The organism is Streptomyces sp. NPDC091271 (assembly GCF_044757505.1).
GTDB lineage: Bacteria > Actinomycetota > Actinomycetes > Streptomycetales > Streptomycetaceae > Streptomyces.
Genome location: NZ_JBIVVD010000004.1, coordinates 435,536 through 549,618, shown reverse-complemented (window position 1 = coordinate 549,618; position 114,083 = coordinate 435,536). Strand labels below are relative to the sequence as shown.

90 protein-coding genes and 1 pseudogene (1 of these 91 cut by a window edge) are annotated in these 114,083 nt (G+C 70.4%); 41 read left to right on the top strand and 50 right to left on the bottom strand.

Annotated elements, in window-relative coordinates; genetic code table 11:
- A protein-coding gene (manD, locus tag ACIQM3_RS18985) for a D-mannonate dehydratase ManD (protein ID WP_401625449.1) crosses the window boundary here: on the top strand, positions 1–798 show its 3' portion. It extends 417 nt beyond the left edge of the window; 798 of the gene's 1,215 nt are visible here — the last part of the coding sequence; its start codon lies beyond the left edge, outside the window; its stop codon occupies positions 796–798.
- A 133-nt stretch (positions 799–931) separates the two neighbouring features.
- On the opposite strand, the gene ACIQM3_RS18980 is transcribed toward manD, so the two are convergent.
- Positions 932–1,432, bottom strand: coding sequence for a metallophosphoesterase family protein (locus ACIQM3_RS18980; protein WP_401625446.1), 501 nt, complete (start codon positions 1,430–1,432; stop codon positions 932–934).
- Positions 1,433–1,643: 211 nt separating this feature from the next.
- Between ACIQM3_RS18980 and ACIQM3_RS18975 the strand changes: the two genes are divergently transcribed.
- Positions 1,644–3,668 carry a GxGYxYP domain-containing protein gene (locus tag ACIQM3_RS18975; RefSeq protein ID WP_401625443.1) on the top strand — a complete coding sequence of 675 codons (2,025 nt, stop codon included), beginning with the start codon at positions 1,644–1,646 and terminating at the stop codon, positions 3,666–3,668.
- Between the two features lie 199 nt (positions 3,669–3,867).
- Positions 3,868–5,604 (top strand): RICIN domain-containing protein, encoded by a 1,737-nt coding sequence (locus tag ACIQM3_RS18970; protein WP_401625440.1) that lies wholly within the window; start codon positions 3,868–3,870, stop codon positions 5,602–5,604.
- 129 nt (positions 5,605–5,733) lie between these two features.
- Here ACIQM3_RS18970 and ACIQM3_RS18965 read toward each other — a convergent pair whose 3' ends face one another.
- From ACIQM3_RS18965 to ACIQM3_RS18950, 4 genes are all read right to left on the bottom strand, one after another.
- Positions 5,734–9,681 carry a glycoside hydrolase family 2 TIM barrel-domain containing protein gene (locus ACIQM3_RS18965; RefSeq protein ID WP_401625436.1) on the bottom strand — a complete coding sequence of 1,316 codons (3,948 nt, stop codon included), beginning with the start codon at positions 9,679–9,681 and terminating at the stop codon, positions 5,734–5,736.
- A gap of 375 nt (positions 9,682–10,056) precedes the next feature.
- The gene (locus tag ACIQM3_RS18960; protein WP_401626459.1) at positions 10,057–10,221 is read right to left on the bottom strand and encodes a sugar-binding domain-containing protein; all 165 of its coding nucleotides are present in this window, start codon (positions 10,219–10,221) and stop codon (positions 10,057–10,059) included.
- 176 nt (positions 10,222–10,397) lie between these two features.
- Complete coding sequence (locus ACIQM3_RS18955; protein WP_401625433.1) at positions 10,398–11,192, bottom strand: alpha/beta fold hydrolase; 795 nt, start codon at positions 11,190–11,192, stop codon at positions 10,398–10,400.
- Positions 11,185–12,162 (bottom strand): helix-turn-helix domain-containing protein, encoded by a 978-nt coding sequence (locus ACIQM3_RS18950; protein ID WP_401625430.1) that lies wholly within the window; start codon positions 12,160–12,162, stop codon positions 11,185–11,187. Before ACIQM3_RS18950 ends, ACIQM3_RS18955 begins: the two co-directional genes overlap by 8 nt.
- Positions 12,163–12,294: 132 nt before the next feature.
- Between ACIQM3_RS18950 and ACIQM3_RS18945 the strand changes: the two genes are divergently transcribed.
- The gene (locus ACIQM3_RS18945) at positions 12,295–14,064 is read left to right on the top strand and encodes a beta-galactosidase family protein (protein WP_401625427.1); all 1,770 of its coding nucleotides are present in this window, start codon (positions 12,295–12,297) and stop codon (positions 14,062–14,064) included.
- Positions 14,065–14,223: 159 nt separating this feature from the next.
- A complete protein-coding gene (locus ACIQM3_RS18940; RefSeq protein ID WP_401625424.1) occupies positions 14,224–15,180 on the top strand; it encodes an SDR family NAD(P)-dependent oxidoreductase in 957 nt (318 codons plus the stop codon).
- A gap of 109 nt (positions 15,181–15,289) precedes the next feature.
- On the opposite strand, the gene ACIQM3_RS18935 is transcribed toward ACIQM3_RS18940, so the two are convergent.
- The gene (locus ACIQM3_RS18935; RefSeq protein WP_401625421.1) at positions 15,290–18,358 is read right to left on the bottom strand and encodes an endo-alpha-N-acetylgalactosaminidase family protein; all 3,069 of its coding nucleotides are present in this window, start codon (positions 18,356–18,358) and stop codon (positions 15,290–15,292) included.
- A 357-nt stretch (positions 18,359–18,715) separates the two neighbouring features.
- Between ACIQM3_RS18935 and ACIQM3_RS18930 the strand changes: the two genes are divergently transcribed.
- From ACIQM3_RS18930 to ACIQM3_RS18920, 3 genes are read left to right on the top strand one after another with little or no spacing between them, the layout of a single operon-like run.
- A complete protein-coding gene (locus ACIQM3_RS18930; RefSeq protein WP_401625418.1) occupies positions 18,716–19,129 on the top strand; it encodes a phage holin family protein in 414 nt (137 codons plus the stop codon).
- The gene (locus tag ACIQM3_RS18925; protein WP_401625415.1) at positions 19,126–19,605 is read left to right on the top strand and encodes a DUF3618 domain-containing protein; all 480 of its coding nucleotides are present in this window, start codon (positions 19,126–19,128) and stop codon (positions 19,603–19,605) included. Before ACIQM3_RS18930 ends, ACIQM3_RS18925 begins: the two co-directional genes overlap by 4 nt.
- The gene (locus ACIQM3_RS18920; protein WP_401625412.1) at positions 19,602–19,868 is read left to right on the top strand and encodes a DUF4235 domain-containing protein; all 267 of its coding nucleotides are present in this window, start codon (positions 19,602–19,604) and stop codon (positions 19,866–19,868) included. The genes ACIQM3_RS18925 and ACIQM3_RS18920 overlap by 4 nt, the downstream gene beginning before the upstream one ends.
- 84 nt (positions 19,869–19,952) lie before the next feature.
- Here the strand turns inward: ACIQM3_RS18920 and ACIQM3_RS18915 are convergent, their stop codons facing one another.
- The 5 genes from ACIQM3_RS18915 to ACIQM3_RS18895 all read right to left on the bottom strand — a co-directional run bounded on the left by ACIQM3_RS18915 (position 19,953) and on the right by ACIQM3_RS18895 (position 27,137).
- Complete coding sequence (locus ACIQM3_RS18915; protein WP_401625409.1) at positions 19,953–22,013, bottom strand: phosphocholine-specific phospholipase C; 2,061 nt, start codon at positions 22,011–22,013, stop codon at positions 19,953–19,955.
- Positions 22,014–22,526: 513 nt separating this feature from the next.
- A complete protein-coding gene (locus ACIQM3_RS18910; RefSeq protein ID WP_401625406.1) occupies positions 22,527–23,882 on the bottom strand; it encodes a GH1 family beta-glucosidase in 1,356 nt (451 codons plus the stop codon).
- Between the two features lie 60 nt (positions 23,883–23,942).
- A complete protein-coding gene (locus ACIQM3_RS18905; protein WP_401626457.1) occupies positions 23,943–24,782 on the bottom strand; it encodes a carbohydrate ABC transporter permease in 840 nt (279 codons plus the stop codon).
- Between the two features lie 28 nt (positions 24,783–24,810).
- Positions 24,811–25,806 carry a carbohydrate ABC transporter permease gene (locus tag ACIQM3_RS18900; RefSeq protein WP_401625403.1) on the bottom strand — a complete coding sequence of 332 codons (996 nt, stop codon included), beginning with the start codon at positions 25,804–25,806 and terminating at the stop codon, positions 24,811–24,813.
- Between the two features lie 14 nt (positions 25,807–25,820).
- Positions 25,821–27,137, bottom strand: a complete 1,317-nt coding sequence (locus ACIQM3_RS18895; protein WP_401625400.1) for an ABC transporter substrate-binding protein — start codon at positions 27,135–27,137, stop codon at positions 25,821–25,823.
- A gap of 182 nt (positions 27,138–27,319) precedes the next feature.
- Here ACIQM3_RS18895 and ACIQM3_RS18890 point away from each other — a divergent pair, with 182 nt between their 5' ends.
- Complete coding sequence (locus tag ACIQM3_RS18890; RefSeq protein ID WP_401625397.1) at positions 27,320–28,645, top strand: ROK family protein; 1,326 nt, start codon at positions 27,320–27,322, stop codon at positions 28,643–28,645.
- Positions 28,646–28,864: 219 nt separating this feature from the next.
- Here the strand turns inward: ACIQM3_RS18890 and ACIQM3_RS18885 are convergent, their stop codons facing one another.
- Both ACIQM3_RS18885 and ACIQM3_RS18880 read right to left on the bottom strand, forming a co-directional pair.
- On the bottom strand, positions 28,865–31,036 hold the full coding sequence (locus ACIQM3_RS18885) for a discoidin domain-containing protein (protein ID WP_401625394.1): 2,172 nt from the start codon (positions 31,034–31,036) through the stop codon (positions 28,865–28,867).
- A gap of 218 nt (positions 31,037–31,254) precedes the next feature.
- Positions 31,255–33,444: a discoidin domain-containing protein gene (locus ACIQM3_RS18880; protein WP_401625391.1), complete on the bottom strand. Its 2,190-nt coding sequence runs from the start codon at positions 33,442–33,444 to the stop codon at positions 31,255–31,257.
- A 422-nt stretch (positions 33,445–33,866) separates the two neighbouring features.
- Between ACIQM3_RS18880 and ACIQM3_RS18875 the strand changes: the two genes are divergently transcribed.
- Positions 33,867–36,689 carry a PQQ-dependent sugar dehydrogenase gene (locus ACIQM3_RS18875; protein ID WP_401625388.1) on the top strand — a complete coding sequence of 941 codons (2,823 nt, stop codon included), beginning with the start codon at positions 33,867–33,869 and terminating at the stop codon, positions 36,687–36,689.
- The gene (locus ACIQM3_RS18870) at positions 36,686–38,452 is read left to right on the top strand and encodes a ThuA domain-containing protein (RefSeq protein ID WP_401625386.1); all 1,767 of its coding nucleotides are present in this window, start codon (positions 36,686–36,688) and stop codon (positions 38,450–38,452) included. Before ACIQM3_RS18875 ends, ACIQM3_RS18870 begins: the two co-directional genes overlap by 4 nt.
- Positions 38,453–39,757: 1,305 nt before the next feature.
- Here the strand turns inward: ACIQM3_RS18870 and ACIQM3_RS18865 are convergent.
- From ACIQM3_RS18865 to ACIQM3_RS18855, 3 genes are all read right to left on the bottom strand, one after another.
- A complete protein-coding gene (locus tag ACIQM3_RS18865; protein WP_401625383.1) occupies positions 39,758–45,574 on the bottom strand; it encodes a hypothetical protein in 5,817 nt (1,938 codons plus the stop codon).
- A gap of 897 nt (positions 45,575–46,471) precedes the next feature.
- On the bottom strand, positions 46,472–48,700 hold the full coding sequence (locus tag ACIQM3_RS18860; RefSeq protein WP_401625380.1) for a hypothetical protein: 2,229 nt from the start codon (positions 48,698–48,700) through the stop codon (positions 46,472–46,474).
- 488 nt (positions 48,701–49,188) lie between these two features.
- Positions 49,189–50,634 (bottom strand): dihydrolipoyl dehydrogenase family protein, encoded by a 1,446-nt coding sequence (locus tag ACIQM3_RS18855; RefSeq protein WP_401625377.1) that lies wholly within the window; start codon positions 50,632–50,634, stop codon positions 49,189–49,191.
- Between the two features lie 115 nt (positions 50,635–50,749).
- Here ACIQM3_RS18855 and trxA point away from each other — a divergent pair, with 115 nt between their 5' ends.
- On the top strand, positions 50,750–51,139 hold the full coding sequence (gene trxA / locus ACIQM3_RS18850) for a thioredoxin (protein ID WP_401625374.1): 390 nt from the start codon (positions 50,750–50,752) through the stop codon (positions 51,137–51,139).
- A 76-nt stretch (positions 51,140–51,215) separates the two neighbouring features.
- Here trxA and ACIQM3_RS18845 read toward each other — a convergent pair whose 3' ends face one another.
- The 3 genes from ACIQM3_RS18845 to ACIQM3_RS18835 form a co-directional block, all read right to left on the bottom strand.
- Positions 51,216–51,566 (bottom strand): hypothetical protein, encoded by a 351-nt coding sequence (locus ACIQM3_RS18845; RefSeq protein WP_401625372.1) that lies wholly within the window; start codon positions 51,564–51,566, stop codon positions 51,216–51,218.
- A gap of 62 nt (positions 51,567–51,628) precedes the next feature.
- Positions 51,629–52,657: a LacI family DNA-binding transcriptional regulator gene (locus tag ACIQM3_RS18840; protein WP_401625369.1), complete on the bottom strand. Its 1,029-nt coding sequence runs from the start codon at positions 52,655–52,657 to the stop codon at positions 51,629–51,631.
- Between the two features lie 63 nt (positions 52,658–52,720).
- The gene (locus ACIQM3_RS18835) at positions 52,721–53,842 is read right to left on the bottom strand and encodes a glycosyl hydrolase family 18 protein (RefSeq protein WP_401625366.1); all 1,122 of its coding nucleotides are present in this window, start codon (positions 53,840–53,842) and stop codon (positions 52,721–52,723) included.
- A gap of 71 nt (positions 53,843–53,913) precedes the next feature.
- Between ACIQM3_RS18835 and ACIQM3_RS18830 the strand changes: the two genes are divergently transcribed.
- Positions 53,914–54,381 (top strand): type II toxin-antitoxin system PemK/MazF family toxin, encoded by a 468-nt coding sequence (locus tag ACIQM3_RS18830; RefSeq protein WP_401625363.1) that lies wholly within the window; start codon positions 53,914–53,916, stop codon positions 54,379–54,381.
- On the opposite strand, the gene ACIQM3_RS18825 is transcribed toward ACIQM3_RS18830, so the two are convergent.
- Positions 54,366–55,202, bottom strand: coding sequence for a TIGR02452 family protein (locus ACIQM3_RS18825; RefSeq protein WP_401625360.1), 837 nt, complete (start codon positions 55,200–55,202; stop codon positions 54,366–54,368). The two genes, ACIQM3_RS18830 and ACIQM3_RS18825, sit on opposite strands and share 16 nt — an antisense overlap.
- A 147-nt stretch (positions 55,203–55,349) precedes the next feature.
- On the opposite strand from ACIQM3_RS18825, the gene egtA reads away from it, so the two are divergent.
- The 4 genes from egtA to egtD are packed head-to-tail and all read left to right on the top strand — an operon-like array spanning position 55,350 to position 59,699.
- Positions 55,350–56,648 carry an ergothioneine biosynthesis glutamate--cysteine ligase EgtA gene (gene egtA, locus ACIQM3_RS18820; protein ID WP_401625357.1) on the top strand — a complete coding sequence of 433 codons (1,299 nt, stop codon included), beginning with the start codon at positions 55,350–55,352 and terminating at the stop codon, positions 56,646–56,648.
- Positions 56,645–57,985, top strand: coding sequence for an ergothioneine biosynthesis protein EgtB (gene egtB / locus ACIQM3_RS18815; protein WP_401625354.1), 1,341 nt, complete (start codon positions 56,645–56,647; stop codon positions 57,983–57,985). The genes egtA and egtB overlap by 4 nt, the downstream gene beginning before the upstream one ends.
- Entirely contained in the window at positions 57,985–58,740 is a 756-nt protein-coding gene (gene egtC / locus ACIQM3_RS18810; protein ID WP_401625351.1) for an ergothioneine biosynthesis protein EgtC, read from the top strand. Before egtB ends, egtC begins: the two co-directional genes overlap by 1 nt.
- Positions 58,737–59,699, top strand: coding sequence for an L-histidine N(alpha)-methyltransferase (gene egtD / locus ACIQM3_RS18805; RefSeq protein WP_401625348.1), 963 nt, complete (start codon positions 58,737–58,739; stop codon positions 59,697–59,699). Before egtC ends, egtD begins: the two co-directional genes overlap by 4 nt.
- Here egtD and ACIQM3_RS18800 read toward each other — a convergent pair.
- The 3 genes from ACIQM3_RS18800 to ACIQM3_RS18790 all read right to left on the bottom strand — a co-directional run bounded on the left by ACIQM3_RS18800 (position 59,642) and on the right by ACIQM3_RS18790 (position 62,751).
- Complete coding sequence (locus ACIQM3_RS18800; RefSeq protein ID WP_401625345.1) at positions 59,642–60,481, bottom strand: lysophospholipid acyltransferase family protein; 840 nt, start codon at positions 60,479–60,481, stop codon at positions 59,642–59,644. The two genes, egtD and ACIQM3_RS18800, sit on opposite strands and share 58 nt — an antisense overlap.
- Positions 60,478–61,311 (bottom strand): GNAT family N-acetyltransferase, encoded by an 834-nt coding sequence (locus tag ACIQM3_RS18795; protein ID WP_401625342.1) that lies wholly within the window; start codon positions 61,309–61,311, stop codon positions 60,478–60,480. The genes ACIQM3_RS18800 and ACIQM3_RS18795 overlap by 4 nt, the downstream gene beginning before the upstream one ends.
- A 186-nt stretch (positions 61,312–61,497) precedes the next feature.
- Positions 61,498–62,751: an extracellular solute-binding protein gene (locus tag ACIQM3_RS18790; protein WP_401625339.1), complete on the bottom strand. Its 1,254-nt coding sequence runs from the start codon at positions 62,749–62,751 to the stop codon at positions 61,498–61,500.
- 203 nt (positions 62,752–62,954) lie between these two features.
- On the opposite strand from ACIQM3_RS18790, the gene ACIQM3_RS18785 reads away from it, so the two are divergent.
- Positions 62,955–63,170 (top strand): dodecin, encoded by a 216-nt coding sequence (locus tag ACIQM3_RS18785; RefSeq protein ID WP_099175818.1) that lies wholly within the window; start codon positions 62,955–62,957, stop codon positions 63,168–63,170.
- A 54-nt stretch (positions 63,171–63,224) separates the two neighbouring features.
- On the opposite strand, the gene ACIQM3_RS18780 is transcribed toward ACIQM3_RS18785, so the two are convergent.
- Together ACIQM3_RS18780 and ACIQM3_RS18775 are read right to left on the bottom strand one after the other, a co-directional pair.
- A complete protein-coding gene (locus tag ACIQM3_RS18780; protein ID WP_401625336.1) occupies positions 63,225–63,713 on the bottom strand; it encodes a hypothetical protein in 489 nt (162 codons plus the stop codon).
- A 45-nt stretch (positions 63,714–63,758) separates the two neighbouring features.
- The gene (locus ACIQM3_RS18775; RefSeq protein WP_401625333.1) at positions 63,759–64,085 is read right to left on the bottom strand and encodes a plasmid stabilization protein; all 327 of its coding nucleotides are present in this window, start codon (positions 64,083–64,085) and stop codon (positions 63,759–63,761) included.
- 206 nt (positions 64,086–64,291) lie between these two features.
- On the opposite strand from ACIQM3_RS18775, the gene ACIQM3_RS18770 reads away from it, so the two are divergent.
- Both ACIQM3_RS18770 and ACIQM3_RS18765 read left to right on the top strand, forming a co-directional pair.
- Positions 64,292–64,483: a DUF6381 family protein gene (locus ACIQM3_RS18770; protein WP_104782993.1), complete on the top strand. Its 192-nt coding sequence runs from the start codon at positions 64,292–64,294 to the stop codon at positions 64,481–64,483.
- A 98-nt stretch (positions 64,484–64,581) separates the two neighbouring features.
- A complete protein-coding gene (locus tag ACIQM3_RS18765) occupies positions 64,582–67,008 on the top strand; it encodes an ABC transporter (RefSeq protein ID WP_401625330.1) in 2,427 nt (808 codons plus the stop codon).
- Between the two features lie 22 nt (positions 67,009–67,030).
- On the opposite strand, the gene ACIQM3_RS18760 is transcribed toward ACIQM3_RS18765, so the two are convergent.
- Genes ACIQM3_RS18760 through ACIQM3_RS18750 form a run of 3 tightly spaced genes read right to left on the bottom strand, consistent with a single transcriptional unit; the run spans position 67,031 to position 70,432 of the window.
- Positions 67,031–67,777, bottom strand: coding sequence for a succinate dehydrogenase/fumarate reductase iron-sulfur subunit (locus ACIQM3_RS18760; RefSeq protein ID WP_389726182.1), 747 nt, complete (start codon positions 67,775–67,777; stop codon positions 67,031–67,033).
- Positions 67,774–69,723, bottom strand: a complete 1,950-nt coding sequence (locus ACIQM3_RS18755) for a fumarate reductase/succinate dehydrogenase flavoprotein subunit (protein WP_401625327.1) — start codon at positions 69,721–69,723, stop codon at positions 67,774–67,776. The genes ACIQM3_RS18760 and ACIQM3_RS18755 overlap by 4 nt, the downstream gene beginning before the upstream one ends.
- 1 nt (position 69,724) lies before the next feature.
- Positions 69,725–70,432, bottom strand: a complete 708-nt coding sequence (locus ACIQM3_RS18750) for a succinate dehydrogenase (protein ID WP_401625324.1) — start codon at positions 70,430–70,432, stop codon at positions 69,725–69,727.
- A gap of 96 nt (positions 70,433–70,528) precedes the next feature.
- Here ACIQM3_RS18750 and ACIQM3_RS18745 point away from each other — a divergent pair, with 96 nt between their 5' ends.
- On the top strand, positions 70,529–71,461 hold the full coding sequence (locus ACIQM3_RS18745; RefSeq protein WP_401625321.1) for a LysR family transcriptional regulator: 933 nt from the start codon (positions 70,529–70,531) through the stop codon (positions 71,459–71,461).
- An 11-nt stretch (positions 71,462–71,472) separates the two neighbouring features.
- On the opposite strand, the gene ACIQM3_RS18740 is transcribed toward ACIQM3_RS18745, so the two are convergent.
- The 4 genes from ACIQM3_RS18740 to ACIQM3_RS18725 all read right to left on the bottom strand — a co-directional run bounded on the left by ACIQM3_RS18740 (position 71,473) and on the right by ACIQM3_RS18725 (position 75,992).
- The gene (locus ACIQM3_RS18740; RefSeq protein WP_401625318.1) at positions 71,473–73,647 is read right to left on the bottom strand and encodes a putative bifunctional diguanylate cyclase/phosphodiesterase; all 2,175 of its coding nucleotides are present in this window, start codon (positions 73,645–73,647) and stop codon (positions 71,473–71,475) included.
- The gene (locus ACIQM3_RS18735) at positions 73,644–74,462 is read right to left on the bottom strand and encodes an SAM-dependent methyltransferase (protein ID WP_401625315.1); all 819 of its coding nucleotides are present in this window, start codon (positions 74,460–74,462) and stop codon (positions 73,644–73,646) included. Before ACIQM3_RS18735 ends, ACIQM3_RS18740 begins: the two co-directional genes overlap by 4 nt.
- A 204-nt stretch (positions 74,463–74,666) precedes the next feature.
- A complete protein-coding gene (locus ACIQM3_RS18730; RefSeq protein WP_401625313.1) occupies positions 74,667–75,623 on the bottom strand; it encodes an SCO0930 family lipoprotein in 957 nt (318 codons plus the stop codon).
- A gap of 183 nt (positions 75,624–75,806) precedes the next feature.
- The gene (locus ACIQM3_RS18725; RefSeq protein ID WP_401625310.1) at positions 75,807–75,992 is read right to left on the bottom strand and encodes a hypothetical protein; all 186 of its coding nucleotides are present in this window, start codon (positions 75,990–75,992) and stop codon (positions 75,807–75,809) included.
- Between the two features lie 193 nt (positions 75,993–76,185).
- On the opposite strand from ACIQM3_RS18725, the gene ACIQM3_RS18720 reads away from it, so the two are divergent.
- The 3 genes from ACIQM3_RS18720 (at position 76,186) to ACIQM3_RS18710 (ending at position 77,869) form a co-directional block, all read left to right on the top strand.
- A complete protein-coding gene (locus ACIQM3_RS18720) occupies positions 76,186–76,350 on the top strand; it encodes a hypothetical protein (protein WP_401625308.1) in 165 nt (54 codons plus the stop codon).
- 17 nt (positions 76,351–76,367) lie between these two features.
- Positions 76,368–77,135 (top strand): hypothetical protein, encoded by a 768-nt coding sequence (locus tag ACIQM3_RS18715; RefSeq protein WP_401625305.1) that lies wholly within the window; start codon positions 76,368–76,370, stop codon positions 77,133–77,135.
- Positions 77,136–77,320: 185 nt separating this feature from the next.
- Complete coding sequence (locus ACIQM3_RS18710) at positions 77,321–77,869, top strand: hypothetical protein (protein ID WP_401625302.1); 549 nt, start codon at positions 77,321–77,323, stop codon at positions 77,867–77,869.
- A 92-nt stretch (positions 77,870–77,961) separates the two neighbouring features.
- On the opposite strand, the gene ACIQM3_RS18705 is transcribed toward ACIQM3_RS18710, so the two are convergent.
- Positions 77,962–78,600 carry a hypothetical protein gene (locus ACIQM3_RS18705; RefSeq protein WP_401626455.1) on the bottom strand — a complete coding sequence of 213 codons (639 nt, stop codon included), beginning with the start codon at positions 78,598–78,600 and terminating at the stop codon, positions 77,962–77,964.
- Positions 78,601–78,944: 344 nt separating this feature from the next.
- Here ACIQM3_RS18705 and ACIQM3_RS18700 point away from each other — a divergent pair, with 344 nt between their 5' ends.
- The gene (locus ACIQM3_RS18700; RefSeq protein ID WP_401625299.1) at positions 78,945–79,607 is read left to right on the top strand and encodes a class F sortase; all 663 of its coding nucleotides are present in this window, start codon (positions 78,945–78,947) and stop codon (positions 79,605–79,607) included.
- Positions 79,608–79,633: 26 nt separating this feature from the next.
- Here ACIQM3_RS18700 and ACIQM3_RS18695 read toward each other — a convergent pair whose 3' ends face one another.
- Positions 79,634–80,479 carry a polysaccharide deacetylase family protein gene (locus tag ACIQM3_RS18695; protein ID WP_401625297.1) on the bottom strand — a complete coding sequence of 282 codons (846 nt, stop codon included), beginning with the start codon at positions 80,477–80,479 and terminating at the stop codon, positions 79,634–79,636.
- A 163-nt stretch (positions 80,480–80,642) separates the two neighbouring features.
- On the opposite strand from ACIQM3_RS18695, the gene ACIQM3_RS18690 reads away from it, so the two are divergent.
- On the top strand, positions 80,643–81,104 hold the full coding sequence (locus ACIQM3_RS18690; RefSeq protein WP_401625294.1) for a universal stress protein: 462 nt from the start codon (positions 80,643–80,645) through the stop codon (positions 81,102–81,104).
- Positions 81,105–81,164: 60 nt separating this feature from the next.
- On the opposite strand, the gene ACIQM3_RS18685 is transcribed toward ACIQM3_RS18690, so the two are convergent.
- Positions 81,165–82,388 carry a CapA family protein gene (locus ACIQM3_RS18685; protein WP_401625291.1) on the bottom strand — a complete coding sequence of 408 codons (1,224 nt, stop codon included), beginning with the start codon at positions 82,386–82,388 and terminating at the stop codon, positions 81,165–81,167.
- A gap of 257 nt (positions 82,389–82,645) precedes the next feature.
- Here ACIQM3_RS18685 and ACIQM3_RS18680 point away from each other — a divergent pair, with 257 nt between their 5' ends.
- A complete protein-coding gene (locus ACIQM3_RS18680) occupies positions 82,646–83,215 on the top strand; it encodes a sigma-70 family RNA polymerase sigma factor (RefSeq protein WP_401625289.1) in 570 nt (189 codons plus the stop codon).
- On the opposite strand, the gene ACIQM3_RS18675 is transcribed toward ACIQM3_RS18680, so the two are convergent.
- Complete coding sequence (locus tag ACIQM3_RS18675; protein ID WP_401625286.1) at positions 83,149–83,346, bottom strand: zf-HC2 domain-containing protein; 198 nt, start codon at positions 83,344–83,346, stop codon at positions 83,149–83,151. The two genes, ACIQM3_RS18680 and ACIQM3_RS18675, sit on opposite strands and share 67 nt — an antisense overlap.
- Positions 83,347–83,457: 111 nt before the next feature.
- On the opposite strand from ACIQM3_RS18675, the gene ACIQM3_RS18670 reads away from it, so the two are divergent.
- Positions 83,458–83,970: a hypothetical protein gene (locus ACIQM3_RS18670; protein WP_401625283.1), complete on the top strand. Its 513-nt coding sequence runs from the start codon at positions 83,458–83,460 to the stop codon at positions 83,968–83,970.
- Between the two features lie 19 nt (positions 83,971–83,989).
- Here the strand turns inward: ACIQM3_RS18670 and ACIQM3_RS18665 are convergent, their stop codons facing one another.
- From ACIQM3_RS18665 to ACIQM3_RS18650, 4 genes are all read right to left on the bottom strand, one after another.
- Positions 83,990–85,216, bottom strand: a complete 1,227-nt coding sequence (locus ACIQM3_RS18665) for a sensor histidine kinase (RefSeq protein ID WP_401625281.1) — start codon at positions 85,214–85,216, stop codon at positions 83,990–83,992.
- The gene (locus ACIQM3_RS18660; protein ID WP_401625278.1) at positions 85,213–86,703 is read right to left on the bottom strand and encodes a cation acetate symporter; all 1,491 of its coding nucleotides are present in this window, start codon (positions 86,701–86,703) and stop codon (positions 85,213–85,215) included. The genes ACIQM3_RS18665 and ACIQM3_RS18660 overlap by 4 nt, the downstream gene beginning before the upstream one ends.
- Positions 86,700–87,062 (bottom strand): hypothetical protein, encoded by a 363-nt coding sequence (locus tag ACIQM3_RS18655; protein ID WP_104783032.1) that lies wholly within the window; start codon positions 87,060–87,062, stop codon positions 86,700–86,702. Before ACIQM3_RS18655 ends, ACIQM3_RS18660 begins: the two co-directional genes overlap by 4 nt.
- A gap of 64 nt (positions 87,063–87,126) precedes the next feature.
- Positions 87,127–87,879, bottom strand: a complete 753-nt coding sequence (locus tag ACIQM3_RS18650) for a LytR/AlgR family response regulator transcription factor (protein ID WP_401625275.1) — start codon at positions 87,877–87,879, stop codon at positions 87,127–87,129.
- A gap of 72 nt (positions 87,880–87,951) precedes the next feature.
- Here ACIQM3_RS18650 and ACIQM3_RS18645 point away from each other — a divergent pair, with 72 nt between their 5' ends.
- Positions 87,952–88,161: a zf-HC2 domain-containing protein gene (locus ACIQM3_RS18645; protein ID WP_401625272.1), complete on the top strand. Its 210-nt coding sequence runs from the start codon at positions 87,952–87,954 to the stop codon at positions 88,159–88,161.
- Between the two features lie 8 nt (positions 88,162–88,169).
- Here ACIQM3_RS18645 and ACIQM3_RS18640 read toward each other — a convergent pair whose 3' ends face one another.
- The 5 genes from ACIQM3_RS18640 to ACIQM3_RS18620 all read right to left on the bottom strand — a co-directional run bounded on the left by ACIQM3_RS18640 (position 88,170) and on the right by ACIQM3_RS18620 (position 94,561).
- Positions 88,170–89,030: an Fpg/Nei family DNA glycosylase gene (locus ACIQM3_RS18640; protein WP_401625270.1), complete on the bottom strand. Its 861-nt coding sequence runs from the start codon at positions 89,028–89,030 to the stop codon at positions 88,170–88,172.
- 53 nt (positions 89,031–89,083) lie between these two features.
- A complete protein-coding gene (locus ACIQM3_RS18635; protein WP_401625268.1) occupies positions 89,084–89,950 on the bottom strand; it encodes an amidohydrolase family protein in 867 nt (288 codons plus the stop codon).
- 1 nt (position 89,951) lies between these two features.
- Positions 89,952–90,920 (bottom strand): aldo/keto reductase, encoded by a 969-nt coding sequence (locus ACIQM3_RS18630; protein WP_401625266.1) that lies wholly within the window; start codon positions 90,918–90,920, stop codon positions 89,952–89,954.
- A 95-nt stretch (positions 90,921–91,015) separates the two neighbouring features.
- On the bottom strand, positions 91,016–92,374 hold the full coding sequence (locus tag ACIQM3_RS18625) for a wax ester/triacylglycerol synthase family O-acyltransferase (RefSeq protein WP_401625263.1): 1,359 nt from the start codon (positions 92,372–92,374) through the stop codon (positions 91,016–91,018).
- A gap of 120 nt (positions 92,375–92,494) precedes the next feature.
- Entirely contained in the window at positions 92,495–94,561 is a 2,067-nt protein-coding gene (locus tag ACIQM3_RS18620; protein ID WP_401625260.1) for a SpoIIE family protein phosphatase, read from the bottom strand.
- 143 nt (positions 94,562–94,704) lie between these two features.
- Between ACIQM3_RS18620 and ACIQM3_RS18615 the strand changes: the two genes are divergently transcribed.
- From ACIQM3_RS18615 to ACIQM3_RS18605, 3 genes are read left to right on the top strand one after another with little or no spacing between them, the layout of a single operon-like run.
- Positions 94,705–95,541: a YndJ family protein gene (locus ACIQM3_RS18615; protein WP_401625257.1), complete on the top strand. Its 837-nt coding sequence runs from the start codon at positions 94,705–94,707 to the stop codon at positions 95,539–95,541.
- Positions 95,538–96,050 carry a DUF1990 family protein gene (locus tag ACIQM3_RS18610; RefSeq protein ID WP_401625254.1) on the top strand — a complete coding sequence of 171 codons (513 nt, stop codon included), beginning with the start codon at positions 95,538–95,540 and terminating at the stop codon, positions 96,048–96,050. Before ACIQM3_RS18615 ends, ACIQM3_RS18610 begins: the two co-directional genes overlap by 4 nt.
- Before the next feature lie 28 nt (positions 96,051–96,078).
- Complete coding sequence (locus tag ACIQM3_RS18605) at positions 96,079–97,530, top strand: lipase maturation factor family protein (protein WP_401625252.1); 1,452 nt, start codon at positions 96,079–96,081, stop codon at positions 97,528–97,530.
- A 79-nt stretch (positions 97,531–97,609) separates the two neighbouring features.
- Here the strand turns inward: ACIQM3_RS18605 and ACIQM3_RS18600 are convergent, their stop codons facing one another.
- From ACIQM3_RS18600 to ACIQM3_RS18590, 3 genes are all read right to left on the bottom strand, one after another.
- Positions 97,610–97,783: a hypothetical protein gene (locus ACIQM3_RS18600; RefSeq protein ID WP_401626510.1), complete on the bottom strand. Its 174-nt coding sequence runs from the start codon at positions 97,781–97,783 to the stop codon at positions 97,610–97,612.
- Positions 97,784–98,157: 374 nt separating this feature from the next.
- Positions 98,158–99,648: an SDR family NAD(P)-dependent oxidoreductase gene (locus ACIQM3_RS18595; RefSeq protein WP_401625250.1), complete on the bottom strand. Its 1,491-nt coding sequence runs from the start codon at positions 99,646–99,648 to the stop codon at positions 98,158–98,160.
- Positions 99,649–99,780: 132 nt separating this feature from the next.
- Positions 99,781–101,256 (bottom strand): MFS transporter, encoded by a 1,476-nt coding sequence (locus ACIQM3_RS18590; RefSeq protein ID WP_401625247.1) that lies wholly within the window; start codon positions 101,254–101,256, stop codon positions 99,781–99,783.
- Between the two features lie 228 nt (positions 101,257–101,484).
- Here ACIQM3_RS18590 and ACIQM3_RS18585 point away from each other — a divergent pair, with 228 nt between their 5' ends.
- The 6 genes from ACIQM3_RS18585 to ACIQM3_RS18560 all read left to right on the top strand — a co-directional run bounded on the left by ACIQM3_RS18585 (position 101,485) and on the right by ACIQM3_RS18560 (position 107,762).
- Positions 101,485–102,381, top strand: coding sequence for an RNA polymerase sigma factor SigF (locus ACIQM3_RS18585; protein ID WP_401625245.1), 897 nt, complete (start codon positions 101,485–101,487; stop codon positions 102,379–102,381).
- A gap of 158 nt (positions 102,382–102,539) precedes the next feature.
- Positions 102,540–103,766 (top strand): PP2C family protein-serine/threonine phosphatase, encoded by a 1,227-nt coding sequence (locus ACIQM3_RS18580; RefSeq protein ID WP_401626454.1) that lies wholly within the window; start codon positions 102,540–102,542, stop codon positions 103,764–103,766.
- The gene (locus ACIQM3_RS18575) at positions 103,763–105,388 is read left to right on the top strand and encodes an ATP-binding protein (protein ID WP_401625242.1); all 1,626 of its coding nucleotides are present in this window, start codon (positions 103,763–103,765) and stop codon (positions 105,386–105,388) included. The genes ACIQM3_RS18580 and ACIQM3_RS18575 overlap by 4 nt, the downstream gene beginning before the upstream one ends.
- A complete protein-coding gene (locus ACIQM3_RS18570) occupies positions 105,385–105,828 on the top strand; it encodes a response regulator (RefSeq protein ID WP_401517553.1) in 444 nt (147 codons plus the stop codon). The genes ACIQM3_RS18575 and ACIQM3_RS18570 overlap by 4 nt, the downstream gene beginning before the upstream one ends.
- Before the next feature lie 98 nt (positions 105,829–105,926).
- Positions 105,927–106,382: an ATP-binding protein gene (locus ACIQM3_RS18565; RefSeq protein ID WP_401625240.1), complete on the top strand. Its 456-nt coding sequence runs from the start codon at positions 105,927–105,929 to the stop codon at positions 106,380–106,382.
- 243 nt (positions 106,383–106,625) lie between these two features.
- Positions 106,626–107,762, top strand: a complete 1,137-nt coding sequence (locus ACIQM3_RS18560) for a DMT family transporter (protein WP_401625237.1) — start codon at positions 106,626–106,628, stop codon at positions 107,760–107,762.
- On the opposite strand, the gene ACIQM3_RS18555 is transcribed toward ACIQM3_RS18560, so the two are convergent.
- Positions 107,732–109,048, bottom strand: coding sequence for a transglycosylase family protein (locus tag ACIQM3_RS18555; protein WP_401625234.1), 1,317 nt, complete (start codon positions 109,046–109,048; stop codon positions 107,732–107,734). The genes ACIQM3_RS18560 and ACIQM3_RS18555 overlap by 31 nt on opposite strands.
- 209 nt (positions 109,049–109,257) lie before the next feature.
- Here ACIQM3_RS18555 and ACIQM3_RS18550 point away from each other — a divergent pair, with 209 nt between their 5' ends.
- Positions 109,258–110,328, top strand: a complete 1,071-nt coding sequence (locus ACIQM3_RS18550) for a LacI family DNA-binding transcriptional regulator (RefSeq protein ID WP_401625232.1) — start codon at positions 109,258–109,260, stop codon at positions 110,326–110,328.
- 46 nt (positions 110,329–110,374) lie between these two features.
- Here ACIQM3_RS18550 and ACIQM3_RS18545 read toward each other — a convergent pair.
- Positions 110,375–111,113, bottom strand: a pseudogene (locus ACIQM3_RS18545) (hypothetical protein).
- Between the two features lie 302 nt (positions 111,114–111,415).
- On the opposite strand from ACIQM3_RS18545, the gene ACIQM3_RS18540 reads away from it, so the two are divergent.
- Both ACIQM3_RS18540 and ACIQM3_RS18535 read left to right on the top strand, forming a co-directional pair.
- A complete protein-coding gene (locus ACIQM3_RS18540; protein WP_401625229.1) occupies positions 111,416–111,796 on the top strand; it encodes a hypothetical protein in 381 nt (126 codons plus the stop codon).
- A 98-nt stretch (positions 111,797–111,894) separates the two neighbouring features.
- Positions 111,895–113,892 carry a hypothetical protein gene (locus ACIQM3_RS18535; RefSeq protein WP_401625226.1) on the top strand — a complete coding sequence of 666 codons (1,998 nt, stop codon included), beginning with the start codon at positions 111,895–111,897 and terminating at the stop codon, positions 113,890–113,892.
- Positions 113,893–114,083 lie beyond the last annotated feature (191 nt).

Below are 114,083 nucleotides of genomic sequence, written 5' to 3'. Positions count from 1 at the left end.
GCCGAGGGCTACCCCGCCGTACGCGTGCAGTCCGGCATCCCCGGGCTGAAGGCGGTCTACGGCGTGTCGAGCACGGACGACAGCGGCTCCCCCGTGCTGCACCAGCAGGCCCGGCCGCTGGTGGAAGACTGGGACACCGACGCCTATCTGCGTCACATGCCGGACGTTCTGGAGGCCGTGCGCGCCGAGTTCGGCCCGGACCTCCCCCTCCTGCACGACGCGCACCACCGGCTCACCCCTCTCCAGGCCGCCCGCCTCGGCAAGGACCTGGAACCGTACCGCCTCTTCTGGCTCGAGGACTGCACGCCCGCCGAGAACCAGGAGGCTCTGCGCGTGGTCCGCCGCCACACCACCACACCTCTGGCCATGGGCGAGGTCTTCAACACGGTCTACGACTACCAGTCCCTGATCACCGAGCAGCTGATCGACTACGTACGTTCCGCCGTCACCCACTTCGGAGGCGTCACTCCGCTGCGCAAGCTCTTCGACTTCGCCGCGCAGTACCAGATCAAGAGCGCGATCCACGGCCCGGAGGACATCTCCCCGGTCGGCATGGCCGCCGCCGTCCACCTCGACCTCGCCGTACACAACTTCGGCATCCAGGAGTACTCGGGCCACACGGCACTCACCGAGGAGGTGTTCCCCCACGCGTACACCTTCGTGGACGGCCATCTGCACCCGGGCGAGGCGCCGGGCATCGGCGTGGATCTGAACGAGGCGCTGGCGGCCTCGCACCCGTACGAGGCGGCGTACCTCCCGGTCAACCGGCTGCACGACGGAACAGTCCACGACTGGTGACCTTCGCAGCGGTGAACTGTCCCGGGGAACGCGGGTAGCACTCCCCCGTCGCCGGCGGCGTCCGCCTTCCGCGGCCCCGGGTAGCACTCCCCCGTCGCCGGCGGCGTCCGCCTTCCGCGGCCCCGGGCCTGCGTCAGGCCGGACGCGGAAGGCGGTGCAGTCGCACGTCGACCCGCGCGTCCGCGACCTCGGCGGTCATGTAGGTGCAGTACGGCTGCCGGCGTCTGTCGGTCGGCGAGCCCGGATTGAGCAGGCGCAGCCCCCCGGGAGCGGTGGTGTCCCAGGGGATGTGGCTATGGCCGAACACCAGCACGTCGAGGTCGGGGTAGCGGTCCGCGCACCGCTTCTCCCGCCCCTGCGACGCCCCCGTCTCGTGCACGACGCCGAAGCGGAGCCCCTCGCACTCCACGCGTGCGAACTCGGTGAGCCTGGACCTCAGCTCCGGGCCGTCGTTGTTGCCGAAAACGCCGACGAGGTGCCGCGCGCGGGCCTCGAAGAGGTCCAGGGTCGCCTCGTCCACCCAGTCACCGGCGTGGAGGACGACATCGGCCTCCTCCATCTCCGCGAGCAGGGGCGCGGGCAGTCGCCGGGCTCGCTTGGGCAGGTGCGTATCCGATGTCAGCAGCAAGCGCACGGGCACACTCCGGGGCCATGGGCAGCGGCCGGGATGTGCCGCTCGTCGGGCCACACTATGCGCGGCGCCGGTGGTGGGGGCGCAGCTCCCGTCGGCGGGCCCGGCCGGGTTTCTTGTGCGCACCATGGACAACTCCTTCCCCTGCCGCTACCTTCAGCGATTGTTTGACAACGATGTCATTCCCTCTTCTCCCAAGGAGCAGTGATCGCGAATGGTGTCCCGGAGAACTCTTCTGCAAGCGGGCGGAGCGGCCCTGGCGGCCGGCGGGCTCGGGATCTCCCTGCCCGGTCGGTCCGACGCCGCCCCGGCCCGACCGGCGGCCCCCCTGCTGCCTTCCTTCGGCCGTCCCACCCGGCTGGACGTCGCCGACGTCAGCTCGCTGGACGGGAACGACCAGCTGTTGCTGACGACCCTTCAGGGGGTGGTGAACCGTCGGCGCCCACGCCTCTACTTCAATTTCGACGAGGGCGATGTCGACCTCCGCTGGCTGCCCGGCACCGGCGCCTCGGTCACCCGTCACGACCGCGCGCTGGACCTCGTCGCCCGCTACCGCGCCGAAACACGCGGCGCCATCCTGCACGACCCCGAGGCCCCTGACTCGGTGAACGTGGCGACCACCCTGGCCGGCCTGGAGAACGCCGTCGTGGCCACCGCCGAGCAGGCCCGTGAGCACCGGTTGAAGACCGTCGTCGATCTGCGGGGCCGCTTCGACGCGGACGACGTGCTCGCCACGTACCGCTGGCAACTGGACCACTTGTTCCCGCGCTGCACCCACACCCTGCTGGCAGGACTGCCTCCCACCCGGACGGTACGGTCCAACAGCGTGCGATGGCGAGAGATCGCACGGGAGACCGAGCGCGTCCGCGACTCGTCGAACCGGCAGGTCCGCACCTTCGATCTGAGCGCGGAGACCGCCGACGGGGACGGCGTCTACCTACGCTTCCAGGACTCGTTCGGCGACGACGGCTGGGGCGCTTCGGTCGGCTCGGTCACCGTGACGGCCGACGGCAGCGAGGTGATCGCCTCGTTCGTTCCCGGCACGGCCGCCGAGGCGCCGCACCTCTTCGACGGCTCCAACTCCTCCATCGGCGGGGACGCCAACCGGTTCTGCGACGGCGACGGGTACTTCATCTATCACTTCACCCCGCCTGCCGGTACACAACAGCTCCTGGTCGAGGTCGAGCTGTGGAACCAGTACCTCGTCTCCGCCACCACGACCGCACCCACCAGGGTCGAGCCGTTCCCCTGTTTCCGGGACTACGCCGTCGCGAGCCGGGCGATGGTCCTCTGGCTGCCACCGTCCGGCGAGACGGGCACGCTTCTCGACGAGATCTTCAGCCGGGTCACACCCACCACCCCCTACGCTGGCTGGTTCTCCAACGACGTGGCGGGCGAGTGGGGAGGGGTGGACCGCGCGTCCCGGCACGGCATCGAAGTGGTGCCCGCCGACTTCTACATGAACGGCACGGTGCACGCCGGCGTCCCCGCGAAGATCTCGGACAAGGCCCGGCCGAGACCGAAGGCCCCGCTCCGCAACCGCGTCTACCTCACCCTCACCGTCGGCGAGGGTGACAACATCCAGTACTGCCAGCGCCGCATGCGGAACATCTGGGACGACCCCGCGCGGGGGCGTGTGCCTGTCAACTGGACCGTCAGCCCGCTGCTCGCGGACATCGGTCCCGCGCTGCTGGCGTACTACCAGGCCACGGCCACCGACAACGACCTGCTGATCGCGGGCCCTTCCGGCGCCGGTTACACCTATCCGGGCTCCTGGCCCGAGGGGACCCTGGACTCGTACACCGAACTCACCGGGCACTTCCTGCGCCGGACCGGCATGGACCTGGTCTATGCGTACAACCCCCGCAACGCGGCAGGCGACGGATGGATCCCGTTCGATGAACGCGTCGTCCGCTCCTACCGGGAGAACACCCCGCTGCGCGGCATCATCCAGTCCTGGGAAACCGGAGACCTGCAGAGCCGCCCCGCCGGGATTCCTGTGCTCGGCAACTTCTTTCCGCAGGGGAAGGCCGCGGAGTACCGGGACGCGCTGCTCCGGCACATCGAGGGCTGGGACCGCGCCGCGCCACTGTTCGTCGCCGGCGCCGTCAACGCCTGGAGCTGGACGCCGAGTGACATCGCCGAACTCTGCGACCTGCTCGGCGAACCGTTCGAAGTCGTCCGCGGCGACACGTTCTTCGACCTGGTGAACCGGACGGAAGCAGGCTCCCGGCAGTAGGGGAAGGCTGTTCCCGGCCGGTTCGTCATGGGGCCGCACCGGGAATCAGCCACGTGCGCCCCGCCTCTTCCCGCCTCCGCACGGGTGTGCCACAGTCTCGATCCATCCGTATCTTCGCGGCCCATTTTTACATCGATGTACATGCCGACGGTCGCCTCCCGGGCTGCTGCGGCCCGTCACTCGAGAAGAGGAATCCCTGATGCGTATGCGCCGACCACGGCCTCACCCCCACACCTCGCCGGGGAACGCCCGGCCCTCCGGTGCGGCCGCGTCCCGCCCGCGGGCCGGAGTACGGCGGCTCCTGCTCTGCGTAGCCGCGGTGTTGAGCCTGCTGGCCCTCGCGGTGCCGGCCGCGGCCGGCGGCACCCCCCTCGGCTCCTCCCCCGCGACCACCGCCGCCCCCGCCGCCACGGGCACACCCCTGCGCGACGGTACGGGTCTGTATCCCCGCGCCGTCCGGCTCGCCCACAGCGGTGCGGCTGACGGGCGCGTGCTCGCGAGCGTCGTCACCTTCGACGGCGACAACGGCATCGGCGCCATCCATGAGAGCACCGACGGGGGCGCGACCTTCCGCGAGGTCGGCCGGGTCGCCGACCCCGAGTCCTCGGCGGGCCAGGGGCTGTGTTGCGCGACCCTGTTCGAGCTGCCACGCCAGGTGGGTGCTCTGGCGCCGGGCACGCTGCTCTGGGCCTCGTCCGCCGGCCAGGACGAGCAGGACCGGCGTATGGCGCTGCGCGTCTGGCGCAGCGACGACGTGGGCCGGACCTGGTCCTACCTCTCCGCCTGTGCCGTGGCGAGCGGCACAGGCGGCCTGTGGGAACCGGAGTTCTCCATCGCCGCCGACGGCGCCCTCGTCTGCCACTACGCCGACGAGACGGACCCCGCCCACAGTCAGAAGCTGGTGGCGTCACGCAGCTACGACGGCGTCACCTGGCAGGGACACCACGACACCGTGGCCAGCAGCTGGACCCCCGACCGGCCGGGCATGCCCGTGGTGCGCAAGCTGCCGAACGGCACCTACTTCATGAGTTTCGAGATCTGCAACCCCGGAGGCCAGTACCAGTGCGTGGTGCACTTCCGGACGTCGGCGGACGGCTGGAACTGGGGTGACCCGACCGCCCTGGGCAACCGTCCGGAGACGGTCGACGGCAAGTACTTCAGGGCCGCGCCGACCATCGCGTGGGCTCCGTCACCCGACGGCGGGCCGAACGGGCGCATCCTGCTGGTGGGCCAGCGGCTGCTCAACCGGGACGGCACCCCTTCGGCGGAAAGCGGCCGCACGGTTCTCGTCAACACGGAGAACGGCAGCGGCCCCTGGTACGAGATCGACTCGCCCGTGCGGGTGACCGAACCCGCGGTGAACTACTGCCAGAACTACAGCTCCCCGCTGCTTCCGTCGGCCGACGGAAGCCGGCTGCTGCAGATCGCCACCGACTGGGACGGTTCGGTGTGCCGGCCGTACTTCGCGACGGGCGCCCTCAACGGCAGCGGTGACCCCGCCGGTGTCGCGGACGGCGCGCTCTACCGCCTGAGGAACGTCTCCAGCGGGCACTGCCTCGACGTGGCGGCGGACTCCCGGGCGCCGGGCGGCAACGTGCAGCAGTGGACCTGCAACGGACTGGGGCCGCAGGACTGGACACTCCGGGCGCGCGACGGTGGCCACTTCACCCTCACCGGCCGCAACAGCGGGCACTGCCTGGATGTGGAGAACGGTTCCGCGACGCCCGGTGCGAACGTCCGCCAGTGGTACTGCAACGCACAGCCGGCCCAGGACTGGCGTACGGAGAGCGTAGGCCGCGGGTACTACCGGCTCGTCTCCCGGTCCAGCGGCCAGTGTCTCGACGTGGCCGAGGGCTCCCGGACGCCGGGCGCCAACGTCCAGCAGTGGACCTGCAACGGACTGGGGCCGCAGATCTGGCAGCTGCGACGGATCTGAGGCCCCGGTCCGGAGCCGCTGCCGTCGGTACATGGCTGACGGCCCGCCGGGCGGACCTGGCGGGCCGTCGTGCCGAGTCCGGTTCAGCCGTCCCGTTCCCGGTGACGAAGCGTCCGGATCGCCGCCGCGCTACGCGTCGGACTCCGTCGCCGTCGGCCGGCGCGAAGCCGCCATGGCGTCGTCCGGGTCGGTCAGCGGGCGCAGCCGGTAGGTGTACGAGTAGTCCTGGTCCGCGAACAGCTTGTACTCGTCGTGGGTGTGCGCGCCCCAGCTGTCGTCACCGCCCACCCCCATCTGCCGGTGGTTCAGCCGCAGGACGACTTCGTCACGGGGTGTCAGCTGGTAGTCGTGACGGATACCTGCCGACAGGTCCTCCGGGGTGAAGTGCGATGCGTTGAACTCGATCAGCGGCTCGCCGGACGCCAGCAGCCCCTTGCCGCTGCCGTCCGTCAGCGCCACCCACCGCACGTCCGTCCTGTTGCCGTTCTCCTGCGGTCGGAGGTAGGGGGTCCGCTTCCCGGGGACGGTGGAGGTGTGGAGGCCCACGTCGGTTCCGTTGTCGCGGTCCCAGTAGTTCTCGTCCGGCCCGCGGCCGTAGTAGCGCACATGCTCCAGCCTGCCGGGCAGGAGGAGCAGGGTGCCCACTTCCGGGATGTACGGGAGGCCGGCCGCGCCCGGGTGCAGGGTGTTGTCGACCTTGATCTCGCCGTTGCCGAAGACCGTGTACGTCGTGGTGTACGTGGACTCCGTCGAGGTGGGCAGGGTGCCGCTGACGGTGATCTCGACGGCCCGGTCACGCACCGCGCTCACCTGGACCCCCGTCACCTTCCGGCCGCTGCCCGCGTAGCGCCAGGTGCCGTTCCGGGCGGGCTGTCCGTTGCCGATGTCGTTGTCGGTCGGGGCCCGCCAGAAGTTCGGGGCGGGCCCCGAGGCGATCAGCCGGTCGCCGCCCGCCTCGTAGGAGGTGATGACACCGCTTCCCTTGTCGACGGTGACGGAGAAGTGCTCCCCGGTCACCGTCACGGAGCCGTCGCCGTCCTGGTGGCGCAACGGCCGTACGGAGTCCAGCGGCCGGGGTGTCACGGCCGGGCTGCCCGCGTCGACGGCGAGCTGCTGCCTGGCCACCTCGAAGCCGGCCTTCGCCCACTTCGTGGACTCCCTGGTGGTGAACGACAGCTGGAGGAAGTACTCCGTGCCCGGCGCCGGGTCGTCGGGCAGCGTGAAGGGGATGGTGACGGCCTTGCGGGCCAGGGGGGCGATGTCCAGCTGGGCGCGGGTGAGCTTTCCGCGCTGCACGACCTCGCCGTCGGCCACCAGGGCCCAGCCGCCGTTGAATTCCCGCAGGTTGGTGAAGAGGTACTCGTTGCTCACGGTGAACCGCCCGGCGGGCGCGTCGTCCGCCGTCACGTCGATCGCCTGGTGGATCCGTTTGATCTCCGTGGCCTTGCCGGTGTGCCCGCGGTCGGCGGTGACGATGCCGTCGCCGGAGAAGTTGCCGTCGTTGGGGTTGTCGCCCCAGTCACCGCCGTAGGCGAGGAACGTCCGTTCGGTGGGCCTGCGCTCCTTGAAGGCGACGGTGGCGGCGTCGAACCAGAAGCGCACGCCGTCGTCGCCGGGGCGCCGGGAGCCTGAGGCGATCTCGGCCGCGCTCAGGGCACGGGCGTAGACGCGCGCCCGCCTGATCGTGCCGCTGAACTCACGGGTCGGGTTCTCCCCGTCGGTGGCGAGCGCCAGAGGTGCGTTGTTGCTGCCGGGCGGCTGGGACGCGGCCTCGGTGGCCCTGGCCTCACCGTCGACGTAGAGGGTCAGGGTGGCCTTCGAGGCGTCGAATACACCCGCGATGTGGTGCTCGGTGCCGGTCCAGTCCTTCGGCAGCGTCCAGCTCGCGGTGGTCCACCGGCCGCCGGAGTGGATGAAGAACTCCAGGTTGCCGTCCGTCTGCTTCAGCGCGTACTGGGTGTCGCCCTTGGCGAGGATGGGCTGGTGAGAGCCGGTCACCTTCGGTGTGACCCAGGCCTCCAGGGTCAGGGAGCCGGTGATGTCGAGGCCTGCGTCACGGGCGAAGACCGTGCCCCCGTACACGCCCTTGTCCCGGTCGAAGGTGCCGCCGGCGGCGAGGATCTCCCCGCTCACGGCGCCGGGTCCGGCTTCCGTGAACAGCTTGCGTGCCGGCGTGGGCCAGGTGAGCGCCTGGTCGGCGAAGTCCCAGATCCAGCCGCCCTGCAGGACGTCGAAGCGGCGGATGATGTCCCAGTACTTCTTGAAGTTGCCGTTCGAGTTGCCCATCCCGTGGGAGTACTCGATCAGGACGAAGGGCCGGGTGTCGGTGGTGTCCCGGGCGCGCTGCTCGACCTGGGCGGGCCTGGTGTACATCTCCGAGCGGATGTCGCTGATCCCGGGCCGGTCGTCGCCCTCGTACTGGATGACGCGGGTGGGGTCGTACGAACGGATCCAGTCGTGCATGGCGACGAAGGCGGAACCGGTGCCGGCCTCGTTGCCGAGCGACCAGATGACGGCGCAGGCGTGGTTCTTGTCGCGGTGGACCATGTTCCTGGCGCGGGCCACACACGCTTCGGTCCAGTCGGCGTGGTCCCCCGGGTAGGTGTCGCGGATGCCGTGGGTCTCCAGGTTGGTCTCGCCCACGAGGTACAGCCCGTACTCGTCGGCCAGCTCCAGCCACAGTGGGTTGTTCGGGTAGTGGGAGGTGCGGACGCTGTTCATGTTCAGCCGTTTGATGATCTCGATGTCCGTGACCATGTCCGCGCGGGTCAGTGCCATGCCCCGGTCGGGGTGCATCTCGTGCCGGTTCGTACCGCGCAGGGAGACGGGCTTGCCGTTGATGCGCATCAGCCCGTCCGAGATCGCGAACTCCCGGAAACCCACCCGGTGCGACAGCGTCTCGGTCACTCTGCCTGCCGGGTCGCGCAGCCGCAGCACGGCGGTGTAGAGGTTCGGGTGCTCGGCGGACCACAGTGCCGGCTTCGGCACGGCCTTGGTCGACCGTACGGTCACGTCCTGTCCGGCCGGGGCGGAGCCGAGGTCGGCGGGCTGCCTCAGCGGGCGGGACCAGACAGGGTGCCCGTCGGCGTCGTAGAGCTGGGTCTCGACGGTGTACTCGCCCTTCCCGGGGGCGTCGCCGTAGGCGCGCACGGAGGCGGTGACGGACAGTCCGGCGGCCCTGTAGCCGTCGCTGAGGGGGGTGTCGAGCTTGAAGTCCCGCAGGTGGACGGCGGGGGTGGAGAAGAGGTGGACCGAGCGGAAGATCCCGCTCAGCCGGATCATGTCCTGGTCCTCCATCCAGTCGCCGTCGGAGTAGCGGTAGACCTCCACCGCGATCTGGTTACGGCCCCGCTCCAGGTGCGGGGTGATGTCGTACTCGGCGGAGGTGTAGGAGTCCTCGCGGTACCCCACCGGCTTGCCGTTGATCCATACGTAGTGTGCGGACTTCACCCCCTCGAACTGCAGGAAGACCTGCCGCCCCTCCCACTCCCGGGGGACGGTGAAGGTGCGGCGGTACTGGCCGACGGGGTTGTAGCGGGTGGGTGCGAAGGGCGGCTGGGCTTCCTCGCCCAGGCCGTTGGGGCCCGACCAGGGGTACGTGATGTTGGAGTAGATCGGGAAGTCGTAGCCGTGCAGCTGCCAGCAGGACGGTACGGGGATGGTGTCCCAGGAGTGGTCGTCGAGGTCGGTCCGGTGGAAGTCGGGGTCACGGTCGTCGGGCCGGTCGGCGTAGGCGAACTTCCACGTACCGTCGAGGTCGATCCGCCAGGGGGAGCGTGTCCGGTCGCAGGCCAGGGCCTGGGAGACGTCCGCGTACGGCATGAGCGTGGTGTGGGGTGGCTCCGAACCGACGTCGAAGACCGCGATGTTGTTGTTCCACTCCGGGTAGCCGTTGGCCGGCGGGTTCACGGCGGCGGGGGCGGAGGCGGCACGGGCGGCCGGGCCGGCGGGCAGGACCGTGGGGAGGGCGGAGAGGGCGAGCGCGCCGAAGCCGGCGGCTCCGCCCTCCAGAAGCCGGCGTCGGCTGACGCTCCGGGGCAGGCCGGCCGGCTGGTGGGGGGAAGACGATTGCTGCATGCGGTGGACCCCTAGGAATGGCCGTACTGCGGTGCGGCGCACAGCACGTAGGCGTGTCGAGTTCCGTTCGATGTCGTCGGAGTACCGAACGGGACCTCAGGGTCCGGACCTGCTCCGGTGGCCGCCTTCGCCTGCCCGGCGGAGTTCGCCGTCGTGCGTGGCGCTGCTGGTCGTCATGTCGATGCGGCTCCTTGCGCGGGAAGTTGCCTCTTCGTCACGTTCGAAATCTCGTCTCGCGTCCGAAAACCTGCCGCGACGGTAGTGACGGGTGGTGAAGGTGTCAACGGTGCTGCTGGTGAGGGGTGTCCCGATCGGCCAAGACCGGTCGACGCGACGACCTGCCTGGACCGGGTGGGGCATGGACTGCGGGCGCTCTCAGCCTCGTAGGGCTGCGGCGGGGCCGCCGACGGGCCACCGGGCGATCCCGCCCGCGTTCATCCGGCTTCGGTCGACGGGGTTCCCCGCGATGTCGAAGTAGCGCGCGCAGACGTCTCCGACAGCGCCCAGCTCCTTGAGCGTCTTCTGGTCCTCGGACGTGATGGCGTTGCCTGAACGTGCAGCAGAGGTGAGGGTTCGAGCGTGAACGGACGCCTCGGAGTGTCAAGCACCGCGGGGGTCACAGTGGTTGGACCCCAGCGACGCGGATGCCCGACGCGGCCGGGCGTCCCCTGCCGCGACGGTGGTGACGGGTGTCAGCGGTCGCGCACAGCGGCTCTTCAGCGCGATGGCGGCGTCGGTGCGCGCAGGACGGGCATCATCGTCTCCACCGCGTCCTGCGCGAGATGGTCGAGGATCAGCCTGCCGACCAGGGCCGGCTTCTCCAGCGGCACCAGGTGGGAGGCGCCGGGGACGACAACCAGCTGTGCCCCCGGGATCGCGCGGTACAGGGCTGCCGTGTGCTCCAGCGTCATCAGGTCGTCGTCTCCCACCATGGTGAGGACGGGCGCCTCGATACGGGCCAGATCCCCGGGGGTGAGCGTCGGCTGGGTGCGCCACATGTCGGTGATCTTCGCCGCCACCACCGGCCAGTGGCCCGCTCCGTCGGGCGCGACGGCCTCGTACATCTCGCGGAAGAACGCCAGGTCGTCCCCGTCCGGCGTCATCGCGTCGAGCATCGCCGGCTCGACGAAGCACTCGGGGCCGGGCCGGAAATTGGCCCCGATCACCACGGCCTTGCGCACCAGGTCCGGGCGGGCGGCCGCGACGAGCAGCGCGACGACTCCCCCGTCGCTCCAGCCCACCAGATGCGCCGGCTCCCCCACGACCGTCTCCAGGAAGGCCACCGTGTCGTCGGCCATGTCCTGGTAGGTGAGCGGCCCTTCGACGTCAGGGGTGTGCCCGTGCGCGCGCCGCTCGGGCAGGATGACGCGGTAGGCGTCGGCGAGGTCCGCGCGGAGCCCGCCCCAGGTCTCGTTGGTGCAGAAGCCGCCGTGCAGGAGGACCAGCGGAGTGCCGGTCCCCTCGGTCTCGTACCACGTCCTGACACCAGGAAGGTCCGCGTAGTCACCCATTGTCCCAGGCCCCTCTGGACTGCTGTCCTCCCTCGCCAGTCTGCGCCGCGCCGCTGACGCCCGCCACACGGGGGCTGTCAGCAGGCGCGTGCGCGGTGGTGATGGTCGGGGGGTGTGCGGGGTCCGGGATCCGGTCGCTCCAGCCGCCGGGGACCGCCCGGCCCTGCTGGCCGCGGAAGCGGACGGGGGCCATGCCGACGCGGCGCGTGAAGAGGCGGGAGAAGTAGGCGGGGTCGTCGTAGCCGACGCGGCGGGCGACAGCGGCCACGGGGAGCTCGGTGGTGGCGAGGAGTTCCTTGGCCCGGCCGAGGCGTATGCCGAGGAGGTAGTCCTTGGGGCTGCATCCGGCGCCCCGGCGCACGGCGGTGCGCAGCTCGGCGGGGGTCATGCCGTGGCGGGAGGCGTGTTCGGCGACGGACAGGGGCTGGAACGCGTCGCGGGCGAGGGCGTTGAGTACGGGGTCCCCGTCGGCTCCGACATCGGCGCGGGCGCGTCGCAGGGCGACGAGCAGTTCGTGCACGGCGGCGCCGGTCTCGACCTCGAGGAGGGGGTTGCCGAGGCGGGCGGCGCGGGCGATCCGGCTCACTGCGGCGCGGGCGGACGCGGTGTCCGCGAGGGGGACGACCGGGCGGTCGGTCTCGATGTAGCCGAGTTCGGTGTACGGGACGGTGGCCGGGCCGGTGAAGTCGACGAAGCTCTCGTCCCAGCCGGTGGCGGGGTCGGGACCGTAGTGATGCGGGATGCCCGGTACGAGCCAGATCAACGCGGGCGCCGTCACGGGGGTGCGCTCACCGTCCGGGCAGCGGTACCAGCCGCTGCCCGCGCTGATGACGACGGCTACGTGGTGGTCGAGGGTGCGGGGCCCGACGGTGGGCAGTACGCCGTGCTGGAGGCCTACTCCGAGGCAGACCAGCCCCAGCTTGTGGTGGGTGGGGCTCGGCGTGAAGTAGCGCATCCAGGTGTGGTACATCCGCTTTCCGTTTCCTCCCCGTCCGATCGGTTCGGCCCTCCGTTGTGTCCAAACAGAGCTGATCTTTGTCCATGGACCGCTCCGCCGCCAGAGGGTGAGGTGGGGGCGGTGGTGGAACGAGAGGCGGGGACCATGGCTGAGTTCACGGTGGGCGAGCGGGATTTCGAGCTGGACGGGCGGCCCGTACGGCTGTTGTCGGGCGCTCTGCACTACTTCCGGGTGCACGAGGGCCTGTGGGAGCACCGGCTGGCCACGCTGCGGGCCATGGGGCTGAACTGCGTGGAGACGTACGTCCCGTGGAATCTTCACGAGCCGGAGCAGGGACGCCACCGCGACGTGGAGGCGCTGGGCCGGTTCCTGGACGCGGCGGAGGCGGCCGGGCTGTGGGCGATCGTGCGGCCGGGGCCGTACATCTGCGCGGAGTGGGAGAACGGCGGTCTGCCGCACTGGCTGACAGGAGCGCTGGGCACCAGGGTGCGGACCCGCGATCCGGAGTACCTCGGGCACGTGGGGCGGTGGTTCCGACGGCTGCTGCCGCAGGTGGTGCGGCGGGAGATCGGCCGGGGCGGCCCGGTGATCATGGTGCAGGTCGAGAACGAGTACGGCAGTTACGGCTCCGACCAGGTGTATCTGGGGCGTCTGACGGAGCTGCTGCGCGAGCTCGGTGTGACGGTTCCGCTGTTCACGTCCGACGGGCCGGAGGACCACATGCTGACGGGCGGTTCGGTGCCGGGGGTGCTGGCGACGGCGAACTTCGGCTCGGGGGCCCGGGAGGCCTTCGAGACGCTGCGGCGACACCGGCCGGACGGCCCGCTGATGTGCATGGAGTTCTGGTGCGGATGGTTCGAACACTGGGGTGCGGAGCCGGTGGTACGGGAGCCGGCCGACGCGGCTTCGGCGCTGGAGGAGATCCTCCGGTGCGGCGCGTCCGTCAACATCTACATGGCACACGGCGGTACGAACTTCGGCGGCTGGTCGGGGGCGAACCGTGCCGGGGAACTGCACGGCGGGGAGCTCCGGTCGACCGTGACGTCGTACGACTACGGCGCCCCCGTCGACGAGTACGGCCGCCCCACCGAGAAGTACTGGCTCTTCCGGGACATTCTCGCGCGGCACCAGGAGGAGGATGCCCAGCTGCCCGACGTGCCGGCTCCACCCGCCGCGCTGGCAGCTCCGGTGGGCGCCGAGCTCGTGGAGTGGGCGCCCCCGGGTGACGTCATGGACACCCTCGGCGGCCCGGAGGCCGAGTGGGCGGTGCCACCGACGTTCGAGGAGCTGGGGGTGGACCGGGGGGTGGTCCGCTATCGGGTGGAGGTGCCGGGGCCGCGTCCGCCGTATCCGCTCGGGGCGACCGGGCTCCGGGACCGCGCGGTGGTGTACGTGGACGGGGCGCGGGCGGGGGTGCTGGGCGGCGGCCCGGCCGAGGCCGGCTCCTACACGGCGCTGGAAGGCCCGGTCGCGGGGCCGGCGGAGGTGGAGCTGTGGGTGGAGTCGCTGGGGCGGGTCAACTACGGGCCGCGTCTCGCCGAGCCGAAGGGGATCACGGGAGGTGTCCTGCACGAGCGGCAGTACCTGCACGGCGTGCGGGCGAGGGGGCTCGCCCTGGACGCGTTCGAGGACGCGGACGCAGTCGGAAAGGTTCCTTTCCGCGCCCCGGAGAAGGGCGCCGCGGGCCTCTTCCGGGGAACGTTCGACGTGCGCGGTCCGGGTGACGCCGGGCTCGCCCTGCCGGGGTGGGAGCGTGGCTTCGTCTGGGTGAACGGCTTCTGCCTGGGGCGCTACTGGAGCGTGGGGCCCCAGGAGTCGCTGTACGTTCCCGGGCCCTTGCTGCGCGAGGGTGTGAACGAGGTGTGGGTCCTGGAACTCGAGCGCTCGGGCGACCGCCGGCTGACTCTCAGCTGAGGCGCGCTGCCACGACGGCCCGCCGCGCGTCCGGGGATCGTCGGCCGTCCGACAGGGCTGTCGGTGAGCCGTAGGCGATCTGTCGGTGGCCACTGGAACCGTGGGAGCCGCCCGAGGGAGCAGCAGCGGTCTCCTTCAAGAACGAGGGAGCCCGTCGCCGTGTCGCTCACATCCTCCACCCCGCCCTGGGACGTCCATCGGCTGCCCGGGGCCGACGGCCGCGTCTTCCTGGTCACCGGCGGCAACGCCGGCATCGGGTACTTCGTCGCGGAGCAGTTGTCGGCGACCGGCGCCACCGTCGTCCTCGGCAGCCGGAGTCCGGCCAGGGCCGAGGCCGCCACGGCCTTGATCCGCATGCGTGTCCCCGGCGCGCGGGTACGGGCCGTACGGCTGGACCTCGCGGACCTCTCGTCGCTCGGAACGGCGGTGGAGTCCCTGGGGGTGGCACACCTCGACGCGGTGGTCCACAACGCCGGCGTCGCGCTCGACGACCCGCCACGCGAGGAGACCGTGGACGGTCATGAACTCATGTTCGGCACGAATCACCTCGGGCACTTCGCCTTGACCCATGCGCTGATGCCGCTGCTGGCTGCCGCCCCGGCGGCCCGCGTCGTGACCATGGGCAGCTTCGCGGCGAAGTCGGAACGGCTCGACCTCGACGACCTGCAGTCCCGGAAGGACTACCGGCCCAAGCGGACCTACGGACGCTCCAAGCTGGCACAGATGTACTTCGGCATCGAGCTCGACCGCCGCCTGCGCGCTGCCGGCAGTCCGGTGTCGAGCGTGCTGGCCCATCCCGGCGGGGCGCTGGACTCCCTCACCCCCTCACGGCCACCGGTCCATGTGCGGACCGCCGGCGCGCGGCTGGGCGCGGCACCCGCGGCCCTCCTCCTCCAGGGCAAGGACGCCGGCGCGTGGCCCGCGGTCCGCGCGGTGCTCGACCCGGCCGCGTGCGGAGGCGGGCTGTGGGGGCCGCGGGTCCTCGGCCTGCGGGGTGAGCCCCGACGTGAGGCGGTGTGGGACCACCTCACCGACCGCTCGGTCGCGGCGCGGTTGTGGGACGTGAGCTGTGATCTGACCGGCGCGGACCCCGGCACGAGCTGCGGACGCGCGTGATCCCGTGCACGAGGCCCGGCCCGTCGCCTGCGCGGGCCACGGTCATCGAGGTCGGGCCGCCCGGCACCCGGACCCACTCGTGGGCGCCGGGGGCGGGGCGGCCGGTCCGTCACACCTCGCGCACCTCGAAGGAGTCGAGGACGAACTCCGCAGTCCCGTCGTCACCGGTCCTGCGCAGGCCGACCCAGGTCTCCCCCTCGGACGGCGCGGTGAACTCGTGACTCAGCACGGCCGGTGAGGTGGCCACGGGAAGGTCCATGCGGGCGAGCTCGCGGGAGGCCGGTGCGTCGACCCCGGTGATCCACGCGTACTGGCCGGCCTTTTCGTTCTCGTACCGGAAGGTCACCCGGTAGCGCTTCCCCGCCTCGAAGCGGACGGTGTGCTGCACGGTCCGGTAGACGAGGCCGTCGTTCTCCCCGCGCGACTTCAGCGACTGGGTTCCGTCGACGACGTCGTCGATCACCTTTCCGTTCCAGCCGCGCTGGGTGAACGGGGCGTGCCGTTGCGCGATGTGGGTGCGCGGGTCCGTCGAGCCGCCCGCGTCGCCCTTGACGAACGGCCCCCAGCCCTGGGGCACGTGCTGGAAGTTCTCGAAGGCCACGGCTCCTTCCTTGGTGGTGCGCTGCGCGGCGACGATCCGCACGTTGTCGAAGCGGACCCTGGCGTCCCCGGCTTCGGCGCGCAGGGTGAGGTCCACGGGCCCGCCGCCGTCCGGCACGGTGAAGTACGTGAACATCCGCTGGAAGCGGGTGTCGTGTTTGCGGTCCGCCGCGACGAGGTTGACGGCGGTGGAGGAGTCCGTCCAGTTCTCGGCCGTGGTGCCGTCGGCGGTCCGCACGGTGAGCGCGGCCCGTCGCCGCTCCCCCGCCTGCTCCCCCACCTCCACCTGTACGGAGGCGGCGTAGGTGCCCGGCGCGAGACGGGCGATCCGCTGTCCGACGGCTGCCGCAGGACCGGCACCGACGACCAGTTCGTAGTCGCCGAGGGCGCTGAGTTCGACCGACGCCGGGCCGTCGACGTGCCAGCCGTCCAGGGAACCCGAGTTGAAGCCCGGATCGCGGAGGGGTGTGGCCTGCCCCCATTCCGGGTCCCTGTTCGCCGGCATCCGGGTGCGGTGGACGACGTACGGCTGCTCCGCCTCGGCCTCGATGGTGACGCGGCCGGAGCGGACGGGTACCTCACGGACGGATGCCCGCCCCTGGTCGGTGAGCCGGTGGACGAAGACCTTCGACCGGCCGGCCCAGCCGCGTGGCAACAGCCAGGTGCTGCTGCCGCCCGCCGGGTTGTAGTGGTAGAGGCGGTCGGGGTCGGTGGCTTCGCGCGGCTCCCAGGGCAGCAGGTAGCGTCCCGCCTCGTACACGACCCGGCCGTCCGTGGTGATGCGGCGGGTGCCGTCGGTGTCGTCCACGGACGTCTTCGTCGGGCCGAAGAACGTGATCTCGTGGGCGCCCCACGTCCTGACCGGGTACGCCTGGAGGTATTTGGCGGGAAGGCTGTCGGTCCAGATCTGCCGGTAGAAGGTGTTCCAGTCGGTCTTGTTGACCCAGCCCTCGAAGCTGCCGGTGCGCGGTATCCCCAGGAGCGTCGGCCACTTGTCGGCGAAGACGTCCTTCTGGTGGTTGCGGATGAAGCGGATCAGCTGGGAGTTGATGCCCCGGGACGTGTCGGCGCCGTAGTCGGTCTCGGTGGCCCAGTGGGACCACAGGGAGGAGCGTTCCAGGCCGTGGCCCCACTCGGTGGTGACCTGCCAGCCCTGCTTACGCAGGGCCCGCTGGAGCCGGTCGGAGGTCCAGCCGGACTCGCGGAACACGTCGATGTAGAGCGTGTTCAGGGCGGGGTCGGTCTCGTCCCTGAGGTCCTGGAAGCGCTTGATGATGTCGCCGGACACGAGATCGCGCCGCTGGTCGATGCGGTAGCTCTGGTCGAGCCAGTCCCACTGTTCGTTGCTCTTGTCCACGAGCGTCTCGGAGAACGCGTTCGCGACGGGGTAGGACTCGGTGGCGTTCACATGGACGCCGAAGTCGCTCCCCCATCTGCGCCCCTCGCTCACGAGCGTGTTGAGGTCCTTCAGGCCCCCCGCGCGCTCGTTGTGGTTGCCCGCGTAGTCGGGGTGGGCCGAGTCGTGGCCCTCCGACTGGTAACCCTTGAGGAGCGTGTACTGACGCAGACCGTCCGTGGCGAGGGAGATCCGCTTGACGTTGTCGAGCGTTACGAGGAACGGGTTGGTGGCCTGGCTCGCGAAGTTGAAGGGGATGTGCGGGACGACGCGCAGGTGCTGCTCGTCGGCGCCCAGCGGGTCGACCATGATGTCGCGGAAGGCGATGGCGGCGTCCTGCCAGTCCACCACGCCGTCGCCGTTGCGGTCACCGGTGATGATCACGGTGGCGTACGGGAGCGGCTCGGTGGCGTCCGGAGGCGCGGTCGCGGCCCTGTGTGTCCACTGCCCGCAGGCGAGTTCGGCCTTGACGTAGCCGTCCTTCCTGACGGTCCGGCGCCACAGCCGGCCGTTCTCCCAGGTGGCGCCCGGCGCGCTGTCGGGCTTGTCGTACGTCGTGTTGGTCTCCAGGGCACCGCCGAGCCGGTCGTGGGCGACGACGGCGTACGCGCAGCCGGTCGGCGCGGCGTCGGGCGCGGTGTCCGGTGTGAGCTCGACCAGGGTGTCGCCGCTCGTGGCCTTGTCGAGCTGGATCCGGGCGGCGAGGAGAGCGGCTCCCGGCTGGTCGCTGCGTACCGACAGGAACGCCAGCGACGGGATCTGGACCGTGCCGACGCGCAGATCCGGTGTGTCGGTGATTTCGGTGACCCGCCACTCGACCCGGCGGCCGGTGACGCGGATCTCGGCCCGGATCTCGGTGCCGCCGTCGAAGGCGAGGGTGTACGACGCCATGTCACGGCCGGAGCGTGAGGTCACCCGCGGGGTGCGGGCGGTGCCGTCGATCAGCACGGAGGTGACCGGGTCCTCCTGACCGTGCAGGACGGAGCCTCCGGCACGGTCGGTGTACGAGACGATGCGCGGGAAGTCCGGATCGACGCGCACCTCCAGTTCGCGGGAGCGCAGCACGGTCTCCCGCTGCGCCGCGAACGCGGTGCCCGGGCCGGCGAGGGCCAGTCCGGCACCCGCCAGTGCGGTTGCGGCCACCACGGTCCTGCGGCTCGGTCCGGGATCTTGTGCGTGCATGCTCGTTCTCCTGGCGCTGGACGGCATCTGTGCACGCCAAGATGCGCTGCTCGGGGTGAACGCGCCCATGGACAAAGGAGGGGCGGGTGTTGGACTAACGCGTGCGGCCCGGTCCGAACGCCCTTGCCGGCGGGATGGGTGCTGGGGCAGTTGCGGGGTAGTCGAGCCGAGACGTCCGCATACACGGTTCAACGAGGAGGTTCCGTCATGGCCGGCCCACTTCGAGGCCATTCACCGGCCCGCCAGTCATTTCGTGCTGACGCGCTACGAGGCCCACCGGTCCTGCCTCACCGGACGAACGGCGCCCTGGGGCAGCCGATGTTTCCGACAGATCGAGGAAGGCAAGGTGACTTGGCCATGAGCACGGCAGAGCGGCAGACCGACACCAACGACGACTCGTTGGGCGTCCTGGTCTCGCGCGCCTCGCAGCAGATTTCGGAGCTGGTCCGCGAGGAAATGCAGCTGGCCCGAGCGGAGATGACCCAGAAGGGCAAGCGTTTCGGGAAGGGCGGCGGCCTCTTCGGCGCCGCGAGCCTCATCGGCATCCTGGCGGCCCAGGCGCTGGTCGCGACCTGTATCGCGGCTCTCGCACTCGTGCTGCCGTTGTGGGCGTCGGCCCTCATCGTCACGGCAGTACTGGCGGCGGCCGCGGCGGCGGCCGCCCTGGCCGGAAAGAAGCAGATCGCCGAGGCCGGCTCCCCCGCCCCGGAGCAGACCGTCGGCAGCGTCAAGGCCGATCTGGCCGAGATCAAGGGAAAGGCACACCGATGAGCAAGGAATCCCGCACGAACATAGGGACCCCCGTCCCCGACGCCTCCAACCCCGAGGAGCTGCGCGAGCAGGTCGAGCGCACCCGCGACGAACTCGGGCAGACCGTCGAAGCACTGGCGGCCAAGGCCGACGTCAAGGCGCAGGCGAGGGAGAAGACCGCCGCCGCGAGGGAACAGGCCGCGGAGAAGGCCGCCCTGGTGGCCGAGCAGGTCCGTGGGAAGGCGGAGCAGGCCACGCGGCTCGTCAAGGACAAGACGCCCGATCCCGTTCTGGAGAAGGCGGCCGAGGCCGCGTCCCACGTACGGGAGACCGCCACCCGGGCAGGACAGTACGCGGCGGACAAGGCTCCCGACCCGCTGCTCGAAAAGGCGGGCCGGGCCACGACGTTCGCACGCGCCAACCGCAACCCGCTTCTCGCGGGTGGTGCGCTGCTCGCCGCTGTCCTGCTGGTGCGCCACCGTCGAGGACGCCGATGAAAATTTCCAAGATCGCCTACAAGCCGGTCGGGCTGGCCCTCGGTGCGGCGAGCGGCATGATCGCGAGTGCCGCGTTCAAGCAGACGTGGAAGATCATCGAGGGCGAGGGCGACGCGCCCGATGCCACGGACGAAGACCGGTCCTGGCAGCAGATCCTGCTCGCCGCCGCTATCCAGGGAGTCATCTTCTCCGTGGTCAAGGCGACCGTCGACCGTTCGGGCGCCGTGGCCACGCGTCGCCTGACCGGCGTCTGGCCGGGCTGACCCGCCGCGGCGCCGGCCCCGTTCCCCATGGGCCGGCGCCGCCGGGCTCCCCCCACGCGGTGGCGGGAGCGCCGGACGGCCGGATCAGGCGGTCCGGATCGCCGGGTCGGAGACGCCCGGGGCTCCGGTCTCCACGTGCCCGGCGAAGCGGCGCAGGAACGTCGCGTCGGCGTCGGAGACGACCTTGACGTCGTACCAGCGGGCGGTGGCGCGCAGGTCGACCGTGTGGGAGACGGTCGCGCCGGGGTTGACCTTGAAGGTCTGAGCCGCGCCGCCGTAGGCGTTGGTCACGGTCAGGTTGACCGCGGCCGGGGCGGAGTTGGTCATGCTGAGCGTCAGATTGCCGCCGGACGCGGTGTGGCGGGCGGTGACCTCGGGGCCGGCCTGCTTCGCGGGCCCCCGCCAGGTGCGCAGGAAGCCGTTCGGGCCCCAGACCGTGAGATCGATCCTGTTGCCGGTGGAGCTGCTGGTGCTCCAGGTGTCCGAGAGGGTCTTGCCCGCCTCCACGCTGTAGGGCCATGGGCCGTCCGTGCGGTTGCCCGAGGTGCAGTGGAAGTGGGCGCCCAGGGTGGGTCCGCCGGCGAAGGTCAGGGTGAATTTGGCGGTGGAGACGGTGGCCAGGCCGTCCACGTACGGGCTGTAGCCGAGGGCGCGGGTCGGTTTGGAGCCCGCCTCCTGCTTCGGCAGGGTGCCCGTGGCCGGCGGGGTCGGATGGTAGGACGGGTGGCGGTTCCTGTCCGGCGGTACGTATCGGGCCGTGGAGGGCAGCGCGGCGGGGGACGTGTCCGTACGAGCGAAGTCGAAGGCCGAGGTCAGGTCACCGCAGACGGCGCGGCGCCACGGCGAGATGTTGGGCTCCCGCACCCCGAAGCGCTTCTCCATGAAGCGGATCACCGAGGTGTGGTCGAAGGTCTCGGAGCAGACGTAGCCGCCCTTGCTCCACGGCGAGACCACCATCATCGGCACGCGCGGGCCGAGCCCGTACGGGCCGGCCGCGTAACCCCCGCCGCCCGCGTACAGGTCCTTCGACACGTCGGCCGTGGACAGGCCCCAGGCGGAGGAGGCAGGGGGGTACGGCGGGACCACGTGGTCGAAGAAGCCGTCGTTCTCGTCGTAGGTGATGAACAGGGCTGTCTTCGCCCACACCGCCGGGTTCGCCGTCAGCGCTTCCAGGACCTGTGAGATGTACCAGGCGCCGAAGTTCGTCGGCCAGTTGGAGTGCTCACTGAAGGCCTCCGGGGCGGCGATCCAGGAGACCTTCGGGAGGTTCCCGCCCACCACGTCCGCGCGCAGCCGGTCGAAGTACGTGCCGCCGGCCTTGACGTCGGTGCCGGTGCGGGCCTTCTCGTACAGGGCGCTGCCGGGCTGGGCATTGCGGTAGCTGTTGAAGTACAGCAGGGAGTTGTCGCCGTAGTTGCCGCGGAACGCGTCGTCGATCCAGCCCCACGACCCGGCGGCGTTCAAACCGTCGCCGATGTCCTGGTAGACCTTCCAGGAGACCCCTGCCGACTCCAGCCGCTCGGGGTAGGTCTTCCAGCTGTAGCCGGCCTCCTGATTGCCGAGGACCGGGCCGCCGCCCGTACCGTCGTTGCCGGTGTGGCCCGACCAGAGGTAGTAGCGGTTGGGGTCGGTGGCTCCGATGAAGGAGCAGTGGTAGGCGTCGCACACGGTGAAGGCGTCGGCGAGGGCGTAGTGGAACGGGATGTCGTTCCGTGTCATGTACGACATGGTCGTTGCCGTCTTGGCCGGCACCCACTTGTCGTACTTGCCGTTGTCGTAGGCCTGGTGGCCGCCGGCCCAGTCGTGGTCCAGCCCCTCCAGGAACTGCATCCCGAGGTCGGCCACCTGCGGGTTGAAGGGGAGGATGTCCTTGGTCCCGTTGGACTGGTGGAAGACGGACCTGCCGTTGTCCTGGAGCACCGGCCGGGGGTCACCGAAGCCTCGTACGCCCTTCATCGCTCCGAAGTAGTGGTCGAAGGAACGGTTCTCCTGCATCAGTACGACGATGTGCTCGATGTCCTGGATCGTTCCTGTGCCGCCCTGCGCCGGAATGGCGGCGGCTCTCGCGATGCTCTCGTTCAGCATGGCGAAGGCCGCGGTGCCGCCGGCTATCTGCAGGAACCTGCGACGGTCGAGCTCTGTCATGGGTGACGACCTCTGGGGTGGGGGGTATCGGGGACGCCCCAAGGACAGTGGTCCCGGGGTACCGGACGGGGGCGGGTTCGTGACACCACGCCGTACACCTGGAGAACGAAGGCCCTCCCCAGTGTCACGGACCTGCTCACGCCGACGGCTGGTGGGAGGGTACGGGCAACCCGACCACGAATAACAGGCCCCCGTGATAGCCCTTTGTCCGACAGCACACGAGACACACGCCGACGCGTACTCTCGCGAAGGCCGGTCCCGCGCCGCCGGCGGGCGCCCCCGCGAGCACCACACCTGCGGCGCGGGCGCGGCGCGACCAGGAACGGCGATCGCTCCGGCGTGGGCGCCTAGGAGGGGAAGAGGCAGCCTTGCGGGCCGTGCCCGGCCGGATGGGCCAGGGCTGCTGACGGCCTGCCGTTCCCCGGCTTCCCGCCGGGGAACGGCAGCCGGGCGGGGACGGATCGGGTTCGAGCGACACCCCCGCCACCAGGGACGCCCGGTTATCGGGTGTCGTCAGGCATGGGTCTCACGGTGTGCGCGGATGATGTCCGCGTACCGGTGACCGCTGCTCTTGATGGTGCGTGTCTGCGTCGGATAGTCGACATGGACGAGGCCGAAGCGCTTGTCGTAGCCGTAGGCCCACTCGAAGTTGTCCAGCAGCGACCAGGCGTAGTACCCGGCCAGGGGCGCCCCCTTGCGGACGGCCCGGGCGCACGCTGCCAGGTGCTGCTCCAGGTACTGGGCCCGCCCGGCGTCGTCCACCGCCCCGTCGGGGCCGACGGTGTCGGGGAAGGCGGAGCCGTTTTCGGTGACGTAGAGGCGGCCTACGCCGTAGTCGTCGGTCAGCCGCATGAGCAGCGCTTCGAGGCCGCCGGCGTCGATCTGCCAGTCCATGCCGGTGCGCGGCACGTGGGGCAGCCGGACCTCCCGGGCGTGCGGGACGGAGCCCTCCGGGTCGTCGGTGACGGTGACGGGGAAGTAGTAGTTGAGGCCGTGCCAGTCCAGGGGGGTTGCGATGACCTCGAGGTCCCCCGCGCGCTCGGGCAGTTCGACTCCGTACAGCTCCCGCATGTCCGTGGGGAAGCCGCGGCCGTACACGGGGTCGAGCCACCAGCGGTTGGTGTGGCCGTCCATGCGGATCGCCGCCGCGAGGTCCTGCGGGGCGGAGGACGCGGCCTCCACCGTGGAGTGATTGGTCACGAGTCCGACCTGGGCCCCGGGCGCCGCGGCGCGGATCGCCTGGGTCGCCAGTCCGTGGCCCAGCAGCAGGTGGTAGGAGGCCCGGACCGCCGCGGTGAGGTCGGTCAGGCCGGGGGCCATCCGACCTTCCAGGTGCCCGATCCATCCGGAGCACAGCGGTTCGTTCAGAGTGGCCCACCGGGTGACCCTGTCGCCCAGGCGTCCTGCCACGACGGCCGCGTATGCGGCGAGGTGTTCGGCGGTGTCACGCACCGTCCACCCGCCCCGGTCCTGAAGGGCCTGGGGAAGGTCCCAGTGGTAGAGGGTGATGTTGGGAGTGATGCCCGCGTCCAGGAGGCCGTCCACCAACCGGTCGTAGAAGTCGAGCCCCGCCGCGTTGACCGGTCCGTCGCCGCCCGGGACGATGCGCGGCCAGGCCGTCGACATGCGGTACGAGTCGGCGCCCAGCCGCTTCATGAGGGCGACGTCCTCCGGCCACCGGTGGTAGTGGTCGCAGGCCTCGTCGCCGTGGTCACCGTTGGCGACCTTTCCCGGGGTGTGGGAGAAGGTGTCCCAGATCGAAGGCGACCGGCCGTCCTCGGCGACGCCGCCTTCGATCTGGTACGCGGCCGTCGCCGTGCCCCAGACGAAATCACGGGGGAAGGCGGCAAGATCGATCGATTCGGTCACAAGGTACCTCGCAGACGTCGGACAGGTGGGGCGAAGCGGTCAATGGGGGCGGCTGTGCGGCTACTTGACGGCGCCGGCGGTGAGGCCGGTGACGAGGTAACGCTGGAGGAGCAGGAACCCGGCGACGACGGGCAGGCTCACCACGAGGGAGGCTGCCATGACCTGGTTCCAGTACACGTCGTTCTGCGTGGAGTAGCCCTGCAGGCCGACGGCCAGGGTGCGGGTGGTCTCGTTGGTCATGACGGAGGCGAAGAGGACTTCGCCCCAGGCCGTCATGAAGGCGTACACGGCGACGGCGACGATGCCAGGAATGGCCGCGGGGACGATGACCCGGAACAGGGCGCCGAGCGGGCCGCAGCCGTCCACCTTGGCCGCCTCGTCCAGATCCCTCGGCACCGAGTCGAAGTATCCGATCAGCATCCAGATGGAGAAAGGGAGAGAGAAGGTGAGGTACGTGATGATGAGGCCGATCCGCGACCCGAACAGTGCGATGCCTGTGGCGTTGCCGATGTTCACGTAGATGAGGAACAGCGGCAGGAGGAAGAGGATGCCGGGGAACATCTGCGTCGACAGGACGGTCACCGTGAACACGCGCTTGCCGCGGAAGTTGTAGCGGCTGACGGCATAGGCCGCGAACACCGCGATCACCACGGAGCAGACGGTCGCCGCCCCGGCGACGACCAGGGAGTTCATGAAGTAGTCGGCGAGGGGGACCGTGTCCCAGATGTCGAAGTAGGGGCTGATGGTCAGGCCCGAGGGAATCCACTGGAACTTCCCGGTCACGTCTTCCAGCGGCTTGAGGGAGCTGGTGACCATGACGAACACCGGCAGGACCACGAAGACGGTGAGGAGCGTCAGGAAGATCCGCCGCGCCCACAGGAAGGACTGCGGGGGTGCCATCGGGGAAGGGGCCGTGCGCTGTGCGGTCCTAGGCATCGGTGGCCTGCTTTCCTCGGGACGTGAACAGGAGGTAGAGGCCGGTCACGACGAGCAGGAACAGCAGCAGCAGGACCGACATCGCGGAGCCCGTGCCGAAGTTCCAGGTCTGGAAGGACGACTGGTAGATGTGGATGGAGATCAGGTCCGCCGATGCCGGTGCCGACTTGCCGAACAGGACGAACGGCGTGTTGAAGTCGTTGAAGGTCCAGAGGAACAGCACGAGTACGAGGACCTGGTTGACGGGCCGCAGTGACGGCAGGGTGATGCGGCGGATCTGCTGCCACACCCCGGCGCCGTCGAGCGCCGCCGCTTCGTATATGTCCCGGGGAACGTTCTGGAGGCCGGCCATCATGATGAGGAAGGCGAAGGGCCAGCCCTTCCACACCGAGACGACGAGCAGTGTGACGAAGGCGTTGTCGCCGATGAGCCAGAACGGCGGGCTGTCCGTGAGGCCGAGCTGGTCGTGGATGACGTGGTTGATGATGCCGTTGTCACGCTGGAACATGAACGCCCAAGTGATGACCGCGGCGTAGACGGGCAGGGCGTACGGCACGAGGAAGAGCGTGCGCAAAAAGCCTCTCCCGCGGAAGGTCTCCTGCATGAAGACCGCTGCGGCGGTCCCGAGGAACCAGCACAGTCCCACCGACAGCACGGTGAACAGGCAGGTCGTCAGGAACGACTGCACCAGCGCCTCGCCCACCGGGGCGTCGAAGTCGACCGAGACGGCGTAGTTGTCGAAACCGGTCCAAGGCGCGGTGGCCCAGTCCCGGATGTAGAACTGGGTGAGTTGCCGGAAGCTGACGACGATGCCGAAGATCATGGGCACCAGGTGGACCAACAGCTCGAGGAGCAGAGCGGGGAGCAGCAGCAGGTAGGGCAGGCCGATCTTGCGCAGCCGCCCGGAGCGGCGTCTGCGCGGCGCCGCTCCGGGGTTGTTCTTCTCTGCTGTCCGCTCGCCGGGAACGGTGGCGACGGTTGTGGTCATGGTGGTGTCCGTGCTCACTTCTTGGGCATCTGCTGCTGGGCCTTTTCGAGCTTCGCCTTGACCGATTCGGTCGTCACCGGACGGCCGGCGGCCGCGTCGGCGAAGAGCTCCTTGACCGCAGTGCCGACGACGGTCTCGAACTGCGACTCCTCGGCGACCTGGGGCAGAGCGGTGGCACTGGTGGCGAGGGTCTCGCGCAGGGGCGACAGCGCGAAGGTGTTGAACGCGTCGTCCTCCTGGGCGGCCTTGACCGGCGGGATGGAGCCGTAGGACGTGTTGAGGACCGTCTGCTCCTCGTCGCTGGTCATGAACTTCACGAACTTCTTGGCACCGTCGACGTTCTTGGTGTTGTTGAAGACGGCCATGTTGATGCCGGCGACCATGGAGTTGGTGCCCTTGCCCGTGCCGGGCTTCCCCGACTGGACCGGGGCCGGCACGACGCCCCACTCGTCCTTCTTCATGCCCTGGGACTCGAAGGTGGCGGCCGCGGTCTGCCACAGCACCATCGCCGTCTTGTCCTTCGCGAAGTCGCTCAGGGACTGGTTCTGCGCGTACTCGGCGTTACCCGGCGCGACGATCTTGTCGTTGGCCATGAGGTCGACGTACTGCTTCACGGCCGCCACCGCCCCGTCGGACGTGAAGTCCGCCTTGCCGTCGGCGGTGAAGAAGTCGGCCCCGTGCTGCTTCGCGAGGACGAAGACCTGGTGGATGTTGTTCGAGAGGTTGGAGCCTTCCGCGCCGAGTCCCCACTTGCCGTCCTTGGACAGCTTCTTCCCGGCCTCGGTCACCTCGTCCCACGTCGTCGGCGGCTTCTGTATGCCGGCGTCGGCGAACATCTTCTTGTTGTAGTAGAGCGCGTAGGCCATGGAGTACAGCGGCACGGCGGCCGGGTCCTTGCCCTGGACGCCGGTCGAGCCGAGGGCGGACTCGACGAAGCGGTCCTTGCCGCCTATCGCCTCGAAGTTCTTCTCGTCCCAGGGCAGCAGCGCACCGGTGGCCTGCAGCGAAGCACTCCAGGTGTTTCCGATGTTCAGGACGTCCGGCCCCTGCCCGGAGGTGGTGGCGGTGAGGATGCGGTTCAGCAGATCGCCCCAGGGCACCACCTCCAGCTTGACCTTGATACCGGTCTCCTTCTCGAACTTGTCGAGCTCGGGCTGCAGGACCTTCTTGTCCACCTCGAGACTGGCGCCCTGGTTCGAGGCCCAGTAGGTGAGCGTCTTCGGCTGCTCGTTGGACCCGCCCGCCCCCGACGAACCGCCGCCGCAGGCAGCCGCGGTGAGTACGAGCGAGAGGGTGACGGCGCCGACGGCCGCGGCTCGGATTCTGCGCATGACTCCAGGGGGCCTTTCCCTAGTGATGGTTGTCCGCCGTGGGCCGGGCCGGTGTGACGTCCCGTTCGGCCTCAAACCCACAGGGCTTAATTTAGGGTGTGAGTTAAACCGCAAGTGAAGGTCGCGTCAAGGGGTGTCACGGAGGTATGTTGCGTAGGTGAGCTTCAGGAAGAGGGGGCAGGGTGAAAGTACGCAGCGGCCGGACGGTGCGTGACCTGCGGCGCGAGAACCGCACCGCCGTATTGCAACGTTTGTATTTCGATGGCCCGTTGAGCCGCTTTTCGCTCGGCCCGCCCACCGGTCTGAGTTCCGGCTCCGTGAGCAACGTGGTGGCCGAACTGGTCGCCGAGGGGCTGGTCGAGGAGGCCGGCAGCGTCGACTCCGCAGGGGGGCGCCCTCGGACCCTTCTGCGCATCCGGCCCCAGAGCCGGTACATGATCGGTGTCGACATCGGCGAGACCCGGGTCAGGGTCGAACTCTTCGATCTCGCTCTCACCGAGCTGGCACGCGTCGAGAAACCCTTGTCGCTCGACGGGCCCCGGCGCGTCGACCGCTACGACGTCGGTGTCGTGGTGGGACATGTGCGGGAGGGCATCACCGAGGTCCTGGACCGTGCGGAGATCGCAGCCGAACAGCTCCTCGGCGTCGGCGTCGGCGTACCGGGCATCGTCTCCAGGACGCCCGAGGACGGCGCCGTCGTGCACGGCCAGACCATCGGCTGGGACGCGGTTCCGCTGGAGCGACTGCTGCGTGAGTCGGTGCCGCTCCCCGCGAACGTGCTGTATTACATCGACAACGGTGCCAAGACCCTGGGCCAGGCCGAGATGTGGTTCGGCGCCGGGCGCGGGGCGCAGAGCGCCGTGGTCGTGCTGTTCGGTTCCGGTGTGGGCGCCTGCGTGGTCACCGACGACATGAGTCCGGGCCGGGCCGTCGAATGGGGGCATCTGACCGTGCGCGTGCGTGGTCGGCGCTGCCGCTGCGGCTCGCTCGGCTGCCTGGAGGCCTACGCGGGCGCCGAGGCGCTGCTGGAGCGCTGGCGGGAGGCGGGAGGGAAGCCTCTCGTGGACGTCGACGAGGAGACCGCGCTCACGGCCATGCTGGCCGCGGCGTATCCGGCCGGACAGGGCGACGGTGCCGGACCGGACTCCGACGCCACGGCCCTGGCTGTCCTGGAGGAGACCGCGGAGTACCTCGGCGCGGGCTTCTCCGACCTGATCAACCTCTTCCAGCCTGAGCGCATCCTCGTCGGCGGCTGGGCGGGGCTCCAGCTCGGCACGCGTTTCCTGGACTCGGTGCGGGCCCACGCGACCTCCTACGCCCTCGCGTATCCGGCCGCTCATGTGCACATCGGCCTCGGCACCCTGGGGCCGGACGCGGTCACCGTGGGGGCGGCCGCTTTGCCGCTCGCCGACTTCTTCGAGCGCGGAGGCCGGCAGGAGGAGGCAGGCCCCCAGGAGCAGACCCCGATGTGGCAGACGACTCTGCGGGACCGGGCCGCGCACAGATGAGGTGAGGTGATGGGCCGGGGAGTTCCGGCCGCCCCCGGGGCACGCCCGCGGGGGGAGCTCCGGCCGCCCCCGGGGCACGCCCGCGCAGCCGGCTCCGGATCCGGGTGAGGCACCCACACCGGCGTCCCGGTCTCGGCCCGCACGCGTGAGGGCAGGGCCCGGCCGCCCCGTGGCGGCGACGGTCGGGCCCTGCCGGACATGCGGCACGCATCGCTCCGGTCAGCTGTAGACACCGAACTCGTGCAGCGAGTAGCCCCAGGCCGTGCCTCGGGCCTTCAGCTGGAGCCGTACGTGCCGGGCGGTGGTGGAGGCGTCGATCGTGTCGATGTCCCCGTTGCCCGACGTGGTCGTGTGGACCGTGCGCCAGTTGGTCCCGTCGTCGGAGACCTGCACGTCGTAGGACTTGGCGTAAGCGGGATCCCAGACCAGCTGGATCTTCCGGAAGGCGGTCGGCGCCCCGAGATCGACCTGGATCCACTGGGGATCGCTCCAGTCGCTGGCCCAGCGTGTCTCCGTCTTCCCGTCCGTGGCGCGGCCGGCCGGGCACGGGCAGTCACCGTAGGACGCCTGGAAGGAGGAGGCGGTGGCGGGCTTGTTCAGCGCGACGTTGGTGCCGTCCACGGGCGGCGCGACCACCTTGACCGACTTCGTGTCGATCCCGGCATTGCCTCGGCCGTCCTCGGCCTGGATGTACACCTTCCACACGCCGAGCTTCTCGGGCGCGGTGACGGCGAAGGTGCCGTTTCCGGTGGACCGCCACCGGGCCTCGACGAGCCCCTTGTCACCGCTGGCGTAGTTGCCGCTCAGGAAGATCTTGTACTTCACGGGGTCACCGTCCGGGTCCCGGACGTCCGCACGGACCGTGAACTCCTGGCCCGCCGGCGCCGCGGACGATGGAGTGACACCCATGTTGGTGATGACGGGCGGTGTGTTGTCCCCGCTCGTCGATCCTGCGTACGCCTTCTTCACCGCGTAGTAGGAGAGGCGCTTCAGGCCGTCGGGCAGCAGGTTGAACCAGACGCCACCGAAGTCGTGCTCCAGCCCGTAGTGGAACAGCGTGGCACCGAGCGCGACCCCCTGGTGTCCGGTGACGCAGCCCCACGCCTTGGTGTAGCCGTCGGCCTTCTGCACGTCGGTGGGCTCGTCGGGTACGCCGTTGGCGTCGTCCGGGACTTCCCATTCGCCGGCCGGTCCGCCCTCGGTGATGATGTAGGGCTTGGTGTAGCCGCCCTGCTCCCAGGCACCGCGGACGTTGCAGATGTCCCCGTAGGAGTTCATCGAGTAGAGGTCCAGGTCGGGGGCGTTGCGCTTGTAGTAGGGCCATGCGCCCGTCCACGCGTCGGTGGAGGTGACCGGGTGGTCCGGGTCGATGGAGTGGATCCTCTTGGCGACGTCGTTGACGAAGGACGTGTAGGCGTTGCGCTGGTTCTCCAGCTCGGTGCCGCTGTAGCAGTTCTGGAGGCCGAGCACCGACTCGTTCCCGACGTTCCACATCAGGACACCGGGGTGGCTCTTGTAGGTGTCGACCCATTTGGCGAACTCGGTGAGCGAGGTGCTTTTGTACGCGGTGTCGGTGACGTAGTTGACGCAGCCACCACTGCCGGGGCCGCCGCCGGGCTGGAGCCAGAAGCCGCTGACGACTCGGATGCCGTTGGCGGCGGCCTCGTCGAGCAGGGGCTTGCTGGAGCCGTCGGTGCCCCAGGTCCGGATGGTGTTCACACCCATCGACTTCAGGTCCGGCATGTAGCGGGCGGCGTCCGCGACGGACGGCCCCCACGTGAGCCCCTTGACCTGGTAGGGCTTGCCTCCGACGGTGAGCTGCCAGTTGCCCTGTGAGCCGGTCACGGCGACGGCGCCCCCGGTGGCCGGCGGGCCGTCGGCGTCGCCGTAGACCTGGAACTCCCACAGCGAGTAGCCGTAACCGCCGGTGCGGGCCGTACCGAGCATCCGGACGTAGCGGCCCGCGCCGGACACGGCGACGTCGTCGGTACCGCCGTCACTTCCCGTGACGGTCTTCAGAGCGCGCCAGTCGGTGCCGTTGTCGGAGGCCTGGAGTTCGTAGTTCTTGGCGTGCGCCGCTTCCCAGGTGAGTACCACACGGCTCAGGTTCTGCTTGCTGCCGAGGTCGACCTGGATCCACTGGGGGTCGCTCCACTGACTGGCCCAGCGGGTCCCGGAGAGATTGCCGTCCACCGCTGCGGACGCCCCGAACGCCTCGCCCTCCTGGGACGAGGCCGTCGCGGGTCTGCCCTGGGACAGCAGGGTCTCGGCGGCCTGGGCGGGCGGCGAGGCGGTGAGGGTGAGGGACGACGCGATCAGCGCGCCGAGGGCTAGGAGGGGCACACCGACGCGGCGCCCTGCCGGGGTCGGGTGGGAGAGAAGTGGTGACATATCTGCTCCTGGCGGGTCGGGGGTGCCGGGCGGCGTGACGTGCGCAGGAGATCCTGGAGCCGTCCGGCGGGTGGGGAGGGCAGTCCGTCCGTTCGACAGAGCGAGGACGTCCTTTTGTCGTACGCGTGTCCGTTGCGGCCCCTCCGGGCGGGGGTGCGGGGATGGAACCCCGCCCGGAGGGCGTCGTGCCCGGTCCGCTCCGGCGGACCGGTGGCTCATCAGGGGTAGGACACCACGGTCGACGGGATCGTCGAGGTGCCCGACGTGGGCGATCCGGTGTCGTTGATGACGTGGTTGTAGTGACCGTTGCCGCCGAGGGAGACCACCAGCAGGCTGTGGAATCTGACTCCGGGCTTCACAGGTGCTTCGAAGCCGTGGTCCTGACGGATCGTCGGGTCGACGTTGTAGTTGGAGTAGCTGCCCATACCCCAGCCCTCGTGGACGTTCACGGAGTCGTCGACCCGGTAGGCGGCGTAGCCCTTGGTGTCGCCGTTCTGGATGGCGGCCTGGCTGGGGGCGTCGTAGGCCTTCTCGTTCTGGTAGAAGATCGTCTTGCCCCTCTCCCCGTACCACTCGACGTCGTACTTGTTGAAGTGCTCGACGAACAGGCCCGTCGCCAGGACGTCGTCGCCGTTGACCCGCACGCCGTAGTCGGCGCGGTTGGTCTCCCAGCCCACACCCTCGCCGTGGTCGGCACGCCACACCCAGGTGTGGTCGATGATCACGTCGTCGCTGTTGACGACGATGCTGGTCGTCGCCTTGCCGGCGCCGGCGCCGCCGACGCGGACGTAGACGTCCTGGACGGTGGTGGGGTTGGCGGCATGGTCGGCGGAGGCGCCCTGTCCGCCGATCTCCAGCAGCGTCGGGGAGTTGACCGGTCCCGCGTCGACGAGGAAACCGGCGAGCTTCACCCCGTCGACGTCGGCGACCTTCATGGCGGTCACGCCGTTGTCGGGGATGATGGTGGCGAGCCCGAGACCCAGTACGACGGTGTCGGCCCGGTTCACGTTGATGGTCCGGTCGACGTGATAGATGCCGGGGGTGAAGAGCAGGTTCAGCCCCTGCTCCAGGGCGGCGTTGATCGTCGTGGCGGTGGCGCCGGGCTTGACGACGTAGAACTTGCTGAGCGGGATGGACGTTCCCTGCGGGGTGCCGTTGGCCCAGGTGGTGCCGCGCGCGTTGGTCCGCTTGGCCGGCGTGAAGACCTTGAACTCGTCGCCGTCCATGTAGAGGAAGGGCTTCTCGCGCGACACGGGTGTGGTGTCGAGCGTGGTGTACCGGGGCTCGGGGAAGCTGTTCGCGGGAGCGCCCTCGACGCCCGAGAAGGTCATGTTCCACACACCGTTGGTCCAGCCGCCGATGGTGCTGTCACGGGTGTACCACTGCTGCTGCGAATAGGGCCCTACCTGGCCGTCGATCTTGCTGTCGGCTATGTAGCCACCGCTCGCCCAGCCGTAACCGTCGGGGGCGAGGTTCAGGTCGCCCTTGACGTGCATACGGCGGAACGAGGCCGCCTGGGAGACGGCCCAGCGGTTCGTGCCGCTGACCGGGTCGAGGGCGAGGTTCTCGGCCGAGCGCCAGAAGTTCTGGGTGGCGTTGCCGTTGAACCAGCCGGCGTCCACGGTCACATCACCGTTGAACGTGGTGTCGTCGGGCTTCAGGCCGAGCCCGGCGATGGAGGTGTAGAAGCCGATCTGCGCGTTGATGTTGCTGTACGTACCCGGCTTGAAGAAGAAGGCGTGCCGGCCACTTCCGAACTGCGCCGACTCCTGCTCGTCGAAGACCTGGTCCAGCTTGGCCTGGATGCCGGGTGTGGACGGGTCGAAGACGTGAACGTTCGGGCCCAGGTCCCCCCCACCGGGGATGACGGGCCCCGTGCCGCCGTCCGTGCTGCCGAAGACCTTGAACTCCCAGAGGGAGTAGCCGTATCCGGTGGCTCGCGCGGTCCCGAGCATACGGACGTAGCGCGCGGTTCCGGAGACGTCGACCGTCTCGACGCCGCCGGCGCCGGTGGTCGTGGAGTAGGCGGTCGACCAGTCGGTGCCGTTGGACGACAGCTCGATGCGGTAGGTCTTCGCGTAGGCGGCTTCCCAGCTCAGCTCGACCCGGTCGAGGGCCGCGGGTGCACCGAGGTCGACATTCAGCCACTGGGGATCGGAGGCTGCACTCGACCAGCGCGTGCCGGGGTCGCCGTCGACCGCACTGCCGGCCGGCGTGCCGTAGTGCTCCTGACTGGAGGCTGTCGCCTGCTTGCCCTGGGACAGCAGCACGGGCGCCGCTTCGGCCTCGGTGGCCGGTGTCAGAGCGAGCAGCGCGGCAGCCAATGCGGTGACAACTGTACCGACGAGCCCCTTACGGGCAGCTCTGGGCGGCGGTGCCGCGAGTGGGGGTATGCCAACTGCGGGCATAGGGAAGCTCCTTGAGAAGGAAACTGACGGGAGAGCGCTCTCCGGAACCTTGCCGCGCACCACCCGCCCGGTCAAGAACTCGGGCACACTTTTCTTTCGGCTTCTATTAAGCCTGGAGGACAACACCCGGGTACAAGCTGGCGGTGCGTCAGGAGACCGTGCGGCCACGGGTTCTACCTACTGAGCGTCAAGGCGGCTTCAACTCCGGCGTGGACGCGGCCTCTTTGTCTCCCTGCGGGAAAAAGCTGTAGCCGTGTACGTCAAAGGGGTTTCTGGCGGAAGGAAAAGCCATTACCTTCCTGACCTGACCGGACAACAAGGACCGAGTGCCCTCCCCTCCCCCCTGTGGGCACCGGGCTCCCCGGCGCGACGGCGCGCGCCTGTGCTCCACCCCCGACCCCGTCACCACACGGAGGATTCGCGTGCACAGGAGATCAGCCCGGCTTCTCGCGGCGCTTGCATGCACCTTGCTCGCCGCCGCGAGCGCCCTCACTGCCCAGCAAGGGCCGGCCGAAGCCGCGCCTGCGGCGGCCGACGAATTCCAGCAGGTCACCCTCGCCAAAGGGGTGGCCGAGACCGGTGAGCCGATGACGCTCGCCGTCTTACCCGACAGGTCCGTGCTCCACACCTCACGGGACGGCACCCTGCGTCTCACCGACGCGGCCGGCGCCACCAAGGTTTCCGGTCGGCTCGACGTCTACTCGCACGACGAGGAGGGCCTCCAGGGCGTCGGCGTCGATCCGGGATTCACCAGCAACCGCTTCGTCTACCTCTATTACGCCCCGAAGCTCTCGACCCCCTCGGGAGACGCCCCCGCGAACGGCTCAGCAGCGGACTTCACGCCGTTCGACGGCGTGAACCGGCTCTCACGTTTCGTCCTCAGGACCGACGGCACGCTGGACACCGCCACCGAGAGGAAGGTCCTCGACGTCCCCGCAAGCCGTGGTCTCTGCTGTCATGTCGGCGGCGACATCGACTTCGACGCCCAGGGCAACCTCTACCTCTCCACCGGGGACGACAGCAACCCCTTCGCCTCCGACGGATACGCCCCCCTCGACGAGCGGTCCGACCGCAACCCTGCCTACGACGCCCAGCGTTCGTCGGGCAACACCAACGACCTGCGCGGCAAGGTGCTGCGCATCAAGGTGAACGCGGCGGGCGACTACTCCATCCCGTCGGGGAACCTGTTCGCGCCGGGAACCGCGAAGACCAGACCCGAAATCTACGCCATGGGCTTCCGCAACCCCTTCCGGATGTCCGTCGACAAGGCGACCGGCATCGTCTACCTCGGTGACTACGGCCCCGACGCGGGTACCGCGAGCGCGAGCCGCGGACCGGCCGGCCAGGTCGAGTTCAACCGGATCACCAAGGCGGGCAACTTCGGCTGGCCCTACTGCACCGGCAAGAACAACGCCTACGTCGACTACGACTTCGCCACATCCACGTCCGGGGCCGCGTTCTCCTGCTCCGCCCCCAGGAACACCTCGCCGAACAACACCGGCCTGACAGACCTCCCCGCGGCCCAGCCCGCCTGGATCCCGTACGACGGCGGCTCGGTCCCCGACTTCGGCAGTGGTTCCGAGTCACCCATGGGCGGACCCGTCTACCGCTACGATGCGGCCTCGACCTCCGACGTCAAATTCCCCGAGAGCTTCGACGGCGACTTCTTCGCCGGCGAGTTCGGACGCAAGTGGATCAAGCGCATCGAGCAGGGCTCGGACGGAACCGTTCAGTCGATCAACGCCTTCCCCTGGCAGGGCACCCAGGTCATGGATTCGGCCTTCGGCCCGGACGGCGCGCTGTATGTGCTCGACTACGGCACGGGCTACTTCAACGGGGACGCGAACAGCGCGGTCTACCGCATCGAGTACGTCACCGGAGGGCGGGCCCCGCTCGCCGACGCCACCGCCGACCGCACCTCCGGCACAGCCCCCCTCGCAGTGAAGTTCTCCTCGGCGGGCACCTCCGACCCCGATGGCGACCCGCTCACCTACGCCTGGAAGTTCGGTGACGGCTCCACGTCCACCGCGGCCGATCCCTCCCACACCTACACCACCAACGGCAGCTACACCGCCGAGCTGACGGTCTCCGACGGCACCGGCCGCACCGCGACGGCCTCGGTGGGCGTCACCGTCGGCAACACCGCGCCCGGCGTCACCCTCGAACTGCCCGCCGACGGAACCATCGTCGACGCGGGTGCCGCCGTTCCCTTCAAGGTCACCGTGACGGACCCGGAGGACGGCACGATCGACTGCTCCAAGGTCAAGGTCACCTTCATCATCGGACACGACAGCCACGGCCACCCGCAGACATCCGCCAACGGCTGCTCCGGCACCCTGCAGACCATCGCCGACGGTGAGCACGACCCCAACGCGAACATCTTCGGTGTCTGGGACGCCGAGTACACCGACAAGGGCGCGAACGGGCAGCCGGCCCTCACCACCCACGACGAGAACATCAGCCAGGGCAGTCAGCGCCAGGCCGAACACCACGGTGACTCCGCCGGTGTCAGGATCGTCGACAAGGCGGCCGCAGACGGGGGCAAGGCGGTCGGATACATCGAGAACGGCGACTGGATCGCGTTCACGCCGTATCTCCTCGCCGACGCCACCCGGCTGACCGCCCGAGTCGCCTCCGGCGGCGCCGGCGGGACCCTGGAGGTACGAGCGGGCTCGCCCTCCGGAACGTTGCTCGGTTCGGCGGCGGTCCCCGCCACCGGAGGCTGGGAATCCTTCCAGAATGTTTCCGCGGACCTCTCCGACCGTCCGACCGGGACCACGACCCTTCACCTCGTCTTCAAGGGGGGCAGCGGATCCCTCTTCGACATCGACGACTTCACGCTCACCACGAGCACGGCCACCGCACGGACCGGTCAGATCACTGGCATCGGCGGCAAGTGCGTCGACGTCACGGGTGCCTCCAGCACGGACGGCACACAGATCCAGCTGTACGGCTGCAACGGGACGGCCGCCCAGAAGTGGACGGCCGGCACGGATGGCACCCTGCGCGCGCTCGGCAAGTGCATGGACATCAGCGGCGCCTCTACGGCCGACGGGACGAAGATCCAGCTCTACGGCTGCAACAACACCGGAGCCCAGGAGTGGGCGCCGCAGTCGAACGGCTCGCTGAAGAACCCAGTGACGGGCAAGTGCCTGGACGCGTCCGGAGCGGCCTCTGCCGACGGCACCAAGCTCCACCTGTGGACCTGCAACTCCGGTGCCAACCAGAAGTGGATCCTGCCATGAGCCGACGACACGGACTCCTCGCCTGCTGGGCGGCGGGCGCGCTGCTGTGCACCGCCCTCCTGCCCGCGGCACACTCCGCGGCCGCCGGGGCCGAGCCCCGGACACCCACCCGTGCCCCCTCCACCTCCACCGCGGCGGTCGACCCGGCGTACGACGTGCTGGTCTTCTCCAAGACCGCCGGCTTCCGCCACTCCTCCATCGACGAAGGCGTGACCGCCTTACGTGAGCTGGGCACCGCCAACAACTTCACCATCACCGCGACAGAGGACGCGGCGGCCTTCACCTCTGCCAACCTGGCCGGGTACGAGGCCGTGGTCTTCCTCTCCACCACCGGCGACGTCCTCAACGCCACCCAGCAGACCGCCTTCGAGGGATACATAGCGGCCGGCGGTGGCTATGTCGGCATCCACGCGGCGGCCGACACCGAGTACGACTGGTCCTGGTACGGCGGCCTTGCCGGCGCCCTTTTCCAGTCCCACCCGGCGATCCAGCCGGCGACGGTGGAGGTGGAGGACCGCGCTCACGACGCCACGGCTCACCTCGGCCAAACCTGGCAGCGGACCGACGAGTGGTACGACTACCGCACCAACCCGCGCACAACAGCACACGTCCTGGCCTCACTCGACGAATCCACGTACAGCGGCGGGTCCATGGGCGACGACCACCCGATCGCCTGGTGCAAGGACTACGAGGGCGGGCGGGCCTTCTACACGGGCGGCGGCCACACCGAGGAGTCATACACCGATCCGGCTTTCCGCCGCCACCTGCTCGGTGGCATCCGCTGGGCCGCGAAGCTGACGGAGGCGGACTGCCGTCCGGAGACGGGCTATACGCCCCTGTACGGCACCTCGGGTACCGGCGGTTGGAAGCAGGCCGGGCCCGGATCCTTCGCCGAGTCCGACGCGACTCTCACCTCCCGAGAGGGCCTCGGTCTGCTCTGGTACCAGACGAAGGAGTACAAGGCGTACTCCTTGAAGCTCGACTGGCGGCAGTCCGGCGACGACAACTCCGGAGTCTTCGTCGGTTTCCCCGCCTCCGACGACCCGTGGTCGGCCGTCGACAACGGGTACGAAATCCAGATCGACGCGACGGACTCCTCGGACCGCACCACGGGGTCGGTCTACGGCTTCAAGTCGGCCGACCTGCCCGCACGCGACGCGGCGCTCAACCCGCCGGGCGAGTGGAACACCTACGAGATCCGGGTGGAGGGCGAACGCCTCCAGCTGTTCCTCAACGGGCGCAGGATCAACGACTTCACCAACACCGATCCCGCCCGAAGCCTCCAGCAGGGCCACATCGGTCTGCAGAACCACGGGGACGGCGACGACGTCTCGTTCCGCAACATCCGCATCAAGGAATTCGGGAGCGCGACCGGGCCCAGGGAGGGCGCCGTCACAGGCATCGGTGCCAAGTGTCTCGACGTCGCGAGCGGCGCGAGTGCCGACGGGACGCAGGTCCAGCTATGGACGTGCAACCGGTCGGCGGCCCAGAAGTGGACGGTCGGCACGGACAGCACACTGCGAGCGCTGGGCAAGTGCCTGGACATCAGCGGCGGCGGATCGGCCGATGGCACAAAGATCCAGCTCTACGGCTGCAACGGCACAGGCGCCCAGAGATGGGAACCGCAGGTCAACGGCACCCTGCGGAACCCTCAGTCGGGCAAGTGCCTGGACGCGGCGGGCGCCTCCTCGGCGGACGGCACAAAGCTCCACCTGTGGTCGTGCCACACGGGCGCCAATCAGATGTGGGTGCTGCCCGGCTGAGCGACACCTTGGCTCCGGTGCCACCGCGGGAGGCGGTGACACCGGTACCGGCCCCGATACCGGGCCGGTGACGGCGGCGGGGCGTGACGCCGAAGCGCCCTGCCGCCGTTCCCTCGCGAAGACCTGCCACGACCCCATGCGGCGCCCCCTCGCGCAATCGGGACCGGGGTACTCACGGCTCGGGAAGGATCAGCCGTCGTCGCAAGACGACGCTCGGGGCATGGTTCGCCGGCTTCGGCGGTGAGCGTTCCGGCCGGGAAGGAGCCACCGGGCATGAGTGCTGGGCCGGTCAAGGTGCCTCGTCGTCCATCCTTAACCGCGGTACGTCTCCAGCAGCCGCCGTAAAGGACACACCGTAGCTGCCCTTCCAGAGCCATCAGCAAGGCCTGGGGCTCAGATGCCAAGAGACATGTACGCATCCGTGCGGAGGCTGGGCGCGACTTCCACTTCGTCTCAACAGCACCTGCCATGCCACTCCTGGAGCTCAGCGACCAAGCCCGCCGCTCCGACGGCTACGCCGCCTTCGTATGTGACCGGCTGACCAACGGAGCCCCAGAACCCCTTCACCGAACTCTCCTCGCCAAAGATCTGCGGCTCGCCGGAACCGCCTGGCGAATACTCCGCTCTCTACGCAGTGATCCGTCCGGCGTCTGGACGTTCCAGTCGTCCGGTCGGCGACCCCGTGGGCTGGATGGCCCAGTCGCTCGCAGAGGACTCCGCCCCGTGGATTGCCCTCCTCCACCGCGCGGAGATGTCGACGCCGACTTCGGCCATCGCCCGGACGGCAGCGGGGTTGATCTCATTCGCCGGGGGTGGAGCTGGCGGAGCGGACTTCGATGCGGTCGCGCACGAATCGAATTCCCTGTCCTTCATCGGTCTCATCTGCGTCGCCCTCGCCTGGCGCCGTCGTTTCACCCGGACCTGAACACTGCCTTTACATACGCGACGGCTCGCCACGCGTTCCGCAGCGGGCCGTCGCGGGTGAGGCGCTCTCGACATCGGCTGTGTCGGCCCCACCGAGCCAGGATGCCGAAGGCTGCGAGCTGTTCGAGGACCTCGCACTCGCGCAGTTCGGGGAGCTTGGCAAGGGATGCGGGTGCCGGAGTAACAGCCTTCGGCGAACGCCATGGCGCCGTGGTGGACGCTGTCGAAGCTGTTGCTGCCGTCGTCGGCTATGAGCCTAAGCTGGGCCTCATCCTGTTTGACCGTCAGCGAGAAGACGTTTTCGAGGAACTTAGTCTCGCTGATGTCCTTGCGGCTGACCTCGTTTTGGGTCTCGGCGTCGAGGAGGCCCAGACGCCCGCATCAACCGTGAGGTCGAGGCGGCCAAGCCCGGTGAACGGTCGGCTCCAGAAGGTAGAGCTGCTTCTCGTCCTGGACGAGGACGTCAAGCATGCGCAGCTCTTCCAGAGCCTTTCGGGGCTCGGGATGATCATCCTGGAGGAACTCCACCAGGTCATCCCACGGCAGGGGCTCATCGAGGGCGACCATCACGGTCAGGAGCGCGTGCATTTCGGGGAACGTCGCGAGCCCCAGGCCGTCCAGGAACTCGGTGCCGAGTGCCCCAGACTCGACCTCCTTGCGGATATTCTCGCAGATCGTAAGAACGGGGCGGCCCTGACGCGCCTGTGTAAGAGCGACGTCGAGAAGCATCGGCCACCCCCCGGTGGCGTCCATGAGCCGGTTGCGGGCTTCCGTCTGGGTAAAGGGCACGAGCGCCTCCACTTCAGTTGCCCAGCTGCTGATTCCTTCGGGAGTCACCCGGCGCAAGGGGATCAGGACGTTGTCGGGATCGAACTCAACGGCAAGGTCACGATGCTGCTGATTGCTGGCGTCAGCGAGTACCACGACGGTCCGGGTGACTCCCCGGGGCGGCTGGATCGTGGCTACCTGCCGGAGCCTCACCCTGATCTTCTCGACATCGTTGAAATGGCTGAGCTTCCACACCACGATGCGATGCAGGGGGCCCGGCTTACCCGTCCTGAGCAGCTCCTTGTAGTGGGACGGTGATGAGGACGAGACGATGGTGTCCAGCTTGGAAGGGGCCCTGCGCTGCTGGTCCTCCAGGACGGCAAAGACGGCGTCCAGGCTGGTGGCGGCGCTTCCGATGACGATCCGCAACTCGTTCCCCGGGTTCGTGAGACGGGCGAGCTGCTGCTCGGTGAGAGGGCTGACGCGCCCGGGCGCTGCATCGTGGTCGACATCGGCGATGGGGCGCCGTGCCTGTGCCGCAGTCAGCTTGGTCAGCGGCTTCGAGGTGTCGTGGTTCTCCAACGCCTCCTCGATGGCACTCTGGTTTCCTAGGAGACGGAGAACATTCGACGAGCGCAATCTCCAGCCCTGCGGATCGCCGGCAAGGATACCCAGACCGGTCATCTCCTCCAGCAGTGCGCGGAACTCGTCGGGGCCCTGCCCGATGAATCCCTCCGGCCACCAGTCGTCACACGCCTTGCTCAACACCCTAGTGGTGATCCGGCGGTCGACGCCATCCAAGTGGGCTTCGAGTGCCACGACGAGCGCGATGAGCTTGTAGCGGGGGTCCAGTTCGAGGGTCAGGTTGATGGTGTTGCGCGTACGGTCAGTGAGGTCCTGTGATCCGATGACGCGTTCCAGAACGGCGTTGTCAATGTGCCACGGCGGAGTGCCCGGGGCGGGCGGTGTGGCAACACGAGTATCGAGGGCCGCCCGCACGAGTGCCTGTCCTACGAGCTGGAGCAATTTGGGATGGTAGTTGCAGTAGGCGAGGACCCGGTGGACGAGCTCGTCGGGAATCCGCACTCCCAGCGCTTCGAGGGGCTGCCTGACGAGCCGGAATGCCGGTGCGGGTGCCAGCGGTCCGATCACCACGGGCTTGCCGAAGTGGGCGTCGTAAAGGGGCTGATTGGGCAGCCCGGAGAACCGCTGCACCTGGTGGAGGCCGGCGAAGACGGGCTTGAACCTGCGGTCGGTAGTGCTCATGAGTTCACGCAGGCGGGTCGTCTGGGGAAAGTTCTCCTGGGCTTCGGCGTCGAAGAAGATGTCGCACTCGTCGAACAGCACGAGGAGACGCCGGGTGGAATCGTCGTCGAGCCAGCTGGTGATGGCGGCGGTGACGCGCTGTTGCGCTGTCCCGCGCCGGGCCTGCTGCGACGGCACAATGTCCTTGCGATCGAGTTCCCGGCTGATCATGTCCCACAGCTCGTCCGTCTTCTGACCGAGGCCGAGGGTGGTGGGCAGCGGGATGTAGAGAGCGACGTGCCCCGGCGTAGTCTCGAACCGGCGTGCGGCGGCGCGCAAAAGTGCCGACTTGCCAAGCTGGCGTCCCCCGTAGAGCAGTTGGGCGCCCGTCGTGGATGTGATGTCGTTGAGCTCTTGCTGACGTCCGTAGAACATCTCGCTGGGGACGGACTCGTTAGCGTCAGGACGGTACGGGTTGGTGGCGGCGAACGGCGCGAGGACACGCTCCGTGGTGGTGAACCGGTTGCTGGCCTTGGACGCCAGGTAGGCCAAGGCTGCCGCATCCAGACACAGCAAGGGCCTCATAGGCTGCTTGGCTGTCTGCAGGGCGAGTTCACGCCGGGCGGTGGCGGACAGCGTCCCCAGGACGACGACGAGGACGGGCTGCGTACTGGTGTCCTGGTCCACCCATGCAGTCAGCGTTGTCACATCCGACACATCGGGGGTCAAGAGCACGCGCAGTCGGCCACCCGCCTCGGAACCGAAGGCGGGGAGTCGGCACCCGCCCAGCAACTGGACATCGGTCAGCTCGAACCACTTGCGATTGGGGGCGTACGAGCCGACCGAGCGTTCACCGCCGTACTCGATGCCCGCGATGCGTAGTACGCCGCGGAGCGGGTGGTTGTTGTTCTTCTGCGTGCGCCAGTTTCTGAGAAGCTGGGCCCAGGAACGGAGGGTCTCGGCGGTGGTGTTCCGCTCACGGGTGCGTAGTTGGGAGAAGGCCAGGCCAGAGTGCGTGCCGCCGGTCCCGACGGCCTCGACGAGTTCCGGAGTGATGCCCTCGGTAAGGCTGTCGGGCCCCGAGGGGAAGAAATGTTCGAGGTCATTTTCGGGCGCCGAGGTGGGCGGGTGCTCCCCGGTGAGCGCGGTGAGCAGGTAATCCTCCGCCGTTGCCAGATCCCCTGCCCCGACCAGCTGCGTGATCTTCGTCATCACGTCGTCCGGGACGACGCCCACCCGGTTGTTGTTGATCTCGCCCCTGGCTCGTTGCATGAGATCCGCCGTGGCCCGGTCGGCCAGCTCGGGCATGCTCTTGACGATCTCGTCGAGCTGCCGGTGGACGCCGCTGAAGTCGTCACCCGCCAGATCGGCTTCAGCGGCTTCGACCCGTGTAGTGATGTCCGAGCGCCCCGGTTCGGGAAGGCGGCCCTGTCGAGTAGCGGTCGCCACCTCGCCCCGGACCTGGTCGATCGCCACACGTGCCGCGGTCAGCGCACGCCCCCGGGCCTGCTCGATGTCGTCCCGAAGGGAGTTGTCGTCTTCATCGGACTCCCCTTCGACCGCCTCCACCGCGACCCGGGCCGCGGCGAAATTGCCAGCCATCGCCTGTCCGCGTGCCGCCTCCGCCCACGAACGGGTCCAAGCGCTCTCGATGTCATCAAGAGTCACCGTACGGGCCGGCTTCAAGGTTCGTGTCAACGGCAACTCGGGGCAACGCAGCAGATCAGCGTGTAGAGCCTGGTCCGGCGCCGGTTCGGTTCCGGGCAGTGTGGCGCCGTCCAGTAGTCGGATCGTGGTCCGGACACTGTCCAGAACCGTCTCGGTGATCGTCGCGCTGAGTGGCTGGGAGGCCATGTCGGCATGTGCGCGCAGCTCGGTGTAGGCGTCCTCGGCCTGAGCTCGGACGTCGCGGCGCAGGTTGGTGAGAACACTGTTCAGCACGGGCCCGCGGGCTACGGCACGGGTAGCCAGAAGCCAAGTGTTGACAATGTCGAGCGACTCTGTCGCGTACTCAAGGATGCGGCGACGGGCGGCGCCCTGCAGTACGGCGCCCTTGATCTCCTTGCGGAATTCGTAGTCGATGGCCTTGAGTTCCTTGCTCAGCGCAGGCTGGGTGAGCTTGCGCATCTGGGCGGCCACCTGATCGGCACAGTCACGTCTGTCGTCAGCCGCCGCGACAACCAGCGACCCGATCAGGCCATCGGGGTTCCACCACTCACGGACGATCTTCTCCGCACGGGGAAAGTGGAGGCTCCGTGGTGCCGCGAGGTGCAGACGGGCGTCTTCGGAGGCCCGGCTGACTTCAGCGTCAGCCTCAGTGACGCTTTCCAGCACGTTGAGACCACCGACCGCGGTGAGCTGGCCGCGTGCGGAGGCAGTGCCCACCGCACGGCATAGCTGCTGGAAGTGCGTCATCCCGGCGCACGTGTCGGAGAGGGCGTTGACCAACTCACCGGCGTTGGGGTCAGCGGTGAGGAGAGCCGCTCGCAGGGCGGCCGCGAGCAACAGCATGCGCTCGTCCTGGCCGGTTCCGCTCGGTTGGCCGCTTTCCCCCTCGATCCGTTCGCGTACGGCACTGGCGCACGGCCCGGTCTCGGAACGGACGCAGTGGGACAAGTGAAGCGTTGCCAGTGCCTGCTGGAGAGGTGAACGGCCGGCGGCGCGGGCCGCGTGACCCGCCAACGCGAGTTCACCCGAGGAGATCAAACGCCTGATCAGTTCAGTGAAGAGGGGAGCGGGCTCCGGTGGATCGAGTTGAGTCGCGGGCGGTGCGGGAACCGCCGTCTCCTCGCTGTCCGCCACTGTCCCGGGTATCGGGGGCACGGTCGCGGTCGGGGCGGGAACGGAAGTAGGAGCGACCACCTCAGCCTGTGGAGCCGTCACGGTCACAGCTGGTCTGTCAGCAGCGCCGACGGTGTCGGGGTCGGGTGCCAGCGTCGCGGGAGGACGGGCCGTTTGCGGAGTCGGTGCGCTTACCGTCGGCTCCGGGGTGTCACCTGAAGGGGATGTTGACGCGGTGACCTTCCCCCGCAGGATCAGTGTGGCGACGCTGCTGATGTCCTGAGACGCTTCCTTCAGACGAGCGTGGAGATCATCGACGGTGGCGTCGTCGTCGCTGGCGTTGGCGTCGGCCAGTTCGACGAGGAGCCGGAGGTACTCCGTTTCGTCCGCAGGTGCGTCGAGCAGACGGATTGCCTGTTCCCGGACGGCCTCCAGTGGTGTGCTGCCCGGGGGACCCTGGAGTTGGGCCACGCGTAGCATCGCCACCCGGTGGCGGGCCCGCTCGGACTGCTCAACCGCAACCGTGTTCGCCGCAGTGGACAGTGCGCGAACATTGGCCGGGTCTGGTGACGGGAGCACGGAGGCCCTGGTTCTGAGATCTTCGTGCAAGGCCAAGGCGGCCGTGCGCAGAGCCGTGAGCGTGTCGATATCGTCCTGGGCGGGTGCTCGTTCCTCGGATAGATGCGTGGTGACGCGGTGCGCGGCGGACCGCGCGGAGGCGAGCAGCGCATCCAGGTCCTCGGCCCGGCGTTCCCAGTCGGCAGGCTCCGGTGTCCGCCCCTCGGACCATGGTCCGGCCGCGGGACCGGTGCCCTCGGCGGTCTCCATGCCGGGAGCATCATGCGCATGCGGCAAGAGGGGACGCCAGGTGCCTTCCAGAGCAGAGCAGGCGTCGATGACCTTCTGGACGTCGTCCTTCGGCCACGCCGGCATGGGGAACCGCTGCAGAGCGTGGCGCAGGAGTGCCGTGTAGCCGGGGCCGAAGAGGGGTGACGAGAGGGCCGCCAGCATCAGTTCCGGACGGGACTCGGAGAATGCTGCGACGGCTGCATCAAGTTTATGATCGTCGCCACGTCGCTCATAGTCGTCGACGACACCCACGAGTGCGGTGAGTGTGGGGTGGGAAATCGTGCCCGCGGCGCGCTGCTGAATCTCGGGGTTGCGTTTGCGCAGTGTCGCCAGACACTGTTCAGCCGCTCTCGGACTGAGCCTGGCGGAGGGCACTCGGAGCGTCTGCAGCATCCCGATGCGATCCCGACTGCGGACGCGCTGCAGCAACCGGAGCAGGACGGTGGCGTCGAGGGCGTCGAGCACGTCCCCCGTCGGATTGCCGAGACGCTCGATGGCCTGGCTGAGTTCCCGGGCCAAACCTGCTGGTGGGTCCGGCAGTTGAATCTTGGTCACTGCGTTTCGCGTCATAGTGGTGGGCCTCAAGTGCATCCCGTCAAGTTTTTTTCGTGGCAGGAAAAAAGTTGTTCGGTGCCACGGCGGTGGCCGCAGACAAAGGTGTAGCCGTCAGGGAGGGCGCTTCGGCTCCGGGGCCGAGCAATTGGACGCGCCACCTCGCATGACCGGTCCGCGCGTCACCGCTTGGCTGCTGCCCCGGGGGAAGCTTACGGAGACCAGGCGGCACGTAGTGTGCTTTTACATGATTTCGCAGCGCTTGGTGTTCAGGCGTGATCGGGAGCTTTCCCCTTGCGGACCTCTCATCGGTGGGCCACCAAGTGAACAGATCCGATTCACCTGTGACTTCTTCGCGTTCCAGCAGCCCTTGAGTGACCAGATCCTCACAGGTGTGGATCATCGTCCACACCAGCCGGGGCGGGATGGGGCCGGGACCGAACAGCGCGCGGCACTGAGCCGGTGGCCCTGCCGCGGGAATCCGTCGTCGAGGAAAAGACGTTGACCGGTGTCGACCCACATACGCAGCTCCGTCGTGCGCCGGAGCAAGTCGGCGACCGTGCCGAAGCTCGCGCCGAATCTGCTGGACGAACCGCTCCACTTTGGCGACGACGGCCCGTTCCTCTGGGACTGCGACATGGACGTACTGCGGCGTCATCTCGGTCTCGGCGGGGACGCCTTGCGGGGACAACGGTGGCCCCATGACAACGTGGTAGCGATCTGCCATACGGGGGTAATCCGTTTGCTCGTGCTTTGAACGGTGTGCGGGCCGGGCTCGGCTGATCTGACAGATACGGGCCCGCCATGGCAGGTGTGGTGTCTGAGGGGCAGGCTCGGGGACAGCCAGAGGTCGCACAACCGGTGTGGATCTCGGGGGTCGACCGCGAACGCGCGGACCTTTCAATGTCCGCGCGTGTGTTCGGTAACGAATGTGTAGCCGTATGGCAGTTCCCAACCGTCCGCCTTGCCGAGACGGCGGCAATAGTCGCGAAAGGCCAGGCGCTGGACCTCGCTAGGAGAGCACCCCGGGCGCAGGCGGCGCAGATGACCGGGAACGAACTGGACGCCGAGTAGCGCACCGCCCTCTTCCGCACCGCCCCAGGGGCGTATCACTCGTCGTTCCAGCGGTCGGTAGCCGATCAGCGCGATGACCGGCTGTCCATCGCACGCCGGGTGGTGGGGTTGCCCCAAGGCATCCCGGCTACCGAGGGCTGGTTCCAGCACCCGCTCCTCGAGCAGTTCCACAACGGCCGACTCGAGGGAGGCGGTATCCGCGCCGACCGGAAGCTGCCCGTACGCGGCCGTCGGCAGTGACACGCGGTCCATGAGGGCGTGTCCGTCCGGAGTGAGCAAGCCACAGCGCCGCACGGTGCGCATCACCAACTGTCGAGGGCCGAGTCCGGCCGCACTGTCTCCGTAGCGGTCGCTTCCCGGGACGTCTTCGCGGGTAAGCACACGCGGGTCGTAGCGATGGCCGGTCTCACGGTCGCCGATCAGTACCCGCTCGCGAAGGAGCCTGGTGGTCATGCGGATCGTATCGCCGCCGAGACTGCGGTGGACCTCGATCAGCAGCCCGGGGAAGAAGTCGAGCGGCCAGAGGATCCCGGTCAGCCGTGGCGCCTCCTGCTCGAGGCCGACAGCGACGTCCTGTTTCGCCTCTTTCTCGTTCACCGTCTGCCCCGGATGGCTCAGTTCCAGACGCAGAGTCGGGCACCGGTCCTGGGACCAGCAGAGGTCGTCTACGGCCTCTGAGGGCAGGGGGAACCAGCCGTCGCTGAGGTGGGCCAGTCGCAGGGGCGCCGACCAGACGACATCGGTGCCGTCGCTGCGCAGAAGCTCACCCGAGCCGAGAGAAATATCATCAGCGAGCGGCAGATCGACCGGCTCCAGGTCCATGCCGGGCTCAGCCTCCGAGGGGAGGGTCGAGGCCCAGCCGCGCCCGGCCGGCCTGAGGGGGTCCCCCGAAGGCTCTGGAGCCCCAGAGTGGAGGGACCGCCAGACGCCTCCGCTCTCGAAGGCGTCGTCAAGGGTGATCTGGGATCCACTCGCAAACAGGCCCTGTTCGCTGTCCCGTTGGATGACATCGGCAAGCGCCACGTTCGCCCGGCACACCGCGGCAGCGTATCCAGTTCCGGTGAGCAGATCCGCCGCCCCGGGGAAGGCGCGCAGCTTCGGGCCGACAGCGGTGTATACGGGGTGCGCGGAAGTGTGCATGTAACGCCGTTTCACCGGCACGGCCGCGTGCTCCAACGTCGCCGCCAGGGATCTGAGGTCGTCGCCGCCCAGCGGGCCAGTGTCCTGCCACCACTCGGCCAGGGAGGTTCTGGTCATGGCGTACTGGCCCCATGTACGCAGCAGTTCGCTGGAGTCGAGGACACCCCGGATGGTGTCGAAGATGCCGGCCAGTCCTGCCCACAGATCCTCGTCACGCGTCCCGCCGACCAGTTCGGCGAGGGAGACGGGCACGAAGGGGCTGAGTAGCTGGTCCCGGGCTGTGCTCAGCAAATGCTCAGCGTACGCGGCCAGTTCGTCGCGCTGGGCAGCCTCCTGGGAGGGGTAGCAGACGTCGACCACCAAATGTCCGTCCGCGTTGATCCATCGCTGACGGGTACGCAGGCGGTGGAGCTGGGTTGGCGAGAGACGCAGGGCTGGCCCAAAGGCATCGAGGTCGGGTACCAGCAGTTCCCTGCGTCTCGGCGCGCCCCCTTCCCCCGGTTCGCCCGGCCCTTTGGCCCCCGCGGGCGCTCCCGACACCCACGCGGGCACGTCACCGTGCGCACTCGCCTCAGGGTGGGCGCCCTCCCGGTAGACGATCTCCGCGAAAAGCGGATCCGACCCTGAGGTCACACACACCATCGCACCGACCGGCAGCACCGGGGCACACTCACCGAGGGTGACCACAGGAAAGTCCTCGGGGCGCAGCGGGCTTGCGCCGTACCCCTCGCCGCCGAGGTCGTACCCGAAATACGCAGCGTTGAAGGCAACCGCAGCGTGCACAGGCGCCAGACGGGCCGCCACGACAGCCTCAAGGTAACTTCGCAGCCGCTCCCGCTCGTGCTCGGGCACCGAGTCGTGCCCTACCGTCATGGCGGGCGTCAGCAGCGCCCGTTCCCCATACGGGTCGGGCACATCCACTCCACGCTGACTGTCCGCAGTCGGCTCATGCGGGTCCCCACCCATTGCACCTCCACCCCCACCACGAGCCCGCCCCGGCTCGTCTGCGGTGATTACGAAGCATATGCCCACTGCTGGCAGCCCTGTGGCACATTCAACACTTTGCCCGAGCACACAGCGGCCACTTCCTCACCAAAGGCCACCACCGACTGCCTCCCTCGCAGTAGCACAGGTCAGTAGCCATCAGCCACTCATAGCGGCAGGGCACAGCGTTCGATCCCTTCAGGGACCTCTGGTCAGCGGGGCCCAGCGGTCTACGCTCAGCGTGACCTACCATCGGGCCCCACCGATGCTCGCCACTTTGGACAGAACTTGACCTGCCGTAAGGATACCTGACGACACATCAGATTAGGCACAGCCGCGACCGCGCTGGAATCTGCGATGGAATTGAAGTCCCACAACGCATCCAGGAGTCTCTCATTGTGTGTACTTAACGGCGGTTCCTACCCCCTGAAAGCCTCCAGCAGCCGCAGCCACACCTCGCTGATCGTCGGATAGGCGGGCACCGCGTGCCACAGCCGCTCGATCGGCACCTCGCCTGCGACGGCGACGGTCGCCGAGTGCAGGAGTTCACCGATACCCGGTCCGACGAAGGTGACGCCGAGCAGGATCTCGCGGTCCAGGTCGACGATCATCCTGGCCCGGCCCTTGTACCCCTGCGCGTACAGGCCGGAACCGGCGACCGAGGCCAGGTCGTAGTCGACGGCGCGGACCCGGTGGCCCGCCTCTTCCGCCTCGGCGAGCGTGAGACCGACCGACGCCGCCTCCGGGTCCGTGAACACGACCTGGGGGACGGCCGCGTGGTCTGCGGTGGCCGCGTGCGCGCCCCAGCGGTCCGTCTCCAGCAGAGGGGTCTCCTGCGCGCGGGCCGCGATCGCGGCTCCCGCGATGCGGGCCTGGTACTTCCCCTGGTGGGTGAGGAGCGCGCGGTGGTTGACGTCTCCGACGGCGTACAGCCAGTCGCTGCCCTCCACGAGGCAGCTGTCGTCGACGGTGAGCCACGAACCGGGCCGGAGGCCCACGGTGTCGAGGCCGAGGTCGTCGGTGCGCGGGGCACGCCCGGTGGCGAAGAGGATCTCGTCGGTCTCCAGCCGCTCCCCGTTGTCGAGCTCGACGGTGACCGGGCCGTCGTGACCCGCCCTGCGTACCTCCTTGGCGGAGACGCCGGTCAGGATCCGCGCGCCTGCGTCGGTCAGCGCTTCGGCGACCAGCTCGCCCGCGAAGGGCTCCATCTTGGGGAGCAGGCGCTTGCCGCGGATCAGCATGGTCACCTCGGCGCCGAGCCCCTGCCAGACGGTGGCCATCTCCACTCCGACCACTCCCCCGCCCACGACGACGAGCCGGCCCGGGACCTCCTTGGCGCTGGTCGCCTCGCGGCTGGTCCACGGCCGGACGTCCGCGATGCCGGGGAGGGCGGGCACGACGGCCCGGCTTCCGGTGCAGACGGCGACGGCGTGCCGCGCGGTCAGGTGCTGCTCGGACCCGTCGGCGGCCGTGACGGACACCTGCCGTACCCCCGTCAGCCGGCCCATGCCCCGGTAGATGTCTGCGCCGACGCTGTCCAGCCAGGCGACCTGCCCGTCGTCCTTCCAGTGCGAGGTCTGCTCGTCACGGTGGGCGAGGACGGCGTCCGCGTCGAGCGGCCCCCGCACCGCGCCGCTCAGCCCTGGTACACGGCGCGCGTCGGCTCGTGCGACGACCGGGCGCAGCAGTGCCTTGCTGGGCATGCACGCCCAGTACGAGCACTCACCGCCGATCAGCTCGGACTCGATCACCGCGGTACTCAGTCCGGCCGCTCTGGCGCGGTCCGCCACGTTCTCCCCCACCGGGCCGGCCCCGATGACCACGACGTCGTATTCGCTGTTCCGTGCACCCTCATCAACAGTCATGCGAACAGTGTCCTCGTGGGTGTGCGCGGCGGCCACATGGGCAGGCGGAATAGCGCAAGTGACATCACCGTTGTGCCGGACAGGTCCGAACGGTCCCAGGAAGAGGTAAGAGAGTATGAGCACCGTAGAGCTCACCAAGGAAAACTTCGATCAGGTCGTGAGCGACAACGAATTCCTGCTGATCGACTTCTGGGCTTCCTGGTGCGGTCCGTGCCGGCAGTTCGCCCCGGTCTACGACTCGGCGTCCGAGCGCCACCCCGACCTGGTCTTCGCCAAGGTCGACACGGAGGCGCAGCAGGAGCTGGCGGCTGCCTTCGAGATCCAGTCCATTCCCACGCTGATGATCGTCCGTGACAACGTGGCGGTCTTCTCTCAGCCCGGGGCGCTCCCGGAGTCGGCGCTGGAGGACGTCATCGGCCAGGCGCGCAATCTGGACATGGACGAGGTGCGCAAGTCCGTCGAGGAGCAGAAGCAGGCGCAGCAAGCACAGCAGGAGCAGCAGTAGTCCCTGGTGATGTGCGGCAGACGTGATGAGGGCCCGGCCGGATGGCCGGGCCTTCGTCATGGGGCGCCGGTGGGGTTCAGCTGTCCGTCCGGGCCTGCTCCGCGCCGGACCGCCCAGACTCGGCTTCTCCCGTACCGGCCTGCCCCGCCTCCGCCTCCTCCGTACCGAGGTTGCGCTCGGCGATCCTGGCCGTGAGCCCGTAGTCCAGCTCCGCGCCGTCCACCAGCAGGGCTTCCACCGTGTGCGAGGCGGGGTCGATGTCCGCCTCCATGCCGCCCCCGGCATAGCGTGGATAGCCGGATGTCCCGGTTTCGCCGGTGGCCGCCACGACCGCGGAACGGATGGCGGTGCCGGGCGCGGGTGCCCCGGTGACGGGCTCCTCCGGTTCCGGGAACAGCAGGATCTCGTAGTTCTGCGGATGGCTCATGCCGTCGACGCTAGACATCCCCGGGCACCCGCGCATGTCGCAACGCCGCCCGGCCGGGCCGGTCAGCTGGATTCCCGTGTCACCGCCGCGGCCCGCAGCAGATAGTGGCGCTCGGGCGTGCCGCCCGGGTTCCGCACCAGGCGGTCGATCATCTCGGCCGGTGGCTGCGCGGTGGCCAGTTCCATGGTGACGCTGCTGAGCCGGGGCCGCAGGAGCCTGCCGAGCATCAGGTCGTCGGCACCGATCACGGCCGTCTCCGCGGGTACGTCGACACCGGCGTCCTGGAGCGCTCTCATCAGCAGCATGGCGTATTCGTCGTTGTAGGCGAACACGGCGTCCAGCCCGAGCGTGCGCCAACGGGCGGCGAGGTCCTCGGCCGACTCCTCCACGTACCGCAGGGGCAGTGGCTGGATGCGGGCGTCCACGTCCGACTCCTCCACGGCGCGGACCGCTCCGGCCAGGCGGGGGCCGGCGTACAGGGCGAGGCCGGGCTCCTGGGGCATGACCACCCCGATCCTGCGCCGTCCGCGCGAGAGCAGATGCCGGACCGCGCAGCCGCCGACCTCACGCTGGTCCATGACGAGGGCGTGCGCGCCCTCGACCGGTTGCGGGCCCAGGGTGATCACGGCCTTGGCACCCGAGCGGTTGAGCACTCCTATGCCGTACGGGGTGAGGGCGATGCCCCCGGGCGAGACGACGGCGACGGGGCGGAGCTCCGCCCACGCCCTGGCCGCCTCGTCGGCGTCCAGTCCGACGCTGCCGTACTGCACGACGATGTAGTCGAGGCGGCGCAGACCGGACTCGAGCCCGGTGAAGAACCGCTGGTACAGGGGGCCCGCCGAGGCCTGGGTGGCGGGCAGCAGCACCATGCCGGTGTGTCCGGCCCGAAGGCTCCGCGCCGCCGCGTGCGGGACGTAGCCGAGATCGACGGCGGCTTCCCTGACCCGCCGCCGGGTGGGTTCGCTGATCCGCACGGTCGTGTTGTTGTTCAGTACGTAGGACACGGTGGCCCGGGAGACTCCTGCGAGCCGCGCCACGTCGGCGCTGGTCGGTACGGAGACGCCCGCGGGCTGCTCGGATAACTGGCTCATGGCGTCCGGCAGTCTTCCAGACCGCCCCGGCCCGCCGGTGGGCCGGGGCTCCGTAACGGGTCGTCAGCCGCCGGCGAGTACCGGCCAGATCTTCGGGTCCTCGAAGTTGAGCGCCCACAGGGCGGTGTTGGTCACGCCGTGCTTGCGCAGCACCGGCAGGTGGGCGGCGATCCCCCGCGCGTCCTGGTACCAGACCTCGCGGGACTCACTGCCGTCGCGGTAGGTGAAGTACGGGGTGCCCGAGACCTCGTCGAACCGGTAGGAGGCGCCCTGCCCGGCGCGCAGCGCCTCCGCCTCCTTCCAGGTGACGTGCTTGGTGGCGGCCGTGCTCGCGCTGTCCGCGGGCCAGTCCCAGCCGTACGCGGGAAGGCCCATCTCCAGCTTCGCGGGCGGCACGACGGCGGTGGCGCGGGTCAGGATGTCGTCGTACCAGCGGGTGTCCGCGAGCGGCCCGGGGTCACCGCCCGACCAGTGCAGGTTGTAGCCCATGATGCGGATCCGGTCGGCGACACGCCCGAGGGCCGCGTAGTCCCAGATTCGGCCGGTCGTGGCGGTCTTCGGGAAGACCGTCATCACGCACTGCTTGCCCAGGGTGTGCAGGCGCCGGCAGAGGTCGGTGGCCAGGGCGGTGAACCCGTCGCGTACCGAGGCGTAGGTGGCGTCGCCGGTGGCGGCGATGGATTCGTAGTCGAGGTCGAGGCCGTCGTAGTCGCGGGTGGCGACGGTGCGCATCAGCGCGTCGACGTGCTCGGTGCGCCGGGCGGGGCTGGTGAGGACCGCCGCCAGGGCACCGGACTTCATCGTCTCCATGACCGTGGGGACGACCTTCGTCCCGGCCCGGTGCAGCCCGTCGATGATGCGGCGCTCGCCCGCACCGGGGTGCGGGTCGATCCGGCCGGCCGAGACGGCTTCGTACCAGAACGGGCTGACGGTGTGCAGCTGGCCGGCGTGGCGCAGTGCGTCCTGGTAGGCGCCTTCCTGGTCCCAGTAGGGCAGCCACGCCGACACGGTCCTCGGTGCGGGTGCGGAGGGCCGGACCGAGGGGCCTGACGTGGTGGCAGGTGCCGGGGGCGGCTCCGGAAGCGGGGCTGACGCGGCGCCAGAAGCCGTGGGCAGCAGGGTGGCTGCGAGGAGTCCGGCGACCGTGACGGCGCGGGACAGCCGGACGACGTAGGGGGTGATCATGAGGTCGAGCCTGGGGCCCTTTTCGCCGACCCGCTCCACGGACTGGGCCGTACAGGTTCTACGGTGTTGCGATGACGTTCCAGCACACCAACCACAGCAGCGACAGCACGACCGACTTCCCCGGCCGCAGCGGTCCGGCCGCCACCACGGAGGCCGAGCCACGCGATGCGGGGCCCGTCCGCACCTCGTACGCCCCCGATCGCGACGGTGATCCCGATCCCGGCGAGATCGTCTGGACCTGGGTGCCGTTCGAGGAGAACGACGGGCGCGGCAAGGACCGGCCGGTTCTCGTCGTGGCCCGGGAGGAGCGCGGGACGCTTCTCGCCGTGCAGCTGTCCAGCAAGCAGCACGCCGGGGACCACGAGTGGGTCTCCCTGGGAGCGGGGCCGTGGGACAGCTCGGGACGGCCGTCCTGGGTGGACCTGGACCGCGTCCTGCGGGTGCACGAGGACGGGATGCGGCGCGAGGCCTGTGAGCTGGACCGGGGGAGGTACGACCTCGTCGTGGGGCGGCTGCGGGAGCGCTACGGCTGGAGCTGAGCGCCGAACGCACGGGTGAAGGCCGCCCGGACGGCGGAGTCGGGATCGCGGTCCGGGACGCCGAAGACGATCTGCTCGAAGTGACCGGCGAACCTTCCGCCGGCGGTGAGCAGGGCACGGAACGCGGCGGCCACCTCGGCCGGGTCGTTCATGAAGACGCCGCAGCCCCACGCGCCCAGGACCAGCCGCCGGTACCCCCGGACGGCGGCGACCTCGAGCACGCGTTCGGCGCGGCTCGCCAGCGCGGCGGGTATGCGAGGGACCAGGTCAGGGTCCTTGCTGCGGATCACTCCGGCGTTGGGCGCGGGCGAGGTGAGGAATCCGGCGGAGTACGGAATTTCCAGGAGCCTTCCCCGGTCGTCGCGGAAGACCGGCACTCCGGGTGAGTGGATGACCCTGTCGGTGTAGAAGGCGCTGCGTTCGGCGCGGTGGTGCGCGTAGAACTCGGGTGCCCGCAGCAGCGTGGCGTGGAGCGCGGAGCCCCGGCACAAGGACTCCTCCTGGGCCTGTGCGCCGTTCAGATAGCCGCCGCCGGGGTTGCGGGCGGAGGCGTAGTTCAGCACCACCACCTTGGCCGCCGACTCGTCCGCCATCCGGCGTGCCGCCTGCAGGCTCGTCTCGCCGGTCACCTCGACGACCGGGGTGCGGTCGGTGTCCAGGGCGGCCACGTGGACGGGCTCGGGCCCGTACAGCCGGGTGCCGGAGAGCGCGGCGGCCAGGGCACGCTCGATCATCACCTCGCGCCCCTCGGGCGTGCGGTACCGGCCGGCCAGGACGATGGACTCGGTCTCTCGCGCGATGCCGCGCAGTCGTGCGCTCATGGGCACGCCCCCGTGTGGTGCATACGGGGCATGCTGGGGGCCGTGGCGGCATGGACGCAACCGGTTTTCCGTCGCCCAGGGGCACCCTTGTGCGAACTCCCGGTAAGGGTTTGGGTGGGAAGCAAGCACCCGAAGAGGAGGCCCAGCATGCCCCCGGACACTCTCGGCCAGCACGGCCCGCCCGTCGGCGCGGCGCCGCTCGGCGAGGAAGAAGCGGAGGATCTGCTCCGCGGCATATGTTTCAAGACGGGACCGCCCCGGACGGTCGGTGTGGAGCTGGAATGGCTCATTCACGACCGTGAACATCCCGAGGTCGCCGTCTCCCACGACCGCCTCCGCGCCGCGGCCGATGCCGTGCGCGCCACTCCGCTGGACGCTGCCCTGACCTTCGAACCCGGCGGTCAGCTGGAGCTCAGCTCCCAGCCGGCGGGCTCCCTTATGGCCTGCGTCGACGCCACGGCCGCTGATCTGGTCTCCGTACGCGACACCCTCGGCCGGGCCGGGCTGACCTTGGCCGGCATGGGCGTGGACCCGAGGCATCCGCCGCGCCGTCTGCTGCAGGAGCCGCGGTACGACGCCATGGAAGCGGCGCTCGACCGGTCGGGTTCCGAGGGCCGCGCCATGATGTGCACCTCGGCATCCGTACAGGTCTGTCTGGACGCCGGTGAGGAGGAGCCGGGCCCACTGGGTTACGGGCGGCGCTGGCAGCTCGGGAACCTGCTGGGCGCGGTGCTGGTCGCGGCCTTCGCCAATTCGCCGTTCCGGGAGGGCCGGCGCACCGGCTGGCAGTCGACCCGGCAGGCGCTGTGGGCCGGCCTCGATCCGGCCAGGACGCTCGCGCCGCAGAGCCGTCTCGCGCCCCGGGACGCCTGGGCCGAGCATGTGCTCGCCACACCGGTGATGTGTGTCCGGAGCGACGACGGCCCCTGGGCCGTGCCGGACGGTCTGACGTTCCGTGACTGGATCCGCGGCGGTGGGCCGAGGCCGCCGGTGCGGGCCGATCTCGACTATCACCTCACCACGCTGTTCCCGCCGGTGCGCCCGCGCGGGCACCTGGAGCTGCGCATGATCGACGCGCAGTCCGGCACGGACGGCTGGCTCGTGCCCCTGGCCGTCACCACCGCTCTCTTCGACGACCCGGAGGCAGCAGAGACCGTGTACCGCACCGTGAAACCTCTGGCCGAGACCGCGGGCCTGCAGGCCGCGCCCCGCAACCCGCTCTGGACAGCCGCCGCCCGCGACGGGCTGAGGGATCCGGAGCTGGCGGTGGCGGCCGCCGCCTGCTTCACGGCGGCGCTGGAGGCGTTGCCCAGGATCGGGGCGAGTGACCACGTCCTCGGGACGGTCGCCGCCTTCCATGACCGCTATGTGGCCCGCGGCCGATGTCCGGCCGACGATTTTCCCGACCCGGCACAGGCGCCGCACGGAAAGGGCTTGGTCCGATGACTGACACCTCTGCTCCGCACACCGGCCAGGAATTCGACGCGGAGTCGCTGCGCGAGCGAGCCCTGGCGGCGCTCCTCACAGCCCGCGAGCGCACCGCTCTCCTCACCGACAGCGTCGACGACCACGAGCTCACCGCGCAGCACTCCCCCTTGATGTCGCCGCTGGTCTGGGACCTGGCGCACATCGGGAACCAGGAGGAGCTGTGGCTGCTGCGGGCCGTCGGCGGCCGTGAGGCGATGCGCCCCGAGATCGACGGGCTGTACGACGCGTTCGAGCACTCCAGGGCCAGCCGGCCCTCCCTGCCCCTGCTGGCACCGGCGGAGGCACGGACGTACGCCGCGGACGTGCGGGGCAGGGCCCTGGACATCCTCGGCGGTGCTCCGCTGCACGGCGGGGGACGCCCGCTGGAGCAGGCGGGATTCGCCTTCGGCATGGTCGCCCAGCACGAACAGCAGCACGACGAGACGATGCTGATCACCCATCAGCTCCGCTCGGGACCGGCGGTGCTCGACGCGCCGGAGCCTCCGGAACCCGCCGGGGCCGTCGCTCTGCCGTCCGAGGTCCTGGTCCCCGGGGGCCCCTTCACGATGGGGACGTCCACCGAGCCCTGGGCGCTGGACAACGAACGCCCGGCGCACCGGCGCGAAGTGGCCGCCTTCCACATCGACACCGCGCCGGTCAGCTGCGGCGCGTATCAGCGCTTCATCGAGGACGGCGGCTACACCGACGAGCGCTGGTGGGCGTCCGATGGCTGGGCGATGGTCCGCGAACACGACCTGACCGCGCCTCTGTTCTGGCACCGGGACGCCGGCCAGTGGCTGCGCCGGCGCTTCGGCGTGACCGAGCCCGTGCGGGCGGACGAGCCGGTGCTCCATGTCAGCTGGTACGAGGCGGACGCGTACGCCCGCTGGGCGGGCCGTCGCCTGCCGACCGAGCCGGAGTGGGAGAAGGCCGCCCGGCACGACCCCGTCTCGGGGCGTTCGCTGCGCTACCCCTGGGGCGACGAGGACCCGACACCGGAGCGGGCCAATCTGGGCCAGCGCCATCTGCGGCCCGCCGCCGCCGGTGCCTACGCGGCCGGCCGGTCCCCGTCGGGCGCGGGCCAGCTGATCGGGGATGTGTGGGAGTGGACGTCGAGCGACTTCCTGCCCTACCCCGGCTTCGTCGCGTTCCCGTACCGCGAGTACTCGGAGGTGTTCTTCGGCCCCGGACACAAGGTGCTGCGCGGCGGTTCGTTCGCCGTGGACCCGGTGGCGTGCCGGGGCACGTTCCGCAACTGGGACCTCCCTGTCCGGCGCCAGATCTTCTCCGGCTTCCGCACTGCGAGGGATGCCTGATGTGCCGTCATATCGCTTACCTGGGGCCGCCTGTGGCGCTGGGAGAGGTGCTCGTCTCCCCCGCTCACGGGCTCGTGCGCCAGTCCTGGGAACCACGCCGTCAGCGGTACGGCACGGTCAACGCCGACGGGTTCGGGGTCGGGTGGTACGCGGAGGGGGATCCCGTGCCCGGCCGCTACCGCCGCACCGGGCCCGTCTGGGGCGACGAGACCTTCGCCGATCTGGCCCGCGTGGTGCGCACCACGGCGCTGCTCGCCGCGGTCCGTGACGCGACGTTCGCCGGAGCGGACGGGGAGGCCGCCGCGGCTCCCTTCGCCGAGGGACGCCTGCTGTTCAGCCACAACGGTGCGGTGCGGGGCTGGCCGGGCTCCCTGGCTCCGCTGGCGGGGGGCCTGCCACCCGAGAGGCTGCTCGCCCTTGCGGCGCGGAGCGACTCGGCGCTGATCTGGGCCCTGGTGCTCCACCGGGCGGCGCAGGGTGACGAGATAGCCCAGGCGGTCGCCGACACGGTCCGCGATGTCGGCGCGGCCGCCCCGGGTTCACGCCTCAATCTGCTGCTCACCGACGGTTCGACCATCGTGGCGACCACCTGGGGCGACTCCCTCTGGTGTCTCCACGAACCGGGCCGCCGCACGGTGGTGGCCTCCGAGCCGTACGACGACGATCCGTACTGGCGCGAGGTCCCGGACCGCACCCTGCTGGCCGCGACGCGCACCGATGTCCTTCTGACCCCGCTCAAGGAGCCCACCGCGTGAGTCCCTTCCTGCTGACCCGCACCCTGCCTGCGGACGCGACGGACGCGGCGCTGCGCGCCGACGTGCTGAGCGGTCTGACACGGCACCCGAAGACGCTGCCGCCCAAGTGGTTCTACGACGCGCGCGGCAGTGACCTGTTCGAGGAGATCACCCGGCTGGACGAGTACTACCCGACGCGTGCGGAGGGGGAGATCCTGATCGCCCGTGCCGGGGAGATCGCCGAGGCGTCCGGGGCACGGACCCTGATCGAGCTGGGATCGGGCTCCTCGGAGAAGACACGGCACCTGCTGGACGCGCTGCCGGCGCTGCACACGTACGTTCCGGTCGATGTCAGTGAGAGCGCACTCGCGGGCGCGGCCGAGGCGCTGCTGGCCGAACGTCCCGGGCTGTCCGTGCACGCGCTCGTCGCCGACTTCACGCATGACCTGGAGCTGCCGGAGAGCCCCGGCCCCCGGTTGGTGGTGTTCCTCGGCGGGACGCTGGGCAATCTGCTCCCGGAGGAGCGCGCGGAGTTCCTCCGGTCCGTACGGGCGCGGCTCGCTCCCGGGGACGGGCTGCTGCTCGGTACGGACCTGGTCAAGGACGAGGCGACCCTCGTCACGGCGTACGACGACGCGGCCGGGGTGACCGCCGCGTTCAACAAGAACGTGCTGGCTGTGGTGAACCGTGAGCTGGGAGCGGACTTCCCGCCCGACGACTTCACCCATGTGGCCCTCTGGGACCCGGACCGCGAGTGGATCGAGATGCGGCTGCGCGCCCGGCGAGCGCTGACGGTCAAGATCCGGGAGCTGGACCTCGTGGTGCAGTTCGAGGAGGGCGAGGAGCTGCGTACGGAGATCTCGGCGAAGTTCCGGGAGGAGAAGGTGCGCGACGAGCTGGCCGCTGCGGGTCTGCGGCTGGATCAGTGGTGGACGGACTCCGCGGGCAGGTTCGCGCTGTCGCTGGCCACGGCGGACTGAGCCGCCCGCGCCAGTGCCCGCCGGCCGGGTCCACCGTCCGCGCGGAGCGGCGGCAGGATCCGGATCTCGGCGGTGAGCCCCGCGGCCGTCACCACACGCCACAGCGATGCGACGAGCGGGTCGTCCCCGACGAACGCGGCGGCTCCCGCCGCGTTCGTCGTCGCCGTGCGGTAGCTGATGCGGACGGGGCGGACGGCGGCGCCGGCGTCGATCGCCGCCTGGAAGGCGGCGGGCCGGAACCGGCCGCCGCCGCTCCGGCCGCACCAGGTGCTGCCCTGCGGGAACACCGCGACCCGTGAGCCGGAGGCCAGCGCCCCGGTGACGGCCCGCACGGCGTGCGGGAGGGCCCGCAGCCGGTCCCGCTCGATGAACAGGGTGCCGCCGAGCGCGGCGAGCGGTCCGAGCAGCGGCCAGTTCCGTATCTCGCTCTTCGCGACCATCCGGGCGGGAAGCACGGCGGCCACCAGCGGGATGTCCAGCCACGAGACGTGATTGGCGACCACGAGCTCGCCCGCCGGCGGCCGGGCCGGTCCCACCGGGTGCCCGGTGACCCGTACGCGTACGCCGAAGGCCCGCACCACCACGTAGGCCCACCGGCGGATCAGCAGGTCGCGGTGCGCCGGTCCCAGGAGCAGCACCGCGGGCACGCAGAGCACGCCCAGCAGGGTGAGAGCGCATCCGGCGGTCAGCAGGGCGACGGCGCGCGCGGGCGGACGTATGGCGCCCTCGTGGTGTGCGCAGTCGCGCGGGGTGCAGGGCGCGACGGGCAGCCAGGCACTCATCGCAGCGGGGCCAGCGAGAGGAAGTGCCGCAGGTAGCGCGGGTCGGTACGGCGCATCGAGAGCAGGACGTAGAGGTCCGCGACGTTGAAGTCCGGGTCGTGGGCGGGAGCTCCGCAGACCCAGGCGCCGAGGCGCAGATAGCCGCGCAGCAGCGGGGGCAGTCCGGAACGGCCGCCCGCGCCGCCGCCGGGGTGACCCGTGGTGTCCCAGAGGCGGTGGGGGGTGACCCAGTACTCCTCGGGAGCCAGGTGGTGGGTCCGTACGGTGTCCCAGCTCCTGGCGGCCAGTGCCCCTCCGTCGGCGAGGGGTACGGAACAGCAGCCGGCCAGCCAGGTGTGGCCGGTGCGCTCCATGTAGCGGGCGAGACCGGCCCAGATGAGGGCGATGACGGCACCGTCCCGGTGCGCCGGGTGGACGCAGGACCTCCCCACCTCGACGAGGTCGTCGCGGATCGGGCCGAGGCGGGCCAGGTCGAACTCGCTCTCGGCGTAGAGGCCGCCCGCGAGCCTGGCCCCCTCGGGCGGCAGCAGCCGGTAGGTGGCGACCACCTCTCCGGTGGCAACCTCGCGCACCAGCAGGTGGTCGCAGTAGGCGTCGAAGGCGTCGCTGTCCAGACCGGGTTCGGCGCTGTCGAGCCGGGCACCCAGCTCTCCCGCGAACACGAGGTGGCGCAGGCGCTGGGCGGCCCGTACGTCGTCCTGGCCGGTGGCCAGGGAGACCCGGTACCCCGAGGGAGCGCCGGCGGCGGCCGGACGCGGCGCGGGTACGCCGGCGGGGGTGGCGGGAGTGAGGGGTGCGGAGGCGGGGGAGGTGAGCGGCAGCACGGTCATGGCGGTCTCCGGGGACGGATCAGCGGGGCGGCCTGCGGCTGCCGCGGGAGTGCGACGGCCCGGCCCCCTACTTCTTCCGTGACCGGCTGGATTCGACATGACCGCCGCGAAGCGAGGGGATGTGCGACGGCTGAATCCCCGGCTCGCGGGCGGACCGCCCTCCTGGGCGGCCCCTCCTGGTTCTCGTCAGCCGGTGATCAGCTTGGACGTGATCCTTTCGGACGCCTTCTTCGCCTCTTCCGCCGGGTCGCCGCCCTCCAGCACGGCCGTCATGTACGGCTTGATCGGGTTGTCCGCCTCGACGGCGGGCCAGTAGGGAGAATTGGGGGTGGCGCGGCCCTCGGTGGCGCCCTCCGCCATCGCGGAGGTCCCTTCCTGGCCTTCGACGACCCTCGCCAGAGCGGGCTTGTTCGGCACGTAGCTCATGGCCCGGGCGAGCTCCGTCTGCCACTGCTCCCCCGCGAGGGCCTTGACGACCTCGATGCCCTCGCTCCGCTGGTCGGCACCTTCGGGCACGATCAGGTCGGAGCCTCCGGTGAAGACAGCGCCCGGCTCCTTCGCGCTCTTGCCGGGGATGGGGAAGTAGCCGAGCTTCCCCTTGAGTTCGGGGTTCCGCTGCTCGATGAGGGCGGCACTTCCGGGCACGGAGATGATCTGGGCGACGTCGCCCTCGGCGAACACATCGGTCTCCGGAGGCGTCTGTTCGTCGGCGTCCTTGGGCCCGTTGCCGAGCGTCTGAAGCGTCTTGTAGAAGTCCATGCCCCGCAGAGCGGCGGGTGAGTCGAGTGTGCCCTCCCAGTCGCCGCCGCGGTCGTCCGCCAGTTCGCCGCCCTCGTCCCAGATGAAGCCGGCGAGCACGTACCAGTTCTGTCCGGCGAGGTAGATGCCCTGCCGTCCACCCGTGTTCAGCCGCTCGCTGATGTCCACCCACTCCACGCGGGTCCTGGGGAGTTCGGTGATGCCCGCCTGCGCGAAGAGGTCCTTGTTGTAGATCACGACGCGGTTGGCCGCGTACCAGGGGATTCCGTACTGTCCCCCGTTGACCTTGCCAGGTTCGGCAAGCCCCGGCAGCCAGTCCTCGCCGCCCAGGTCACGCATCGATTCCAGGGTGAGATCGCGCAGTTCACCGCTCTCCGCGTACTGGGCGACCTGGGTGTTGCCGACCTCGATGACGTCCGGTGCGTCGTCGCCCTCGAGCGCCTTCAGCACCTTGGGACCGATGCCGCCCCACTCCTGGAGGATGAACTCCAGTTCGACCGAGGGGTGCTCGGCCTCGTACGACTCCTTGAAGCTGTCCAGGAAGCTCTGGGAGGCACTGCCCTTCATCAGCCACACCGTCACGGTGCTGCTGTCGGTGCCCGTACCGGGAAGGTAGCCGCAGCCGCTCAGGGCGACGGAGGAAACGAGCGCGACGGCTCCGGCCAGTATGCGGTTCTTCACGGGGGTCACCTTCTGCGAAACGGCGCGACGAATGACAGGACCCGGATGGGGGGACTGCGGGCGGCGCTCGCACGGGTGTATGGACCGGAGTTTGGTATGGACCAATGGGCAGGTCAAGCCCCGTCCGGCTGCGGATCGCCGGACGGATGCCTCGCGCTCCGACCCGGAGTGAGGCACCGTGGAACCACGAAAGGAGACATTAGATGTCTAATCACACCTACCGGGTCACCGAGATCGTAGGAACCTCCGAGGAGGGTCTCGACGCGGCGATCCGGAACGGCGTCGCAAGAGCCTCCGAAACGTTGCACAATCTCGACTGGTTCGAGATGACCCAGGTCCGCGGCCATATCGAGGACGGCCGCATCGCCCACTACCAGGTGGGGCTCAAAGTCGGCTTCCGTCTCGACGAGAAGGCCTGACCCGGTACGGCCGCACGCGGGGCCGGACAGGGCATCCCCCGCGGCCGGTCGCGGTCAGGTACGCCCTTCGCGCTCCTGCGCGTCCTTCATCGACGGCGGCGCGACGGCCCACCGCGCGCGTACGACCGTGAACCCCGCCCGCTCGGCGGCGTCGCACACCAGCTCGTCGTCGTCGACGAGGACACGCACCTCACGTCTCCGGCCCAGCCGTTCCAGGATCTCCAGCTTGGTACGGCGGGCCGGCCGCCGGTCGGCGTTGCCGCGCATATGGACGCTGCCCTTCGGCAGCCCCTGCCGCTCCAGCCAGTCCAGCGTGTCCCTGCGGCACTTCTCGGGCCGCCCGGTCAGATAGATGACCTCGCACTCCTCGGCGCTCGCCAGCACCAGGCTCACACCCTCCTCCAGCGGGGGGTCGTGGCGTGCCGCCGAGAAGAAGCCGTCCCAGTCGCGCCGCGAACCCTCGAGGAAGTGCTGCCGGTGGCCGCTGTCGGCGAGCGTGCCGTCAAGGTCGAATACGGCCAGCGGCCGGGTGTCGTCACTCACGACGCCCACCTTAGAAGCCGCCCGCGCGCGGTCGGCAGCTGCCCCTCAGCGCCCCAGGGCCTTGCGAAGCTGCTCCTTGGTCATCGAGGAGCGGCCCTCGACGTTGCGCTTCTTGGCCTCCTCGTACAGCTGGTCCTTCGTGGGCCCCTGCGCCCCGCTGTGGGAGCGCTGCCCACCGCGCTCGGAGGCGGATTTGGGGTCCTTGAGGGACGTCCGGCTCGCGGTCTCGGACTCTCCCGAGCGGGCGCGCTCCTTGTTGACCGTGCGCGCCGCGATCTCCTTGGCGCGCTTCGTGGATGTGCCGCGCTTCTCGGCACCTTCCTTGATGTGTTCGTACTGACGTTCGCGCTTGGAGCTGGATCCTGCGGGCATGGCACCTCTCCTCACTGTCGGACGACGGTGGTGACCCGCCGCACCCACTACCCCACACCGTCGCCCCTATGCCTGCTGGGCGAGAGGTCCGAACGGGGCACGGGGCCGGTCCACGGGCGTGGCGGAGTGTGGCCGCTCGAGATGCAGGCGGGGCCGGGCGCTGCTTCGCTGGTGGGGTCCGCTCCCCCAGAGATCCAGGAGTGATCATGAGCGTTGCAGGTGAGTCCGGCGGCCGTGCCAAGCAGCTGCGTGCGAAGGCGCAGGAACTGAACGAGGCCGCGGAACGTGCCACCGATCCGGAGCAGCGGCAGCGGCTCCAGGACAAGGCCCGCCGCCTGCGGGAGCAGAGCGAGCAGGAGAGCTCCATGACGGACCGCGGCATGGACCCCATGGTGTAGGGCCGGCACCCCGCGCTGCCGGTGGTCCGTCCGCGTACGGGAGGATCACCGGCAGAAGCATGCCCACCCCACCGATCCCCCACGGAGCCGCACCGCCGATGTCCACCCCCCATGATCCGTACGTCCGGGTACGCGGCGCGCGTGAACACAACCTCCGCGACGTGGACGTCGACATCCCGCGCGACACCCTCGCCGTCTTCACCGGTGTCTCGGGCTCGGGGAAGTCCTCCCTGGCGTTCGGGACGATCTACGCGGAGGCCCAGCGCCGATATTTCGAGTCCATCGCCCCGTACGCCCGGCGGCTGATCCACCAGGTCGGGGCGCCCGACGTCGGTGAGATCACCGGTCTGCCGCCCGCCGTGTCCCTGGAGCAGCGCCGGTCCGCGCCCGGGTCACGTTCCTCCGTGGGTACGGTCACCACCCTCTCCAACTCCCTGCGCATGCTCTTCTCGCGCGCCGGTGACTATCCGCCCGGCGCCGAACGGCTCGACTCGGACTCCTTCTCCCCGAACACGGCGGCCGGGGCGTGCCCCGAGTGCCACGGCCTGGGGCGCATCCACCGCACCACGGAGGAACTTCTCGTCCCGGACCCGTCGTCGTCGATCCGCGACGGAGCGATCGCGGCCTGGCCGGGGGCCTGGCAGGGCAAGAATCTGCGCGATGTGCTGGACGCCCTGGGCTACGACATCGAGCGTCCGTGGCGGGAGCTGGACCCCGCGGACCGCGAATGGATCCTGTTCACCGACGAGCAGCCGGTGGTGACGGTGCATCCGGTGCGCGACGCGGGGCGCATCCAGCGCCCGTACCAGGGCACGTACATGAGCGCGCGCCGCTATGTGATGCACACGTTCGCGGACTCCAGGAGCCGGACGCTGCGGGCGAAGGCGGAGCGCTTCCTGACGAGCGCGCCGTGTCCGGTGTGCGGGGGCAGCCGGCTTCGGCCGGAGGCCATGGCGGTCACGTTCGCCGGCCGCACGATCGCCGACCTCGTCGCGCTCCCCCTCACCGCCCTCACCGAGGTGCTGCTGGAGACGGGCGGCGGGAGTGACACGGCACGGGTGCTGACGGCCGATCTGCTGGCCAGGATCGGACCGGTCACCGAGCTGGGGCTCGGCTATCTCAGCCTCGACCGTACGGCCCCGACCCTCTCGTCCGGCGAGCTGCAGCGGCTGAGGCTGGCCACCCAGCTGCGCTCGGGCCTGTTCGGCGTCGTCTATGTGCTGGACGAGCCGTCGGCAGGGCTCCACCCGGCCGACACGGAGGCGCTGCTCGGTGTACTCGGCAGGCTCAAGCAGGCGGGGAACTCGGTGTTCGTGGTGGAGCACCAGATGGATGTGGTGCGGCAGGCCGACTGGCTGGTGGACGTGGGGCCGCTGGCGGGCGAGCACGGAGGCCGGGTCCTGCACAGCGGTCCTCCGGCGGAACTCGCCGGGGTGGCCGGGTCCGCGACCCGGCGGTTCCTCTTCGGTGAGGGCCCGGCGCCGGAGCGCGAGCCGCGGACGCCCTCGGGGTGGATCACGCTGCGCGGGGTGGACCTGCACAACGTGCGCGGCGTCGACGCCGCGTTCCCCCTGGGTGTGCTGACAGCGGTCACCGGGGTGTCGGGGTCGGGCAAGTCGACCCTCGTCGGCCAGGTCCTGGCCGGGGCGCTCGCCGACCGGCGGCCGGCGGAGGCCCCGGAGGATCCTGCCGCGCCGGTGGCGCGGGGCTGCGCGTCGGCGGAGGGCCTGGACGCGGTGGACCGGCTCGTGCAGGTGGACCAGCGGCCGATCGGCCGTACGCCCCGGTCCAACCTGGCCACGTACACCGGGCTGTTCGACGTCGTACGGAAGCTGTTCGCGGAGACGGAGACCGCGCGGGACCGGAAGTACCGGGCGGGCCGGTTCTCGTTCAACGTGGCGGGCGGGCGGTGCGAGACCTGCCAGGGCGAGGGCTTCGTCTCGGTCGAGCTGCTCTTCCTGCCCAGTACGTACGCTCCCTGCCCGGACTGCCACGGCGCGCGCTACAACCCGCGGACGCTGGAGGTGACTCTGCGCGGACTCACGATCGCCGAGGTGCTGGACCTGACGGTGGAGGCGGCGGCGGAGTTCCTCGCCGGGACTCCGGCAGCCGAGCGCAGCCTGCGGGCGCTGCTCGACGTGGGGCTCGGCTATCTGCGGCTCGGCCAGCCGGCGACGGAGCTGTCGGGCGGTGAGGCCCAGCGGATCAAGCTCGCCACGGAGCTCCAGCGTGCCCGGCGGGGGCACACGCTCTATGTGCTGGACGAGCCGACGACAGGGCTGCACCCGGCCGATGTGGAGGTGCTGATGCGGCAGTTGCACGGGCTGGTGGACGCGGGGAACACCGTGGTGGTCGTGGAGCACGACATGGCGGTGGTGGCCGGTGCGGACCGGGTGATCGACCTGGGGCCCGGAGGCGGGGACCGGGGCGGCCGGATCGTCGCCACCGGTACGCCGCGGGAGGTGGCACGCGCGGCGGGGAGCCGTACGGCCGCGTACCTGGCGAAGGCGTTGCGGCCGGCCTGACTCCCCGCCGGAGGGAGGGTGGTCAGCGGCGCACCTTGCGGTTGGCGCGCAGCCACTCCTTGTTCATCGCGGTGATCGACGGCAGCGGGATGCCCTTGGGGCAGGCCGTCGCGCACTCGCCGGTGAGGGTGCAGCCGCCGAAGCCTTCGTCGTCCATGGTGGCGACCATGTCGAGCACCCGGGTCTCCCGCTCGGGCGCGCCCTGCGGGAGCACGTTGAGGTGATTGACCTTGGCGGAGGTGAAGAGCATCGCCGAGCCGTTCGGGCAGGCCGCGACGCAGGCGCCGCAGCCGATGCACTCGGCGTGCTCGAAGGCCGAGTCGGCGTCCGGCTTGGGCACCGGAGTGGCATGCGCGTCGGGCGCCGTGCCGGTGGGCGCGGAGATGTATCCCCCTGCCTGGATGATCCGGTCGAAGGACGAGCGGTCGACGACGAGGTCCTTGACGACCGGGAAGGCCGAGGCCCGCCACGGCTCGATGTCGATCGTGTCGCCGTCGTCGAAGGACCGCATGTGGAGCTGGCAGGTGGTGGTCCGCTCCGGGCCGTGGGCGTCGCCGTTGATGACGAGGCTGCACGCGCCGCAGATGCCTTCGCGGCAGTCGTGGTCGAAGGCGACGGGCTCGTCCCCACCGAGGATGAGCTCCTCGTTGAGGGTGTCGAGCATCTCCAGGAACGACATGTCCTGCGAGATCCCGTCGACTTCGTAGGTGGCCATGGCGCCGGGCGCCTCGGCGTTCTGCTGGCGCCAGACGCGCAGGGTGAGCTTCATGCGTAGCTCCGCTGGGTGGGGTGGACGTACTCGAAGACGAGGTCTTCCTTGTGCAGGACGGGGGCGTCGCCGGTGGCGCTGAACTCCCAGGCCGCGGCGTAGGAGAACTCCTCGTCCCGGCGGGCGGCCTCGCCGTCCGGGGTCTGCGACTCCTCGCGGAAGTGACCGCCGCAGGATTCGGCGCGGTGCAGCGCGTCGAGGCACATGAGCTCGGCGAGCTCGAGGTAGTCGACGACGCGGTTGGCCTTCTCCAGCGACTGGTTGAACTGTTCGCCGGTGCCGGGCACCTTGATACGGCGCCAGAACTCCTCGCGGATCTGCGGGATCCGGTCGAGGGCCTTGCGGAGCCCTTCCTCGGTGCGGGCCATCCCGCAGAACTCCCACATGAGTTCGCCGATCTCGCGGTGGAAGGAGTCCGGGGTCCGGTCCCCGTCGACCGCGAGGAGGAGGTTCAGCCGGTCCTCGGTCTCGGCGACGGCCTCGGTGACAGCCGGGTGCCCGGCGTCGATCTCCTCGGTGTGCGGATTGCGGGCCAGGTAGTCGTTGATGGTCGAAGGCAGCACGAAGTAGCCGTCGGCGAGGCCCTGCATCAGCGCGGAGGCGCCGAGGCGGTTGGCGCCGTGGTCGGAGAAGTTGGCCTCACCGATGGCGAAGAGGCCGGGGATCGTGGTCTGGAGGTCGTAGTCGACCCAGAGGCCGCCCATCGTGTAGTGCACGGCGGGGTAGATGCGCATCGGCGTCTCGTACGGGTTCTCCGCGGTGATGCGGGCGTACATGTCGAAGAGGTTGCCGTACTTCTCCTCGACCTTCTTCCTGCCCATGCGCGCGATGGCCTCGGCGAAGTCGAGGTAGACGCCCTGGCCGCCGGGGCCGACGCCGCGGCCCTCGTCGCAGACGTTCTTCGCGGCGCGGGAGGCGATGTCGCGCGGCACGAGGTTGCCGAAGGCGGGGTAGATCCGCTCCAGGTAGTAGTCCCGCTCGTCCTCGGGGATCTGGTTCGCGGGGCGGTCGTCGCCCTTGGACTTCGGGACCCAGATGCGTCCGTCGTTGCGCAGTGACTCGCTCATCAGCGTGAGCTTGGACTGGTGGTCCCCGGTGCGCGGGATGCAGGTGGGGTGGATCTGGGTGAAGCAGGGGTTCGCGAAATAGGCGCCGCGCCGGTGGGCGCGCCAGATCGCGGTGGCGTTGGAGTTCATGGCGTTGGTCGACAGGTAGAAGACGTTGCCGTAGCCACCGCTCGCCAGGACGACCGCGTCGGCGAAGTACGTGTCGATCCTCCCCGTGACGAGGTCGCGGGCCACGATGCCGCGGGCCTTGCCGTCGACGACGATGAGGTCGAGCATCTCGGTGCGGGAGTGGAGCTCGACGTTGCCGGCCGCGATCTGCCGGGAGAGCGCCTGGTACGCGCCGAGGAGGAGCTGCTGCCCCGTCTGCCCGCGGGCGTAGAAGGTGCGGGAGACCTGGACGCCGCCGAACGAGCGGTTGTCGAGGAGGCCGCCGTACTCGCGGGCGAAGGGGACGCCCTGGGCGACGCACTGGTCGATGATCTCGACCGAGATCTCGGCCAGGCGGTGGACGTTGGACTCCCGGGCGCGGAAGTCGCCGCCCTTGACCGTGTCGTAGAAGAGCCGGTGCACCGAGTCGCCGTCGTTGCGGTAGTTCTTGGCCGCGTTGATCCCGCCCTGCGCGGCGACGGAGTGGGCGCGCCGCGGCGAGTCCTGGAAGCAGAACTGCACGACGTGGTAGCCCTGTTCGGCGAGCGTGGCGCCGGCCGAGCCGCCTGCCAGGCCAGTGCCGACGACGATCACGGTGTGCTTGCGGCGGTTGGCCGGGTTGACGAGCTTCGCCTCGAAGCGGCGGGTGTCCCAGCGGTCCGCGACGGGGCCCTCCGGCGCCTTGGCGTCGACGACGGGTTCGCCGGTGCGGTAGTTCGTGTAGTCGCTCATGTCAGCTCACCACTCCGGTCATCACTGCGACGGGCACGGAGACGAAACCGGCCGTCAGCACCACTGCGAGGACATTGGCGAGGGTCTTCAGGACGCGGTCCCGGGTCGCGCTCCCCACGCCGAGGGTCTGCGCCGCACTCCAGAACCCGTGCTGGACGTGCAGGCCCAGGGCGAGCACGGCGACGATGTAGATGACGTTGCCGTACCAGGTCGAGAAGGTGTCGAGCACGTTCTGGTAGGGGTGCCCGGCCTGGAATCCGCCGGTGTGCACGGTGCCGGTCGTGAGGTCCAGGATGTGCCAGACGATGAAGAGCGCGAGGATGATGCCGCCGTAGCGCATGGTGCGCGTGGCGTAGCTCGCACGTGCCTTCTTGTGGACGTACGCCGTCGGGCGCGCCCTGAGGTCACGGCGGCTCAGCTGGTACGCGGAGACGGCGTGCAGGACGACGGCCGCGACGAGCACCACGCGGATGATCCACAGCGCCCACTCGTAGTGCAGGAAAGGCTCGCCGAGGGTCCGGAGCCAGTGCGCGTAATGGTTGAACTCGCCGGATCCGAAGAAGATCTTCAGGTTGCCCAGCATGTGGACCGCCAGATAACCGAGCATGATCAGGCCGCTCACAGCCATGATCGTCTTCTTGCCGACGGACGAGTCCCAGAGCGTACGCGTCATGGACGGCCGTCGGTCCGCCCGCGTTGCCAATGCCATGGACACGACGCTAGAGCCGAAGGCCACCATCAGTCCAAGACATGAAGTGACTCATCTCCATAGGCACAGGCTATGGAGGGCGCTATCGTCGGCCGCATGCACTTTCAGCAGCTCGCCTACTTCGTGGCCGTGGCCGAGGCCAGACACTTCACCCGGGCCGCCGAGGAGGTGCACGTGTCGCAGCCCTCCCTCTCCCAGCAGATCAAGGCCCTGGAGAACGAGCTGGGCGCCGAGCTGTTCAGCCGCGCGCGCGGCAACATCGCGCTGACCGACGCGGGCGAGGCACTGCTGCCGCTCGCCCGCAGGATCCTGGCGGACGCGGACACCGCGCGGCACGAGGTGCTGGAACTCGTACAGCTGCGCCGGGGGCGGATCAGACTGGGCGCCACCCCGAGCGTCTGCACGGGCCTGCTGCCCGACGTGCTGCGTGCCTTCCACGGCGCGCACCCCGGGATCCGGCTCCTGATCGAGGAGGGCGGCTCCCACGACCTCGTACGGCAGCTGGCACGGGGCGCCCTGGATCTCGCGCTGCTCGTGCTGCCCCTGCCCGCGGGCTCGCCGGCGCTCACCACGGTGGAGCTGCTGCACGAGGACCTGGTGGTGGTGTCACCGGCGTCCCGGCCCGCACCCGGGCGCAAGGGGTCCGTGCACATCGCCGATCTCGAGAACGAGCCGCTGGTGATGTTCCGGCACGGCTACGACCTTCGGGAGCTGACCGTCGCCGCGTGCCGGGCGGAGGGTTTCGAGCCCTCGTTCACGGTGGAGGGCGGCGAGATGGACGCCGTTCTCGGCTTCGTACGGGCGGGCCTCGGGATCGCCGTCGTGCCCCGCATGGTCGCCGTGCGGGCCGGCCAGGACCTCCGTACGACACCGCTGGCCTCGCCGGGACTGCGGCGCACGATCGCGCTGGCGCACCGCAGCGACGTCGAACCGCCGCGCGCGGCGCGGGAACTCCAGCGGATGCTCCTGGGGGCGGGGCCGCCCGCCGCGTCCTCAGCCGCCGGCGGGCCCGGCCCGGGCGGCGGCTGAGGACGGAGCCGTCAGACCGCGTCCGCCAGCAGCAGCGCGTGGATCCGGTCCGGGGCGCCGGGGCGCGCGTAGTACCAGCCCTGGGCGGTGTCGCAGCCGAGCTGTCGCAGCTGCTCGGCCTGGGCACCGGTCTCGACACCCTCGACCGTGACCGCGAGGTCCAGGCTGTGGGCGAGCGAGACGATGCCCTCGACGATCTTCAGGTCGACCGGGTCGGCGGGGTGGTGCTGCATGCCCTGGGTGAAGGAACGATCCAGCTTGAGGATGCTCACCGGCAGGCGGCGCAGGTTCGCCAGGTTCGAGTACCCGGTGCCGAAGTCGTCCAGCGCGATGTCGACGCCCATCTCCGCCAGCTGACGCAGCGGCTTGAGCAGATCGTCGTCCGCGCCGATCAGCGCGGACTCGGTGACCTCCAGGCAGAGGGCGCCGGGCTCCAGCCCGGAGCGTTCCAGCACGTCGACTGTCTCGGCGACCAGCCTCGGGTGGTGCAGCTGGGTCGGCGAGAGGTTGACGTTGATCCGCAGGGGGCCGCCGTCGGTGTGACGTTCCTGCCAGAAGTTCGCCTGCCGGACGGACTCCTCCAGGACCCAGCGGCCGAGCGGCACGATCAGCCCGGTGTGCTCGGCGAGCGGGATGAACCGGTCCGGGCCGAGCACACCGTGCTGCGGATGGCACCAGCGCACCAGCGCCTCGGCTCCGTGCACGCTGCCGTCCCCGAGGTGCACCAGCGGCTGGTACTCGATGAAGAACTCGCCGCGGTCCAGCGCCGCGGGCAGCGCCGTGGTCAGCCCGTGGCGGGTGATGGCACGGGCGTCGGCCTCCGCGTCTGCGAGCGCGAAGCGGTTCCCGCCGGCCGCCTTGGCCCGGTACATCGTGATGTCGGCGCTGCGGAGGACCTCGGCGGCGGTGCGTTCGCCCGACGGCCCTTCGACGACGCCGACGGATCCCCGCACGGTCAGCTCCCGGCCGTCGAGACGGATGGGCGTGGCGAGCGCGGAGAGGATGCGTCCGGCCAGCTCGTGGACCTCGTCCTGGGTGTGCGGCCCGGTCGTGAGGGCCACGAACTCGTCACCGCCGAGCCGCGCGACCATCTCGCCGGGGGCGGTCCCACAGCTCTGCAGCCGGTCGGCGACCTCGACCAGGAGCCGGTCACCCGCCGCGTGGCCCAGGCTGTCGTTGATCGCCTTGAAGCCGTCCAGGTCCAGATAGCAGAGACCGAAGCGCATGCCTTCCCTGGGCGCGAGGGCCTTCTCCAGACGCTCGAAGAACAGCGTCCGGTTCGGCAGACCGGTGAGCGCGTCGTGGGTGGCCTCGTAGCGCAGCCGCAGATTGAGCAGCCGCCGCTCGGTGGTGTCCTCCATGAGCGCCAGCTGGTACTCCGGCCGCCCCTCCGAGTCCCGCAGCAGCGACACGGTGAGGTTGGTCCACAGGACGGTGCCGTCGTTGCGGTAGTACGGCTTCTCGACGCTGTAGTGCTCGCGCTCGCCTCGCACCAGCTCGTCGTAGTACTTCCATACGTACGGCGAGTCCTCGGGGTGCACCCACTCGTTCACCTTGTGGCTGCGGACGTGGTTCTCCAGGCCGCCGAACATCTTGGTGAGGGTGTCGTTGATCTCCAGGATGTTCCCGTCGAGGTCGGCGATGCCGATCCCGATGGCGGCGTCCTTGAACACGGCGCGGAAGCGAGCCTCGGTGGCGTGCAGTGCCTGTTCGGCGTCCGAGCGCGCGGTGAGCGCCGAGCGGGCGATCGCCTCCTGCTCGGCGAGTGTCCGCTCGCGCAACGCCTGGGTGAACCCGCCGGCCAGCGCGTGCTGGATCCGCGCGCACCGGGCCCGGCTGTCCTCGGTCGACAGCTCCACCGGTCCGTTGCCCCCGCAGTAGAGGACCAGGTAGGAGTCGACGACGCCGAGGGTGGAGCTCAGGGCGTCCGGGTCCGTGCAGTGTGCGGCGACCAGGGAGGCTCCGACGCCGTGCGCGGGTGCCGCGTCGAAGACCCGGGTGTGAAGGATGTCGCTCAGCTCCCGGGCGAGCGGCAGCAGATGTTCCTCGAACTCGGGGCGGGACATGGAGGTGGCCGTGGACGGGAAGATCGCCCGGCTCCAGATGGTGGCGAATCTTCGGAGCCGGCCCTCGGGGCCGTCGGGTTCCGCGTCGGGCACGCCCGACGACTGAGCGGGAATGCTCACGCCTTGCGCCCAACCCCGGCGAAGCCCGAGAAGGCGAACGGATCTTCGTGCGCGAGCGTCCCCGGGGACTCGGGACGCCACTCGGGCATGGAGACGAGCCCGGGCTCGACCATCTCGTACCCCTCGAAGAATCGGCTGATCTCCGTGCGCGAACGCATGATCAGCGGATTGCGGATGGTGCGGTAGACACCGACCGTCCCTCCCGCCTCCTCCTGGGTGAGCGGGATCCCCTCGTACGACGCGTGGGTCAGGACCAGCAGGCTGCCGGGGGCCAGCGCGTCGCGCAGCTCCGCGACCGCCGCGTACGGATCGTCGGAGTCCTCGATGAAGTGGAGCACCGCCACCAGGAGCAGCGCCACCGGCTTGTCCAGGTCGAGGAGGCCGTTGATCTGCGGGTCCGCCAGGATCTCTTGGGGTTTACGCAGATCCGCGGCGGCGATGACGGCCCGCTCCTTGCCGTCGAGCACCGCCTGGCTGTGTGCGACCGCGACCGAGTCGTGGTCGACATAGGCGATCCGGGCCTCGGGATCGGCAGCCTGGGCGACTTCATGAACATTGCCGAAGGTCGGTATACCGGACCCTATGTCCAGGAACTGGTTGACTCCTGAAGCAGTGGCGTAGTGCACGGCCCGCCGCATAAAGGCACGATTGGCCTGCATGACCTTGGGGAGGCCCGGCATGAACTCCATGGCCTTCCGGGCCGCTTCCCTGTCCACCTCGAAATTGTGCGAACCGCCCAGATAGAAGTCGTACATGCGAGACACGCTCGGCACCGAGATGTCAATGCCTTGCGGTGCCCAGGCGGGACGCTCCATCGATGTCTCCAACAAGTCGCCACGGCGATCCGGCCATGTTCATGGTCAGTGTTGACCAGAGGCTACTGATCGACCGCCAGGAGAGCGAGTGGAAACGGAAATTAGAGATCCGTTATTGGTCACACACCGGAGGCATGTGCGGCGGTCCGTCGCTGCGTGTGCACATTCGGCGACGGACCGGCACCACGGAGGGTCTTCCGGGCCCTACTCGGAGGCTTCGACCAGCTTCGCATCGGGCGAGACCGCGTACCATGTACCCCCGACGCCTTGGCCGTTGGTGTCTCCCGGCCGCGCGTCGCCGGAGAAGGTGTAGAGAGGCCAGCAGTCGAGCGACTGCTGCTTGACGCCGTCCGGACGGTCGAAGGTGACGAATCCCTTCGTGGTGACGCCTTCGACGTCATTCTTCTGCACGGGACCGACGACCGGCCACTTCTTCAGACAGTCGCCCGTGCACGCGGACTTCATCGGCCACGCCGAGTCCTTCTTGAAGCGGTAAACCGTCATACCGCGCTTGTCCACGACGATGTTCCCGAGTTCCGGATCCTCGCGGACCGAAAGTCCGGCAAGGTCGGGCTGGGCACCGGTGGCTCCGCCGGCTTCCACCGCCGCTTTCTTTCCGTCCGGAGCGGCGGCGAACCATGTCCCTCCGACACCCTGCCCGTTGGCATCACCGGGCCGGGTGTCCTCGGCGTAGCGGTACATGGGCCAACCCGCCACGGTCAGCTGTTTGGTCCCGTCGTCCCTGGTCACCTCGCCGATCAGCGACGCCTCGGTGCCCGCGGCCGCTTCGGCGTTCTGCGCGGGCACCGCGGGCCACGCCTTCGCGCAGTCGCTCCCGCAATTCGAGCTGGGCGGTTCGGCGGTGTCCTTGTCGAAGCGGTAGAGCGTGAAGCCTTCGCTGTCGGTCAGCACCTTGCCCAGCTTCTTGCTGTCCCACACCGCGAGTTGCCCGGCCTCCTTCGCCGTCCCACTCGCTGCCGTGCCGGAACCGTAGCCGCCGTCCGAGCCGTAACCGCTGTCGGCAGGCTGCTGCGCCGACGCGGCGTTCCCCACGGCCTGGCCGTTCGGCGACGCGGTGCCCTTCTCCTGACCGCACGCCGTCGTCAGCGCCAAGAGGGCCACCGCCGTCACCGCGAGCGAGGCGTTCCGCCAGGTATTCATGTCGACTCCCGTTGTCCTTCTGCCGTCCGGGACGCGAGTCCGCGCCTTCCGTGGCCCTTGGTACGGGCGGCTGGTACCTCTGTGTTCAACGGAAGCCCGGACAACTTTCGGCGGGCGCAAACGCGAATCGCCGAATGTCCCTCCATCAGGCGAATCGGCTCCGCCCTCCGCGTGTTCGGCGGCTCAGGGGAACATGCTCCCCGGCGTGTACGGATCACGCATATGGCGGCTGACGGCCGCGACCCTGCTCCTGCTGCTCGCCGTCCCGCTGCCGGCGGCCGGTGACGACTGCGCCGTCGCCTCCATCGGGCAGGGGGACGGCAGCTCGTCCGTCGCCGTGGCGGGCGAGGGACGGTGCGGGGCGGTCATCGCGGAGCCCGAACCCGAGCCCGAGCCCGAGCCAGCACCGCCACCACCGGCACCACCTCCGCCACCTCCGCCTCCCCCACCCCCTCCACCGCCGCCCCCTCCACCTCCGCCTCCACCGCCCCCGCCTCCTGCACCCGCAGCGCCCGAACCGGCACCTGAACCCGAACCGGAGCCCTCTCCACCACCTGCCACCGTGCGCCCCACACCGCCGCCCCCCGCGCCCGTCGCGCTGCCCACCTACAAGAAGCCTCCCCGCAAGACGCCCCGGGCCGGGCCGTCACTGGTCTCGCTCACCCTTCTCATCACCGCGCCCGCCGTTTTCGCCGTGGCCGTACTGCGGCCCCGCTCGTCCCGCTGAACCGAAAAAGGGAACCCATGTCGGAATGGCTTGTTCTGACCATTGCGATGGCATCGGCATGCGCCGTCGTGCTGACCATCGCCGTCCTGAGCAACAGGCGCCTCGCCGAGGACGACGATCCGTCCGAGACGCCCGACGTCATCGAGTACATGACGATGATGATCGGTGTGGTGTACGCGATCGTGCTCGGCCTGGCCATCGCAGGCGTCTGGGAGGGCCGCAGCGCCGCCCAGGAGTCCGTACGCCTGGAGGCGCAGGCACTGCACGAGGTGACCGCCCGGTCGGCGGTCTACCCGGTCGAGGTCCGCGACCGCATCCGGGCCGACGTGGACGCGTATGTGGCTCATGTCGTCGGCGCCGAATGGAAGTCGATGACGGACCACGCGAGTCTCACCGAGGAGGGCACCAGACTTCTCGACCGGGTGCGGGCCGACGTGACGGAGTACAAGCCGCGGACGGACCACGAAGGGCAGGCGTACCAGCCGCTGGTGGACCAGGTGGCCGCTGTCGACGACGCACGAGGGGCCCGGGGGCAGAACGCGGGCGCGACCATGCCGGGAGTCGTCTGGTTCGGTCTGATCACCGGGGCCGTGGTCACGGTCGGATTGATCTTCACGCTCCAGATCCGCAGAACCTTCCGTGAATTGCTGCTGGCCGGCCTCTTCAGCGTCCTGATCGCCTTCCTGCTCTTCCTCATCTGGGACTTCGACGCGCCCTTCGGCCGGGGCATCTCGGCGACCACAGCTCCGTTCGTCGATCTGTTCCCGCACGCCACGGATGGATAGGAGCGCGCACCTCGCGGCCTTGTCCCCCGGCCGGAGAGCCGGTCGGGGGACAAGGCTGCCCCATTCGCCTGACACCGATCGCGGGTGGTATGCGGCACTTCTACCGTTTCGGTCATCGAGGTGCATTTCTCATACCTCGCGGAAATCCGTTCCGCGGCTGCTCCTCGGGACCCGGAGGATTCACCATGCGCGCGATACGTGTCGCACCCGTCGCCCTGCTGGGCGCCGCCGCCTGTTTTCTGATGGCACCGGCCGCGTCGGCCGATGTGCTCAACGGCGGCACGTCCACCTCGTTCACGCCGACCATCACTCCGTCGACGGTCGCGCCGGGAGGCCAGGTGACTCTCGGCGCCATGGGGTGCACCAGCAATGCGACCGCGTTCTCGGGCGTGTTCGACACGGTCACCATCCCGAGCGGGCGGTCGGCCTCGGCCACGGTCGACTGGGACGCCAGGCGTGGCGCCGTCTACGAGGTGACCTTCCGCTGCGGCACGACCACACGGTCCGCCAACCTGACGATCACGAGCGGCGCCACCAGTTCCCCCTCGACCAGCCCCACCACGGCCCCCACGACCAGCTCCACCGCCTCTCCGAGCGGCGTGCTGGGCGGGCTCGGTGGCAGCGTCGACACGATGGACCCCGCGGAGATCGCCGCCGGGTCAGCACTGGTGGCGGCCGCCTCCGCCGGCGCCTTCCATGTCCTGCGCAAGCGCCGTACCGCTCGCCGGCACTGACAGCTCGCACACAGACACACGGCAGTCGCCCCGGGTCCTGGTCCAGGACTCGGGGCGACGGGCGTATCGGGCCGGGTGGGAGGTTCGACGCGTCAGATCGCCGCATTGCTCATCCGCCGACGGACGACGAAGACGGCTCCGCCGACGGCTGCCGCCGCGACAAGACCGCCGCCGACCTGCATCTCGACGGAGCTGGGACCCATCGACCCGCCGAGGCCACCCTGCGCGCCCCGCGAGTGCAGCACGGTGAAGCGGGCCGTCGCGACCGGGTCGCCGTTTCCGCCCTGGCCACCGTTGCCACCCTGGCCGCCGTTACCGCCGTTACCGCCCTGGCCACCGTTGCCACCCTGGCCGCGCTCGTCTCCGTTACCGCCCTGGCCGCCGTTGCCGCCCTGGCCTTGGTTGCCTCCGTTACCCCCGAAGTTGTTCTGGCTGTCGTTGCACCTCACGGACAGGCTGTACTGACCAGGCGTCGCGTTGTTCCGGATGTGCGCCGTGGCATAGCCGACCCGGCCCGGAGAGAGGTTCACCGTCGGGAAGGCGTTCGACCACACCTTGCCGCCGGAGCGGCCGCAGCCCTCCGCGCTGACCTGCATGGTGGCGCCCTGGTGGACCGAGGACGGGTCGACGGTGACATTGGTCGGGAAGTTGCTCGGGTTGCTGCCCGGGCCGCCGCCGGCGGCGGCCAGCGGGGCGGCCAGCCCGACCGCCGCGAATGCGGTCGCGGTCACCGCGAGAGTGCGTGAAGCACGCATCTTTGAACCTCCAGCGGGAAGCGCCCCGGAGTCTTGGTCCCCGGGAGTTGACGAAAACGCATCCCATGACGAACCCTCACCAAATACCGCAGGTGCCGCACTTCGGCATTGCTCCACCCCGGTGAGCCGACACACCGAGGGCGGGACCCGGAATCTGACGGAGCCGCAGGTCACGGACCGTCAGAATTTTTATCCGCTCATTACTCCGAAGAGAAGACACCCACGACGGCGCCCGATCGGCCGCCACCCGTTCGCCCTTCCCTGATCGCCGCCTTGCGCACCCGCGCCTAGCGTGACGGTGTCGCGACGAAGGGAGAACCATGGGCCGGGACCAGTGGGGCGCCGAGCGGAGCAGACGCACACCGTGGGGCGCCGTCGCCCTGGTGATGCTCACCGGGCTCGCTCTCATGCGCAACGGCGTCGAGACGTCCCCCGGACCGCCGCAGCCCGCCGCCGCGGCTTCGGTGGCCGGCCCCCGGGACACCACGGTGTCCTCCCCGGCCGACGGCGAGTCCGTACAGCCGCTCGCGTACGCCCCCGCCGAGCGCATCCAGATCCCGTCGATCGAGGTCGACGCACCCGTGGTCGATGTGAACCTGGACCCGGCAGGCTGGATCGAGGCGCCACCCGCCCAGGATCCGAACCTCGCCGGCTGGTACCAGAACGGCATCGCTCCCGGCCAGCGTGGGACCTCCGTGATGGTCGGTCACGTCGACAACCTCGCCGGCCCCGCGGTCTTCTACGGACTGGGCTCCCTCAGCAAGGGGCAGCAGATCGAGGTGTCCCGCTACGACAACCGGGTCGCGGTGTTCGAGATCTACGGCGTCGAGGTCTTCTCCAAGAACGACTTCCCCGGCCCCCGGGTGTACGGCGACACCGGGTACGCCGAACTCCGGGTCATCACCTGCGGCGGGGGGTACTCGAAGGCCGACGGCTACGACGGGAACGTGGTGGTCTTCGCCCGGCTGGTCGAGACGCGGTAGCCGGTCCGGGCACCTGGCGCCCACCGTCAGCTGCGGTGCGGGACGGTGGGGCGGTACCCCCTTTCGATGAGCGCGGGCAGGTACCGGCGGAGGGCGGCCACGCTCTGGGACCGGTTTCCGCCCGCGTCGTGCGACAGCACCACGACGCCGGGCGCCGCGCCCTTCTTGACCCGGCGGACGATGGCGTCGGTGCCCGGCGTGGTCCAGTCCAGCGTGTCGACGGTCCAGGCCATCGGTTCCATGCCCATCGCTGCGCCGATCTCGAAGGAATTGCGGTTCCAGGCACCGTACGGGGCCCGGTACCAGAGCGGCGGGGTTCCCAGGGTCTTCTCGATCACTTCGCTGGTGCTGCCCAGTTCGTCGCGGATCGCGCCCCGGGAGAGCTTCGGGATGAGGGGGTGCGACCAGGAGTGGTTGCCGACGACATGCCCGTCGTCCGCCATCTCGCGGAGCAGGTCGCGGTTGTCGGTGGCCATCTCGCCGCAGACGAAGAACATCGCCCGGATTTCGTATCTTCGCAGCGTGGCCAGGATGTCCGGGGTGTACCGGGGGTCGGGGCCGTCGTCGAAGCTGAGCACCATGGCGTCGCTCCCCAGCTCGGGGAGTTCCTCGAAGGGCCGGGTGCGGACGGGCGGCGAGGCCGGCCGGAAGCGGGGCGGTGTGGTCGAGGTCATGGGCCGCAGCCGGTAGGCGCCTGGGGCCGTCCCGGCCCGCGCCGGAGGCCCTGCGGCCGGGGCGGGGGGCTCTCCACCGGGGCGCGCGGGTGTCCCGGCCGGGTCCGCTGCGACGGTGTGCACGGCGATGGCTGCCCCCAGTGTGAGAGCGAGGCGCAGAAAGGTGCGGCGTTCCGCCGGAATCTGATCATGCTTCATGACCAACTGCTCGCACGGAGTGACGCCCACGCCCGGCGCCGACACCTGAGATGTGGTGTTTTGCACCCGATGGATGGAGTGCGTCGGTGGAATCCGGAGGGAAGGTTCCGGGTTCCACCGCCCGCCCGGGGGACGCGGGGCATGAGCGGCTACCCTCAGGGCCGTGACTGACCAGCAACACCACCGCTTCGAGCGCGGCACGGACGGCCCCAAGGTGATCGTCGCGGGCATCGACGGCTCCGAGTCCTCGATGCGGGCCGCGGCGTACGCGGCGGGCCTCGCCCGACGGCAGCACGCGATGCTCGCCCTCGTCTACGTCCAGCCGGTGATGTCGGCCGGCGCCGCCCTGGGAGCCCCGGTCGCCGACGCGACCGGCGAGGTCGCCGAGGGGCTGGTGAGCGAGATCAGGATGGCGACCGAGCGGCTCAAGCACATATGGAATGTCCGCTGGGAGTTCCATACGTTCCACGGGGATCCGTACAACGGGCTCGTGACGGCCGCCGACGAGTTGAAGGCGGACGCCGTGATCGTGGGCGCCTCGGAGTCCGCCGGGCACCGCTTCGTCGGCTCGGTGGCGGTCCGGCTCGTGAAGGCCGGGCGCTGGCCGGTCACCGTCGTGCCGTGACGCCCCACGGGTGCCCGCCGGTCACCGCCGGGCCGTGAACGCCCGGGTGGGTGGCGGACGTCACTTGCCGGCCACGAGACCGTCCTGGGCCGCGCCCCGGCTCAGGACGACGGCCTGGATCCGGTCGCGGATCTCTCGCATCCGGCCGTCCGTCTCCCCCGTCGGGCCTGCGGCTCCGTTGGCCAGGCCCACCACGCGCCCCGCCTCGGGGTCGAACCACTGCGGGATGAACTCGGCCTTCTTGACGGCCCATCGCTGCCCCGGTTTCGCGGGCGGCTCGAACGTGAAGCGGCCCATCGAGCTCTCGTTGGCGCGCGGGTCCTGGGCTCCCTCGTGGTTGACCATGGCACCGGCGACCTGGTCGCCCATGCCGTAGACGATCCAGGTTCCGTTGACCTTCTCGTACGCCTGCGGGACATGGGCGTGGGTGCCGAGGATCAGGTCGATGTCGGGGCGTTCGCCGGTGCCGGAGGCCGTGAGTTCGCGGCCGAGTCCGAGCTGGACGTCGTCGGGGGCGTCCTGCCATTCGGTGCCCCAGTGCAGGGAGACGACGACCACGTCGGCACCCGCCTTGCGGGCCGCGCGGGCGTCCGCGACGATCCGGTCCTTGTCGATCAGGTTGACCGCCCAGGGCTGCCCGGCGGGCAGCGGGATGTCGTTGGTGCCGTAGGTGTACGCGAGGTGGGCGACCTTCGCCGCGTCCTTGGCCTTGCCCGCCCTGAGCACGGTGGGACGGGCCGCCTCCTCGGCCGAGCGCGCGGATCCGGCGTGGGCGACGTCCGCGCGGTCCAGCGCGTCGAGCGTCCGTCCGATCCCCTGCGCGCCGTCGTCCAGGGTGTGGTTGGAGGCGGTGGAGCAGGAGTCGAAGCCGGTGGCGCGCAGTGCGGTCGCCACCTCGGGCGGTGACTTGAAGGACGGATAGCCGGTGTAGGGGCCGCCGTCCTGGCCGTACACCGTCTCCATGTGACAGATGGCCAGATCCGCACCCGAGACCGCCCGAGCGGCACCCTTGAGCATCGGGCGGAAGTCGTAGCCCCTGCCGCCCGCGTCGGCCGCGGCGCGGTCGATGATCGAGGAGTGCGGCAGGATGCCGCCCGAGGCCAGCAGTGTGAAGGCGCGCGACCCCTCCGCTCCCCCGGCGCCCGAGCCGTTCACACCCCGCTCGGCGGTGAGGTGCCGCCCGGCGAAGCCGGGGGGTGACGACTGCTGGCCGGTACAGGCTGTTGCGGTGGCGAGGAGACCGGCGACGGCGATCGCCGCGCCCTGTCGGATGCGCTTCGTCATCTGCACGACTCCCAGTTCGGATGATTTCGGCCATCCGAATACACATATATTCATACCGGTGAGTCAAGAACAAAGCAGCCAAAGTACCTGAATCGGCCGTATCGGCGCCGGGCGACCGTTCACCGCACCACTCGCCGCTCCGTGCGACCGCTCGGCGCACACCTCGGTGCACCGCCTGTTCCCTCAGGCGCCGATGCGTTCGTATACGCCAGGCGGGAGCGAGGCGCCAGGGGCCTCTTCGGGAAAGGACGTTCACGATGACCACTGCGACAACCGATGAGCGGGACCTCGCCCAGCTGCAGCGGGAACACGGGCCCGCGCTGCTCCACTTCCTGCTGGGCCTGACGTTCGGCGACCGGCAGCGGGCGGAGGATCTGCTGCAGGAGACACTGGTACGTGCCTGGCAGCATCCTGAGGCGTTCGACGCCCCCTACGACTCGATGCGCCCGTGGCTCTTCACCGTCGCGCGGCGGCTGGCCATCGACGCCCGCAGGTCCCGCCAGGCCCGTCCGACGGAGGTCAGCGACGCGGTCCTGGAGAGCGCCCCCGCCCAGGACGACACAGCGGACTCCGCGGTCCACGCCCTCGATGTGCGCGAGGCCGTGAGCACGCTCAGCCCCGAGCACCGGGCCGTGCTCGTGCAGATCTACTTCCGGGGGCTCAGCGTGGGCGAGACCGCGCAGGCGCTCGGAATACCCGCAGGCACCGTCAAGTCCCGCTCGTACTACGCGCTGCGGCTGCTCAGCCGCAATCTGCCCGGCTACTCCAGCAGGTCCTCCACGTTGAGCAGCGCGAGCAGGGAGACCGCCTCCGCGACCTCCACATAGGCCGCCACACATGCCTCGCACCGCTGCAGATGCCGGGCGACCTCACCGCTCTCGTCCGCTCCCAGGGCATCGAGCACATAGGCGCCCAGCAGCTGCCGCACATGCGGGCCGTCGCCGCGATCGGCGGTCATGGCACCTCGAATCTCCCGACGGATCCTGCCCTTCTGCCCACGCGGGGCGCGTGCCCCCGGTTCAATGCTGCGTGTAGCCCGGTACAGAGTCGAAGAAAGAGGCGAGACGGGATGCGTCCCGAACACCACGAGGAAACCGGCGGGGGCGGGCTGCTGGTCCCGATGGCCTGGATGTACTCCGAGTACATCGCTGACGAGGTCCTGGAGACCGGCGACCTGATGGAGCCGACGACCCTGGAGTACCGTGCGGGGCGCGACGCGCTCGCCCTGACGATCTTCCTCTCCGACGGAGCGGGCGCCGACGAGCTCCCTGCGGCGCGGGTGGACGAGCTGCGGCTGCTCACGGCGTACGGCGCCTCCTGGAGACGCTGGGTCTGCGCGCGCCTGGAGGCGCTGGCGCGGCCGACCGCCCCGGCCGGGGTGGCGGATCCCGACCTCGCGCTGGCACGGGCCGCCTGGCGGTGGCTGGAGGAGACCGAACTGCTGGCGGCCGACCTCGACGCGATCGGCCCGCCGCCGTGGGATCCGGTTGACGCCGACGACGAGGACGTCGAGACCCAGGTGTGGACGCCGGCGTGGCAGCTGGGGCTGCCGCTGGGCCATCTGGCGGTCAATCTGTACTGAGCGGCGGTCGGACAGCCGGTCATGAACCGTGGACGCCCGCACGGTACTTGGGCAGCCTCAGGGTGATCTTCATGCCCGCTCCGACTCCCGTCTCGATGACGAGGCCGTAGTCGTCCCCGTACACCTGGCGCAGTCGTTCGTCCACGTTGAGCAGACCGATGCCGGTGGAGGTGCCGCCCTCGCCGCGCAGGATCTGGCGGAGACGCTCCGGCTCCATCCCGGTGCCGTCGTCCTCGATGACCACCTCCGCCTCGGCGCCGGCATCCAGCGCGCTGATCGTGATGCGGATCGGGGCGTCACCCGCGCGGACGGCGTCGAGGGGCCGGGAAGGAGTGACAGCGCCCTCCAGGCCGTGCTTCACGGCGTTCTCGACCAAGGGCTGGAGACAGAGGAACGGCAGCGATACGGGAAGGACCTCCGGGGCCACCTGGAGGGTCACGGAGAGCCGCTCACCGAAGCGCGCGCGCACCAGCGCAAGATACTGGTCGATGGAGTGGAGCTCGTCGGCCAGGGTGGTGAACTCACCGTGCCTGCGGAACGAGTAGCGGGTGAAGTCGGCGAATTCCAGAAGGAGTTCACGCGCACGCTCGGGGTCGGTCCGGACGAACGAAGCGATCGCGGCCAGTGAGTTGAAGATGAAGTGCGGGGAGATCTGGGCCCGCAGCGCCTTGATCTCGGCCTCGATGAGCTGCGTACGGGAGCGGTCGAGCTCGGCGAGTTCCAGCTGTACGCAGACCCAGCGGGCCACCTCCCCCGCGGCTCTGGCCAGGACCGCCGACTCGCGGGGGGCGTAGGCGACGAGGGTGCCGAGCACCCGGTGGTCGACCGTCAGCGGGACGGCGACGGCCCAGCGCAGCGGGCAGTCGAGGTCACCGCAGTCGCTGTGGAAGGCGGTATCCCTGCCGCTGGCCAGCAGCCCCTCGACCTGGTGCATCACGTCCTTGCCGTGGTGGTCCCCCTCGCCGTCCCACACCAGCACCCGGTCACGGTCGGTGAGGCACAGGGCATCGGTACCGAGCAGCGAGCGCAGTCCACGCGCCGACCTGCGCGCGCTCTCCTCGGTGAGCCCGGCGCGCAGCGGGGGCGCTGCGAGGGAGGCGGTGTGCAGGGTCTCGAAGGTGGCGTGCTCGACGGGTGTGCCCACATCGCTGGTGCGCACGGGACGTGCGGTGCGGCCCAGCAGGAAGCCGGTGGAGAACAGCAGCAGGACGAGCACGGTGATGACGGCGATCCCGGCCCCGGTCATCGCACGCGCCCCGAGGTCAGCGCTTCCGGCAGATGGAAGCGGGTCATGGCGGCGTTGGTGCCCGCCGGTATCCGTCCAGGAGTGGCCAGGGAGACCAGGATCATCGCGAGGAAGCCGACCGGTACGGACCAGACCGCCGGCCAGGCCAGCAGGGCGTGCGGCCAGCCCGGCGGGCGCACCGCGCCGCTGACGGTGATGGCCACGGACAGCAGCGCGGAGCCGCCGCCGAGCAGCAACCCGGCAATCGCGCCCGGCGGGGTGAGCCGCCGCCACCAGATGCCGAGGACGAGCAGCGGGCAGAAGGAGGACGCGGAGACCGCGAAGGCCATGCCGACGGCGTCGGCCACCGGCACCCTGCTGACCACCAGTGAGCCGGCCAGGGGCACGGCGATGGCCAGGACGGTGGCCAGCCGGAAGTGCCGTACGCCCCGCGAGGGCAGGACGTCCTGGGTGATGACTCCGGCTACGGCCATGGTCAGCCCGGACGCCGTGGACAGGAACGCGGCGAACGCTCCGCCCGCGAGGAGCGCGCCGAGCAGATCGCCGCCGAGGCCGCCGATCACCCGGGCGGGCAGCAGCAGTACGGCCGCGTCGGCGTCGCCGCCGTGCATGAGTTCGGGCGCGTACAGGCGGCCCAGGGCCCCGTACACCGGGGGCAGCAGATAGAACAGGCCGACCAGCGCGAGCACGGCGACCGTCGTGCGGCGGGCGTCGCGGCCGTTGGGGCTGGTGTAGAAGCGGACCACCACATGGGGCAGGCCCATGGTGCCGAGGAAGGTCGCCACGATCAGTCCGTACGTCGCGTAGAGCGGATGGTCGGCACGGAAGACGGAGATCTGCTCGTCGAAGGTGACACGGGGGCGGCCGTCGCCCTGCCAGGCCAGCACCAGGAAGATCGCGGGCACCAGCAGCGCCGTGAGCTTCAGCCAGTACTGGAACACCTGCACGAAGGTGATCGAGCGCATGCCTCCCGCCGCGACGGCGACCACCACGACCGAGGCGACGAGTACGTCGCCGAGCCAGCCGGGCGCACCGGTGAGGATCTTCAGGGTGAGTCCTGCGCCCTGGAGCTGCGGCACGAGGTAGACCCAGCCGGCGCCGACGACGAACACGCTGACCAGCCGGCGCACCTGACGCGATTCGAGCCGTCCCTCGGCAAAGTCGGGAAGGGTGTACGCCCCCGAGCGGCGCAGCGGAGCGGCGACGAACACCAGCAGCACGAGGTATCCGGCGGTGTAGCCGACCGGATACCAGAGCATGTCGGGGCCGTGCACCAGCACCAGCCCCGCGACGCCGAGGAAGGATGCGGCGGACAGGTACTCGCCGCTGATGGCCGCTGCGTTGAGCCTCGGCCGTACGGTGCGCGACGCGACGTAGAAGTCGGAGGTGGTGCGGGAGATCCGCAGCCCGAATCCGCCGACGAGGACGGTGGCCAGGACGACGAGGGCGACCGCCACCACCGCTGCCGGGTGGCCGGGTGCGCTCACGGTGCGGGAAGGCCTTCCACGAGTCTGGCGAAGTCACGCTCGTTGCGCTCGGCCCTGCGCACGTACCACCAGGCGGCCAGGGTGAGCGGCGGATAGGTGGCGAAGCCGAGCACCGCCCAGACGAGGGCGTTGCTGTGCAGCGCCTCGAAGACCAGGGGCAGGGTTCCGGCGACGAGGGCGAGGACCGCGAAGGCGGTGAGTCCGGCACGGAGCTGGCTGCGCATCAGCGAGCGGACGTAGGCACCCCCGAGCGCGGTCTGCTCGTCGATCTCCGACTGGGCACGGTAGCGGGGCAGCGGACGCACCCGCCGGGGCTCGCCCATGACCACTTCGCGACGGGGCGTGCTCTCTGCGGACATGGGGCCGGAGTGTAGGCGGCGCAGGGCCCGGCTGGGAAGGGCAAGCTGTCCCGGTCGAGCCAGGTCAGCGGCCGGTCTGCCGCATCAGGAGGTCGCGGAGGGCACGGGTGTGACGCCGGCTGACCGCGAGCTCGGCACCCCCGATGCGGACGCTCATGCTGCCGGCGTCGAGCCGGAGTTCGTCGATCCGGTTCAGCGCCACGAGATGGCGGCGGTGAATGCGTACGAACCCCCGGGAGCGCCAGCGCTCCTCCAGGGTCGTGAGCGGTATCCGGACGAGGTGGCTGCCGGTCGCGGTGTGCAGCCGGGCGTAGTCGCCCTGAGCCTCGGCGTACGCGATGTCGTCGACGGGCACGAACCGGATGACCCCGCCCAGTTCCACCGCGACCTGGTCGGCGGCGGCGTCGTGGACGGACGCGGAGCGCTCACCGACCTGCTCGGCCACGCGGCGGACCGCCTCGGCCAGCCGCTCCCGGCGGACCGGCTTGAGCACGTAGTCGACAGCTTTGAGGTCGAAGGCGTGTACGGCGAAGCCCTCGTGGGCGGTGACGAAGACGATGAGCGGCGGTGCGGCGAAACCGGCCAGGAGCTGGGCGACGTCGAGGCCGGTGAGCCCCGCCATGTGGATGTCCAGGAACACGACGTCGATCGCCGAGGGGTCCTCGGGCCCGGCCTCGACGGCGCCCCCGATACGGCGCAGCGCCTCGGTGGCACCCGTGGCGCCCTCGGCGCTCCGGATGCGGGGATCGGCGCGCAGAAGGTAGAGGAGTTCCTCCAGGGCGGGTTCTTCGTCGTCGACGGCGAGTACGCGCAGCATGAAGCCGGAGTTTAGGTGCTTCGGGGGTGTGACGGCGTGAGTGATTCACGGGTTCGTCACGTACCTGAGGACATGCGCGCCATCGAACTCCACCGCGACGCCGGAGCCTACGCGCTCGGGGTGCTCGGGGCTGCCGACGCCTGCCGCTTCGAGGAGCATCTGGCGGGGTGTCCCGCCTGTGCGGTCCAGGTGCGCGAGTTCGGCGTGGTGGTGGCCCACTTGGCGGCGTACGCGCGCCGGCTTCCGCCCGGTGGCGCTCCCCGCCCGGCCCGGTGGCGGTGACCGGGCCGCTACTTGAGCAGGCGGGACAGCCGCCGGTCGGCGAGGGACTTGCCCCCTGTCTGGCAGGTGGGGCAGTACTGCAACGAAGAGTCGCTGAACGACACCTCCAGCACGGTGTCGCCGCAGACGGGGCAGGGCTGTCCGGTGCGGCCGTGGACGCGCATGCTGCTCTTCTTCTCCGCCTTGAGCCGGCCCGCCGCGACGCCTCGGGAGCGCTCGACCGCATCCTGGAGCGTGGTGCGCATCGCGTTGTACAGATGAGTGATGTCGTTGTCGCCCAGGGCGGTGGTGAGCTTGAACGGTGACATCTTCGCGACGTGCAGGATCTCGTCGCTGTAGGCGTTGCCGATGCCCGCGATCAGCGACTGGTCCCGCAGAGCGCCCTTGACCTGCCGGCGTGCCCCGCCGAGCACCATCGCGAACGCGTCCCGGTCGAAGGAGTCGGCCAGCGGGTCGGGCCCGAGGCGTGCTACGCCGGGCACGTCCGACGGGTCGCGCACCAGGTGGACGGCGAGGCGCTTGGTGGTGCCCATCTCGGTCAGGTCGAAGCCGTCGCCGCCGGTGAGGACCGTCCGGAGGGCGAGCGGGCCCTTGCCGGGCCGTGGCGGGGTCGCGGGGAAGCTGTCCTTCCACTGCAGCCAGCCTGCTCGCGCGAGGTGGATGAGCAGATGGAGCTCTCCGGCCGTGATGTCGAGGAATTTGCCGTGCCGGGCCACGGACGTCACGGTGGCGCCTTCGAGGGCGGTGGGCGGCGGGTCGTACGTCTTCAGGACGCTGATCGCCAGCGGCAGGACGCGGGCGATCTCCTTGCCGACCAGATGGTCGTCGAGGAAGTCCCGCAGGGCTTCGACTTCCGGCAGTTCGGGCATGACTCCAGCCTGCCGCAACGGCCCCGCGAACGCCCGCCGGGTGCGCGCCGTGTTCAGGCGGCGGGCGTTCGCAGCCCGTAGACGCGCCGTGCGGTGTCCGAGAGGACGGACCGCTGTCCGTCCTCCCCGAGCGGGCCGGTCAGCTCACGTGCCACGTCCAGGACCTCGGTGTACCCGGCGGCGAGCCGGCACACGGGCCAGTCGGAGCCGAACATCAGCCGGCCGGGCCCGAAGGCCTCGATGACGGTGTCCGCGTAGGGGCGCAGGTCCTCCACGGTCCAGGCCCGTGGGTCCGCCTCGGTGACCAGACCGGAGAGCTTGCAGACGGTGTTGGGCAGCGCTGCCAGCGCCCGCAGGTCATCGGCCCAGGGGTGCGTCGCGCGCCGGGCCACGGGCGGTTTGCCCGCGTGGTCGAGTACGAAGGTGAGCTCCGGCAGAAGGGCGGCCGCGCGGGTGGCGGCGGGCAGCTGGTGGGGCCGGACGATCAGGTCGTAGGCGAGTCCGGCGGCGCCGACGGCTCGCAGTCCGCGCAGGACGTCGGGGCGCAGCAGCCACTCGGGGTCGGGTTCGCCCTGTACCTGGTGGCGGATTCCGACGAGCCGGTCGCCGCCGGGCAGGTCGCGGAGTCCGGCGAGGGTGCCGGCGACGTCGGGCGCGGTGAGGTCGGTCCATCCGACGACGCCCGCGACGAACGTGCTGTCGTGGGCGAGCGCGAGGAATTCGGGGGTCTCCTCGGCGACGGTGACAGTCTGGACGAGCACGGTGGCGGCCACCCCGGCGGCGCGTGCCTCGGGCTCCAGGTCGGCGAGGGTGAAGGTGCGGCGGATGGGGGCGAGTTCCTCGCCGGTGATCCAGTCCTGGTCGCGCACCGCGAGGTCCCACACATGGTGGTGGGCGTCGATGACCGGCGGGGGCGTCATGTCACAGCAGCCCCTCCACGCGCAGGTCGTCCCAGAGCGCGTCCGGAACCGGCGTGCGGAGCCGTGCCGCTGCGTCCCTCACCTCGTCCGCGGAGCGGGTGCCGACGAGGGCCCCCGCGACGGCCGGGTGGCCCAGCGAGTAGTGGAGGGCGGCGGCGCGCAGCGGGACACCGTGCGCTTCGGCGACGGCCCGGATGCGTACGGCGCGTTCGAGGAGGGGCGCGGGGGCCGCCGCGTAGTCGTACGTCGCGCCGGGGCGCGGGTCGACGAGCAGCCCGGAGTTGAACACACCTCCGACGACGACGCTGCGGCCCCGGGCGGCGGCCTCCGGCAGCAGGGTGTCGAGGGCACTGTGGTCGAGGAGGGTGAAGCGGCCCGCGCAGAGGACGGCGTCGACGTCGGTCTCGCGCAGGAAGCGGGTGAGCATCGCGGTCTGGTTCATGCCGGCCCCGATGGCGCCGACGACGCCCTCGTCGCGCAGCTTCTCCAGCGCCGGGTAGCCCTCGCGGAAGGCCGCCTCCCCGTGGTCGTCGGGGTCGTGCAGATACACGATGTCGACCCGGTCGAGGCCGAGGCGCCCGAGGCTGTCCTCGATGCTGCGGCGGACGCCGTCGGCGCTGAAGTCCCAGCGGCGCCGGTGGGTGTGCGGTACGGCGAATCCGTCGGACAGCCCGCGGTGGGCCGCTGTCCCGGCGGGGGGCAGCGGTTCGAGCAGGCGGCCCGCCTTCGTGGACACCGCGTAGGCGTCCCGCGGCCGGTCACGCAGAGCCTCTCCGAGACGGCGTTCGGAGAGTCCGAGGCCGTAGTGCGGTGCGGTGTCGAAGTAGCGGATGCCCTCGTCCCACGCCGCGTCCACGGCGGCGGCGGCCTGCCCCGGATCGACCTCCGTGAAGAGGTTGCCGATGGCCGCCGCCCCGAAGGCGAGCTCGGTGATCTCGACCGCACTGCTTCCGAGTCTGATGCGCCGCATGGCCCTGATGCCCCCGCCGGTGATCCCTGATGGTCCGTAGAGGGAATATTCATCGGATCAATCCGCCGCGTCAACAGGGCCCGGTGGATCGCCCGTCAGGCCGGTGCGGGCACCGTGGGCACGAGTGAGTGCAGGTCGTGCAGCTCCTCGCGGACCGCGCAGGCGAGCCGGTCGAGATCGGGAAGCGCCTTCCCGTCGGCGACCAGTCCGACCTGCACCCCTCCGCCGTACGTGGTCAGGGCGACGGCCAGTGACTGTCCCCGGGCCAGCGGCGCCATGGGATAGAGGGCGCGCAGCGGGCAGCCGCCGAGGGAGAGCGCGGAGCGGGGCAGGGGCACGCTGGTGACCAGGACGTCGAAGAGCATCCGGGCGGCGTTCCCCGCCAGCGGGGCTCCGAACCGGTGGGCCAGCGCGGGCAGCTGGTCGGCCAGTACGGCGACGGCGCCCGCGCCGCGCAGCGGACCGGCGGCCTTGTTGCTGTTCATGCCCGTGCGCACGAGGCGCAGCCGTTCCCGGGCGTCGGGCTCGCCGACGGGCAGCCCGAGGAGGTAGGCGGAGAGTCTGTTGCCGGTGGCCGCTCCGCCGGGGCGGCGCCGGGAGACGGGGACCAGGGCACGCGGGTCGGCGCCCGGGAGCGGCTCGCCGCGTTCGAGCATCCAGCGGCGCAGCGCCCCGGCGACGACCGCGAGCAGGACGTCGTTGGCCGTACCGCCCTCGGTGCGGCGGATCCGCTGCACCGTCTCGGCGTCGAGGTCGGCGGTGGCCAGCCGGCGGGTGCCGCTGGAGCGCGCGGTCAGTGCGGTGCCTGCGCGCAGGTCGAGGCGGCTGGCGCGTACGACGGAGGCCCCGACCCCCAGCGCCCGGCGCACGTCCCCGAGCCGGTCCATCGCCATGCCCGCGGCCTCGTACGGGCCGGGCAGCCAGGAGCGGGGCGGCACGGGTGTCCGGCGGCGCACCGCGCCACGGCCCGCGCCGGCGGAGGCGATCTGGTCGAAGATGCCGGCGCCGATGGCTACGGCCCGCATACCGTCGGCGAGCGCGTGGTGCAGCTTCACGAGTACGGCGAACGGGCCGTCACCCGGGCTGTCCAGGAGATACATCTGCCAGGGCGGCAGGCCCCGCCCGAGCGGCCGCTCCATGAGTTCACCGGCGAGCCGGGTCGCCTCCGCCATGAAGTCGCCCTCGGGGAGCACGACCCGCCTGACGTGCCGTTGCACGTCGAAGTCCTTGTCGGTGAACCAGGCCGCACCGCCGACGGGCAGCAGGACGTCGCGTACGCGCATGCGCAGCCGGGGAATCGCGGCGGCGCGCGCTCCGAGCAGCTCGAGCAGGTCCTGCGGGGCGACGCCCGCTACCGGGTCGAAGACGGCGAGCGCGCCGAGGTGCATCGGGTGGGCATCGGATTCGAGGTGCCAGAAAGCCAGATCAAGCGGTGCCAGAAGCTCGGTACTCAACGGGGCCTCGCGTCTTAGACAGCGGAACGGCGGGATCGCAGTCAATCCCGCAAGATCGGTTACGGTCAAGTATGGACATGTTACGTACTGTTACAGTCTTCCGCTGGCGCGGCAGTCGCGCTACCGGTGCTCCGGGATGAAGAACTCGCACCACACGCATTTGCCGTTGCCCCGGGACTCCACACCCCAGACGTCGGCCATCCGGTCGACGAGCATGAGTCCGCGGCCCGAGACTCCGGACTCCCCCGCGTCCCTGCGGCGCGGCAGCGCGCTGGAGCGGTCCTCGACGTCCACCCGGAGGCGGCGTTCGGGGCCGGTGAGCATCCGGATGGTGACGATGGCACCGCCGTCGGTGTGCATAAGGGCATTGGTGATCAGCTCGTCGGCGGCGAGCTCGACCTCGTCCGCCCGGCCCTTCGCTCCCCAGGCGCGCACGGCGGCCCGGATCATGTGGCGGGCGGACGTGAGCGCCTCCGGATCGTTCTGCGCGACGTGCTGCTGGAGCCGGCCGCCCGGATGGGGTGCGTGGGCCGCGTCGCGGCGCAGCAGCAGCACCGCCATGTCGTCCTCACCGCCGCGCTCGTCGACGACCTCGCAGAGCCGGTCGGCCAGCTTCTGGAGGTCCTGCGGCCCGTCGCGGACCGTCACGGCCAGCAGTCGCATGCCTTCGTCGAGGTCGGTGCCTGGCAGCTCCACCATTCCGTCGGTGTAGAGGATCATCGTCTGGCCCGGGTCCAGATCGACGGTGCTGACCGGATATTCGAGCTGCCCGAACTCCGCGGAGAGGCCAAGCGGGAGGCCCCCCTCGACCGGCAGCCTGCGGCAGCTCCCGTCGATGTCCCGCAGGGCCGGGTCGACGTGCCCCGCCCTGACCAGCTGCACGACTCCGGTGGTCAGATCGGCCTCGGCGTAGGTGCAGGTCGCGAAGCGGTCGGTGTCGAGTTCATGGAGGAAGACGGACGCGCGGGCCATGACCGTGGCCGGGCTGTGCCCCTCGGCCGCATAGGCGCGCAGCACGATCCGGAGCTGTCCCATGACGGCCGCCGCGTGCGTGTCGTGCCCCTGTACGTCACCGATGACGGCGCCGACCCGGCCGCCGGGCAGCGAGATGATGTCGTACCAGTCGCCACCGATGTCCCTGCCGAGCCGTGCCGAGCGGTAGCGCACGGCGACCTGGGCTCCCCGCACCTCGGGGATCCGGCGGGGCAGCATGGCCTGCTGGAGCCCTTCGGCGAGGTCGTGCTCCTGTTCGTAGAGCATCGCCCGCTGGAGGCTCTGGGCGATCGAACTGCCGAGAGCCACCAGCAGGTTCCGCTCGTCGCTGGTGAAGCCGGCCTTGTTGCCGTAGAGGAGCCCGAGCGCGCCGATCGGGCGGGCCTGGGCGATGAGCGGCATGTAGGCGGCGGCGGTGATGCCGAGATGGCTGATGTGCGGCCACAGGATAGGGTACGAGGTCGCGAAGTCCTCGGGTGTCTCGATGAAACGCGGTGTGAGCGTGCGGATCACTTCGCTCATCGGATAGGGCTCGTCGGTGCGTGTGTAGCGGGTGCCCTGCACGAACGCGCCCTCGGGGCCGTCCGCCACCAAATGGATACGCCCGGACTCGAGCAGCCCCATGACGAGGCTGGTGGCGCCGAGGTTGGCCAGGCCGCGGGAGCTCTTCAGCACGTCGGTGACGTCCTTGACCGTCCGGGCGTGCGCCAGGGCCGCCGTGGTGCCCTCGACCAGGCTCGTGCGGCGCCGGCGCTCCTCGTCGACGGTCCGGCGGGCGGTGGACTCGGCCAGTTCCTGGGTGGCGTCACGGATGATCCCGATGATGCGGCGGGGCCGCCCGGTGCCGTCGCGGCGGATGAACCCCTGGGTGTGGGTCCAGCACAGGGAGCCGTCCCGCTGTGTCCTGCGGAAGTACGCGCCGTAGTTGCTGCGACCGCTCTTGAGGGCCTGCGAGACCATCGCGTCGAGCCGGATCGCCTCGTCGGCGGGGACGCGCTGCGCGAGCCCCGAGGGACGGCCGTCGTACTCGTCGGGGCGCAGGTCGAACACGCCGAGGGCGGGCTCGTCCATGTGCATGAGGCCGCTGTCCAGATCCCAGTCGAAACTGCCCATTCGGTTCAGGGCGAGGCTGAGGTCCGGGTGGGCGGGCCAGTCGTCCGGGAGTGACAGGGCACCCGCTACCCGATCATCCATGTGCGCCACTCTGCCATTATTTGTCCGATTCCTCGACCGAACCGACGCCTTGAACACGTTCAAGATGACGCCTATGCTCGACGTGACGTGAATTGAACACGTTCAATTATTGCTGGTCGTGCGCGTGGACAGGGGTGGACGCGATGTCCGTATTGGTCGGACTGGTCGTGATGCTGGGCATGCTGGTGATCGTTCCGTTGGGCCTGGGGCTCGTCGGTGACCCCGCGCTCCACCGGATACGGCGTCTGTGGCCGGTCTTCGCCGTGCCCGGCGCGGTGTCCCTGTGGCTGCCACGCGGCGCCGCCGCCACCGGGCTCGCCCTCTGCTACGCGTTGGGGACGCTGCTTCTCGCCACCCACGCGCCCCGTCGGCTCGCGCGCACACGCAGCGTGCGTCCGGCGGAGGCCGCCCTGCTCACCGCCTTGGTCGCCCCGTCGGTCGCGGCGCTCGCCCTCGTCGCCGAGCGCTCCGGCCACGAGCTGTTCGGCTTCGGGCTCGGCATCCTTGCGCTGACCGTGCCCCACTTCCACTTCGCCGGTTTCGCCGCCGCCCTCGTCGCCGGTCTCGTCTGCCGGGCGGAGGACGGCGCGGCGGGCCGGCTCGCCGCCCTGAGCGTGCCGCTCGGCACCCTCCTCGTCCTCGTCGGCTACTTCACCGGGGACCTGACCGAGCTGGCCGGGGCCGTCGTGCTCACCGTCGGGATGTGGACGGTCGCCCTCCTGACCTGGCGCACGGCCCCCGCCGCGGGACGGGATCGCGTCACCCGCGCCCTGCTGGCCGTATCGGCAGGCGTACTCGCGGTCACCATGGTGCTGGCGCTGAGCTGGGCGCTCGGCGAGGCCACCGGGCTGCCACACCCCACACTGACCTGGATGGCGGCCACGCACGGCCTCGGCAACGCACTCGGCTTCGCGCTCTGCGCGCTGCTCGCCCGGCGCCGGCTCCAGATCCTCACCCACCCGGAAGGCAGGACCGCATGAGCACGCTCACGTATCCCGAGTTGGGAGCGACCCGGCTCGGGCCGCTCCCGGACGGGTACAACCATCTGCACCACCGCGCAGCGGTCGGCAGGGGCCGTACGGACTTCGAGGCCGCGGGCGCCGCCGTCACCGAGTGGCGCGCGCACCGTGCCACCGGAGCCAGGGTGAACGCCTCCGCCGCACGGGCCGCCGCCGGGGTCACCGTCGAGGTGTCGGCGGGCATCGGGCCGCTCCGCCTCGCCGCCCCCTGCGAGATCGTCTGGACCGCGTACGAAAGGGACCGCACCGGTTTCGGGTACGGAACCCTGCCGGGGCATCCGGAGTGCGGGGAGGAAAGCTTCGTCGTGGAGCTGGCGGAGGACGGGACGGTGTGGTTCACCGTCATGGCCTTCTCCCGGCCCGCCTCCTGGTACACCCGGCTGGCGGGCCCGCTCGTCCCCGTGGCCCAGCGGTGGTACGCCCTGCGGCTCGCCGCCGTACTGCGCCGGGCCGCCGTGTCGGCCGCCTGACGGGCGGGGGCGCCGGATACTGGAAGCGATGGAATGGTTCACCGCAGACGGCTACTGGCTGAGCAGGCTGATCTTCCAGCGGGCGCTCGCCGGCGTCTACCTCGTCGCGTTCGTCGCCGCGGCGCTCCAGTTCCGGGCGCTGATCGGCTCCCGCGGCATGCTCCCGGTGCCCGACCTCCTGCGGCACACCTCCTGGCGGGCCGCGCCCGGCCTGTTCCGGCTGCACTACTCCGACCGCTTCTTCGCGCTGGTCGCCTGGGCGGGCGCCGCGGTGTCGCTCGCGCTCCTGGCCGGCCTGGACGCGTATCTCCCCCTGGGCGCGGCGATGGCCCTGTGGGCCGTGCCGTGGGTGCTGTACCTGTCGATCGTCCAGGTCGGTCAGGTCTGGTACGGCTTCGGCTGGGAGTCGCTCCTGCTGGAGACGGGCTTCCTCGCCGTGTTCCTCGGCAACGACTCCACGGCTGCCCCGGTGCTGGTGCTGTGGCTGCTGCGCTGGCTGCTCTTCCGGGTGGAATTCGGCGCAGGGCTCATCAAGATCCGGGGGGACGAGTGCTGGCGGCGGCTGACCTGTCTGGACTTCCACCATGAGACCCAGCCGATGCCCGGGCCGCTGAGCTGGTTCTTCCACCATCTCCCGAAGCCGGCGCACCGGGTGGAGACCGCGGCGAACCATGTCACCCAGCTCGTGGTGCCCTTTTTGCTCTTCACCCCCCAGCCGGTGGCGAGCGCCGCGGCGGGACTGATGGTGGTGACCCAGCTGTGGTTGGTGCTGTCGGGGAACTTCGCCTGGCTGAACTGGCTGACGATCGTCCTCGCCCTCGCGGCGGTCGACTGGTCGCTGATCGCCGGTCCGCCGCCCGCACAGCCGGAGTCGCCCCTCTGGTACGAGGTGGTGGTCATGCTCGTCACCGCCCTCGTCCTGGTCCTCAGCTACCGCCCGGCGCGCAATCTGCTCTCCCGCCGGCAGGCGATGAACCGCTCCTTCGACCCACTGCACCTGGTCAACACCTACGGAGCCTTCGGGAGCATCAGCAGGATGCGGCTCGAGGTGGTGGTCGAGGGCACCGACGAGGCGGTGATCCACGAGGGGACGCGCTGGCTGGAGTACGAATTCCGGGGCAAGCCGGGCGATCCGCGCCGGCTGCCACGTCAGTTCGCTCCGTACCACCTGCGGCTGGACTGGATGATGTGGTTCGCGGCGCTCTCCCCCGCCTACGCCCGCTCCTGGTTCGGCCCGTTCGCCGAACGGCTGCTGCGCGGCGACCGGGACACCCTGCGGCTGCTGGGCCACAACCCGTTCCCCGACGGCCCGCCGGCCCATATCCGGGCCAGGGTCTTCCACTACCGGTTCACGGACCGGCAGGAGCTGCGGGCCACCGGATGCTGGTGGGACCGGACCTATGTGCGGGACTTCATGAGACCGGTGGCCCGGCCCGTTCCGCTCCGGCCGGACGGACCCGGCCCCGACCGCCGCCGGTGACAGCGGTGCTCATGCTTGTGCCCCCGCCCGGGGACGGGGGCACAGCACGAGGCGCTGCTCGAAGAGGGCCGGACGCGGGTCAGTCGATGCCGGGCAGGATGTGCGGCTCGGCCAGATCGTCCTCGTAGCCGGCCAGCCTGATCGGTGCCGACCGTGCCCAGACCTCGATGTTCCGGAGCTTCTCGGGCCGGCGGGCCCGCTCTCCGGTCAGGTCGGACGGGCGCGTCTCGGTCTTCGTCATTTCAGGTGTCACCGCGGACTCCTTTGTGTCGCGTAACCCCGGGGCGGTGGCGCTGCGGCTGTGAGAACCGTGTCGACCGCCCGCTGCGGGGCAGGGGCAAGAAACAGTTCGGTCGCGGTGGCGCCGGTACGGGGCGGGACGGCGGCCTGCTTACAGACCTGTCCCAGGACGGCCGAGGAAGCTTCGTGGATCCCTTGGTGGCGTCCGTTCACCCCAGACTAACCAAATGAGCGCCGTCGCGCTCGACAGAACGTGTGGCCTGGGTCACTTTCAGCCAACAGAACGGCGGCGGTCCCGCTGTTCGCGGGGCCGCCGCCGTGCCACCTGTCATCGCAGGTGGCGGGAGGTGCTGGAGAGACCGGAGGTACGGAGCCGGCCGAAGGAGGTCACCAGCCCGCGGGGGCGTAATCCTTCAGGAAGCAGCCGTACAGCTCCTCGCCCTCCTCGCCTCGCACGATCGGGTCGTAGACCCGCGCGGCGCCGTCGACGAGGTCCAGAGGGGCATGAAAACCCTCCTCCGCGAGGCGGATCTTGTCGGGGTGCGGCCGCTCGTCCGTGATCCAGCCGGTATCGACGGCCGTCATGAGGATGTGGTCCTTCTCGAACATCTCCTGGGCGCTGGTGCGGGTCAGCATGTTCAGCGCGGCCTTGGCCATGTTGGTGTGCGGGTGTCCCGCGCCCTTGTACCCGCGGCCGAACACTCCCTCCATCGCGGAGACGTTGACCACGTAGGCGCGCTTCGTCTCGGTCCTGGCCATCGCGGGCCGGAGCCTGCTGATCAGAATGAAGGGCGCCGTGGAGTTGCAGAGCTGGACCTCGAGGAGCTCGATCGGCTCGACCTCCTCGACGGTCTGGATCCAGCTGTTCGTGTCGTGCAGGTCCGGGACCAGGCCGCCCGCGTCGATCGCGGTGCCCGCGGCGATGCGGGCCGGCGAGGCGGATCCGGTGACCAGCGCCAGGTCGGTGACGTCCTGGGCGCTGAGCCCCTGGCCCTCCCTGCGGGCGGCCGGCAGCGCGGCCACGCGGTCGACGGTGCCGCTGCCGAACGTCCCGATGACCTCGGCGGCCGGCAGTTCGCCCGCGGGCAGCGGTGCGGACTCCGCGCTCAACAGCTCGCTGTAGGCCTGCGGGGAGCGGCGGACCGTCTGCGCGGCGTTGTTGATCAGGATGTCCAGCGGCCCCTCGGCGGCGACCGAGTCGGCGAGCGCGACGACCTGGGCCGGGTCGCGCAGGTCGATGCCGACGATCTTCAGACGGTGGATCCACTCGTCGCTGTCCGGCATCGCCTTGAAGCGGCGGATTGCGTCGTTGGGGAAGCGTGTCGTGATGGTGGTGTGCGCACCGTCCCGCAGGAGCCGCAGCGCGATGTACATGCCGATCTTGGCACGGCCACCGGTGAGCAGGGCCCGGCGGCCCGTGAGGTCGGTGCGGGCCTCGCGCCGGCTGCGGTTCTCCTTCGCGCACTGCTGGCAGAGCTGGTGGTAGAAGGCGTCCACCTCGACGTACCGGGTCTTGCAGATGTAGCAGGACCTGGGGCGCTGGAGTATGCCCGCGATCTCGGCGGTGGCCGAGGAGGACGGGAGGACGCCCTGCGTCTCGTCGTCGATGCGCTCGGCCGAGCCGGTCGCCGTGGCTTCGGTGACGGCCTTGTCGTGCGCGGTCTTGGCGGCGCGGCGCTCCTGGCGGCGGCGCTGCTTCACGGTGCGGTAGATGCCCGCGGTGGCCCGCCGCACGGCGATGGCGTCGGGGTGGTCGACCTCGATGGTGTCCAGCTCGTCGAGCACGCTCAGGCAGACGGCCAGCCGCTCCGGGTCGATACCGGGACCGAACTCGTCGATACCGGGAGCGAACTCCTGGCTGTCCTCTGTCACCGTCATTGCCGTTCCTCTGTCACTCGTCACTCATGCCGTTGTCGGGCTTCGGTGGGGAGTGGTCCGGCCGGGAGCCGGCGAGGGCAGGCGCGCACGGGCGGAATGCCCCGGTCAAGTCTGCCATGAGTCGGGCGTTGCTCAGCTCGGTCCGGCGCCCTGTCCGGCTTCGGCGGAGAGCGGGGTGGCGATGGACTCGAGGGACTTCTGCTCGGCCGCCACCGCGAAGAAGTACGCGACCACCCCCGCGGCCACCATGAGGGCGGCTCCGATGCAGAACGCCAGGACGGTCTCGCCGACCACCCCGCTCGCGGTGAGGTCCGCGAAGACCAGCGGTCCCGTGATGCCTCCTGCGGCGGTGCCCACGGCGTAGAAGAACGCGATCGCCATCGCCCGGGTCTCCATCGGGAAGATCTCGCTCACCGTCAGGTAGGCGGAGCTGGCGCCGGCTGAGGCGACGAAGAGGACCAGGCACCAGCAGCCGGTCATCGTGACGGCCGTCAGCAGGCCGGCGCCGAAGAGCCACGCTGTCGCGAACAGGAGCAGCCCGGAGAGGATGTACGTCCCCGAGATCATCGGTTTGCGCCCCACCGTGTCGAAGAGGCGGCCCAGGAGGAGCGGTCCCAGGAAGTTGCAGAAGGCGATGACCGCGAAGTAGTACCCGGTGACGCCGCTGGAGACGTCGAAGAACTTCACCAGGATCGAGCCGAAGCCGAAGGTGATGGCGTTGTAGAGGAATGCCTGGCCGATGAAGAGCGCGAGCCCGAGGACAGCCCGCTGGGGATACGAGCGGAAGACGGTCCGGGCGATCAGGCCGAACCCGATGCTCTTGCGCTGCCGCACGGTGATGGGCGGCTCGGCCGGGGGCAGCGAGCTCCCCGTCTCCGCCTCCACCTCCCGCTCCACACCGTCGACGAGCCGCTCCGCCTCTTCGTCGCGCCCGTGGATGAACATCCAGCGCGGGCTCTCCGGCACATGACGGCGCACCAGCAGGATGACCAGCCCGAGGACCACGCCCAGCGCGAAGGTGAGCCGCCAGCCGATGTCCTTCGGGAAGATGTCGGTGTTCAGTGCGAGTACGGAGAGCAGGGAGCCGGCCACGGCCCCGAGCCAGAAGCTGCCGTTGATGATGAGGTCGACGCGGCCCCGGTACTTGCTGGGGATCAGCTCGTCGATGGCCGAGTTGATCGCCGCGTACTCGCCGCCGATCCCGAAGCCCGTCAGAAAGCGGAAGAGGAAGAACCACCAGGCCGAGAAGGAGATCGCCGTGAGCGCGGTGGCCGCCAGATAGACGGCGAGGGTGATCAGGAAGAGTTTCTTGCGCCCGAAGCGGTCGGTGAGCCATCCGAAGACCAGCGCGCCGCAGCAGGCACCCGCCACGTACAGCGCGGCTGCGATGCCGGTCACCTGGGCGTCGGTGATGGCCAGTCCGCTGCCGTCCTCGGACAGCCGGCTGGCGATGTTGCCGACGACCGTGACCTCGAGTCCGTCCAGGATCCAGACCGTTCCCAGGCCGATCACGATCATCCAGTGCCAACGTGACCAGGGCAGCCGGTCCAGCCGCGCCGGGATCCGTGTCGTGACAGTGGGTCCGCCTGCCGTGCCGGTGTCGCTCATGAGACCTCCTCAGCTTCCGGAACCACAGGTGCCCGGAACGAGGCGTGACTCACACATCGGCCGAGAAGAAGAACAGAAAGCACCCGTGCGAACACGGATCGTTACATCTGGCGGCTCCATCCGGCCCGTTCACATCTTTCCGGGAAAATCTTCGACACTCGGTGGCATTACTTCCAGAAAGCGGGGCATGCGCCCGTCACTGCACCGGACACCAGGGAGGGCGACACCATGACGGCCATGTCAGTGCGAACCACCGAAGCGGTCGGCAGCGCGGCCACGCGATGTGACGAGGTGGGTTCGGTTTCCGACGCGGCTGCGCTTCCGTGGATCGAGGACGCGGGCAAGGTGGCGCCGCAGGACGCCAGGGCCATGTCGAAGCTCTTCTTCGACCGGCTCCAGGTTCTCGAGGAGGGAACCCACGAATACCAGTACGCCCGCAACACCCTGATCGAGATGAATCTCTCGCTGGTGCGCTTCGCCGCCTCGCGGTTCCGCAACCGGGGCGGTGACGACACCGAGGACATCATCCAGGTGGGGACGATCGGCCTGATCAAGGCGATCGACCGGTTCGACCTCTCGCGCGAGGTCGAGTTCGCGACCTTCGCGGTGCCGTACATCGTCGGTGAGATCAAGCGGTTCTTCCGCGATACGACCTGGTCCGTGCATGTGCCGCGCCGTCTGCAGGAACTGCGGGTCGAGCTGGCCAAGGCCAAGGAGCAGCTGTCGGCGAAGCTCGACCGCGACCCGACGGTCGCGGAGCTCGCCGCTCACCTCGATCTCCCCGAGGAGGAGATCATCGAGGGTCTGGTCGCGGCCAACGGTTACTCGGCGGGCTCGCTGGACACTCCCAACGCGGACAGCGAGTCGGGCAGCGACCAGCGCGCCTACGCCGATCTCCTGGGCGACGACGACCCGGGGATGGAGAGCGTCGAGAATCTGCACACCCTGGCTCCGCTGCTGCGGCAGCTGGACGACCGGGAGCGCAAGATCGTCCGTATGCGCTTCGGTCAGGAGATGACGCAGGCGCAGATCGGCGCGGAGCTCGGCGTTTCCCAGATGCATGTGTCGCGCCTGCTCAGCAGGATCGTCCAGCGTCTTCGCGCGGGCATGAGCGTGGAGGCCTGACGCACGGCGCACGGCGCACGCAACTGAACGACGGAGGCCCGGCCTAGTGCCGGGCCTCCGTCACATATGCTTCACGCCGATACGGCGCCGTGGGTTTCTGTGCCGTCCGTCGGAAGGGGTGGAGTGTGACCGAGTCACCGTTGGGCACCTCTGCGCGTATGCAGCAGCTCAGCGGAATCCCGGAGCAGCAGAGGGGTCTGACCGCCACCGACACGTCCGTCTGGGACGTCGACGCGGTCCTGCTCCTGGTCGAGGACGACGCCGGAGACGCACTGCTGGTCGAGGAGATGCTCACCGACAGCGAGCTGGAGGCCCCGCTCACGTGGTGCAAGACGCTGGCCGAGGCGCGGCGGTTCCTGCTGGACTGCGGAACATCCGTCTGTGTCCTGCTGGATCTGCACCTGCCCGATGTGAACGGCCTCGACGCCGTCCGTCAGCTCGTCGAGTCCGCCCCTGACGCGGCCGTCATCGTGCTGACGGGTCTGGCGGAGTCGGAGACCGGACTGTCCGCGGTCGCGCAGGGCGCGCAGGACTACCTCGTAAAGGGCCGGATCGAACCCGAGATGCTGGGCCGTGCGATCCGCTACGCCCTCCAGCGCAAGCACGCCGAGCGGTCGGCGTCCTCGATGCGGACCAGTCGGCTGATCGCGCAGGAGAACGCCCGGCTGGAGCGGGCCTTGCTGCCCATTCCCCTGCTGTCGGACGACAGCTTCCGGGTGGCCGCGCGCTACGAGGCCGGGCGTGCGCACGGGCTGCTGAGCGGCGACTTCTACGACGTGGTCCAGACCGCCGACGGCGCGGTGCACGCGGTGATCGGCGATGTGTCGGGGCACGGTGCCGCGGAGGCCGCCCTGGGTGTCTGTCTGCGGGTCGCCTGGCGCACGGCCGTACTGACCGGTGTCACACAGCTCGAGAAGATCGGTCTGCTGGAAGGCATACTCGTCGCCGAGCGGTCGGATCCCCATGTGTTCGCCACCGTGACCACGCTCGTCTTCCCGCCGAGCCGGGACAAGGTACTCGTCGCGCGGGCCGGGCATCCCGGGCTGCTGATGCGGCGTGGCAGGGATGTCGCCTGGGTGGAGCCCGACGCGGGCATGGCCCTCGGGCTGCTGCCCGGTGCCGGCCGCTGGACGATCACGGAGCTGGAGCTCTTCCCCGACAGCGAACTCGTCCTCTTCACCGACGGCCTGTTCGAAGGGCGCACGGGGCCCAAGACACGGCTGGGCGAGGAAGGCCTGCTGGCCATGGCCGGCGCGTACGGCTCGCTCGAACCCCGTGCGTTCGTCGACGCGCTGGTCGCCGAAGCCACCGAGAGCGCCTCTCCGTACGGTGGACTGGCCGATGACGTCGCCGTCCTCCATCTGGGCTGGAAGGCGGGCTCATGAGCGCGAAGGAACCGAAGGCGGGACGGACCGGCCCGATATCCCGGCTGTCGGTGCAGAACTGGGTCCACCTGATCCTGGCCGGCTTCGTGCTGGTGGTCTGCGGGTGCCTCGTCGTGGGCGGGCTCGTCCTCTCCCGCATCTCCGACCGGACCACCGATCTGGTGGACCGTATCCAGCCCGCCCGCTCCGCTTCGTTCCAGCTGCAGAGCTCGCTCCTCGACCAGGAGACCGGGGTACGCGGCTACGCGCTCACCGGGGACGACTCCTTCCTGGATCCCTACGAGAAGGGCGTGCGGGCCGAACGGGAGCGGCTGGCCCGGGTGCGCTCGCTCATGGGGGCCGGAGAGCCGTACGCCGAGGACCTGGACCGGATCGAGCGGGCCTCCCAGCAGTGGCGGACCCTTCGGGCGGAGCCGCTGATCGCGGCTGTGCGGGCGAACGGGCCCGCCGGTGAGTCCTCGGCACCGATCCTGCGGAGCAAGGCGGACTTCGACGCCCTGCGCGCTCTTTACACCACCCAGCAGAGTCACCTGGACGACGCGCGTGACGCGGCCCGCGCCGAGTTGGGTGACGCGCGCACGACCCGCGACCGGGTGCTCATCACCCTGGTGATCGGCTTCGTGCTGGCCGTCGTGGCGCTGAGCCTGCTGCTGCACCGCGTCGTCGGCCGGCCTCTGGCGGAGCTGACGGCCGTGTCGAACCGGGTGCGGTCGGGCGCCTTCACCGGCAGGATCGAGGTCCGCGGCCCGTCGGATGTCAGGGCGGTGGCCGCGGCGGCCGAGGAGATGCGCCGGCGCCTGGCCGCCGATCTGGCCGAGTCCAAGGAGCGGGAGACGCTGCTGGACGAGCAGACCACGGAGCTGCGCCGGTCCAATTCCGAACTGGAACAGTTCGCCTACGTGGCCTCGCACGACCTCCAGGAGCCGCTGCGGAAGGTGGCCTCCTTCTGCCAGCTGCTGGAGAAGCGGTACAGCTCGGAGCTGGACGAACGCGGCCGGCAGTACATCGACTTCGCGGTCGACGGTGCCAAGCGGATGCAGGTCCTCATCAACGACCTGCTGACCTTCTCCCGGGTGGGCCGGGTTCAGCAGAGCTGGAAGCCCGTGGACCTCGACGCCGCCCTGGACCGGGCCCTGTCCAATCTCACCCTGGTCATCGAGGAGTCCGGAGCCGTCATCGAACGCGAGGATCCGATGCCGGAGCTGCTGGGGGACCCGACGTCGCTCACCATGGTGTGGCAGAACCTCGTCGGGAACGCTGTCAAGTTCCGTCGGCATGACGTGCCGTGCCGGATCACCCTCACGTGTGTCCGGGAGGGCGACGACTGGCATCTGACGGTCGCCGACAACGGCATCGGGATCCCGCCGGAATTCGCGGACAAGGTCTTCGTCATCTTCCAGCGCCTGCACGCCCGCGACGAGTACGAGGGGACCGGGATCGGGCTCGCCCTCTGCCGCAAGATCATCGAATTCCACGGTGGCCGGATCTGGCTGGACCCGGAGCCGGCCGAGGGGACGCTGATCCACTTCACCCTCCCCGTCCTGCCTGAGGCACCCACGCACACCACGGCGGAGCTCCTCGCCCCTGCCGCGCTCACCCCCCGGTCGGGAGACCCGCTGTGAACGACGCCGTCAAGCCCATCGAAGTCCTGCTCGTCGAGGACGATCCCGGCGACGAACTGATGACCCGTGAGGCGTTCGAGGACAACAAGATCCGCAACACCCTCCATGTGGTCCGCGACGGACAGGAGGCGCTGGACTTCCTGTACCGCCAGGGTGAGTACGGGGACGCGCCACGCCCGGACCTGGTCCTTCTCGACCTGAACCTGCCGAAGTACGACGGCCGGCAGGTGCTCGAGCGGATCAAGACCGACCCGGAACTGGCGCTGATCCCGGTCGTGGTCCTCACCACCTCCTCGGCCGAGGAGGACATCCTCCGCAGCTACAAGCTGCACGCGAACGCCTATGTCACCAAGCCGGTCGACCTGGAGCAGTTCATCGGGGCGGTGCGCCAGATCGACGACTTCTTCGTGAGCGTGGTCCGGCTGCCCCGGCACGCGTAAGATCTGCAGAGATCCCCCGGAGTGGGATCTCTCGGCGCGGGTAGACGAACGGCGAGAAGAGGTCCACGACCTCCCCTGCGGCGCCCTGGCTGGAGCACATGAACGAACAGGCCACCTCACGGCCGGACGACCCCTTCCAGGGGTCACCGTCCACGGAGGTTCTGCTCACCGCCGAGGTGTTCGACGGCGAGCCCGGGTGCATCGCACAGGCCCGGGCGCTCGCCGACCGTTTTCTGGCACGGCTCGTGGCGGAGTGGCTGGCGGTCCTCGGTGAGCACACCCGAAGTGATCTGATGCTGGCGGTCAGCGAGCTCGTCACCAACGCGGACCGCTACAGCCACGGCCCGTATCTGCTGGAGCTGGAGGGCGACGCGCGGCGCATCAGCGTCACGGTGTACGACAGCAGCACGGCGCTCCCGGTGCTCTACTCCCCCGACCCGGCCCGTCTCGGCGGTCACGGCATGGAGATCGTGGTCGCGCTCTGCGACAGGGTCACCGCGGAGCGGGTGCCCGTCGGCAAACGCATCCGTGCCGAGTTCATGCTCAGCATCTGAGCGGCTTCGACGGCGGCACGGCCCCCTTTCGGGAACGACGGAAGATCCGGCGCGTTCCGGACACGCGACGCGGTGGTACGACAGCGTGGCGTCACCTCCCCGGTGAACTTCTGAGCCCTCGGGCAAGGCGGACTACCGTCGGGAGGAGGACCCTGGAGGGATGGACGTACTACCGGAGCAGTACGCCGAATCGCCGCCTCAGGGACGACGACGCGGCGGCTCCGACGGGACATCGTGGTGTACATGAGTTCCCTCGCGCTTTCCGTGCTGCTGTCACTGGTCTCCGCGGTCGCCTACGCGGCCGGGGCGATCGTCCAGGAGCGCGTGGCCGCGGCCGGTGACAGCCGCCCGTACGCACCCCTGCGCAACGGCACCTGGTGGGTGGCTGTGGCGCTCAACGGTGTGGGAGCGGTGCTGCACGTCGTGGCGCTGGCGTACGGGCCGCTCAGCCTCGTACAGCCCCTCGGCGCCCTGACGATCGTCTTCGCGCTGCCGATGGCGGCGGTCTTCGTCCGCCGCCGGGCGGGACGGACGGCCTGGCGCGGCGCCCTGATGGCCACGGTCGGTCTCGCCGGGCTCCTGGCCCTCACGGGGAGCGCCGGGTCCCACACGCTGGCCGGGCCTGAGCAGCTGATGCTCGCGGCCGGGACGTCCGGTGCCGTGGTGGTCCTCCTGGTCCTCGCCAAGGGGCTGCACCGGCCGATGCTGCGCAGTGTGGTGCTGGCCGTCGGGGCCGGCGTCGCCTTCGGTATGGCGTCGGTGTTCACCAAGACCGTGGCCGTGGAGTGGACCTCCGGCTCGGTGACGTCCGGGGTGCCGACGCTGCTGGTGATCGCGGGGCTCGCAGCCGCGGGGCTGCTGCTCTCCCAGGCCGCGTACCGGGGTGCCGGGCTGACGGCGCCACTGGCGACGGTCACCGTGGTCAACCCGGTCGTGGCGGCCGCCGTGGGCATCACGATGTTCGGGGAGCAGTTCCGTTACGGCATGACGGGCACCCTGCTCGCCCTCGGCTGCGGTGCGCTGGCGGCGGCCGGTCTGGTGCTGCTGACCACGGAGCGAGTGGGGGCCGAGCGGCGTGCGGCGGAGCGGGAGGAGTCCCGGGAGCCCACGCCGGAGGACGGCGGCGGCACCCCGGACGTGCCTCGTACCGTGGTGCTGCCGGAGCCGGCTAAGCCCGCGACTGCGCAGGGGGCAGCGGTACTGCCGGACCCTTTTCCGGCCCCCACGGCGCTCTCCCTACCGCTGACACTGCCGTTGGACCATGGGGGCGGGCGCGTGGAGTTCGGCGGCAGCCGGCCCGCCGCCGGCTCTGCTCGCCGAGATGACTTAGAGGGCCGGACGGGGGCCGTTCAGACGCTGACGCCGCCGGCCCTGAGGTAGGCCAGGGGGTCGATGTCGGATCCGTAGCCGGGGCCGGTGCGGATCTCGAAGTGCAGGTGCGGGCCGGTGCTGTTGCCGGTGGATCCCGATCGGGCGATCCGCTGGCCGCTGCCGACCTGCTGGCCCTCGCGCACGTGGAGCGAGGAGAGGTGCGCGTACTGGCTGTATTTGCCGTCGCTGTGCCGGATGACTATCTCGTAGCCGTACGCGCCTGCCCAGCCGGCCGAGACGACCTTCCCGGAGGCCACGGCCTTCACGGAGGTGCCGGTGGACACCGGGAAGTCGACGCCCGTGTGGTAGCCGCTGGACCATGAACCGGCTTGGTGGTACGGCGTTCCGGTGCGGGCGGACACGGGGGCGGTGAGGGCGGACCGCGGCTTGGACGCCTTCTTCTCGGGCTGGGCCGCGGGCTTCGCCGCCGGCTTGGGCCGGGCCTTCTCCGTGGCCTTGGGAGCGGCGGCCCGGGGCGCCGCCTTCTCCCTGGCTTTGGGGGCGGCGGCCCGGGGCGCCGCTTTCTCCGTGGCTTTGGGGGCCGTCTGCTGCTTCGGGGCTGTCCTCTGCTGCTCCGGGGCCGCTTTCTGCTCGGGTGCGGCGGCCGGGGGCGCCCCGGCGACGTCGAGGGTCAGCCGCTGACCCGGGTAGATGAGGTCGGGATCGGCGCCCACCACGGTGCGATTGGCCGTGTACAGCCGCTGCCAGCCGCCCTGGACCCGCTCGGCGGACGCGATGCCGGAGAGGGAATCACCGCGCGCGACGGTGTACGACTCGCGCTGACCGGGCACGGCGGTGGGCGACGCCTTCGCCGCCGCGGCCTCGGCGGCCTTCTTCGCCGGGCCGGACTTGTCCTGCCCGGTGGCCTCGACGGCGACCTGGCGCTGCGACTGCGGGGCGATGTCGGGTGCGTCGCCGCCCTGCTTCAGTCCGGCCCGCACGGAACACGTCGGCCAGGCTCCCGGCCCCTGCCCGCCGAGCACCTTCTCGGCGACCGCTATCTGCTGGTCCTTGGTCGCCAGATCGGCCCGCGCGGCGTAGGCCGTGCCGCCGTACGCCGCCCAGGTCGACCGGGTGAACTGGAGACCCCCGTAGTAGCCGTTACCCGTGTTGATGTGCCAGTTGCCCGTCGACTCGCAGGCGGCGACCTTCTCCCACACATCGGTCGAGGCAGCTCCGGCCGAGGCAGCCGTGAGGAGCGGGAGCGCGATTCCCGCGCCTCCCGCCGTCACCGTGAGCGAGGCACGGTTGATCCGGCTGGGCTGGTATCTGCGGTGCCGTCCGTTCGCGGCCATGATCAGGCTCCCCCACTGCAGTAGGACACGTCGCAAGCGGCCAACTTATGGGCATACAAAGGGCGGTGACAAGTGAACAGTTGCCGCACCCCGCCCGCGCGCCCCGGCGCACCACCCCGAGGGCCGGGGCCGCTCCCGCTGTCCGACCTCTACCGCAACCATGGGAGAGCGCTCTATCCAGCGCCGTTCCTGATGCTATAAATGCCCTCATGACGGATGCTCTGCGACCACCCGGTGCGGCGCCCACCCTGGAGGACGTGGCGCGGGCGGCCGGGGTCTCACGCGCGACGGTCTCGCGGGTCGTCAACGGGGTACGCAACGTCGACCCGGCGATCCAGGAGGCCGTCCGGCAGGCGGTGTCGGTCACCGGTTACGCACCCAACCGCGCGGCCCGCTCGCTGGTGACCCGGCGCACGGGCGCCGTCGTCCTGGTGGTGTCGGGTGCGGGGGTGGAGCCGGAGGGAGAAGAACCCGCCGAGGAGGGGTCCTTCACCGCCCAGGTCTTCGCCGACCCGTTCTTCGGCAGGGTGGTGACGGGAATCGTCAACTATCTGCGGCCGCGCGGGATGCACCCGGTGCTGATGTTCGCCGAGACCTCGCGGGCCCGGGACGAGGTGGTGGCGTATCTACGGCAGGGCAGCGCCGACGGGGCGCTGATCGTGTCGACCCACGCGCAGGACCCGCTGCCCGGCCTGATCACTGATGCGGGGCTGTCCGCCGTGCTGTTCGCGCGTCCTGCCCGGCCGGTACGGATCAGCTATGTCGACCTGGCCCACCGGGACGGTGCCCGGCTGGCCGCCGAGCATCTGCTGGCGCGCGGCTGCCGCCGGATCGCCACCATCAGCGGGCCGCTGAACGTCCCCGCGGGGCAGGAGAGGCTCGCGGGATTCCGGGACGCGATGGCGCAGCACGGGCATGCCGATGTCCCGGTGGCCGAGGGGCAGTTCACCCAGGAGAGCGGCGAGGCCGCGATGGAGCGACTGCTGGCTGAGCAGCCCGCCCTGGACGGGGTGTTCGCGGGGAACGACCTGATGGCGATGGGTGCGTGCCATGTGTTGCGGGAGCGCGGCAGGCGAGTGCCCGAGGATGTCGCCGTGATCGGTTTCGACGACAGCAGCGCCGCCTCGGCCTGCCGCCCGCCGCTCACGACGGTGCGGCAGCCCGTGGAGGACATGGCGGCGGAGATGGCCGGTCTGCTGCTGGCCCGACTGGCGGCACCGGACCGGCCCACGACGTCGGTGATCTTCGAACCGGTGCTGGTGCTGAGGGACTCCGCCTGAGAGACCACGACGCCTGGCGGGGACACGTCCTGCGGGTTCCCGACTCCTACCGGGGGCGCATCAGGTGCAGGTCCTCCCCCCACGCGTCCAGGACGGCCCCGTGCCCGGCTCGCCGGGCCATCGCCTCGGCGCGGGCGAAGAGACGACGCTGTGCGGACACGTCGCCCGTCCGCGACACGAGGTCCACGGCGTCGAGCAGCACGTCCGTCTCCCAACCGGGAAGCGGGAACCGGGCGAGCTCCCACTCCAGGTACTTGTTGTACGGGCGAGGCCGGCGATCGAGCGCGAAGAGGGTCTCCAGCAGGAACCGGATGCTGTCGGCGGCGTCGAGCCGTGCCGCCGGCGCCTGCCCGTCGCGGTCGTTCTTGAGCGAGCGGTAGAGGGAGTTGGCATAGGCGTCGAGCCACTCACCGGCTGCCAGGTGCGCCTCGGCGGCGTCGATCCGGGCCTTCGCGGCCTGGATCCTGGCGATGCCTCCGTCGAGCCGGTCGAGCACGATCCGGGCACGGGCCAGGGCATACCGCTCGAACCCCGGCATGCCGACGGCACGGAACTCCTCGACGGAGACGAGGACGAGGTCGAGTTGTGCCGTGCGGTGGCCGGCGTGGCGGGTGAGAGCCGTTCGTGCCCCGTCGGCGAGGACGACGTACAGGTCGTGGTCGGAGTGCTCGGTGGCCATGCCCTCGGGGGCCCGGGAACCTTTGCCGGACGAGGCCGGCCACACCTGGGTCGGCGGTGGCCTGTGCGACGAAGGAGTCATAGGTGAGAGGCGGTTCAGCAGTCATTGCGTGATCTCCGGTGAGGTGGCGACGGGAATGCCGGAGGGCGCCCCGTCGGCCGGGGCGCCCGCACCGTCCGCGGCGGCACTCGGCCGCCGCCCGGAAGCTCAACGCATCGGCAGACCCTACCGCCGTGCCCGCCGGGAGGGGCCGGCCGGGCGGGCACGGGTCACCCCGCCATGGTCCGGCCGCGGCCCGTCGCCACCCGGCCCGGCAGCCCCACCTGCCGGTGTCCGGGGGCATCTGCCGTTCGGCACACCACCGGAGGGGCGATCGGACGTGTGAGGTCAGGCGCATATGCTCACCGTATGGAGCAGAGCGAAGTCCTGAAGCGAGTGATCGGCATCCTCACGGAGGCGGGCGAGATGCAGCGCCACGCCGAGGAGGAGACGGGCGGTGGCGACCCCGCGGCGGGCGAGAACATGGTGACGACCCTCCTCAACGAGACGATGCCGCACATCGCCATCCCCTCCGACGCCACCGTCGAGGAGATGGCCGCCCTGGTGGGACGCGAGGTCGGCGGCGCCGTCGAACAGCTGGTCGGAGCGTTCACGCTGGCCTTCATCGCGCTCGCCCAGATCCACGACTCCGGGCAGGAGGACGTGACTTCTGCCGACGTGCTGCAGGATCTTGCCCTGCGGGCCGAGGAACTGAGCTCGGGCGACGAGGGCCCGGAGGGATCTGCCTGACGGTGAGGGCGTGCGGCGGGCCCGATGTGACCGTCACACGATCGGCTCGTTTGCCGGGGTGACGGTTCTCTGCCCACGGCTCGGAAGGCCCCCACCCCATGCCGCTCCATCCCCCGCCGCTTCGCATCCCCGGTACCGGCGCGCACCTCGGTGTGAAAGAGGCCGAGGCGGCGCTCGTCGAGCACTACCCGCGCCTCGTGCGCCTGGCCTATCTCACGCTGCCGCCGGGCCTCGGCCGGCACCGCAGGGTGCTCGCGGCGCACGCCGCGGTACAACGCGCCCTGCACGGCAGGGCGCTCCCCGTCCGAGGGCCTGGCACGGCAGGCGTCCCCGCCCCTCGCTCCGCCGGGCGCACGGGCGACGGCCCGCACACGCCCGCCTATGCCGGAGTGCGCCTGCGGGTGGTGCGTTCCGCGCTGGCGTACGGGCGGAGGCCACGCTGGTGGCCGGGCCGGGTGCCCGCACCGGCGGCTCTCCGCCCCTCGGCGCCGGTCGTACGGGGACTCCGGCTCTTCCCGCGTGCCGGCGGGACGGACGAGTTCGCCCTGGACCGTGCGCTGGCGGATGTTCCGGCGCCTGTCCGGGGGGCATTGGGCCTGCTCCTGCTGGAGTCGTTGTCCGGCGAAAGCACCGGAGAACTGCTCGCCGGGGCGGGGGTGGCCGATCCGGCCGGCTCCGTGCGCGCCGCCGCGCACGTCGCGGGGAGCGACCACGAGCGGGTCCGGCGCCTGCTGCTGTCGGACGAGTTCGATCCCTGCACGGTGCAGACGCGCCCCGGCGACCTGCTGCGGCGCCGGCACCGGGTGCGGGCGGGGGCGGCGGCTCTGGTGCTCCTCGCGGTGGCGGGGGGCCTGGCGCTCCAGGCCGGATCCGGAGAGGACGATGCCCGGCCCCCGGCCTCCGCCCTGCGCGGGACGGTACCGGGTGGGGCGATCGATCCCGCGGCTCTGGTGCGGACACCTCCGGGGCGGTGGGCGGACACCTCACGCGTGGACTTCAGCGCCTGGCCGCCTCGGGGCAGCCGCACCCAGGACCGTGAGCTCCTGGAGCGTGCCCTGGGAAGCTGGGCCGGTCCCCCGGCCGATGTCAACGTCACCACCACTCCCGGTACCGCCGCGGTGCCTCCGGCCCAGCCCCCTCAGCTGCTCTTCGCCGGCGATCTGGACGGCGAGGCCGTGGTGCTCCTCCACGACGGCGGAGTGCGTGCCGTCCGGTACGCCGAACCACGCTCCGGTGCGGGCGCCGCGACCCTGGACTTCGCCCGGGTCGACGACGCGGACGTCACCACGGCCGCGGCACTCGCCGTGAGCCGCACCGGCACGTCCGCGAGGTATCTGCTGGCGCCGTGGGTGGCGGAGTCGGCCACGCGGGACCTCCTCGCACCCGACGCACCGGCAAGGACGCTGGACGTGGACGGGGACGGAGTGACCGCGGCGGTACCGCGCCCGGAGGAGGGGGGCGCATGCGTGTCCTGGCCCGTGATGCAGCTGCGGTCGTCGGAGAAGATCGTGGAGAAGCACGCGTTCCTCGTCACGGATCTCGGAGACCTCGCTCCGGTGCACCTCACCCACACCCCCGGCCCCGGATCCGGCGCTCCGGCAAGGCAGCCACGTGAGGCGACGGCTGCCGAGGCCCTGGCCGGATGGGCCCGTACGGCGTGCTCACTGCGGGACCTTCGTGATTCAGGGGTGCGGGCGGTGAACAACTGGGAGTTCGCGCAGCAGAGTCTTCCCGGCGCCCGTTCCACGGCCGACTGGGTGTGCACCCGGGCGGACACCTGGCGCGGTCCCGGCCGGGTCCTGGTGCAGTTCGCCCCGGACGCCTCCGCACGGGCCGAGGTGGTGTCCGACCACCGGGACACGGCTCTGTGCAGCCGGTTCGGCCAGCACGTCGTCGCCGGCACCCGCTGGAGGTCGCCTGCCGGGACCTGGTACGTGCTCGCCGCCGGAAGTCGCGCCGTGGAGCGGATCGAGGTGGCGGGTTCCGTGCGCGGAGTTGCCGCCGGCCCGACGCTGGCGGTCCGGGCACCGCAGAACGCCCCGTTCCGGGTGGAGGCGGAACTGCGCGACGGCGGGACGGTGTCCTCGGTCCGGTGACGGGCCGTCGCCGATCAGCGCGGCCCCGCCCCCCACCGTGCACGCGCACGAGTCCGCGGCGGGGCCCCCGGGGCCGGGGGCCCCCCCGGCCCCCCCCCCCCCCCCCGCCGCGGGGGGGGGGGGGGGGGGGGGGATACCGCGGGGGGGCCCCGGCGGGAGACGCCGCACAAGTAGAGCGAGTAGCCCCCACC

What these genes read in the sequence shown, in the direction of transcription:
- ACIQM3_RS18975 (WP_401625443.1), top strand. Translation starts at nt 1,644, where the DNA reads ATGGTGTCCCGGAGAACTCTTCTGCAAGCGGGCGGAGCGGCCCTGGCG.
- ACIQM3_RS18970 (WP_401625440.1), top strand. Translation starts at nt 3,868, where the DNA reads ATGCGTATGCGCCGACCACGGCCTCACCCCCACACCTCGCCGGGGAAC.
- ACIQM3_RS18965 (WP_401625436.1), bottom strand. Translation starts at nt 9,681, where the DNA reads ATGCAGCAATCGTCTTCCCCCCACCAGCCGGCCGGCCTGCCCCGGAGC.
- ACIQM3_RS18955 (WP_401625433.1), bottom strand. Translation starts at nt 11,192, where the DNA reads ATGGGTGACTACGCGGACCTTCCTGGTGTCAGGACGTGGTACGAGACC.
- ACIQM3_RS18950 (WP_401625430.1), bottom strand. Translation starts at nt 12,162, where the DNA reads ATGTACCACACCTGGATGCGCTACTTCACGCCGAGCCCCACCCACCAC.
- ACIQM3_RS18945 (WP_401625427.1), top strand. Translation starts at nt 12,295, where the DNA reads ATGGCTGAGTTCACGGTGGGCGAGCGGGATTTCGAGCTGGACGGGCGG.
- ACIQM3_RS18935 (WP_401625421.1), bottom strand. Translation starts at nt 18,358, where the DNA reads ATGCACGCACAAGATCCCGGACCGAGCCGCAGGACCGTGGTGGCCGCA.
- ACIQM3_RS18930 (WP_401625418.1), top strand. Translation starts at nt 18,716, where the DNA reads ATGAGCACGGCAGAGCGGCAGACCGACACCAACGACGACTCGTTGGGC.
- ACIQM3_RS18925 (WP_401625415.1), top strand. Translation starts at nt 19,126, where the DNA reads ATGAGCAAGGAATCCCGCACGAACATAGGGACCCCCGTCCCCGACGCC.
- ACIQM3_RS18920 (WP_401625412.1), top strand. Translation starts at nt 19,602, where the DNA reads ATGAAAATTTCCAAGATCGCCTACAAGCCGGTCGGGCTGGCCCTCGGT.
- ACIQM3_RS18915 (WP_401625409.1), bottom strand. Translation starts at nt 22,013, where the DNA reads ATGACAGAGCTCGACCGTCGCAGGTTCCTGCAGATAGCCGGCGGCACC.
- ACIQM3_RS18905 (WP_401626457.1), bottom strand. Translation starts at nt 24,782, where the DNA reads ATGGCACCCCCGCAGTCCTTCCTGTGGGCGCGGCGGATCTTCCTGACG.
- ACIQM3_RS18900 (WP_401625403.1), bottom strand. Translation starts at nt 25,806, where the DNA reads ATGACCACAACCGTCGCCACCGTTCCCGGCGAGCGGACAGCAGAGAAG.
- ACIQM3_RS18895 (WP_401625400.1), bottom strand. Translation starts at nt 27,137, where the DNA reads ATGCGCAGAATCCGAGCCGCGGCCGTCGGCGCCGTCACCCTCTCGCTC.
- ACIQM3_RS18885 (WP_401625394.1), bottom strand. Translation starts at nt 31,036, where the DNA reads ATGTCACCACTTCTCTCCCACCCGACCCCGGCAGGGCGCCGCGTCGGT.
- ACIQM3_RS18880 (WP_401625391.1), bottom strand. Translation starts at nt 33,444, where the DNA reads ATGCCCGCAGTTGGCATACCCCCACTCGCGGCACCGCCGCCCAGAGCT.
- ACIQM3_RS18870 (WP_401625386.1), top strand. Translation starts at nt 36,686, where the DNA reads ATGAGCCGACGACACGGACTCCTCGCCTGCTGGGCGGCGGGCGCGCTG.
- ACIQM3_RS18855 (WP_401625377.1), bottom strand. Translation starts at nt 50,634, where the DNA reads ATGACTGTTGATGAGGGTGCACGGAACAGCGAATACGACGTCGTGGTC.
- trxA (WP_401625374.1), top strand. Translation starts at nt 50,750, where the DNA reads ATGAGCACCGTAGAGCTCACCAAGGAAAACTTCGATCAGGTCGTGAGC.
- ACIQM3_RS18845 (WP_401625372.1), bottom strand. Translation starts at nt 51,566, where the DNA reads ATGAGCCATCCGCAGAACTACGAGATCCTGCTGTTCCCGGAACCGGAG.
- ACIQM3_RS18840 (WP_401625369.1), bottom strand. Translation starts at nt 52,657, where the DNA reads ATGAGCCAGTTATCCGAGCAGCCCGCGGGCGTCTCCGTACCGACCAGC.
- ACIQM3_RS18835 (WP_401625366.1), bottom strand. Translation starts at nt 53,842, where the DNA reads ATGATCACCCCCTACGTCGTCCGGCTGTCCCGCGCCGTCACGGTCGCC.
- ACIQM3_RS18830 (WP_401625363.1), top strand. Translation starts at nt 53,914, where the DNA reads ATGACGTTCCAGCACACCAACCACAGCAGCGACAGCACGACCGACTTC.
- ACIQM3_RS18825 (WP_401625360.1), bottom strand. Translation starts at nt 55,202, where the DNA reads ATGAGCGCACGACTGCGCGGCATCGCGCGAGAGACCGAGTCCATCGTC.
- egtA (WP_401625357.1), top strand. Translation starts at nt 55,350, where the DNA reads ATGCCCCCGGACACTCTCGGCCAGCACGGCCCGCCCGTCGGCGCGGCG.
- egtB (WP_401625354.1), top strand. Translation starts at nt 56,645, where the DNA reads ATGACTGACACCTCTGCTCCGCACACCGGCCAGGAATTCGACGCGGAG.
- egtC (WP_401625351.1), top strand. Translation starts at nt 57,985, where the DNA reads ATGTGCCGTCATATCGCTTACCTGGGGCCGCCTGTGGCGCTGGGAGAG.
- ACIQM3_RS18800 (WP_401625345.1), bottom strand. Translation starts at nt 60,481, where the DNA reads ATGAGTGCCTGGCTGCCCGTCGCGCCCTGCACCCCGCGCGACTGCGCA.
- ACIQM3_RS18795 (WP_401625342.1), bottom strand. Translation starts at nt 61,311, where the DNA reads ATGACCGTGCTGCCGCTCACCTCCCCCGCCTCCGCACCCCTCACTCCC.
- ACIQM3_RS18785 (WP_099175818.1), top strand. Translation starts at nt 62,955, where the DNA reads ATGTCTAATCACACCTACCGGGTCACCGAGATCGTAGGAACCTCCGAG.
- ACIQM3_RS18775 (WP_401625333.1), bottom strand. Translation starts at nt 64,085, where the DNA reads ATGCCCGCAGGATCCAGCTCCAAGCGCGAACGTCAGTACGAACACATC.
- ACIQM3_RS18770 (WP_104782993.1), top strand. Translation starts at nt 64,292, where the DNA reads ATGAGCGTTGCAGGTGAGTCCGGCGGCCGTGCCAAGCAGCTGCGTGCG.
- ACIQM3_RS18765 (WP_401625330.1), top strand. Translation starts at nt 64,582, where the DNA reads ATGTCCACCCCCCATGATCCGTACGTCCGGGTACGCGGCGCGCGTGAA.
- ACIQM3_RS18760 (WP_389726182.1), bottom strand. Translation starts at nt 67,777, where the DNA reads ATGAAGCTCACCCTGCGCGTCTGGCGCCAGCAGAACGCCGAGGCGCCC.
- ACIQM3_RS18755 (WP_401625327.1), bottom strand. Translation starts at nt 69,723, where the DNA reads ATGAGCGACTACACGAACTACCGCACCGGCGAACCCGTCGTCGACGCC.
- ACIQM3_RS18750 (WP_401625324.1), bottom strand. Translation starts at nt 70,432, where the DNA reads ATGGCATTGGCAACGCGGGCGGACCGACGGCCGTCCATGACGCGTACG.
- ACIQM3_RS18745 (WP_401625321.1), top strand. Translation starts at nt 70,529, where the DNA reads ATGCACTTTCAGCAGCTCGCCTACTTCGTGGCCGTGGCCGAGGCCAGA.
- ACIQM3_RS18735 (WP_401625315.1), bottom strand. Translation starts at nt 74,462, where the DNA reads ATGGAGCGTCCCGCCTGGGCACCGCAAGGCATTGACATCTCGGTGCCG.
- ACIQM3_RS18730 (WP_401625313.1), bottom strand. Translation starts at nt 75,623, where the DNA reads ATGAATACCTGGCGGAACGCCTCGCTCGCGGTGACGGCGGTGGCCCTC.
- ACIQM3_RS18725 (WP_401625310.1), bottom strand. Translation starts at nt 75,992, where the DNA reads ATGACCGCCCCGCACCGTCCCTCGCCCGCCACGGCGACGGACGAGCTG.
- ACIQM3_RS18715 (WP_401625305.1), top strand. Translation starts at nt 76,368, where the DNA reads ATGTCGGAATGGCTTGTTCTGACCATTGCGATGGCATCGGCATGCGCC.
- ACIQM3_RS18710 (WP_401625302.1), top strand. Translation starts at nt 77,321, where the DNA reads ATGCGCGCGATACGTGTCGCACCCGTCGCCCTGCTGGGCGCCGCCGCC.
- ACIQM3_RS18700 (WP_401625299.1), top strand. Translation starts at nt 78,945, where the DNA reads ATGGGCCGGGACCAGTGGGGCGCCGAGCGGAGCAGACGCACACCGTGG.
- ACIQM3_RS18695 (WP_401625297.1), bottom strand. Translation starts at nt 80,479, where the DNA reads ATGAAGCATGATCAGATTCCGGCGGAACGCCGCACCTTTCTGCGCCTC.
- ACIQM3_RS18685 (WP_401625291.1), bottom strand. Translation starts at nt 82,388, where the DNA reads ATGACGAAGCGCATCCGACAGGGCGCGGCGATCGCCGTCGCCGGTCTC.
- ACIQM3_RS18680 (WP_401625289.1), top strand. Translation starts at nt 82,646, where the DNA reads ATGACCACTGCGACAACCGATGAGCGGGACCTCGCCCAGCTGCAGCGG.
- ACIQM3_RS18675 (WP_401625286.1), bottom strand. Translation starts at nt 83,346, where the DNA reads ATGACCGCCGATCGCGGCGACGGCCCGCATGTGCGGCAGCTGCTGGGC.
- ACIQM3_RS18670 (WP_401625283.1), top strand. Translation starts at nt 83,458, where the DNA reads ATGCGTCCCGAACACCACGAGGAAACCGGCGGGGGCGGGCTGCTGGTC.
- ACIQM3_RS18665 (WP_401625281.1), bottom strand. Translation starts at nt 85,216, where the DNA reads ATGACCGGGGCCGGGATCGCCGTCATCACCGTGCTCGTCCTGCTGCTG.
- ACIQM3_RS18655 (WP_104783032.1), bottom strand. Translation starts at nt 87,062, where the DNA reads ATGTCCGCAGAGAGCACGCCCCGTCGCGAAGTGGTCATGGGCGAGCCC.
- ACIQM3_RS18650 (WP_401625275.1), bottom strand. Translation starts at nt 87,879, where the DNA reads ATGCTGCGCGTACTCGCCGTCGACGACGAAGAACCCGCCCTGGAGGAA.
- ACIQM3_RS18645 (WP_401625272.1), top strand. Translation starts at nt 87,952, where the DNA reads ATGCGCGCCATCGAACTCCACCGCGACGCCGGAGCCTACGCGCTCGGG.
- ACIQM3_RS18640 (WP_401625270.1), bottom strand. Translation starts at nt 89,030, where the DNA reads ATGCCCGAACTGCCGGAAGTCGAAGCCCTGCGGGACTTCCTCGACGAC.
- ACIQM3_RS18635 (WP_401625268.1), bottom strand. Translation starts at nt 89,950, where the DNA reads ATGACGCCCCCGCCGGTCATCGACGCCCACCACCATGTGTGGGACCTC.
- ACIQM3_RS18630 (WP_401625266.1), bottom strand. Translation starts at nt 90,920, where the DNA reads ATGCGGCGCATCAGACTCGGAAGCAGTGCGGTCGAGATCACCGAGCTC.
- ACIQM3_RS18620 (WP_401625260.1), bottom strand. Translation starts at nt 94,561, where the DNA reads ATGGATGATCGGGTAGCGGGTGCCCTGTCACTCCCGGACGACTGGCCC.
- ACIQM3_RS18615 (WP_401625257.1), top strand. Translation starts at nt 94,705, where the DNA reads ATGTCCGTATTGGTCGGACTGGTCGTGATGCTGGGCATGCTGGTGATC.
- ACIQM3_RS18610 (WP_401625254.1), top strand. Translation starts at nt 95,538, where the DNA reads ATGAGCACGCTCACGTATCCCGAGTTGGGAGCGACCCGGCTCGGGCCG.
- ACIQM3_RS18605 (WP_401625252.1), top strand. Translation starts at nt 96,079, where the DNA reads ATGGAATGGTTCACCGCAGACGGCTACTGGCTGAGCAGGCTGATCTTC.
- ACIQM3_RS18595 (WP_401625250.1), bottom strand. Translation starts at nt 99,648, where the DNA reads ATGACGGTGACAGAGGACAGCCAGGAGTTCGCTCCCGGTATCGACGAG.
- ACIQM3_RS18590 (WP_401625247.1), bottom strand. Translation starts at nt 101,256, where the DNA reads ATGAGCGACACCGGCACGGCAGGCGGACCCACTGTCACGACACGGATC.
- ACIQM3_RS18585 (WP_401625245.1), top strand. Translation starts at nt 101,485, where the DNA reads ATGACGGCCATGTCAGTGCGAACCACCGAAGCGGTCGGCAGCGCGGCC.
- ACIQM3_RS18580 (WP_401626454.1), top strand. Translation starts at nt 102,540, where the DNA reads ATGCAGCAGCTCAGCGGAATCCCGGAGCAGCAGAGGGGTCTGACCGCC.
- ACIQM3_RS18575 (WP_401625242.1), top strand. Translation starts at nt 103,763, where the DNA reads ATGAGCGCGAAGGAACCGAAGGCGGGACGGACCGGCCCGATATCCCGG.
- ACIQM3_RS18565 (WP_401625240.1), top strand. Translation starts at nt 105,927, where the DNA reads ATGAACGAACAGGCCACCTCACGGCCGGACGACCCCTTCCAGGGGTCA.
- ACIQM3_RS18560 (WP_401625237.1), top strand. Translation starts at nt 106,626, where the DNA reads ATGAGTTCCCTCGCGCTTTCCGTGCTGCTGTCACTGGTCTCCGCGGTC.
- ACIQM3_RS18555 (WP_401625234.1), bottom strand. Translation starts at nt 109,048, where the DNA reads ATGGCCGCGAACGGACGGCACCGCAGATACCAGCCCAGCCGGATCAAC.
- ACIQM3_RS18550 (WP_401625232.1), top strand. Translation starts at nt 109,258, where the DNA reads ATGACGGATGCTCTGCGACCACCCGGTGCGGCGCCCACCCTGGAGGAC.
- ACIQM3_RS18540 (WP_401625229.1), top strand. Translation starts at nt 111,416, where the DNA reads ATGGAGCAGAGCGAAGTCCTGAAGCGAGTGATCGGCATCCTCACGGAG.
- ACIQM3_RS18535 (WP_401625226.1), top strand. Translation starts at nt 111,895, where the DNA reads ATGCCGCTCCATCCCCCGCCGCTTCGCATCCCCGGTACCGGCGCGCAC.